Consider the following 114,382-nt stretch of genomic DNA (forward strand, 5'->3'; position numbering starts at 1 on the left):
TGGCGCGGGGCCTGGCCTATCAAGTGACGAACTCGCGCACGGAATACATCGGCAGCGCCGTTGACGGCATCAGCTCGCCGATCGCGTTTGGCTTGTCGCCCGCTTTCATCGCTTCGATCGCCATCGTCGTCATCGGCCACCTGGTGCTCACGCGCACGGTGCTGGGACGCCACTGGATCGGCATCGGCACGAATGAAGAAGCCGTGCGTTTGTCCGGCATTAATACGAAACCGTCGAAAGTGCTGGTGTTTGCCCTGATGGGTTTCCTCGCCGGCGTGGGCGCCCTGTTCCAGGTCTCGCGCCTGGAAGCGGCCGATCCGAACGGCGGCGTAGGCATGGAATTGCAAGTGATCGCCGCCGTCGTGATCGGCGGCACGAGCCTGATGGGCGGGCGCGGTTCCGTCATCAGCACCTTCATTGGCGTGTTGATTATTTCCGTGCTGGAAGCGGGCCTGGCGCAAGTGGGCGTGTCGGAACCCGTGAAACGCATCGTCACGGGCCTGGTGATCGTCGCGGCCGTGGTACTCGACACCTACCGCCGCCGCGGCGAACGCGCATAATCACAGGAGAAAGCGCGGCCCATGGCAACCATCAAACAAGTGGCGCAGGCGGCGGGGGTATCGTTTACCACCGTCTCGCACGTCCTCAACAATACCCGCCCCGTCAGCGACGAGGCGCGCCGCGCCGTGCTGGCGGCGGCGGAGCAATTGCATTACGTGCCCAGCGCGCTGGCGCGCTCCCTGCGCAGCCGCAGTACGGGCACCATCGGCCTGATCATTCCGAATAATACGAACCCGTATTTCTCGGAAGTGGCGCGCGGCATCGAGGACAGCTGCTACGCGGCCGGTTACAGCGTGATTTTGTGCAATTCCGATGACGACCCCGTCAAGCAGCGCGACTACCTGAACGTGCTGCTGACCAAGCGCTGCGACGGCCTGATTCTGTCCGCGCTGGCCGACAGCGATGGCGAACTGCTGCGCAAGATGAAAGTGCCGGCCGTGCTGCTCGACCGCGCGCCCAGCGACCTGTCCATCGATGCGGTGGCCGTCGACAACCGCGCCGGGGGCTCTTTGGCCGCGCGCCATTTGCTGGAGCTGGGACGCCGGCGCCTCGCCTGCATTGCCGGCCCCCGCGAAGTGAGCATTTCCAACGAGCGCATCGACGGTGTACGCGGCGCCATGGCGGACGCGGGCGTGGTCCTGGCCGACGCCCTGTGCCGCCATAGCGATTTCACGAGCGCCGGCGGCTATGCGGCCGCGCTGGACTTGCTGGCGCTGCCGAAAGGCCAACGCCCCGACGCCCTGTTCTGCTGCAATGACTTGATGGCCTTTGGTGCTCTGCGCGCCGCCGCCGAGCGGGGCATTGCCGTGCCAGCGGAACTGGCCGTCGTCGGCTTCGACGATATCGACCTGGCCAGCTTCGTGTACCCGGCCTTGAGCAGCGTGGCGCAAAACACGCGCGAGCTGGGCCACATCACGGCCGCCTGCCTGCTGGCACGCATCGCCGACCCGGCCTTGCCGCGCCAGCAGCGCAGCATCGCACCCGCACTGCATGTGCGCGGCTCCAGCGTGGCCGCTACTGTAACTTCTTCCGCACCTACTTCTTCACCTGCAACTGAACTGATGGGAATGACATCATGATCGTGGTTATCGGCAGCATCAATATGGACCTGGTCTTGCGCGTGCCGCGCATGCCCCTCCCCGGCGAAACCCTGACGGGCGGCGCGTTTCGAACCATTCCTGGCGGCAAGGGCGCCAACCAGGCCGTGGCCTGCGCGCGCCTGAGCGGCAAAGTGGCGGGAGCCCAGCAAGTGGCCATGATCGGCTGCGTGGGCGACGATGCGTTTGGCGCGACCCTGCGCGCGGCGCTGGTGGGCGATGGCATCATCGACAGCCATATCACGACCTTGCCGGGCGTCGCCTCGGGTATCGCCTCGATCCTGGTGGACGACAATGGCCAGAACAGCATCGTGATCGCCGGCGGCGCCAACGATTTGTTGAGCCCTGGGCACATTGATGCGGCGCAAGGCTTGATCGAGCAGGCCGATATCGTCGTGCTGCAGCTGGAAACGCCAATGGCCACCGTCGTGCACGCGATCAAACTGGCCCGTTCCCTGGGCAAGACCGTGGTGCTGAACCCGGCCCCGGCGGCCAGCTTGCCGGACGGCGTGCTGGAACTGGTCGACTACCTGATTCCGAATGAAATCGAAGCGGCCATGCTGGCCGGCGTCAGCCCGGAAGGCGCGGATGCCAAGGCGCTGGCGGCCGCGCTGCAAAAGCTGGGCAGCGACAACGTCATCATCACCTTGGGTTCCAAGGGCGTGCATGCGGCCCTGTATGGCGGCGATTACACGTTCCCGGCCGAAGTGGTGAAAGCCGTCGATACGACGGCCGCCGGCGACACGTTTATTGGCGGCTTTGTCGCGGGCCTGGCGTCCGGCATGGACGAGGCCGAAGCAATCCAGCAAGGCCAGCGCGCGGCCGCCTGGAGCGTCACCAAGCCTGGCGCGCAAACCTCGATCCCCCACTTGCACGAGCTGTTCTAACGACACCACGCCCATGAAAAAATCACCGCTGCTTAATATTGCACTGTCGCAAATGATTGCGTCGCTCGGTCATGGCGACATGCTCGTCATCGGCGACGCGGGTTTGCCGTCGCAGCCGGGCGTGCCTCTGATCGACCTAGCCCTGACGCGCGGCATCCCCGGCTTCATCGACACCGTGAACACCGTGCTGAGCGAAATGCAGGTCGAGTATCACCTGCTGGCCAGCGAGTTGCCCCAGCACAACCCGGCCATGGCGGCGCGGGTGGCGGCCCTGGCCTTGCCCGATGCGCGCCAGGTGACACACGACGAGTTCAAACAACTGTCCAGGAGCGCGCGCGCCATCGTGCGCACGGGCGAGTGCAGTCCGTACGCCAACGTCATTTTGGTGGCAGGCGTCGTGTTTTAGCACAAACAAACTTGAGATTGTTTGCTAAAAGCGTCAACGCTATTGTCCGCACTGAAATAATTATCTATCGGCAAAAGGGGCGGCTACAATAGCCTTACCCCTGCCAGCTCGGCAGCTTCCTGTGGTGTTCCGCCATGCCGATGAAAGCCCCCGACGCTTTCCGCTTTCTCTTGCCGTTCGCCGGCAGGCTGGCGAGCGCCTGGCGCGGTTTTTTCTTCCTGCTGCTGTGCCTAGCCACGCCCGCCCGGGCGCTGGAACCCGTTTCACTGCAGCTCAATTTCACGCATCAGTTCCAGTTTGCCGGCTATTACGCGGCCATCGAGCAAGGCTATTACCGCGAGGCGGGGCTGGAGGTCAAGCTGGTCGAAGGCAACGGCGGGCCGCTTGCCGAGGCGGCCGTGCTGACGGGCCAGGCCGAGTATGGCGTGGGCAACAGCGCCTTGTTGCTCAGCCGGCTTGCCGGCAAGCCCGTGGTGGTGCTGGCCGTGGTGTTCCAGCATTCGCCCAGCGTGCTGCTGATGCGCCAGCATGGCGGCGCGCCCGACGTGCACAGGCTGGCGGGCGGCCCCGTGATGATAGGCGCGCCCACCGACGTGGCGTCCGCGTCTGATGAAGTGTCGCTGTTCCTGAAGAAAATGGGCGTCGCGCCGGAACAGATGCTGCACCTGCCGCCCAGCTACCGGATCGAGGATTTGATCGATGGCAAGGTCGATGCCATTGCCGCGTATTCCACCAACGAACCGGATTACCTGGACCGGGCGGGCTTTCCCTACTACCAGTTTACGCCGCGCACGGCCGGCATCGATTTCTACGGCGACAACCTGTTTACCAGCGAGCACGAACTGCGCCGCCATCCCGAGCGTGTCAAAGCGTTCCGCGCGGCCAGCCTGCGTGGCTGGCAATACGCGATGGCGCACCGCGAGGAAATGGCGCGTGTGATCCATGCCAAATACAGCCAGCGCCACGACCACGCGCATTTGCTGTACGAGGCGCAGCAGATGGAATTGCTGCTGCAGCCCGTGCTGGTGGAGCTCGGCTACATGAATCCCCTGCGCTGGCAGCACATCGCCGACACGTATGCGGCCATGGGTGTGCTGCCGCCCAATGCCACGACCAGCCCTGCCTACAAGGGCTTCCTGTATCGCCCCGTGCCAGGCGCTGACCTGGGCTGGCTGTACCTGTCGCTGGGCGTGGCGGGCAGCCTGCTGGCCGTGTCGGCGGCCTTTCATTTCAGTAACCTGGCGCGTGAGCGCCGCCGCACGGAGGAAACCATCCGCCAGGGGGAATTGCGCTTTCGCACCATGTTCGAGGAAGCGCCCATGGGCATCGCCCTGATCGATACCCTGAGCGGACAGTTTCTCGACATCAATCCGCGCTACCTGGCCATCAGCGGGCGCAGCCTGGAACACATGAAGCAAACGAGCTGGATGGAGATCAGTCATCCCGACGACGTGGCTGGCGAGCAAGAGCAGGTGGCGCAGCTGCTGGCGCGGCGCATGCAGGGCTTCCGCCACGCCAAGCGCATCGTGCGTCCCGATGGCGACGTGGTGTGGGTCGATGCCTCGGTGACGGCCATCGCCACGGCACGCCATGGCGGCCCGCACCACCTGTGCATGCTGGAAGACGTGACGGACAAGCGGCAAACGGAAGCGCTGATCTGGCAGCAAGCCAATTTCGATACCCTGACGCAATTGCCGAACCGGCGCATGTTCCATGAGCGTTTGCGCCTGGCGCTGGCCCAGGGCCGGCGTGATACGAGCCGCGTGGCCATCCTGTTCATCGACCTCGACCATTTCAAGGAAGTCAACGACACCCTTGGCCACCACCAAGGCGATATTTTGCTGATCGAGGCGGCGCGGCGCATCCGCGTGGGCGTGCGCGAGACGGACACGGTGGCGCGCCTGGGTGGCGATGAATTCACGGTGATCCTGTCGGACCTCGATGATCTGCAGCAAGTCGACCGCATCGCGCGGCAAATACTCGACGGCTTGCTGGCGCCGTTTTTATTGGGACAGGAACAGGCCTTCGTCTCGGCCTCGATCGGCATCACCCTGTATCCGGATGACGCGGGCACTATCGAAGACTTGCTCAAGCATGCGGACCAGGCCATGTATGTCTCGAAAGGCGCGGGGCGCAACCGCTACAGTTACTTTACGCCCGCCATGCAGGTGGCGGCCGTCAACCGCATGCGCATGGGAGCGGACTTGCGCACGGCTTTGCGCGAACAGCAGATGCAATTGTATTACCAGCCCATCGTCGAGCTGGACAGCGGCAAGCTGGTCAAAGCGGAAGCCTTGCTGCGCTGGCGCCATCCGCAGCGGGGCCTCGTGTGCCCGCCCGATTTTCTCGCGCTGGCCGAAAGCACCGGTCTGATCGTGGAGATCGGCGACTGGGTGCTGCGCACGGCGGCCGCGCAATTGCTGCACTGGCGCGCGCAAGGCCAGGCCATCGGCTTGCCGGGACTGCAGCTGTGCCTGAACCAGTCGCCGCTGGAATTGCAGCGCGAAGTGGAGGCGCCCGGCACCTGGCTGCGCCAGCTGGCGACGCTCGGTGTGCCGGCCTCGGCCATCGTGCTCGACATGCACGAAGATGTACTTTTGCCTAGCGGCAATAGCATGGCGCCACGCCTGCAGCACTTGCGCGAGGCGGGCCTGCAGATCGCCCTCGACGACTTCGGCAGCGGCCATGCCTCGCTGACGCAATTGCAGCAATGCGGCATCGATTACCTGAAGCTCGATGGTGTGCTGGTGCGCAAGCTGGCGCCCGGCGCCAGCGAGCTGGTGCTGTGCGAAGCCATCGTCACCATGGCCCACAAGCTGGGCTTGCAGGTCATCGCCGAAGGCGTGGAGACCGAAGAGCAGCGCACGCGGCTGCTGGAGATCGGCTGTGATTTTGCGCAAGGCGATTTGTTTGCGCCGCCGCTGACCATCGAAGCGTTCGATGCGCTGCTGCACGCCCGGCGGCCCTTGCACCCTTGAAACAGGCATGCCCTGCCACCAGATGCGCACTGGCCCTGCGGGACAGGGCTCCCGGCCTGAACGGGCTTATACTCGACGGGCTGGCGCCTGCGCCCGGCATTGCTGTCATGGGTCCTGGACCTAGTGCGCAGGCAAACCTTCTTCCATTCACTCAACTCGAGGTGACCTCATGGGCATTTTCAGCAATATCTACAACAAAATCTTCCACCATTCGTCCGACGCTGCTCCGGCAGCCACGCCAGCCGCTGCCACGACAGCACCTGCAGCAGCACCGGCGGCACCTGCACCGGCGGCTGCCGTGCCCGTGGTGGACGTGGAAGTGGTGCTGGTCGACCTGGCCAGCAAGAACGCGGAAACACTCAATTGGCGCACGTCCATCGTCGACCTGATGAAACTGTTGCAACTCGACAGCAGCCTGGCTGCGCGCAAGGAACTGGCGCAAGAGCTGCACTTCACGGGCGATACCAATGACTCGGCCAGCATGAACATCTGGCTGCACCGCCAGGTGATGATCAAGCTGGCGGAAAACGGCGGCAAAGTACCGGAAGAGTTGAAAAACTAAACACCTGGCGGCGGCAGGGGTATCCACTGTCACCGCTATCCAATCCTGTGGGAACTGCCTATCATGGAGTTCCCATAGCGTCATGATAGCTAAAATCAATTGAAACTATTGTGACAATCAATTTTGCATATGGGTTAAAACCCCTTACACTAGAGTCTTACTGATTCACCACACGAGAGGAAATGACTATGTCGCTCATCAATACCCAAGTTAAACCATTCAAGGCAACCGCATTCCACAATGGCAAATTCGTCGACCTGACGGAAGCGTCGCTGAAAGGCAAGTGGTCGGTATTCGTGTTCTACCCAGCCGACTTCACCTTCGTTTGCCCAACCGAACTGGAAGACCTGGCCGATCACCACGCCGAGTTCCAGAAGCTGGGCGTCGATGTCTACGGCATCTCGACCGATTCGCATTTCGCGCACAAAGCATGGCACGACACCTCGGACGCGATCAAGAAAGTGCAATACGCACTGATCGGTGACCCAACCGGCACCCTGTCGCGCAATTTCGAAGTCATGATCGAAGAAGAAGGCATGGCACTGCGCGGTACCTTCGTCATCAATCCAGACGGCTTCATCAAAGTGCTGGAAGTGCATGACAACGGCATCGGCCGTGACGCAGCGGAACTGTTGCGCAAAGTTAAGGCAGCTCAATACGTTGCCGCTCACCCAGGTGAAGTTTGCCCAGCCAAATGGACGGAAGGCGCAGCAACCCTGACCCCATCGCTGGACCTGGTTGGCAAGATCTAAGTCTTGAAACCTTGCAATATCTAGCAGCAAACAAGTAGTTACCGCGATGCCGGACCGGGTGTCCGGCCCGGCATTCGCCTAAATATTTGTAGAAAAGGAAAAAAATCATGTTAGACGCAACCCTCAAAACCCAACTGAAATCCTACCTGGAAAAAGTAGTGTATCCGCTTGAGTTGGTCGCTTCTCTCGATGACAGCGCAAAAGCCCGCGAGATGAAGGAATTGCTCCAGGAGATAGTCCTGTTGAGCGACAAGATCACGCTGGTCGAGCGCATAGACGCTGGCGTACGGACCCCGTCGTTCAGCATCAACCGTGCAGGCTCCGACATCGGCGTGCGTTTCGCCGGTGTGCCGATGGGCCACGAATTCACTTCCCTGGTGCTGGCGCTGCTGCAAGTGGGCGGCCACACCATCAAGTTCGACGATGCCGTGATCGAGCAGATCCGCAACCTCGACGGAGATTACGAGTTTGAAACGTTTATTTCGCTCTCCTGCCATAACTGCCCGGAAGTGGTGCAGGCATTGAATGCCATGGCGGTGATCAACCCGCGCATCAAGGTCACCACCATCGATGGCGGCGTGTTCCCGAAAGAAGTGGAAGAACGCCAGATCATGGCCGTGCCGATGATGTTCCTGAATGGCGAGCATTTTGGCCAAGGACGCACGAACGTCGAGGAAATCCTCGCCAAGCTCGACACCAACGCCGGCGCACGTCAGGCTGAAGCGCTGAACAAGAAAGACGTCTTTGATGTACTGATCGTCGGCGGCGGCCCTGCCGGCGCGGCAGCGGCCATCTACGCGGCCCGCAAAGGCATCAAGACGGGTGTGCTGGCCGAGCGTTTTGGCGGCCAGGTGCTCGACACCCTGGCCATCGAGAATTTTATTTCCGTCAAAGAAACCGATGGTCCGAAGTTCGCCATGGCGCTGGAACAGCACGTCAAGGAATACGAAGTCGACATCATGAACACCCAGCGCGCTGCGAAATTGACGCCGGGCAAATTGGTGCAGATTGAAACGGCGAATGGCGCCATCTTGAAAGCCAAGACCGTCATCCTGGCCACCGGTGCCCGCTGGCGCGAAATCAATGTGCCGGGCGAGAAGGAATACCGCAACCACGGTGTCGCCTACTGCCCGCACTGCGATGGTCCCTTGTTCAAGGGCAAGCGCGTGGCCGTGATCGGCGGCGGCAACTCGGGTGTGGAAGCGGCGATCGACCTGGCAGGTCTCGTCAAGCACGTGACCCTGATCGAGTTCGGCGCGGAACTGCGTGCCGATGCCGTGCTGCAACGCAAGCTGCACAGCCTGCCTAACGTGACCGTGATCACGTCGGCGCAAACCACCGAGATCCACGGCGACGGCAAGATCGTCAATGGCCTGAGCTACACGGACCGGGTCAGTGGCGAGTCGAAAAAGGTCGAGCTGGAAGGTGTCTTCGTGCAAATCGGCCTGGTGCCGAACACGGAGTGGCTGAAAGGTACGGTAGCGTTGTCGCGCCACGGTGAAATCGAAGTCGACGCCCGCGGCCAGACCTCGATCCCGGGCGTGTTTGCGGCCGGCGACGTCACCACGGTGCCGTACAAGCAGATCATCATCGCCACCGGCGAAGGCGCCAAGGCAGCCCTGTCCGCCTTTGACCACCTGATACGCTCGGACGACGAGGAAGTGGTCGATGAAGCCGCAGCGAAAGAAGCGCTGACGGCGTAACGCTACACGCTGTACAGAAAAAACCGGAACGGCCGCGAGGCCCTTCCGGTTTTTTTATGGGCGCAGGAAATCAGCTGCCCGCGTACAGGGGATTGCCGGCGACATACACCTGGATGCCATCGACGGGCATGTCCTTCGGCGCGATGTCGCTCAGGGCGAAGACGGTCTTGTTGTTGAAGGTTTGCACGTGCCAAGTAAAACGCTGGCCGGCGCGCGCGATGGTGATGGTTTCGCCGCGCGTGACGTTGATGTGGCGCGTATCGGGTTGCAGGTCGATGCTGCGCTGGGCGGCGGCGTGCGGGGCGCTGCTGCCATAGTCGGCGGCCGTGCCCGTGGGGCCGGCGGCAATGGCGCTGCCGGCAAGGATGGCGCACAGGATGGCCAGGGCGCTGCGGTGGGTGTTCAACATACTGTTCTCCAAGAATAAGCCTGGCGCGGTGAATAACCGCGCCGTGTTGTCGTAGTGGCTGCACCGGGATCACCGGTTTTTGCAACACGGCATCGTAAGCTGTCCTTGGTCGATCTGCAAAGCTGTATTTCCTGTCTATATTTCCACCGTCGCCGCCAGCGGCACGTCCGGCGCCAGGTGGCTGGTCAGCACGATGCACTGGTGCGCCAGGCGGGACGGCTTGGCCAGGCGCTGGCGCAAGTACGCCATGGCGGAAGTATCGAGGCCATTGAAGGGCTCGTCGATCAGCAACAGGCGCACGGGCAAGGCCAGGGCCAGCGCCAGTTGCAGCTTTTTATGCTGGCCCAGCGACAGGGCGGTAATGCTTTGTTGCAAGGTGGACGTCATGGCAAACGCGCTCAACTCCTCGTTCAGCAGGGACTGGTCGCTGCCCGGATACAGGGCCAGGTGCAGGTCGAGAAATTCGTGCACTTGCAGCCAGGGCAGGGCGGGCGCGTCGCCGCCGCAATAGAAGGCTTGCGCGCGGTAGGCCAGCGGCATGCAGCCGCTGTCGACGTTATCGAGGCGGATGGCGCCGCGCGCGGGCAGCAGGGCGCCGCCCGCCAGCTTCAGCAGGGTTGTCTTGCCGGACCCGTTCGCGCCACGCAGCCAGGTGATGCCGGGACCGAATTGCTGGCTGTAGCCCTGGAAGACGCTGTGCGTGGGAAAGTGAAAATCGAGGTGCTCGATGTGCAGCACGGGAGAGGGGGGATTCAATTCCATAATTCGCTTCCGATGGCGCTCAAGGCAAGGATGGACAGGACGACGAGGACGACACGCCCGCGCGCCGTGAGGCGGGGCAGGCCGACGATGGCCAGCAGGGCCACGCTGGCTGTGAGGGCGTACATCTTGGTCACGCGCTGCTGCAAGGCGGCGGGATCGATGGCGTACAGCAAGACAGCGCCCGCCAGCAGCACGGCAAACGGCGGCAGCAGGCTGGCGGCGCAGGCCAGGCGCGTCAAGGCCGTGCTGGCCAGCGGCCAGGCGTCCAGCGTGGGGCGCAGTACGGCGATCTGCTCGCGCACGGCCTTGTCGCCCCGATCCGTCACAATGACCAGGCTGGCGCTGGCCAGTAAACCCAGCAGCGGCGCGGGCACGAGGGGTGCGCGCAGCAGCCACGCCAGCATGCTGGCGCCAGCCGTGGCCAGCAGCACGCTTTGCTGCAGGCCGATCACATTTTCCTTGCGCCAGAACGGCAGCCAGAACAACTGGCGCCACAGGAACACAGTGCGCCAGCGGGGCCGTTGCGGCACGTATGCGGTCATCGTGGGCGGGCGCGCCCCTTGTGCGGGGCGCGGGGCGCGCAGGCGTTGCGCCACGATGAGCGTCGTCTGCAGCCAGGCCAGCAGCCAGGCGGCGAGGGTGGCGGCAATGCCGGGCGCGGCAATCGGACGCAGCCAGGGCGGCGACTGCAGCAGCCAGATGGTGGCCGAGACGGCATAGGCGAGGCCCAGCGGCAGCATCAGCAGGCCTGCCACGGCGATATCGGCTTGCCAGCGCAAGCGCGGCGGCAAAGGCAACTGGCGCAGCCAGGCGGCGGTACTGGCCGGCAGCAGGCGCTTGCGCAACAGCCAGGCGGGCAGGCAGGTCAGCAGGGCTTGCGCGCTCAAGAGGCCCAGGGCGGCGGGCCAGGGCAGGCTCGCGGCGAGAAAGCCGGGCAGGGCGATGACGCTGAGTAAACCCAGCAAGACGGGACCGGCCAGGAACAAAAGAATTTCCATGGAACTCGTCAGGCTGGCGGCAAATTGCAGCAAAGCATGATGGGCCAGGCGCAGGCGCAGGGCGATATAGGGATGAGTACTACGGGGCAAGCGCATGCGGGCAAGGGCGGAGTCAGGGTAGCGCTGATTCTAACAGCCGGGGTCAGACCCCTGGATAAGTTAGCTTTGAGGTTGACGTTGGCGATGTTGAGGGTTTGACCCCACAATGGGAAAAGCCCTTCGGTTCCAGGAACCAAAGGGCTTTTCTTTTATTGGCGGAGCGGACGGGACTCGAACCCGCGACCCCCGACGTGACAGGCCGGTATTCTAACCAACTGAACTACCACTCCAAGCTCGTATGATCTGTGTTGCTGATCCATGAAGCACTGGATAATTTTCTGTATTGGTGGTGGGTGCTGAGAGGCTCGAACTCCCGACCTACGCCTTGTAAGGGCGCCGCTCTACCAACTGAGCTAAGCACCCGCATACCCAGAAAACTATCCCGACGTTTGTCACCACGTCTGGAAGAGGCACTATTATAGGGGGCGCTTTCCCCCTTGTGCAACTATTCTTGAGCCCTAACAGCAGTTTTTTTGCTGAAAAGCGCAAAAATGTTCAAGGAAGGGAGTCGTGACGTGTTTTCTGCTTCTGAAATGGGAAAAGCCCTTCGGTTCTGGGAACCAAAGGGCTTTTCTTTTATTGGCGGAGCGGACGGGACTCGAACCCGCGACCCCCGACGTGACAGGCCGGTATTCTAACCAACTGAACTACCACTCCAAGCTCGTATGATCTGTATTGCTGATCCATGAAGCACTGGACAGTTTTCTGATTTGGTGGGTGCTGAGAGGCTCGAACTCCCGACCTACGCCTTGTAAGGGCGCCGCTCTACCAACTGAGCTAAGCACCCGTTGCTTGTCTCAGAAAACCATCCCGACGTTTGTCACCACGTCTGGAAGAGGCGCTATTATAGGACGGCTAAAATCCTTCTGCAAGCGCTTTTTTCACATTATTCCGTGATATTCCACTGTGACAGCATCCACGCCATATTGAATGCGTTCTCGGCGATGGCGTTATAGCGGCCCGACGCGCCGCCGTGGCCGGCGCCCATATTCGTTTTCAGCAGCAGGGGATTGCTGTCCGTTTTATACGCGCGCAGCTTGGCCACGTATTTCGCCGGTTCCCAGTACATGACCTGGCTGTCGTTGAGGCCCGTCGTCACCAGCATGGCCGGGTAATTCTTGCGCGCAATGTTGTCGTAAGGCGAGTAGCTGAGCATGTAGTCATAGGCTGCCTTCTGGTTCGGGTCGCCCCATTCCAGGTATTCGCCCGTCGTCAGGGGCAGGCTGGCGTCCATCATGGTGTTCATCACGTCGACAAACGGTACGGCCGCGTGCACGGCGTGGAACAGGTCGGGGCGCATGTTGACGACGGCGCCCATCAGGAGGCCGCCGGCGCTGCCGCCCTGGATGATGAGGCGGTTCGGGCTGGTCCATTTTTCGCGCACCAGGTAGTCGGCGCTGTCGATGAAGTCATTGAAGGTGTTTTTCTTCTTCATCAGCATGCCGTCTTCATGCCAGGCTTCGCCCATGTCGGTGCCGCCGCGGATATGCGCCTGCGCATAGATGACGCCCCGCTCCAGCAGGCTGATGCGGCTGATGGAGAAAGTGGCTTCCGTGGAAATGCCATACGAGCCGTACGAGTACAGCAGCAGCGGCGCGGAACCGTCGAGCTTGACGCCCTTCTTGTAGACGACCCACAGCGGTACTTGCACGCCATCGCGCGCCTTCACCCACAAGCGCTGTGTGGTATAGCGGCTGCCATCAAAGCCGCCGACGATTTCCTGCTGTTTCAGCACTGTGCGCTTGCCGTCTTGCATGCTGACGTCGATGACGGTGGGCGGCGTGACGGGCGACTGGTACGACATGCGAAATTGTGTGGCGGAAAACTCCGGCGTGCCGACGGACGTGGCCAGGTAGACGGGGTCGTCGAATTGCACGGTCTTCCAGTTTTTATGCGCGAAATCGTAGATGCGCGCGCGGTTCAGGGCGCGCGCCTTTTCCATCACCACCAGGTAGTCCTGGAACACGTCGATGGACTGGATCACGGCATCCTTGTTGTGCGGCACCACGGGCTTCCAGTGTTTCGGCTGCGGCGCGGACAGCGGCGCGCTGACGACACGGAAGTTCTTCGCCTCCTTGTTGGTGACGATATACAACTGGCCGTCGCGGTGCTCGACGATGTAGCGGTGGCCTTTTTCGCGTTTCAGCACGCTCTGGAAACTGCCTTCGGGCTTGTTCGTTGGCAACAGCAGCACTTCGCTCGTGTCCGTGCTGCCCGAGGTGAGCACGAAGAACTGCTTGTCGTGCGTGCGGCCCACATTGATCGCGAACTGCTCCACTGGCTCGTGGTAGACCTGTTGCGACGCGCCGCCCAGGGCCAGGCGGAACAGCCGGTCCGCGCGCTTGGTGGTGGCGTCTTCCTGCGTCAGCATCAGGGTGGCGTTGTCAGCCGCCCACGCCAGCGAGGTCACGCGCGGCATGGTATCGCCCAGCAGCTTGCCCGTCTTCAAATCCTTGACATGCAGCTCGTACTGGCGGAAACCCGTCGTGTCGGTGGTGTAGGCCAGCAATTGTTCATTCGGGCTGATGGCAAACGCGCGCACGGCAAAGAATTTGTGGCCTTCGGCCAATTGATTCTGGTCCAGCAGGATTTCTTCGACCGCCTGCGCATCGTAGGCACCGCTGGCGCCGACAGGACGGCGGCAATGAAGCGGGTATTGCATGCCCGCTTCCGTGCGCGTGTAATAGTAAAAGTTACCTTGGCGCGCAGGCACGGACAGGTCCACTTCCTGCATGCGCCCCTTGACTTCCGCAGTCACCTTGTCGGCCAGCGGCTGGATCGGGGCCGTGACGGCGGCTGTGTAGGCGTTTTCCGCATTCAGGTAATCGATCACGGCAGGATCGGTTTTCTTTTGCAGCCAGCGGTAGTCGTCCGTTACGACCGTGCCGTGGCGCGTTTCCTGCCAGGCCGTCTTGGCGGCGACCGGTGCGGCGGATGTGGCGAGGGTGGCGGCAACGGTGGTGATGGTGTCGGCCAGCGCGGATGGCGCCAGCGAGGACAGCAGCAAGGCCGGCAGGATGGATGACCAGACGGACCGGCGGCGCGAAGCGTGATGGGCGATAGACAAGGCAACTCCTTTGAATAGTTGTGTCAGGATTGTAATCTTGCTATTGAGAAAAGCAACCGCCGTGCTCGTGCGTTTCAACTTGCATCCACGGGCATTTGCAGCGATACTGTATATAATTACAGTACTCAACAGCATCCCGCCGCGAGGTGTCCTTGACCACATCTGCCCCTACATTGTCTGAAGCCCGCCGCTGGATAGCCCACCTGGACATGGACGCCTTCTTCGCCTCCGTGGAACTGTTGAAATATCCGCAATTGCGTGGCGAAGCCGTCGTCATCGGCGGCGGGCGCTTGCAGCAGCCCGTGCTGCAGCAAGATGGCACGCGGCAGTTTGCGCGCATGCGCGACTACGTGGGGCGCGGCGTCGTCACCACCTCGACCTATGCGGCGCGCGCGTTTGGCGTGTTTTCCGCCATGGGCATCATGAAGGCGGCGAAACTGGCGCCCGACAGCATCCTGCTGCCCGCCGATTTTGAGGCCTACCGCGAGTATTCGGCCCGCTTCAAGCAAGCCGTGGCCCAGTTGTGCCCCATCATCCAGAACGTGGGCATCGATGAAATCTATGTCGACCTGACCGAATACGGCGAGCAGGCGCCGGCCATGGCGGCGCGCCTGAAGGCGGCCGTGTCCGAGGCGACGGGCCTGTCGTGTTCGATCGGCCTGGCACCGAACAAGCTACTGGCAAAAATCTGTTCCGATCTGGAAAAACCCGACGGCCTCACCATTTTGTCGCCCGAGGATATCGCCACGCGCGTGTGGCCCTTGCCGGCAAAAAAGATCAACGGCATCGGCCCGAAGGCGACAGCCAAGCTGGAAGCCTTGGGCATAGTCACCATCGGCGAGCTGGCGCAGGCCGACATGGCCATGCTGCGCACGCAGTTTGGCGACCTGTACACGGGCTGGCTGCGCCAGGCGGCGCTGGGCATCGACGAGCGGCCCGTGCAGACGAGCCGGGAAACCAAGTCCGTCAGCCGCGAAACGACGTTCGAGCGCGACTTGCAGGTGGTGCGCGACCGCGCCACCCTGTCGGAAAAGCTGGAAAGCCTGTGCACGCGCGTGGCGGGCGACCTGGATAAACAGTCGCTGGCGGGGCGCACGGTGGGTATCAAGCTGCGCTTCGAGGATTTCAGCACCGTCACACGCGACATTACCTTGCCCAGCGCCACGGCGGACGCCGCCGCCATCCTGCGCGCCAGCCGCGATTGCTTGCGGCGCGTGCCATTTGAAAAGAAAATCCGCCTGCTGGGCGTGCGCATCTCGACCTTGTCCGATCCGGCCATCGTGACGCGGCAGGCGCCAGCCCAGGCGGAGCTGTTTCCCGCCCTGTAGCGGCATTCCCTATTGATTACAAGCATCGCGCCAGTCCGCGCTTTTGACGGCATTCCCGTGTCGAAAGTGTAGAATGGCGTTCCCCTGGCACTACTGAAACAAACGGAAGACAAAAACTATGTGGTTCAAGAATCTTCAGATTTACCGCCTGCCCGCACCATGGGCCTATACGCCAGAACAACTGGAAGAGGCCTTGTCCTCGAACAAATTTACGCCGGCGACCAGCATGGATCTGATGCGCCAGGGCTGGGATACGCCACGCCCGAACGGTGGCCTGGTCCACGTGGTCAACAAGCAAATGCTGATCTTGCTGGGCACGGAAAAGAAGCTGTTGCCAGCGACCGTCATCAACCAGGTGGCCAAGGCCCGCGCTGCCGAGATGGAAGAAGCACAAGGCTTTGCCCCCGGCAAGAAAGCCATGAAAGAATTGAAGGAGCGCGTGGCCGACGAGCTGCTGCCGCGCGCCTTCAGCATCCGCAGCAATGTCTGGACGTGGATCGACCCCGTCAATGGCTGGCTGGTGGTCGATGCCGCCAGCCCGGCAAAAGCCGATGAAGTCATCAAGCTGCTGTTGAAAGCCGTCGACAAACTGCCGCTGGAAAGCCTGCGCGTGCAGCGCTCGCCGGTGGCGGTGATGACGGAATGGCTGCAAGCCGACGACGCGCCAGCCGGCTTCACGGTCGACATGGATACGGAATTGCGCGCCACGGGCGAAAGCAAGGCTACCGTGCGCTACGTGCGCCACACCTTGGAAGCGGACGACGTGCGCCGCCACATCGCGGCCGGCAAGCAGTGCACGCGCCTGGCCATGACGTGGAATGACAAGATCTCGTTCGTGCTGACGGAATCGCTGGCCATCAAGAGCGTCAAGCCGCTGGACGTGATCAAGGAAACGGAATCGAGCACGAAGAACGACGAAGAGCGTTTCGACGGCGACGTGATGCTGATGACGGGCGAGCTGAGCAAGCTGATGGCCGACGTGGTCGAAGCCCTGGGCGGCGAAGCGACGGCATAAGCGCAGTCATGCCGGTACGAAAAAGGAGCTGCAGCTCCTTTTTTTTCGCCTGTGCAATATGCGGACGAATAAAAAAAGCGCCTTGCACTGTGAAGTGCAAGGCGCTTTCCAGACAAGCTAATTAAAACGTCAAATTAGAACTTGTAGTTGCCGGTGATGTAGAACGAACGCATCATTGGATCGGCGTAGCGTGGGTCGAAACCAACCTGGTGGCCCGACGAAGAGCGCAGCGACAGCGGCGGTGCACGGTCGAACAGGTTTTTGATGCCTGCGCGGATCGTGGTTTGCTTGTCAAAGGCGAAACGCGCTTGCCAGTCGAACGTGGTGTACGACGGAACTTGCAGGCGGAAATCCTTCACTTCTTTTTTGGTGGCCACGTCGTACACGGTAGCTGCCGCATCGGTGTAGCCATTGCGGTAGTTGACGGTCACCGTGTTGCTCAGGCGGCCCGTATCCAGGGTCGTCGTCAGCTTCATCAGGTTGCGGAACGTGACTTCGTTGGTGTCGCCGAAGAAGTCCATGTTGCTGGTGTAGATATTGTCGCTACCAGCCTTGGTGTAGTTCGCGTGCAACATGTGCGTACCGCTCAGTTGGGCGGTCAGCTTGCCGAAGTCAAACTTGTGGTTGGCCGACAGATCCCAGTCGATACCACGGTATTCCTTCTTGCCGATGTTAACCGACAGTTTCTTGAACGCGTAGTAGGTATTGCCGGTCGACGGTTCGATATATTGCGTGAAGCTCGTTGCGAACTTGACCGGATCGGCAAATGCCTGCGCTTCGGTGATTTCCGATACGGCATTGCGCAGTTTCACGTCCCACAGGTCGGCGCCGAACGAGAAGGCCGCGCTAGGTTCGACACGGAAGCCCAGTGTGAACTGCTTCGATTTTTCCGATTGCAGATCTGGATTGCCTTGCGACACGGCGTTGTATTGCGTCGCTTCCGCGCGGCAGAGCGGCATACCTGGGTATGGGCAGTCAAATTTCTTGGCAGTAAAGCCGGCGTTGACCAATGGCTGTGCCAGGTCCAGCATGCTTGGCGCCTTGAAGCCCGTGCCGTAGGAACCGCGGATCAGCACGGTTTGTACCGGCTGCCAGCGTGCCGATACCTTGTAGGTATTGGCGCTGTCTTTCTTGCCGACAGTTTTGCTGTTCAGCTTGTCATCGATCGCCTTGACGGCATCGTAACGGCCACCAACGGTCATTTCGAACGACTTGGTCAGCGGTGCCAGCAACTCGACGAAGGCGCCATAGGTATCGCGGCTCAAGTCATAGGCTGGCGAGGTGTTGAAGTTGTAGATATCCTTCGACGTGCCGTTGCTGTCTGGCGACTGTTCATAGCGGTAGGTGCGGTAATCGCCACCGATACCCAGGCTGGCCTTGCCGCCTGGCAGGTCGAACAGCTCACGCGAACCGTGCGTGTCGACGCCGCGCATCGTGGTCGATGCAGTACGGATCGAACCGATGAACTGCGCGCCAGCGATTTGCGACTGCACGGATGGCTTTTGTGTTGTTGCAAACGGATTGAAATCCGGATTGGCCAGAATGTCCTTGAAGCCCTGATTTGTTGCGTAACCGCCCGTGTAGCGCTCGTCGATCGAGTTTTGCGACCAGGTCAGGCCGCTTTCGAAGTTCCAGGCGCCCAGTTCACCTTCCACGCCCAGCACCATGTGCTTGGTTTCGGTGATGGTGTTGCTGGCGCGCAGGCCGAAGTCCGTCGTACGGTAGTTGGCGGTGATCGACTTGACGTCTGCACGTTGCGCTGGCGTCAGGTAGGGCGACACATAGGTGTTGTACAGCGCGCTGTCCTTGGCGATCGAAATCGGAATCGGATTGGCGGCGATACGCGCGGTCAGGTCGAAGCGCGAGTAGGCGACTTCGGCGAACGCGTTCAGGTTGTCGTTCAGCTTGTACGTGCCTTTGGTAAACAGGCTGTCGCGTTTCGATTGCGGCACGATTTCCACGGTGGAACCGGTATCGAAACCGCAAGCGCGTGTATTGCTGGTGGTGAGGTCGAAACCTGTAGGGCATTCGTTGGTCATCGCCAGGTAAGGCGTGAATGCGGTCGAGACACTGTCTTTCGTTTTGTAGGCAACGGTAGCGCCAGCTGGTGCAGCCGAGGTGCTGGTGCGGTCCCAGATGTAGTTCTTGCCACCGCGGGCGAATTTCAGGTACGAGCTATCGGCGAACGTACGGTCGGTAGCGCGCAGTTTCGACTGCTCGTCGTGGCGGTACGAGACCAGCACGTTGAAGCGGTCTTCGTCCAGGTCGCCGAAACCATAGGTGACGCTGGTATTCCAGGTGTCGCCGCCCTTGTCTTCCGGAGCGCTGTAGGTGGCTTCCAAGGTGGCGCCTTGCTGGTTTTTCTTCAGGATGAAGTTGACCACACCGGCGATGGCGTCCGAGCCGTACAGGGCCGAAGCGCCGTCGGTCAGGACTTCGACGCGCTCAACGGCGCTCATCGGAATGGCGTTCAGGTTGACCGTGGTGCCGGAACCTTGTGGCGCGATGCGGCGGCCGTTCAACAGCACCAGGGTGTAGGTCTCGCCGATACCGTGCAGCGATGCGCTGGTATTGCCGCCCGAATTCGAACCAGCGGCGACTGCGCCAATGGTGAAGCCTTGCATGGCTGGCAGTGCCTGGATCAGGTCGGCTACCGAAGTGGCGCCCGATTTGGCGATCGCTTCTTGCGACAGACGCTGTACAGGCAAGGCGCCTTCCACAGCGATACGCTTGATACTCGAACCGGTAATTTCAACTTTTTGAATTGCTTCGTCCGCCATGGATTGGCCAGAGAACAAGACGCTACCTGCCAGTACGGTCAGGGCCAGACGTACGCTGCGCACGCCAATTTTTTCTTTAAATGCCATTGTAACAATTACTCCGTAGTAGTTTTAATAACGACAAGCAGTACACGAGCGCCGCACTAGCCATCGGATAGATGGCTAGCGGTGCTCGTGTACGGTAGGCGGAACCACGTCGGTGGGAGGTGGAAGACTACTTAGCGCAATATTGTTATAAATGCACTTTTGACTTGTCGAGGCGAACATTATGTCGTCTCAGCAAGAAAAAATGCACATCAACCGTGTCGGATTTGGCAATAAATTATGGATACAGAAGAATATTTAATTTAATTGTTAAATTGCAGTTTTATATTTAATAAGATCGGTGTTTTTAAAAATGATCAATGGCGTTTTTTTACAACATAAAATTATTGTATTGGCAATTCGATGTTTTACCTGCAATAATTCGACGAAATCTGTAGGTTTGCAGAATTTGTGAAAAGCAAAAAAACGTAAAAAAAGCCCGTTGAAAACGGGCTCGTCGAATTGTGACAAAGTCTCAGTCAGAGCGTTTGCCGGCCTGCCTGTTGCGCCCTGTCTGGCATAGGCTTACAAGGGCTGGAATACGCCGGCGGCGCGGTTCTTTTGCACATTGTCCCAGGCGAAGATCTGGCCATTCATGGCCACGTATACGCCCGCTGGCAAGGTTTGCGCCACGCCGCAGGCAAAGCCCAGGTTGAACAGGGCATCGGAGTTGTCGATTTCGTAGGGAATCATGGCGCCCGTCAAAATCACCGTTTGCTGCAGGTTAGCCGCGCCCAGCACCTGCGCCGTTTCGCGCATGGTGTCGGTGCCGTGGATGATGACGATGGCTTTTTCCTGTGCCGCGCGGCACGAGGCCAGCACGCGCTGGCGGTCCGCATCCTGCATGTCGAGCGAGTCGAGCAGGGGTAGTTGCTCCAGCGCTACGGGCGCCGTCATGCGCGCGCGGGCTATCGCTGCCGGCAAATGACTGTCGGAAAAGCCCAGGGTACCGTTCAATTCGTTGTAGTGTTTGTCGAAAGTGCCGCCAGTGGCGAGTATGCGCAAAGTCATGATGTGGTCACGATGTCAGTGGAGAATGACGCGCATGATAGCGTGGATTGGCAGCGTTGCGTGAATGCCGCCGCAGATGGGGAAGCGTGCTTGCCGCCCTGCTGCTGCGCCGCATCTGGAAAATTTGGCCATCTGTGAGTACACTTGTTTCTTTGTTTGCCTACCACCCCGACTCCGTATGAAAGCGCTCGCTCCCGGCACCGTCATTTTTCACCGCCACCGCGGTTACGGGGTGATCACGTCCGTCAATTTGCTGACGGGCTGGATCGCCGCCCGTTTCGGCAGCGAAGCGCGGACCCTGGACCTGAACCTGTCGACCGACGACGTGCAGTTTGCCGATGGCGAAGCGATCCTGTTTCGGCGCGCGCCACCGGACCGCATGCCGCATGCGCGCCTGATGGCCATGGTGCGCGAGCTGCACCAGGCCGGCTATCAAAAACTGTATCTGTATTCCTGGCCCAAGCCGTCCGGCCTGCACTGGCGCTGGCATTTGTTTACGGGGCCGCGCGACTGGATGCAACGGCCCTGGCGCGAAGGCTGGTACGGTTCGGGCGCCGATTACAACGTCAACCCCGTGATGGGCTGGGGCGATACGCCCGGCGCCACCACTGGCGAGCTGATCGATGCCCTGGCCCGTTTCGACCCGCAGGGGCTGGCGCAGGCGCTGGGGCGCGACGACGACCATAGCGAGTGGTTTGGCCGCGTCTGCGACGCTTTATTACCCAATTACATGTACAGCCTGGACATGCAGCGCACCGCAGGCGAGCCTTTGCCCGAGATGCCACCCGTGCCGGTGGTCGCCGTGCGCGCCGGCGTGGCGCCGTACGCTGGACCTGACATTGCCTGGCCGCCCGGCTGGGCCGGCCTGTGGCGCGGCCGGCATGTGCTGCCCACGCCCGCCATCCGCATTACGGGCGAGCCGGACCTCATCAAGGGTTTTCAGCGTTCCTGAGGGGATTGCCGCGCGTGTTGCAAGGTTTCCGGATTGAGCAGGCGCGCGCATTGACCCTGCGTAAAATCGACGATGTTTTGCAAGGCGTAGCGGAAATACAATTCGTAGCTGTCACGCTCGACGTAGCCAAGGTGTGGCGTGGCCAGCACGTTCGGCAGCAGCAATAGTGGCGAGCCTGGCGGCAGCGGCTCGTCCGTAAATACATCCAGCGCGGCGGCGCCCGGGCGCCCCTGCGGCAGCGCCGCTTCCAGCGCGCCATCGGCGACCAGTTCGGCGCGGCTGGTGTTGACGAACAGGGAGGTCGGCTTCATGCGCGCCAGGTCCCCGTTTGTGACCAGGCCGCGCGTCTTGTCGGACAGGCGCAGGTGCAAGGTCAATATGTCCGCTTGCTCAAAGAAGGCCTCGCGCGATGACGCCGCCGTATCGCCGGCCGCCACCGCCGCCGCGCGGCTCGCTTCGCTACCCCACACGAGGATGGTCATGCCGAAGGCGCGGCCGTAGCCGGCGATCAATTGACCGATCTTGCCGTAGCCCCAGATGGCCAGGGTGCGCCCTTTCAATACCGTGCCGAGGGTGTTGCGCTTTGGCTCCAGCGACGACGTCTGCCACAGCCCCTCTTGTAAATGTTGCGCATACGGCACGATCTTGCGCTGCGCCGCCATGATCAGCGCCCACGTCAGTTCGGCCGGCGCCGTGGGCGAGCCGATGCCTTCCGCGATGGCGATGCCCAGCTCGGTCGCAGCCGCCACATCGATGTGTCCGCTGACCTTGCCTGTTTGCGAAATCAGTTTCAGATTCGGCAGTCTCGACAGCAAGGCGCGGTTGAAACTGCTGCGTTCGCGGATCAGCACCAGGGCGTCGAACGGCGCCAGGCGGATCGCCAGCTGGCCCAGGCCCCGTGCCGTATTGCTGAACACTTTGACCTCGTGGCCATCGAGCAATTGGAAACAATCGAGGCCGCGCACGGCATCCTGGTAATCATCAAGTATGGCAATTTTCATGGTGGATGGCCGATTTTAGTGAAGATTTGGTAGGGAAATAACAGGATACGGGAAATGCTGAATAGCCTACTACATTAGTCAAGCTATTCTCCTACATTTTTGCGAGAATAGCTGTTATGCGGGTGTACAATCGCCGGCACTTTTGAAGCTTCCTGATTATAGTTATAGCGCAAACTGTTCCTGCAGCCTGGGTGCATGATCCAGGGAAAACGACACCAGAGCCCTGCCCGTGTGCACACACCGCCCGCAGTGAGCCGCAGCCACTTCTCAACGATGCTGCCTGTCTTGCCGGAACGACCAGAATTTCTTTTATTGGTATTGGAGGTAATATGAATCAGCCCGTCATGGGTGGCGTCGCCGCACTCAACGTCCCAGCTTATATTAAACAACAGAAACTGATCAACTGGGTGGCCGACATTGCCGCGCTGACCAAGCCAGAGCGTATTTACTGGTGCGATGGTTCGCAAGAAGAGTACGAGCGCCTGTGCGCCGAAATGGTTGCCAGCGGCACCATGAAAAAACTGAACGCGCAAAAGCGCCCGAATTCCTACTTGGCCTGCTCCGATCCGAGCGACGTGGCCCGCGTCGAAGACCGTACGTATATCTGCTCGGCAACGAAAGAAGCGGCCGGCCCGACGAACAACTGGACCGAGCCTGGCGAAATGCGCCACACCTTGAACGGCCTGTTCGATGGCTGCATGCGCGGCCGCACCATGTACGTCGTGCCCTTCTCGATGGGCCCGCTGGGCTCGCCGATCGCACACATCGGTGTGGAACTGTCCGATTCGCCGTACGTCGCCGTCAACATGAAGATCATGACCCGCATGGGCCGTGCCGTGTATGACGTGCTGGGCACCGATGGCCAGTTCGTGCCGTGCGTGCACAGCGTGGGCGCACCGCTGGCAGCAGGCCAGGCCGACGTGAAATGGCCGTGCAACAGCACCAAGTACATCGTGCATTTCCCGGAAACGCGTGAAATCTGGTCTTTCGGTTCCGGCTACGGCGGCAACGCCTTGCTGGGCAAGAAATGTTTCGCCCTGCGCATCGCCTCGAACATGGGTTATCAGGAAGCGCAAGCATCGGACAACAATCCGGGCTGGCTGGCCGAACACATGCTGATCCTCGGCGTGGAATCGCCGGAAGGCAAGAAGCATTACGTGGCTGCAGCATTCCCATCGGCTTGCGGCAAGACCAACTTCGCCATGCTGATCCCGCCGGCAAGTTTTAACGGCTGGAAAGTGACCACCATCGGCGACGATATCGCCTGGATCAAGCCGGGCGCGGATGGCCGTCTGTACGCCATCAACCCGGAAGCGGGCTACTTCGGCGTGGCGCCGGGCACCAACGAAAAAACCAATTACAACTGCATGGCCTCCATGCGCGACAACACGATTTTCACTAACGTGGCGCTGACGGACGATGGCGACGTGTGGTGGGAAGGTTTGACGAAAGAGGCGCCAAGCCACCTGATCGACTGGCAAGGCAAGGACTGGACGCCCGCGTCCGGCACCAAGGCGGCGCACCCGAACGCGCGCTTCACGGTTGCTGCTACGCAAAACCCCGTCATCGACGCTGCCTGGGACGATCCGGCCGGCGTGCCGATCTCGGCCTTCATCTTCGGCGGCCGCCGCTCCACCACCGTGCCGCTGGTCACCGAAGCGCGCAACTGGGTCGAAGGCGTCTACATGGCCGCCACCATGGGTTCGGAAACGACGGCTGCGGCCGTGGGCCAGATGGGCGTCGTGCGCCGCGATCCATTTGCCATGTTGCCGTTTATCGGCTATAACATGAGCGACTACTTCCAGCACTGGCTGGACATGGGCGTCAAGGTGGGTAAAGTCAACCCGGCCGCTCTGCCGAAGATCTATTGCGTCAACTGGTTCCGTACGGACGAAGCAGGCAAATTCGTCTGGCCTGGCTTTGGCGACAATATGCGCGTGCTGAAGTGGATGCTGGAGCGTATCGAAGGCAAGGCGGGCGGCGTGGAAAATCTGTTCGGCATGACGCCGGAGTATGGCGACTTGAACTGGGATGGCTTGCCATTCACGCAAGAACAGTTCGATACCATCACCTCGATCGACAAGGCCGCGTGGGTAGAGGAATTGAAATTGCATACGGAGTTGTTTGAAAAACTCGCGTATCATCTGCCGCAAGAATTGGCCGATAACAAGGCTGCGCTGGAAAAGCGGCTGAGTGCATAAGTAAGTTAACGTAAAGCGGCACATGACAAGCGTAGCGAGCGGCAGTGATTTGTGGCTAAGAAGCGCAACCGTACTTTAGTACGGTGAGCATCGCAGGCCGCAAAGCGCGCCGCGCAGTAGCTTCTCAGGTGTTGAGAGTTGTAGTGGGGGAGAAACACGCCGGCAAAGACTGGCGTGCTATAAATGACACGCCGGCAATGACTGGGGTGCTATCAAAAAGAGGAACGGCGCGGATTGCATGAGCAATCCGCGCCGTTTTTTATTGTGCTGCCGTCGTTATTGCTTCAGCAGCGGCCCCAGGTACTTGCCTGTCACGCTGGCCGGGTTCAGCGCCACGTCTTCCGGCGTGCCCGTGGCAATGATCTGCCCGCCGCCGGCGCCCCCTTCGGGGCCCAGGTCGACGATCCAGTCGGCCGTCTTGATGACGTCGAGGTTATGCTCGATGATGACGAGGGTGTTGCCCTGGTCGCGCAGGCGGTGGATGACTTTCAGCAGCAAGTCGATATCGTGGAAGTGCAAGCCCGTCGTCGGTTCGTCGAGGATGTACAGGGTGCGCCCCGTGTCGCGCTTGGACAGTTCCAGCGACAGTTTGACGCGCTGCGCCTCGCCGCCGGACAAGGTGGTGGCGCTCTGGCCCAGCTTGATGTAGCCGAGGCCCACGTCGAGCAGGGTTTGCAGCTTGCGCGCGATCAAGGGCACGGGCTTGAAGAATTCATGCGCTTCTTCCACCGTCATGCCCAGCACTTCCGTGATGTTCTTGCCCTTGTAGTGCACTTCCAGAGTTTCGCGGTTGTAGCGCTTGCCGTGGCACACGTCGCACGGTACGTAGACGTCGGGCAAGAAATGCATCTCGACCTTGATCACGCCATCACCCTGGCACGCTTCGCAGCGTCCGCCCTTCACGTTGAACGAGAAGCGCCCTGCGCTGTAACCGCGTTCCTTGGCCGTTGGCACGGTGGAGAACAAATCGCGGATCGGCGTAAACAAGCCTGTGTACGTGGCGGGGTTCGAGCGCGGCGTGCGGCCGATCGGCGCCTGGTCGACGGAAATGACCTTGTCGAAATGCTCCAGGCCGCTGATCGATTCGTGCGGCGCAGGTTCCGTCTGCGAACCGTACAAATGGCGTGACAGGGCCGGATACAGGGTATCGTTGACCAGCGACGATTTGCCCGAGCCGGATACGCCCGTCACGCACGTCATCAAGCCCACTGGCAAGCTCAGCGACACTTTCTTCAGGTTGTTGCCCGTCGCGCCAGTAATGAGCAGCTGCTTTTCCGGATTGCTGGCGTGGCGCTTGGCGGGCACGGCGATCTTCAGCTTGCCGTTCAGGTATTGCGCCGTCAGCGATTTCTTGTTCTTGAGAATATCTTGCAAAGTGCCTTCGGCGATGATCTCGCCGCCGTGCACGCCCGCGCCGATGCCCATGTCGACGATGTAGTCGGCCGTGCGGATGGCGTCTTCATCATGCTCGACCACCAGTACGCTGTTGCCGATGTCGCGCAAGTGTTTTAACGTTTCGATCAAACGGTCATTATCGCGCTGGTGCAAGCCGATCGACGGTTCATCGAGCACATACATGACGCCCGTCAAACCGGAGCCGATTTGCGACGCCAGGCGGATGCGTTGTGCTTCCCCGCCCGAGAGCGTGTCGGCGCTACGGTCCAGCGACAGGTAGTCGAGGCCCACGTTGTTGAGGAATTTCAGGCGCGAAATGATTTCCTTGACGACGCGGTCGGCGATCTCTTTCTTGGCGCCCGTCAGCTTCAGTTTTTCAAAGAATTCCAGCGTCTCGCGCAGCGGTTTTCCCGCCACTTCATAGATGGCGCGCTGCTGCTTGCCCGTGCCGACCTTGACGAAGCGCGCTTCGACGCGCAGGCGCGCGCCATCGCATGATGGACAGCATTTTTCATTGATGAACTTGGCCAGTTCTTCCTTGACGGCCATCGAATCCGTTTCGCGGTAGCGGCGCTGCAGATTGTTGACCACGCCTTCGAACGTGTGTTCCTTGATGACGGTGCGGCCCCGTTCGTTGACATAGGTAAACGGAATCACTTGCTTGCCGGAACCGTACAGCACGGCCTGCTGTGAATTCAAGTCCAGTTGCTCGAACGGCATGTCCAGGTCGAACTCGTAATACGCGGCCAGGTTCGACAGCATCTGGAAGTAAAACTGGTTGCGGCGGTCCCAGCCCTTGACGGCGCCCGACGCGAGCGACAGGTTCGGGAACGCGACGATGCGTTTCGGGTCAAAGAATTCAATATGTCCCAGGCCGTCGCATTCGGGGCAGGCGCCCATGGGGTTGTTGAACGAGAACAAACGCGGTTCCAGTTCCTGCAGGGAATAGCCACACACATTGCAGGCGAACTTGTTGGAGTACACGTGCTCCTGGGCGGTATCCATTTCATAGGCAATGGCGCGGCCGTCGGCCAGGCGCAGGGCGGTCTCGAAACTTTCCGCCAGGCGTTGCTTGATCTCCTGGTTTACCTTGACCCTGTCGATGACGACGTCGATCGTGTGTTTTTCCGTTTTCTTTAATTTCGGGAGGTCATCGACTTCATAGATTTTGGCCGCATGCGTGCCGCTCTGCACGCGGAAACGCACGAAGCCTTGCGCCTGCATCTGCTCGAACAGGTCCACGTGTTCGCCCTTGCGGTTGGCGACGACGGGCGCGAGTATCATCAGCTTGGTGTCTTCCGGCATGGCCAGCACGGCATCGACCATTTGCGACACGGACTGGGCGGCCAGCGCGTTTTCCGGGTGGTCAGGGCAGTAAGGCGTGCCCACGCGCGCATACAGCAGGCGCAAATAATCGTGGATTTCCGTCACGGTGCCCACCGTCGAGCGCGGGTTGTGCGACGTTGCCTTCTGTTCGATGGAGATGGCAGGGGATAGGCCCTCGATCAGGTCGACGTCGGGCTTTTCCATCAATTGCAGGAATTGGCGCGCATAGGCCGACAGCGACTCGACATAGCGGCGCTGGCCTTCCGCGTACAAGGTGTCGAAAGCCAGCGAAGACTTGCCGGAGCCGGACAAGCCGGTAATCACGATCAGCTTATTGCGCGGCAAATCGAGATTGATATTCTTGAGGTTATGCGTGCGAGCGCCGCGAATGCGGATCTGTTCCATGTGATTGCCTTGCTTTCAGTGAGTGGTGCGGCCGGCGCATTGTGCCTGGGTGCGGATGAGGAGCCACAACGGGTCAACCTGTTACTATAGCCGGGTTTTGCTCTGCATGCCTGAGGCAGCCACGGGCGGATTGCGCCGCCAGGCGAACGTGCCCCGACAAAGTTTGATACAGATGCGTACTGACGTTTAAACACTGTATATAATACCAGTATTCAAGTTTCTTGTTTTCCCCTGCCGTGAAAAAAACGTGCTGCCGCACGGGAGATGGCGTCCGCCAGAAAGCGGGTGCTTTGCGCCGCGTGGTCGCTTATAATCCTCGTTTAGTACACTAAACTAACGCGCGGGACACCGGCTCCCGCTGCAGTTCATCAGGAGTTATTCATGGCATCAGTCAACAAAGTCATCATCGTCGGCAATCTGGGCCGTGACCCGGAAATCCGCTACATGCCTAGCGGCGACGCGATCGCCAACATCGCCGTGGCCACTTCGTACAAATCGAAGGACCGCAACACGGGCGAACAAAAAGAATTGACAGAGTGGCACCGTATCTCGTTCTTCGGCCGCCTGGCGGAAATCGTCGGCCAATATCTGAAAAAAGGCTCGTCCGTCTACGTCGAAGGCCGTCTGCAAACCCGTAAATACACGGACAAGGACGGCGTCGAGAAGTACGCAACCGACATCATCGCGGAACAGATGCAAATGCTGGGCGGTCGCTCCGGCATGGGCGGCGACGCCGGTGGTGGCGATGACAGCTACGGCGGCGGTGGTGGCGGCTACGACGCTCCGGCCCCGCGTCAGGCACCGGCTCCGCGCCCAGCTCCGGCACCAACCCCACGCCCGGCACCGAAGCCAGCACCGAACTTCTCGGATATGGACGACGACATTCCGTTCTAATGGGCACTTTTCTTAATTCGTAAACAAAAGGCCTGCTTCATTCGTGAAGCAGGCTTTTTTTGTAGGCACGGGCTGTAGACGGCAATCCGGGGCGCATAGTTCCATTCCACAGCAAGAAACGGATGGCGACGCTGTCCGGATGCTGGTCTGATGGTGCTTTGACGACACCGGAGAACAGCATGGATTTTCGCATTACGGGGCTGGCGCCCGAGCCTTTTCTGCCCCTTTTTTCCTTATCCGATGCCGAGTTAACGGCGCTCGGCGTGCGACGCCAGGTGGTCGACCAACATCCCGGATTTCCTGACCGTATAACGCTGGTGGATGCCGAACTGGGCGAGACTGTACTGTTGTTGAACCATGTCTGCCAGCCCGCCATGACGCCCTACCGGGCTTCCCACGCCATTTTTGTCCGCGAGGGCGCTACGCCAGCGTACGATGCCATCAATCAAGTGCCGGAATCGATGCGGCGGCGTTTGTTGTCGCTGCGCGCCTATGCCGCCGACGGCATGATGCTCGATGCCGAGGTGGTGGGCGGCACCGCCGTGGAGGCCATCATTGCACAACTATTCGGCCATGCGGACGTCAGTTATATTCACGTCCATAATGCCAAGCAGGGCTGTTATGCGGCCCGCATCGACCGCGTCGGCAGCTCCCTTGCCTAATCGCGCAAGCCCATCTCCAGGCTATAGTTCGCCACCGCATTCCTGCGCGCCGCATTGCGCATCAAATACACCTGCACCGTGTACTCGCCGTCGGCAGGCAGTTTTGCCTGGTAAGTGTTGCCGCTGGTCGAGCCGATGAACAGGGCTTCATCCTGGCCTTGCTGGCGGATGTTGAAGTAATTCGATGGCTGATTGGTTTTCAGCTTGACGCTGAGGGTCTGTCCCGCCTTGCCTGACAGCGTGTATTCGGCCGTGGCGTAGCCCTTGATCCTGCCTTTGACATTGTGGGCGGATTTGCCTGCCGTCAGCTCCACTGTTTCCTTGTGGACCGGGTCCGCGCTCCAGGCGGGTGTGGTCAGAAAAAGCGCCGCCAACAGCAGGCTGGCGCGGATGGGCAGGTGACGCTGCAGCATATGGAATTCCCCTCGAACGTGGTGCCAGCGCACTCGCCGACGATACAGCCCATCTTACGCGACGCCTCGTGTTTTGCCTGTACCGCAGTGCCATCCCATGGTGCAGATTGCGCTTCTCTTCCTTCCTCAGTTTTGATAAAACAAAATTCGAATATTGTTATGATGTTTTCGCATAAGGAGAATAATTGCTTTGCAATTGCTTATTTCACCAATAAAGTTATTTTGGTGATTGTCTATGCGATGGTATGTTGTTTGCAATGTTTCTTTGAATAAATTTTATCGGGGAGACTTCATTACATGCAATTCACGCATGGGATGAATACGAATCTGATGGAAAACATGCTATTTACCGATATTGTGTTTCCGCAGACGTGGCGCATGGACATTTTCCATGCTGATGTAATTAATGGAGTAAGAATGCAAGTTTTATCGGATATGGAAATTCAGGACATCTCGGGCGGTCGTGCATTTTGTTCGGATAGCATGTCGTCGAGCAAATATACCGCCACGGCAGGGTTCTGGGGCGGTATTGGCGCTGGCGTGATGTATGCCTACAATTCCTATTGTTCGGCATAAGCGGACCGGTAATGGCGGGTTGAATATGCCTGCTTGATTGTTTTTATACTGCTGATCGTAACGTGGCCACCATATGCCGTGAGTATATGGTGGCCATTGATGCGCAGAAAATGTCATTTGGCTCAATTCAAGAAAAACCTTGCAATGCATATAGCTGTCGATTCCTCAGGGGCACAATGGTTGGTTTTGGAACGTATATTCGGAAAGAAAAAGGGTTGGCTGCTTGCATCGCTGGCGGATTTTCAAAAAAGAAAATATCTGTTTCTCTTGTGCGATTTATTTGCCTTGATTTCCATCCTGATCGGACTGGCATGGACTTTGTATCCTGGACGTATTTTTCTGCAATCTTTTCCAATAAGCATAGTGTTGTTGCTACTGGCTGGAAAAGGGCTGCGTTTTAAAACGGCCGTCGTGCTGCCCGTGGCCAGCCGGGAACGATTGGATATCTTTTTAAAACTCCACCTTGGGTTCTTGCTCCTTGCCATGGCGTTATGTCTGGTACAGGTGGGATGTGCGCTGCGGCAGATCTGTTTGCTGGCCTGAAAAACTACCCAATCCGCCGTAAAAACAGGCCGCGCTATCACGGATAGTGCGGCCTGTTTGCATTACATCAAGATTGCATTGAAGTCTTAATTCACACTGACTTCCTTGCGGTTGTCGCGCGAGACCCGGTCGATCATCTTGTTGTACGGATCGACGCCCACGTCGAACGGTTTTTCCTTCACCGTGATCGTCACTACCGGGTCGCTGCCGGACAACACGCGCTTGTCGGTGAACAAGACTTTTTCGTCTTTTTCCCTGGCGCCAGGCGCGCGCGCGAAAATGGCGATTTCCACCGGTTCGTCATAGGCGCGCAGGCTTTCCTTGCCCTTGCCGTCGGACTCCAGCTTGGCCAGGTGCAGCTGCATGGTGACATCCCACTGGCCATCCGGGCGCTTGACGGCCGTCGCTTGCGTCACGCGGTTGTCGTAGAAGACGATTTTCTCGAACAGGTCCGTGATCAGGGCTTGCTTGTCCTGCGGCGCTTCGGCGCGGATGTACGCCAGCAGTTCCGATGATGTAGTGAACGGCGCCTGCTGGTAACCCTTGTCCTGCAGATAGCGTTTCAAGGCACGGTTCAGGGCTACTTCGCCGATTTCGTCACGCAGGCGGTAGAACACCAGGCTGCCCTTGTTGTAGTGGATGTATTGCTGTCCCTCCACGCGCGCCAGTGGCAGTTCCTCGATGGCTTCGCCGCCGCGTCCGCTCAGGTAGCGGTCCAGTTCATAGCGCAGGAAGCGGCGCATCTTGTCGCGGCCGTATTCCTTTTCCATCACCATCAGGGCCGAGTATTGCGCCAAGGACTCCATCAGCATGCTGGCGCCCTGCACGTTGGCGCCGATCACCTGGTGGCCCCACCACTGGTGCGCCATTTCATGCGCGGTGACGTAGAATACGTAGTCGATGTCCTCCTTGTCGCGCAGGTCGGCGATGAAGCCGATGCCTTCCGAATACGGAATCGTGTTGGCAAACGACTGCGCGAAGCTCTGGTAACCAGGGAATTCCAGGATGCGTACCTGCTTGTGCTGGTAGGGCGTGAATTCGGTGGTGTAGTAGTCGAGTGACTTTTTCACGGAAGTGATCATGCGCTGCGTATTGTAGCCGTGCTTTTTATCGAAATAAATTTCGATCGGCAAGCCGCGCCACTCGCCTTTTTTGACTTCCCAGCGCGCCGACAGGTAGGCAAAGAACGGCAGCATCGGCTGGTCCATCTTGTAGCGGTAGTAGCGGCGGCCATCTTTTTCCCAGCTTGCCTGCAGATAGCCTGGCGCCAGGGCGATCTGCTCGCCGCTGGTGGAAACCGTCGTGTCGAAATGGATCCAGTCGGCATCGCCGCCCAGCACCGTGTTGCCATATGCGGAAGAGTCTTCCAGCTTGGCCATGCGCTGCGGTTCGCCCAGGCCCCGCTTGCGGCGCTCATTGCGGTCCGTCAACTCCATTTCCTTGGCATAGCCGAAGTGCGGGAAAAAGGCCTGGTTGTTGAAGAAGCTGCCGTTCAGGTTGACCTGGTCCGGTGTACCGCTGTTGCTAAAGCCCTGATGCGTGACGGCCACCGTGAAGTCCAGCGGCAGAGTGGCACCGGGCGCCAGGGGCTGGGCCAGCTTGAGGATGCTGAAGCCGAGATCCTTGTCGTCCAGTTCGACCTTGTGCGCCGGCAAGTTCAGCCAGGTTGTCTTGAGCTGCGGGTCGAGCTGGATGCGCAGGTGATCGAGTGGCTGCGCTGTCTTGTTTTGCAGCACGTAGTGGCCCTTGATCAACACTTTACGTTGCTCAGGATAAATATCCACATCGGCCTGGACATCCGTGATCTTCGGCTGCGGCAAGTCTTTGTATTGTTTGTACAATTTCTCGTAGCGGGCCTGCTTGTCCATACCAATGTTCGACGGTTCGTACTTGTTCAGCACGTTCGTGTTGTAGAAGATCCAGCCGCCTGTGCCAGCCCAGCACAGCAATACAGCAGCCAGCGCGGCGCCAGCGCTGCCGCCCAGGCGCTGGCGGGCCATGCCCACGCGCGTCCGCCAGCCGGTCGACAGGCCGCGTACCCAGAACGCCTGCGCCAGCATGACCAGCGCCACGGTAAACAGGCTCCAGTACAGCGCAAACCAGGCCCAGCCCGTCAAGAAGTGGCCGTAGCCATTCATGTCCGAGTACTTGATGGCCGGCGTGCCGCCGAAGGCGTACAGATTGTGTTCGAAGTGCAGCATGCCCAGCACGGCTTGCGCCACCATCAGCAGGATCACCAGCAGGTAGCCGATGAATTTGTGATTTGACAGCACTTGCAGGGTCAGGGCGCACAAGCCCATCAGAACGAAGAAGAGGGCGCCCAGCAAAGTGCCTTTCAGGTACAGCCCCAGTTCCACGGGCGCGCCGCCCTTGACGAGCTGGAAGCCGATGGCCGTGATGACGCCCGCCAGCAGATAGCCGGCGATGACGCCGATCAGGGCCGTGCATTTGGCCAGCAGGGGGACCCAATCGGGCACGGGCATGGCGTCGCTGACGTCGGCGATTCTGACTTGCCGTTCCTTGAAGATCAGCTCGCCTGCATAGAAGGTGACGATGATGATCAAGAGAAAGCTGAAGCTGTTGCTGATCTGCTGCAACAGCAAATGCGTCATCGGATATACGGCCGTGCCATACATGTTCTTGCCGACATTGGCGGCAGCGATCAGGTTGATCATGCCGAACAGCAGCATGACGAGGAAGGGCAGGCTTTTGAAGACGCCGACGGCGTCGAAGCGCAGGATTTGCCACCACTGGCGCCAGGCTGTCGTGGGGGTGAAGGTGGGCACGCTGCGCGGCAGGTGCAGCGGCGCCGTCATGGCGGGCGCGATAGTTTCGGCCTTGTGCTTGCCGAACAGGCGTTTTCCCGTGCCTGCGCGCTGCGGCTTGAACAGGATGACGGTGGCGGCGAACAGCACCACCGTGACACCCAACCACAGCAAGCGGTTGGCCAGCAGGAAGCCGGAGAACGGCGGCAGGCCCGCGTTCGCTTCGGCGGACGTGAAGTAGCGCGTCATGCGGCCCAGGGCGCGCATGCCGAACGGGTCGAGCAGGACGGCGATCCATTCGTTGTTGATGTCGCGCGTAAAGGCGCCGGCCGTGCCCCACAGCACGAAAAAGCCCAGCACGCCCACGTAGACGAGCATCATCGAGCGCGTGGTGGCCGCCAGCAGCATCAGCAGGGCGCCGATGAAGAGCAGGTTCGGGATGACCATTACGGCGAAGCTCCACGCATACGCATGCAGCGAGAACGCACCCACGCGCTGCGGATCGACCCAGGGCATGAGGGGGCCGAGCATGGTGCCGAAGGCGATGCAGATGAAGATGACCAGGCAGGCGACAAAGCCGGCGGCGAAGCGGCCGAACAGGTAATCCCAGCGTCGCATGGGTGTGGCGAACAGCATGTCGGCCATGCCCACTTCGCTGTCGCGCAGTACGGCGCCGGCGATGAAGACGGTGATGAGCAACATCGACAGCAGGCTGAACATCGTCAGCAGCTGTGCCACCACGGTCGGTGCATTGCGGTGGATGTTGCCGATGGCGCCACCGATCTGAATCGAATCGCTGCTGCTGGCGCCAAAGGCCAGCAAGGCCAGGATGACGGCAAATACCCACAGCAGCGGCTGTTTCAGCTGATAGCCGAGGTCAAACTTGAAAAATTCCTTCCACATGGCGCGCTCCTCAGGCCAGAACGGCGGCTGCGGCAGGCGCGGCTGCGCCATGGCGGGCAGCGTTGCGCACATGCAGGAAGTACACGTCTTCCAGGTCCGCAGCGATCTGCACGAAGCCGCTGTCGGGCTGGCTGTCGGCATACACATTGATTTGCGGCTTGCCGCCCACCAGGCGCGTCGACAGCACATTGTGCGATTGCTGGTACTGCGCCAGCTCGTCCATGCTGACGCTGCGGCGCCACACCTTGCCGAGCAGGGTGTCGATGGCGGCCTGCGGCTCGCCCTGCACCAGCACCTGGCCCTTGACGATCATGGCCATGCGCGGGCACAGGTCCGTCACGTCGTCGACGATGTGCGTCGACAGGATCACCACCACCTGCTCGCCGATCTTGGCCAGCAGGTTCAGGAAGCGGTTGCGCTCGTCCGGGTCCAGGCCGGCAGTGGGCTCATCGACGATCACCAGGCGCGGTGCGCCCAGCAGCGCCTGGGCGATGCCGAAGCGCTGGCGCATGCCGCCCGAATACGTGCCCAGGTTGCGCTTGCGCGCTTCCCACAGATTGGTTTGCTGCAACAAGGCTTCCACGGCTTCCTTGCGTGGTCCCTTTTCCGTCAATCCTTTGAGCACTGCAAAGTGATTGAGCAGGGTTTCCGCGCTGACCTTCGGGTAGACACCGAAATCCTGCGGCAAATAGCCGAGCTGGTGGCGCAAGCCGGCTTTGTCTTGCAGTACATCGACGCCATCGAAGTGGATGCTGCCGCTATCGGGATCTTGCAAGGTGGCAATGGTACGCATCAGCGAGGACTTGCCTGCACCATTCGGCCCCAGCAAGCCGAACATTCCGTTGGGAATTTCCAGACTGACATGGTTGATGGCCTTGACGCCATTCGCATATGTTTTGTTCAGCTGTTTGATCTTTAGCATGCAGCATTCTCCAGAGCTTGGGTATGAAAGCCGGCAGATGCCTGTCTACCGGTCTGTGGAAGGGGATCACCCTTGTTTTTATCAACCGCGATGGCGGATGTTACTTAAAAACAATAATATATAAGCAACTGGAAGGAAAAAAATGGTTTTGCGACCAAGGGGGGAAATGCCGGGATGAAATGCCGGAGGGCGGGGATGAGTGACGGTGATAAGATCGCGGACTGGATGGACGCCATCGTGCGGGAAAGCTCTTCATGCATGCAATAAACAAAGTCATCGCGTTGCGCGCCATTGCCCCGGGCGAAGAGGCGGCATTGGCGCAGCTGTTCCAGCTGTACTGTTATGACAATTCCGCCTGGAGCGGAGAAAGCGTGCTGGCCGAAGGCCGCTACGACGTGTGCGATGCGGGGCTGGCGTCGTATGTGCATGCAGCCGGCCACACGGCGAGCTGGATCGAGGTTGATGGCGAACTGGCCGGTTTTTTCCTCACGGAGCCCGGCATGGCGGGTGAGCTGGCCGTGCAGGAGTTCAGCGACTTTTTCATCCTGAAGAAATACCGGCGCCGGGGTGTGGCGCTGGAAGTGCTGCGCAGGGTGCTGCTGGACAGCGCGCAGACGTGGCTGGTGGCGACATTTCGCGACGATGCCGCTGCCTGCGCGTTCTGGCGCCACGCGTTTTCGCGATTGCCGTTTGCCAGGGTCGAGGCGTACGACGATCCGGACTTGCCGCAGTTCCAGCTGACGTTGCTGAAACCGGCGGCCTGAGTTCGTTTAGAAGCGCACTTTCACATACGCCGACGGCCCTGTCAGGCGCACGTTCAAGTCTGCATCGCGTTCGCTGTCGCGGTGCAGCTTGATTTTCGAGATGCCGTAATCGGCCACGAAGCCGATGTTCTTGAACGGAAACCATTCCACGCCGATATTGCCGCCGTAGATGTGGCCGTTAATGCGCCCGCCATTTTTCTTGATGCCCGACGCTTCCGCATACATGCGCAAGTCCGGCGTGAAGGCGTGGCGCCAGCCCACTTCCAGCAGCGGCGCAAACGCGTGCTCGCCGACGGAATCGCGTGCCGTGGCCGTTTCGCCATTGACGATGCCGGTGGCCGTGCCGTTCAGACTGGCGTGGTAGTAGGCGGCGCCCAGGCCGATGCCGAGGGTGTCGTTGCCGCTGCCCAGCCACCATTTATAGGCCAGCTTGGCCAGGTCCAGCTTCAGATCGGCATTCGCCGTGGCCGTGCCCGTAACGGGCTGGCCATTGATGATGGTTTCGCCCGTCAGGCTTGGTGTGTAGGATTTGTCGTAGCGGTAGTAGTCGAATGCCAGGCCATGACGGTCGCCGATCAGCAAGTCCGCCTTGACGCGCGGGATGGTCGTGTGGCTTTGCTTCGATTCGGGCGCATCGATGCGGCCAAACTGCGTATCGGCGCCGATATTGATGCGCGGATCGGCGGAAAACGCTCCCACCGAGATGCTGACACGGTCCAGGGTGGGCGATGGCTCGGCCCGCGCCGTGGCGGCCGCCGTGGCAATGCCCAGTACACCCAGCATCATGGCGCCGCGCAAGGCGAGATGCTGCAAACGGGGTGGGGACAGACGGGCGGGGACGGACGTAACAAACATGGGACTACTCCTCGGAAAGATGATGGGTGGGCCGCGACGCTGGGGCGGCCGACAGGTGCAATGCAATGAGGAAATGGTAGCAACTGTTACATTTAGATCACGTAGCCGCACGGCGCAAGTTCCCGTCGGATTTGTCCTACCGTGTTAACAGCTACTTGTACACGCCGGGCCAGTCGGCCAGGCTGGCCAGTACGCCGGCATTGCCTGCAACGGGGGATGCGGGCAGAATGGTGCACACGAGGAGGAGACATCTATGAGAATCGCCGCCATTTCCGATATCCACGGCAACCTGGACGCGCTTGACGCCGTACTGGCCGACATCGCCCGTCGTAAGGTGGACGTGACCGTCAACCTGGGCGATATCGTTTCTGGCCATCTGCAGCCACGCGCCACGGCGGCGCGCCTGATGGGACTCGATCTGCCCACCATCCGCGGCAACCACGAGCGCCAACTGCTGGGCGACCCGGCCCGCATGGGCGTTTCGGACGCGTATGCGCGCGCGCAAATGCTGCCGGAACAACTGGACTGGATCGCGGCGCTGCCCGCCACCATGCGCCTGCGGCATGACGTACTGCTCGTGCATGGCACGCCCGGCAGCGACCTCGTGTATTTTCTCGACAGCGTCGCGCCGCAAGGCAGCCGCGCCGCCACGCTGGAGGAAGTGGCCGAACGCACAGGGACGACGGACGCGGCCTTGATCCTGTGCGGCCACACGCACATGCCGCGCCAGGTGCGCCTGCCCGATGGGCGGCTGATCGTCAACCCGGGCAGCGTGGGCTTGCAAGCCTACGACGACGACCATGGCTATCCGCACGTGATGGAAAACGGCACGCCGCATGCGCGTTATGCCATCGCCGAACAGGGGACCGATGGCGCCTGGACGGCGCAGTTGCACGCGGTGGAATATGACTGGGAAAAGGCGGCCCGGCTGGCGCTGGCGAACGGCCGGCCCGACTGGGTCATGCCGCTGCGCACGGGCCGGGTAGGCTGATTAGCGGAACTCTTCGGCCACCAGGTTGTACTTCTGCATCTTGTGATACAGGGTCTGTTTCGGCAAACCGAGCACGGCGCTCACTTCGCTGACGTTGCCGGAATATGCGCGCAGTTCCTGTTCGATCAGGGCGCGTTCGAAGCCGTTGACTTGTTCTGCCAGCGACAGGGGGCTGGCCTGGCCGCCCGCCAGCAGGCTCGAGGCGCCGCCGGCGATGCCCAGCACGAAGCGGTCGGCGATATTACGCAGTTCGCGCACATTGCCGGGCCAGGAATGGGCCATCAGGTTGCGCATCTGCGCGCTGGAGACCACGGGCGCGGCACGGTTGTAGCGGGCGGCGGCGGCCAGCACGAAATGCTCGAACAGGATGGGAATGTCTTCGCGCCGTTCGCGCAGCGGCGGCAGATGCAGCACGATCAGATTCAAACGATAGTACAGGTCGCTGCGGAATTTCTGTTGCTGCGATAAATCTTCCAGGTCCAGTTTGGCCGCCGCGATGACGCGCACGTCGACGGGCGTGGGCACGTTCGAGCCCAGGCGCTCGATGTAGCGCTCCTGCAGCACGCGCAGCAATTTGACTTGCAGGGACAGCGGCAGGCTTTCGATTTCGTCGAGGAAAAAAGTGCCTTGATCCGCGTGCTCGATCTTGCCCACCTGCCGCTTGGCCGCGCCCGTAAACGCGCCCGGTTCGTGGCCGAAGACTTCGCTTTCAAAGATGCTTTCGGGAATCGCGCCGCAGTTGACGGCGACGAAGTTGTGCTTGCGGCGGTGGCTGAAGTCATGCAGGCAGCGGGCCACCATTTCCTTGCCCGTGCCCGTGTCGCCATAAATCAGCACATCCGCCGGTTCGTCGGCAACGTCGAGGATCAAACGCCGTATGTCGCGCATCGCCACGGAATTGCCCAGCAGGCGCGCTTCGATGCCGCCGCCGTCTTCCAGCTGGCGGCGCAGGCTGTGCACTTCCAGGGTCAGGCGCCGCGTTTCCAGCGCGCGCAGGATGACGTCGACCAGTTGCTCGGATGAATAGGGCTTTTCGATGAAATCATAGGCGCCCGTGCGCATGGCGTGCACGGCCATGGTGATGTCGCCGTGGCCCGTGACGAGGATCACGGGCAGGTTGGCATCGAGCGTCTTGACCGCTTGCAGCAATTCGAGGCCGCTCATGCCGGGCAGGCGCACGTCGCTCACGACGATGCCGGGAAAATCCGGCGTCAGCAGTTTATAGGCCAGCTCGGCCGAATGGAAGGCCAGCACGTCCAGGCCGGCCAGCTGCAGTGCCTGCTCGCTGCCTTCGCGTACGGTGGGATCGTCTTCGACCAGCAAGACCTTCAAGCCGTCAAACATGTTTTTCCTCCTGCGTTGCAATCTGTAGTTCGATGGTGAAGATGGCGCCGCCGCCGGGGGCGTTCTCGGCGCGCAGCACGCCGCCGAACTGGCGCGTGATCTGTTCGGAAATGGCCAGTCCCAGTCCCAGTCCCAGGCCTTGCGGTTTGGTTGTGAAGAACGGTTCGAACAGGTGTTCGCACACTTCCGTCGACAGGCCCGGCCCCGTATCTGCCACATGGATCAGCACGTGCTCGGGCGTGCATTCGACGGACACGCGCAGGCTGCGCACGTCGCTGCCATTCATGGCGTCGAGCGCATTGGCGTACAGGTTCACCAGTACTTGCTCCAGGCGGTTGCTTTCGCACATGGCGAAGATGTCTTCGGGCGGCAGTTGCAGGGTGAAACGCACATTTTCAACCTGCAGGCGGCGTTCGACGAGGAACAGAGCATTGCTGATCGCCGTGGGAATCGAGACGGAGGTCAGGCTGGTGGTCGACTTGCGCGCAAAAATCTTTAATTGGCCCGTAATGGTGCCCATTCTGGCCGCAATTTGCGAGATCTTTGCCAGGTTGCGCCGCGCATCGTCGAGCCGTCCCCGTTCCAGCAGGATGACGGCATTGTCGGACATCGTGCGCAGCGCCGTCAGCGGCTGGTTGAGTTCATGCGTGATGCTGGCCGACATTTGTCCCAGCACGGCCATCTTACCTGCTTGAAACAGTTCGTTTTGCGTGATGTGGAGTTTTTGCTCGGCTTTGCTGCGCACCTCGATTTCCTGGCTCAGGCTTTGCGTCATGGCATTGAGTTCCGAGGTGCGTTCCTCGACCATGGCTTCCAGGTTGTCGTAGGCATGTTGCAGATCTTCGCGGGCACGCAATTTTTGCGCCACGGCCGCGCGGCGCTGGCGCAGGTAAAAGAACAGCAGCATGAAAAAACCCAGCAGCACGCAAGAGAAGGCGGCCGCCGCGCGCGCGCTGGCCTTGGCCTGCGCCAGGTCGGACAGGTAAATAAACGTCCAGCCTTGCGGGGACTTGAGCTTGATTTGCGTCATCACGCTGGAGCTGATCTTCGGGGGCGTGTCGGCGTGTTCCTGCTCGCGCACGCTGATCACGCGGGCCCCATTGCCCAACTGGCGGTCGGAGACAAAGGGGATGGCTGCGAGCTGTTTCGAGTAATACTGGCGCGTGCGGTTGAGTTCTTCGACGATCGCGGGCGACAGCGGCGCCAGGGTCTTGTACTTCCAGTCCGCCATGGAACTGAGGAAGATCACGCCGTGCTCATCGGCCAGCATCACCTTGTCGGCGCCTTGCACCCAGCGTTTTTCCAGGTTTTCCAGGTTCACCTTGACCGTTGCCAGGCCCAGCATGTGGCCATTCTGGTAGATGCCGTGAGCAAAGAAGTAACCGGGTTCCAGCCGCGTCGTGCCGACGCCATAGAAGCGGCCCGGCGTGCCGCGCAGCGCGTCTTGGGCGTAGGGGCGGAATGAGATATTGTCGCCAATAAAGCTGTCGGGCTGCTGCCAGTTGCTGGCGGCCCGCGTGTTGCCGTCGAGGTTGCTGATGAAAATGGTCGACGACTTCGCCTGGGCATTCATTTGCTCGAGGTAGTGGTTGACCGTATCGATCAGCACCGGGTCTTCCGGGTGTTGCAGCAAACGGATCACGTCGCGGTTCAGCTCCAGGGTCTTGGGCAGGAAGTCGTATTTTTCCAGCGCATTTTCCAGGCTGCTGACATATACCTCGAGGCGCTGCGCGCCGCTGGCCTGCAGCTTGCCGATGGCGATGCGTTCGGTCCAGAAATACACGAGCCAGACGGTGGCCAGGCAGGCGGCCAGCACCACGCCCCAGGCCAGCGTTTCGCGGCCCGACCGTTGCGACAGGCGCTGGCGCCAGGAAAGGGAAGGTTTGTTACTGCTATTCATAAAATCAGCTGCCAACTTGCAAGAACCCACAGTATCGCATTTAAGTAATCGCGGAAATAAAAAAGCCGCCGGATGTGCATCCGGCGGCCTGCGCTAACGTGAGCCGCGATTAGAACGTATGACGCATACCTAAGTTGAAACCGCTGTTGCCGGTGCCGTTGTCGGTGGCATTGCCGACGACGAAGGTGGCGCCGTTCTTGTTGCTGATGTGGCCGTAACCGGTGTACAGGTCGCTGCGCTTGGACAGGGCGTAGAACGCGCCGATGGCCCACTGCTGGGCGTCACGGTTCAAATTGCTCTTGTCGTTGTGGCGGATGTACGACGCGACCAGCTTGGTGGCGCCGAACGGGGCGCTGAAGCCAACGAGGATGTCGTTGCTCTTGCTGTCGTCGAGGGCGCGGTTGTCGGCGTAGCCGAAGTTACCTTGCACGACGCCGAAGTCGTAGCGCGTGGCCAGCAGGGTGTTGCGGGTTTGCTGCGTCGCCAGCGCATTTTCCTTGCGGTGGTGCGTCAGGGTCACGTTCAACGGGCCATCGATGTAATGCACGGCGCCGCCCATGCTGCGGTTTTTCGCATTGTCGCCGGCCACTTCGCCAAAGCCATACGCCAGGTCGGCCGACAGCTTGCTCCAGGTCGGCGTGGTGTATTGCACCATGTTATCGACGCGGATATTTGTCACCATCAGGTTCGATGCCGTGCCGGCCAGGCCGATGACGAACGGATCGGCCACGTCGCGCAGGGCCAGGTAATACGGCGAGTACTGGCGGCCCAGGGTGACGGCGCCGGCGCTGCCGGTGAGGCCAACATATGCCTGGCGGCCGAACAGCAGGCCGCCCTGGCCCGAGGTGCCGGTGTCGATATTGAAACCGCTTTCCAGTACGAAGGTTGCGGCCAGGCCGCCGCCCAGGTCTTCCTTGCCTTTGAAGCCGATGCGCGAGCCGGAGGCGACGCCGGAAGCGACGCGGTTCAGGCGGTCGCCGGCAGCATCCTTGTCGAACACCAGGCCGGCGTCAGCCACGCCATAGACGGTGACGCTCGATTGGGCCATGGCGCCAGTGGAGGCTGCGCCGAGGGTCAGCAGGGTAAACAGGACTTTTTTCATGAAAATCTCTCTAATAAGTTGGAATGACTACTGATCGCACTACCTGACTGCTTGTTACTCAACATCAACAACAAATAAATGGCCCGCTTGTGGCGGGCCATGGCGCTATCAGGCTTTGCTAGCGTGATCCGCTTCGCCCCAATGGCTTTCCGTGTTCTGGCTGGCCGCATTGGCCGCGGCTGCTTCTTCCTCGGTGGCCAGGCCACCTTCCCATTTGGCGACGACGGCCGTGGCGACGGCATTGCCGACCGCGTTGGTAGCCGAACGGCCCATGTCGAGGAATTGGTCGACGCCCATCAGCAGCAGCAAGCCCGCTTCCGGAATATTGAACTGGTTCAGGGTAGCGGCAATTACCACCAGCGAGGCGCGCGGTACGCCGGCCATGCCTTTCGAGGTCAGCATCAGCAGCAGCAGCATGGTGATCTGGGTGCCGATCGACAGGTCGATACCATAGGCTTGCGCAATGAACAGCACGGCAAAGGTGCAGTACATCATCGAGCCGTCGAGATTGAACGAGTAGCCCATTGGCAACACAAAACTTGAAATCTTGCGGTCCACGCCGAACTGGTCGAGCGCCGTCAGCAGTTTTGGATAGGCCGCTTCGGAGCTGGCCGTCGAGAATGCCAGCAGGAACGGTTCGCGGATCAGGCCGACGAGCTTGAAAATGCGCGGGCCGATGACCACGAAGCCGGCGCCGATCAGCAGGGTCCACAGGCACAGCAGGCCCACGTAGAAGCCGCCCATGAACTTGGCAAACGTGACCAGCACGCCCAGGCCGTGGGTGGTGATGACGGAGGCCATCGCGGCGAACACGGCCAGTGGGGCCAGGTTCATGATGGTGCCGGTGATGCGCAGCATGACTTGTGCCAGCTGGTCGACGACGGCTGTCAGGGTCTTGCCCGATTCGCCCAGGCCGGCCAGTGCGCCGCCGAAGAAGATCGAGAACACCAGCACTTGCAGGATTTCATTGTTGGCCATGGCCTCGATCGGCGACTTCGGCACCAGGTGCGTGAAGAAATCTTTCAAGGTGAAGGCGGCCGTTTTCAAATTGGTTGAAGCGTGTATGTCCGGCAATGGCAAACCGAGGTTGGTTCCCAGCTGCATCAGGTTCGACAAGACCATGCCCAGCGCCAGCGAGACCAGCGAGGCAACGACGAACCAGCACATGGCTTTCAGGCCGATACGGCCCGCCGTCTTGCCGTCGCCCATGTGGGCAATGCCGACCGTCAGGGTGGAGAACACCAGCAGCGCAATGATCATTTTGATCAGGCGCAGGAAGACGTCGGTGACGATGGAAATATTGCCAGCGATCTGAGCGCTGAGCTTGGCATCAGGGAAGGCGGTGTTGCATCCATAGCCCACGGCAATGCCGAGGATCATGGCAATCAGGATGTACAGGGTTAATGGCCGTTTCTTTTTCATTTTGACTCCTCCGGTGAAACGCCGCTGTGAGCGGATTATTGATAGCGAGCAACTCAAGCTTGGAGTCAATATTTCTCAAAAACAAGCCCTTGCGTGCTAGCGATTATTTGCAGCAAAACCTGTACATAGCAAAGGATATGCCTGAAATGGGAATTTGCGACCTAACTTCTTAAGTTGTTGATTTAAAGTCGCTTTTTTGTTGTCAGGATGTCGCAACTTGGTGTGCTTGCGCGAAATATTGGACGCGGTGGCGCATCGCTGTATGACTTTTCATACGCTAGTCGCGGCGGGCTGGCGCTACCCCAAAAAAGACAAGATTGTCAGGACAATAAAAAAGCCCCTCCGAAGAGGGGCTGAATGTAGCGCAATGCGGGTTCTCAATGTTAGAACTTGATATTTGCCGTCAGGCTGAACGAACGTGGCTGGCCCGGGGTGTAGCGGAAGCCGGACTTGTTGATGGCCGCCACATAGGTCTTGTCGGCCAGGTTGTAGGCGTTCAACTGCAGGTCGAGGTTTTTGTTGACGGTATAAGTCGCCATCGCGTCGAAGACCCAGTAGGCATCCACGCGGGCTGGCGTGCCGACGGCGCCATCGGTGCCGCGCAGCATTTCACCCACGTAACGCGCGCCGCCGCCGATCTTCAGGCCAAACGGCAGGGTGTACGAGGTCCAGCTGGTGAACGCCTGTTTTGGCGTGTAGCTGAGGTTATTGATGCCGCTGGCTGTGACGACCTTGCCCGACTCGACCTTGGTATTCATGCGGGTATAGCCGGCGCTGACCAGCCAGTTCGGCATGATCTCGCCCACCACGCCCAGTTCCAGGCCTTCCACGCGCTTCTTGCCGGTCTGGTAATAAATGGTCGGGATCACAGGATCCTGTTCCACTTCATTCTTGACGGTGGTCTGGTAGACGGCGGCCGAGAACGACAGTTTTTGCTTCAGGAAATCCCACTTGGTGCCGATTTCCTTGGTGATGGTTTCCTGTGGGTCATAGTTCGGGTTTTGCGCGCTGCTGGCGGCGGCGCTCAGGGCGAAGTTGACGCCAGGTGGCGCTTTCGACGTGGCCAGCAAGGCGTACACGCTGCTGTCCGGCGTCGGCTTGTACATGGCCGAGATCTTGCCATTGGCCAAGGTGTCGCTCAGGGTCAAATGGGTGGGAATCGGCGTGCCCACTGGCAATGGCTGTACCGCGGGCGCAGTCACGGCCGTTTGCAAGGTGACGGCGTCATACGTGGTGTTGAAATGGTCGAAACGCACGCCACCGTTGAAGATCCACTTGTCGCCGAACTTGACGGTATCGAAGACATACAGGCTTTGCGTGTTGACTTCGCCTTCGGTGAAGGCGCCGCTACGCACGGGGTTATGGCCGGTGACGGTGTCACGCGGATTCGGCTTGTACAGGTTCGCTGCCGGCAAGGTGCCCAGGCTGGCTGGCACATAGCTGTAGTTGCTCTGTTTTTCGCTGGTGAACTCGGCGCCGGCCACCACGGAGTGCTTCAGCACGCCTGTGTCGAATTGCGCGCTGACCACGGTCTGGTTGGTCAGAATCGTGTTTTCCTGGTCCTTGACGGTGCGCAGCGAGCGCGCCAGGCTCCAAGTCGACGGATCGATCGGGGCCGGTGTCTTCAGGTTGACCATGCTGCCCATGAAGGCCGTCAGCAGGTAGTCCTGCTTGGTCTTGCCGTAGCGCGTGGTGTTCTGGAGCTGCACGTTGGGCGAGAAATCATGGTCGATGCGCAAGGTGCCCATGTCGGCCTTGACCTTGTCGTAGTCCGAGGTAGAACCGTAGAAATTCTTCGGATCGACCTTGGCGGCGCTATTCAGGAAGGTGCGGATGACCGGTTGCTCCTTCGTGGCGACGTCCGGCGTCGAATAGCCTGGCAAGCCGATGGTCGGCACGCCGCCGTCGGGCACGTTGTTTTGATCCACGTGCAGGTAGCTGGCCGTGATGCGCGTTGGCTTGCCGATGCCGAAGGTGACGGTGGGCGCGAAGGCCCAGCGCTTGTTCTTGACTTCATCGCGCGCCGGGTTGCCGCTGTCCTGCGTCATCAGGTTCAGGCGCATTGCCGTGCCCGAGTCGCTGTCGAGGATGCGGTTCCAGTCGGCCGTGGCGCGTTTCTGCTTGCCGCTGCCCGCCGTCAGCAAGGAATTGAATTTGTTTTCCATGGTCGCCGTCTTGCTGACCAGGTTGATCGAACCGGTGGGCGAACCGCGGCCGCTGTCCGTGCCCGCCGGACCCTTCAGCACATCGATCTGTTCGATGTTGAAGACGTCGCGCGAGATGGAGCCCACGTCGCGCACGCCATCGACATAGATGCTGCCGGACGAATCGAAACCGCGCATGTAGACGGCGTCGCCCGTATTCGTGTTGCCGTTTTCACCGAGGAAGAAAGTACCCACGCCAGGCGTGTTGCGCAGCGCGTCCGTCAAGGTCAGCGCGCCTTGCTGTTCGATCAATTCCTTCTTGATCACGACGATGGTTTGCGGCGTGTTGACCAGCTCTTCCGTGTATTTCGGCGACGAGGCTTTTTCGGCCTTGAAATCATTTTCCTTCGAGCCCACGACCTTGATTTCGTTCAGGGTTTGCTGCGATGCCGGGGCGCTTTGGCCGGCCGGGTCGGCCGCCTGGGCGGCGACGGGCAGCAGCATCACGGCCAGGGCGGCGCCGATGTGCTGGTTGAAACGGGTTGGGGCGTGTTTGCGGCTCTTGATTGCCATCTTGCTCTCTCGATAAGGTCAGGTAGTGGTTCCTGGCTGGCTCTGCGCTGCTGTGCTTGGGCACGCGGGCAAGTGGCTGGCGATGGACGGGTTGGCAGACATTGTAATTATTGGACATCAATTCGTAAATGAGAATCGTTATCAGTCTCGTTTACACAACGAAATGCGTGTGCCGCAAAAAAAACACTGTGATGCCGCATGAATGCTTGCTTTGCTGCCCGGCCGCTGCTATGCGCGCAAGCCTCCGGCAGCGGGAGTATGATGAGCAACCTTTACAAATTTCCGCCAAGCATGCTGCAGACTCCCGACGCCTTTGTTCCCCTGATCGACGCGCCTGAACCGGCCCCGGCCGCCGACCAGACGCTCACCTTTGTCTTCCACCGCGGGCGCCTGCTGTTGCGTACGCCGGAACTGCTCTTGCCCACTGCCACCGAGGTGGCCGCGCTCGATATCGACCTGAGCCGCGCGCAGCCCGTAGGCTTGTGGCAAGACCGCTATTGTCAGACCGTCTGGACCGACGAGGAGTTGCCAGTGGGCGCCGGCCTGGCCTGGCACGGCATGCGCTCGCTGTTCCAGGCTGTCGACGATGGCTTCCTGGGCCTGGCCAGCCGCGCCGTGCAACTGGCCGAGTGGGCGCGCACGCACCGCCATTGCGGCGTGTGCGCCTCGCCCATGCAGCGCACGCGCGGCGAACGTTGCTTCACATGCGCCGCCTGCGGCATGCTCGCGTATCCGCGCATTTCACCGGCCATGATGGTACTCATCCGCAAGGGCGACCAGGTGCTGCTGGCCATGCACAAGCACTCGCCATCGCAGCGCTTCAGTCCGTTGGCCGGTTTCCTGGAAGCGGGCGAATCGATCGAGGAAGCCGTGCACCGCGAAGTGATGGAAGAGGTGGGCTTGCGTGTGCACAATCTGCAGTACTTCATGAGCCAGTCCTGGCCCTTTCCCCATTCGCTGATGATCGCGTTTACGGCCGACTACCTCGATGGCGAGATCCGCCTCGACGAGAACGAGATCGCCGAGGCGCGCTGGTTCGGCCCCGGCGATGCATGGCCGGAAGCGAGTTCCAGCGTGTCGATTTCGGCGCTGCTGGTCGGCGCGCACCGTCCGCCAACCGTATAGGTAAAGCGGAGGCAGCTCGGGCAGCTTGCCGCATTTTCTATATACTGGCGGCAATTGAAAATTTTAGGGTGGTTTAGCATGTCTCAAGAAGAATTCTCCGAAAACGACTGGCGCCGGCTGATCAGCAGCTTGGGCGAAGATCCGCAGCGTCCTGGCTTGCTGGAAACGCCGGCGCGCGTGGCCAAGGCGTGGAAGCACTGGACGTCAGGCTATGGCCAGGATCCGGTGGACTTGCTGAAAGCCTTTGAAGATGGCGCGGAACAGTACAACGAGTTGATCGTCGTGCGCGGCATCCCCGTCTACAGCCATTGCGAACACCATCTGGCGCCGTTCTTCGGCAAGGCCACCATCGGCTACGTGCCAAACGGCAAGATCGTCGGCCTGTCGAAACTGACGCGCCTCGTCGATTGCTTCTCCAAGCGCCTGCAAGTGCAGGAACGCATGACGATGCAGATCGCCAATGCCCTGATGGAAGTGCTGGAACCGAAATCGGTGGGCGTGGTCGTGCGCTGCCGCCACCTGTGCATGGAAAGCCGCGGCATCCGTACGCCAGGCGAAGAAACCATCACCTCGGCCATGCTGGGCGAGATGCAGCCGAACCTGGCGCTGCGCACGGAGTTCCTGGCGCTGGCACGCGAAAGCTGATTTTTCAGCGACGATGCATGACGAAGGCGGCATATGCCGCCTTTTTTCATGGTCTTCCGGATTCCCGTTCCGCCAGGTAGCGCGCCGGTGGCTTGCCCACCGCCTTGCGGAACATGGTGACAAAACCACTGGTGTTTTCATAGCCCAGTTCCAGCGCCACCGCTTTCACGCTGTGGCCTCGTGCCAGCCCTTGCAAGGCCAGGATAACGTGCAATTGCCGGCGCCAGCGGCCTACGCTCATGCCCATTTCCTCCAATGACTGCCGGGTCATGCTGCGCTCGCTCATGCCGATGCGCCTGGCCCATTCGGCCAGCGAGCTTTTATCGGCCGGCTGCGCCAGCAGCAGGGCAGCCAGGCGGCGCAGCCGTACATCGCTCGGCATCGGCAGATGCAAGTCTTCCACGGGGGCTGCCGCCAGCTCATCGAGCAGGGTGGCCACCAGGCGTTCCTGCGCGCCATGCAGCGCGGTCAGTGTAGGAAAACCGGCTGCTTTGGCGATGAGTTCGCGCAGCAGCGGCGATACGGCCACGGTACAGCAGACGGCCGGCAAGGCCGGTGCCATGGCCGCCTCGACAAACAGGCAGTAGCACTCGGCCTCGCCCACGCCCTGCGCGGCGTGCATCAGGCCGCCCGGTATCCACACGGCGCACTGGGGCGGCACGATCCACACGCCACTTTCCACCTCACAATGAATCACGCCCCGCGTGGCGTATAGCAACTGCCCCTTGCGGTGCTGGTGCGGCGCTTGCTCCCATTCCTCGCGCACGCTGGCCAGGCCCAGGGCCAACAGGGGACGCAGCACGCCGTCGACGTCGAAATCGATGATGGAGGCGGTGGCGTCCAGGCCGAGCTGGTTGGTGAGCATGCTGGGCAGCAATGGATGGGGCATGGGCGGCGCTTTGGCTGGATTGAATAATATTGTGGCTATTTTATGCAATGACGTCGAGCACCGCTATCGGTATCGTGTCCCTATCCGCAGCCCCGCTTCAACGGCAACCGCCGCCGCCAGTGTTCTGATGAAGGCCAGGAGGAACGGCAACCCCCCGAAGGAGTCTCCCATGCAACTCGATATCACTGATTTTCCCCTCGTCTGGATGCGCCGCGACAGCGCCGCAAGCAGCCCCGACGATGCCTTGTTCGCCCAGTTCGAGGCACTGCTGGCGCGCCAGCAAGCGTTTGTCATTCTCAGCGAAGAAGGCCTGGACGAAGATGGGCATGAGCATCCGCAGGAAGAGCGCAAGCGCGCCGTGCTGTGGATGAAGCGGCACAAGACCGCCCTGCGTGCGTATATCCAGGGCATGGTGCTGGTCGAACCGAGTGCGGCCAAGCGCCTGGCTGGCAAGGCTTTTGCCGTCATGTTCGGCCAGTTCTGGGGCTATCCCCTGCATTTCGGCACCAGTCGCGACGACGCGCTCGACATCGCGCAGCATTTGATCAAGGCGTGGCTGCCGCCGCAACTGCCGTCAGGAAATGGCAGCCAGGCCGCGCATCAGTAGCGATAATCGTTGACGAAATGCTTGGTGAAGTTGTACTTGCTGCCGCCGTCGAGCAAGTCGACCAGGCGTTTCGGCGCCGAGGCCGACATGAAGGCGTCGGCCGCGCCGCCCGTGCTGCGGAACTTCATGCCGGGGCTGAGGATCTGGTTGGCGCCGATTTTCAGGTGCTGGAAGCTTTTCGTCTTTTCATTGTTGAGGATGAAGTGCAATTCCTGCTTGAAGGTCAGGAAGGGGATCTTCAGCCACCAGCCTTCGTCCGTGCCATAGCTGGCGACGCTGGAAAAATGCGTGTTCTTGTCCGTCAGGGTGGGTTTGCCCAGGCGGTCGTTGATGCGTTTCATGGCTTCATTCTTGGTCATGCTGTTCTTTCGTGATTCGATCTATCCGGCGTGCATTCTGACACAGGCGCGCCGCTACGTGCCGTGGAATGCCTTACAGCAGCAAAATCAGCGAACCGAGCACGATCAAGCCGCCGCCGGCCGCCGCCTTCAGGGTGAACGGCTCGCCCAGCACCAGCCAGCCGGCCAGCATCACCAGCGCCACGCTGAGCTTGTCGACGGGCGCCACCAGCGAGACGGGGCCCAGTTGCAATGCGCGGAAATAGCATAGCCACGACAGCCCCGTGGCGACGCCCGAAGCGATCAGGCAGGTCCAGCCCACCCAGTTGCCGCCGCTGGGGCGCTGCCACTCTGCGCGCAGCGAGATGATGGCTGCCGTCACCAGGAGGATGACGCCAGTGCGTATCAAGGTGGCCATATTGCTGTTCAGGTGGGCCACGCCCAACTTGCCCAGGATGGCCGTCAGTGCCGCAAACACGGCCGACAGGATGGCAAAGCCTTGCCAGGTAAACGTGGTTGACATGGAACTCCTTGTGCGGTGGCGAACTGCAATGACTGTAGCGTAAAAGAATGGCGGCCGCTGCCAGCATTTTTATTGCAATGCAACATCAATTCTCTTCAATTGTCGCAACGCATTAACAACACCGGGCAAAAATCATTGCTTCCCGGCATTGTAAATATCGGTCGTTCGAGCGTATGCTGGAGACGTCTGAACGGTGCCGCCAGAGCACTGTCGCCGCCGCATTCCTGGCCTGCAGAGCCGGAAGCAGGCCACGCCCCTTCGCCGCACAATAGAGAGTTGGAGACACCGCATGAAGAAATTGACGTTCCAGCAGAAGTTATGGATCCCCCTGATTTGCAGCCTGTTGTGTATCACCGTTATTTTTATCTATAACGCCCTGGAAGTCCGCAAGATCCGTATCGAAGAGCGCAGCGCCGACTTGAGCAATGCCGCCGACCTGGGACTGGGCGCCGTGAAAATGTTCGGCGACCTGGCCGCCAGCGGCGCCTTGACGAAAGAAGAAGCGCAGAAGCAGGCCACGGCCGTCATCAAGAGCATGCGTTTCGGCGAGACCGGTTATTTGTCCATCATCAATCTCGATGCCGTCGTCGTGATGAATCCCGCCGCACCGCAAACCAACGGCAAGAATATGTCGGATTTCAAGGATGCCAACGGCACCTATCTGTACCGTGACATCGTTACCGTCGGCAAGAGCGATGCGGGCAAGGGCTTCGTCCACTATTATTTCCCCCGTCCGGGCCAGAAAACCCCCGAACCGAAGATGAGCCGCGTGGTGGCCTATAAACCGTGGGCCTGGACCCTGGTGGTGGGCGTCTACATGGACGATATCGACGCGGCTTTCCGCCAGTCACTGCTCACCTCGCTGGGCGTGCTGGTGCTGGTGTGCGGCCTGCTGGCGGCCGTCGTCGTCGTGATCAACCGCAGCCTGCGCCATGCCCTGGGCGGCGATCCCGAGTATGCGGCTGACGTGGCCGCTCAGATCGCGAATAACGATTTGAGTGGCGCCGTGCGCACGCATGCCAATGACCGTCACAGCGTGCTGTACGCGATGAAAACCATGCAGGCCAACCTGGTCGACGCGATCAGTGAAATCCGCCATAGCGCCGAGACGATCGCCACGGCATCGAGCGAGATTGCCAGCGGCAATATGGACTTGTCGGCGCGCACGGAAATGCAAGCCAGTTCGCTGGAAGAGACGGCAGCCTCCATGGAGGAATTGACCTCGACCGTGACACAAAACGCAGGCAATGCCGTGCAGGCGAATGAACTGGCGCAGTCCGCTTCCGCCGTGGCCCGCCAGGGCGGCGCCGTGGTGGCGCAAGTGATCGGCACCATGGACACCATCAACGCCTCGTCGCGCAAGATCGTCGACATCATCGGCGTCATCGACGGCATCGCCTTCCAGACGAATATCCTGGCCTTGAATGCGGCCGTGGAAGCGGCGCGCGCCGGTGAGCAGGGACGCGGTTTTGCCGTGGTGGCGTCGGAAGTGCGCAATCTGGCCCAAAGGTCCGCTGGCGCAGCCAAGGAAATCAAGGAACTCATCGGTGCTTCCGTCGACAGCATCGCGGCCGGCAGTACCCTCGTCGCACAGGCGGGCACGACCATGGATCAAGTGGTGGCCAGCGTCTCGCGCGTGACCGACATCATGGCCGACATCACGGCCGCCTCGCATGAGCAAAGCACGGGCATCGGCCACGTCAACCAGGCGATTACGGAGATGGATAGCGTGACGCAACAAAATGCGGCACTGGTGGAAGAGGCGGCGGCAGCGGCGTCGAGCATGCAGGACCAGGCGGCCGTGCTGGCGCAACTGGTGGCGCGCTTCAAACTGTCGGCGCAGGAGCCGGGAACGTCGCCGCGCCTGGCGGCAAGTTCGGCTGGCGCGCCACGCGCCGTGGCGAAAAAGCCGCTGCGCAGCCTGGCGGCGCGTTAAGAAGTTATTGGGCTGGCGCCGCCGCTTGCGGCGCCGGTTCGAATTCCAGCTTGTCATCGACGACCACGAATTGCCCGACCGGCTGGCCCAGGTCGGCTTTCGGGTCGTTTTCCATTTCCGTCAGCTCATTGCAGGTATTCGTTTCCGCCTGCCACAACTGCTTGCCCATGCGGATATTCCACAGGCCATCACCAGCCGCAAACAGCTCGACGGTGATGTCGGCTGGCGCATCGGTCGACAGGGTGTGCAGGCGCTGGCATTGCGGCAAATTGCTCGCCATCAGTTGCACTTCCACGGTATCTTGCCAAAAATAACGTTGCTGGCGGCGTACGGTCAGGGAATGGTCTTGCCCATCGAACATGTAGATGGCGAAGTCCTGGACACAGCCTGACAGCAGGACGGATAGCGTGACGATCAGGAGTTTGCGCATGGTCGGCTTTCTTGGTTTGTGCTTGGGAATGGCGGCGTTCAATTCTTGCGGCGAGAGTGGGCGCTTGCGCTGCCTCGGGCGCCGTCTTGTTTTTCGCTTACGTGGCATTATATCCATGCATATCAGTTGCGGCGCGACAATAGTTATGCCAAGTGCGCCTGCCCCACTTATCTACCTGGAAAGACCACGATGATCGACCTGTATTACTGGACCACGCCCAACGGGCACAAAGTGACGATGTTCCTGGAAGAAGCGGGCATCCCCTACAACATCATTCCCGTGCATATCGGCAAGGGCGAGCAGTTCAAGCCCGAGTTTCTCGCCATCGCGCCGAACAACCGCATCCCCGCCATCGTCGACCAGGCGCCCGAAGATGGCGGCGCGCCCTTGTCCCTGTTCGAATCGGGTGCGATTTTGCAATACCTGGCCGAGAAAAGCGGGCAATTCCTGCCGGACGACGTGCGCGGCCGCGCCGAAGTCATGCAATGGCTGTTCTGGCAAATGGGAGGCCTTGGCCCCATGGCAGGGCAAAACCACCATTTCGTGCAATATGCGCCCGAACCGATCGACTACGCCATCACGCGCTACGTGAACGAAACGAACCGTTTGTACGGCGTGCTGAACAAGCGACTGGCCGACCGTGAATTCGTGGCCGGCGACAGCTACTCCATCGCCGACATGGCGATCTATCCATGGATCGTGCCGCACGAACGCCAGCGCCAGAAGCTGGAAGATTTTCCGCACCTGGCGCGCTGGTTCGCGGCCATTGCGGCCCGCCCCGCCACCGTGCGCGCGTATGCCCGCGCGGCCGAAATCAATGTGCAGCCCACCGTCAGCGGTGACGCGAAAAGCGTGCTGTTCGGGCAGACGGCGAAGACGGTAGCGTGATCAACGGTCAGTTTCCTCGGTAAGTGGAAAAGCCGAAAGGACTGAGCAGCAAGGGAATGTGATAGTGCTGGTCAGTCTTTTCCACGTGAAATTGCACGGGGATTTCTGGGAAGAAGGTTTCCTGTTTCAGGCGCGCATAGTGCTCGCCTGTTTTAAACACGATGCGGTAGTCGCCCGCCTGCATGGGCGTCTCGGCCGGATACATGGCCGCGATGCGCCCCTGCGCATTCGTCACGGCGCTGGCCAACTGTTGCCAGCCTTCACCTTTCTTTTGCTCCAAGGTTACCGTCACGCCCGCCGTCGGCTGGCCGCTCTGCAAGTTGAGGATGTGCACGCTCAAGGGATTGGCGGCGGCCAGGGCCATGCTGGACAGGCTGGCGAAGGCCAGGGCGGCCGCGGTTTTTTTCAGGTAGCTCATCGTGTTTCTTTCAAGTTGTGGGGAGATCGAGTTCAGGGATGGCGGACAGGGCTGCCTGGGCGCAGGCGCGGTCTTGCAGCGCGCCACCGCTGCCAGCGACGCCGATGGCGCCGACCACTTGCCCCTGGGCCATCAACGGCAGGCCACCACCCAGCAGCAACAGCTCGGGCACGGTGGTCAAATTGCGCATGTCCGGATTGCCGCGCGCGGCGACGGCCAGCGTGTAGGTGTCGCTTTTAGTGGACAGGGCGGTGTATGCCTTGCGCCGGCTGGCATCCGTGTTGTGGGGGCCCACGCCATCGGCGCGCTGCACGGCGACGACATTGCCGCCACGGTCCAGTACGGTGACGACGATGTGCCGCCCTTGCGCCTGGCAAGCGGCCATGGCCGCGTTGGCCAGCTTGTTGGCCGCTGCCAGTGAGAGTTCATCGACCTTGCGCAATTGGGCGTGGACTGGGCTGGCCAGCAGGCACAGCAGGGTACTGCCGAGTAACAGGGTTTTCATCTGGCATCCATGGAATAAAGAGGCGCCAGTATGGCCAGTGTTGCCCTACGCGAAGATGATCGCCGCATGACATTTTTATCATCCGCGGCGGCCTGCGTGCGGCGTAAAATGCTTCAACTTCCCACAAGAAAGCTGCCATGCGCATCCTGGTAATCGAAGACGAACCGAAGACGGGCGACTATTTGCTGCGAGGCCTGGCCGAGTCCGGCTTTACGGTGAGCCTGGCGCGCAACGGCCGCGACGGCTTGCACATGGCCAGCACGGAAGCGCCCGATCTCATCGTGCTCGACGTCATGCTGCCCATCATGGATGGCTGGCAAGTGCTGCGCGCGCTGCGCCTGCAAGAGGGCGGCGCGGACGTGCCCGTGATTTTCCTCACGGCGCGTGACGAGGTGCAGGACCGCGTGAAAGGGCTGGAGCTGGGCGCCGACGATTACCTGGTGAAACCGTTTGCCTTTGCCGAACTGGTGGCGCGCATCCGCACCCTGTTGCGGCGCGGGCCGCCGCGCGAAGACGACGTGATCCGCATCGGCGACATGGAAATCGACGTGATGAAACGCAAGGTCAGCCGGCAAGGCCAGCGCATCACGCTGACGGCGAAGGAATTCGGCTTGCTGCATTTATTGGCGCGGCGCCAGGGAGAAGTCTTGTCGCGCTCCATCATCGCCTCGCAAGTGTGGGACATCAATTTCGAGAGCGACACCAACGTCATCGACGCGGCCATCCGCCGCCTGCGCAGCAAGCTCGACGATCCGTTTGAACCCAAGCTGATCCACACCTTGCGGGGCATGGGCTATGTCTGCGAATTGCGCGCGCCCACGGTTCCTGACAACGGCGCCACGCAATGAAGCTGGCGCAACTCCGCCGCTCGCTGACGCTGCGCGTCACGCTCGTGTTCGTGCTGATCGTGGCGCTCGTGTCGGCCGGGCTGGGCATGCATTTGTACCGTTCCTTCGTCGCGGAAATCGAGCGCCGCGATGACATTTTGTTGCTGGGAAAACTGCGGCAGATCCAGCAGCTGCTGGGCAATGCGGGCACCCTCGACATCATCCGCGAGCGGCCCCAGTATTTCCGCGACACCATGAGCGGGCAAGAAAACTCCTTGGTCCGCATCGTGCGCGCCGATGGCACGCGTTTGATCGACGTCAATCCGAACGGCGAGACGGTGGCGCATCCTGTGCCCGTGGCCGTCGATGCGCCCGTCACGGACAGCGCCATCGTCAGCTGGACCAGCCGCGACGGCTATCCGGCCAGAGTCGTGGCGGCCAGCGCGCGCATCGGCGACCCGGCGCAGATGGCCGACATTTCCGTCGCCAGGGTCTACGGCGACCGCACGGCCATGTTTGCCGCCTACCGCTGGCAGATCGTCGTGTCCGTCGCCGTCAGCGCGCTGGTGGCGGCGCTATTGTCGAGCGTGATGCTGCTGCGGGGATTGCGGCCGCTGCGCAATATCGCCGCCCATGCGGCCCTGGTGCGGCCGGGCAAGCTGGAGCAGCAACTCGATGTGCGCGGCGCGCCGACGGAGCTCTTGCCTTTGATCCAGGCGCTGAACGCCATGCTGGCGCGGCTGCAGGAAGGCTATGCGCGGCTGTCGCAATTTTCCGCCGACCTGGCGCATGAATTCCGCACGCCCGTCACCAATTTGCTGGGGCAAAGCCAGGTCATGCTGGCCCGTCCGCGCAGTGCGCACGAGTATGAACAGCTGGTGTCGTCGAATGTGGAAGAGCTGGAACGGTTGTCGCGCATGATCGACAGCATGTTGTTTTTGGCGCGGGCGCAGCAGGATGAGATGGTCCTGATTAAGCAAGCCTTGCCCGTACAGGACGAGTTCTTGCGCTTGGCCGATTTCTTTGAAGGCCTGGCCGAAGAGCGGGGGCTGGCGCTGGCTTGCCACGGCAGCGGCGCAGTGACGGCCGAGCCGCAACTGCTGCGCCGCGCGCTGGGCAATCTGCTGTCGAACGCGATACGCCATGCCGCTCCCGGCAGCACGATTTTATTGCGCTCGCATGCGACAAACGTGGGCGTGGATTTGAGCGTGAGCAACCTCGGTTCCGCCATCCCCGCACGCCACTTGCCCCACCTGTTCGAGCGCTTCTATCGCGCCGACCCGGCCCGCAGCGATTCGGCCGCCTCCACAGGCCTGGGCCTGGCCATCGTCACGGCCATCATGCAGTTGCATGGCGGCAGCGCGACGGTCGCGTCCGACGCGGCCGCCACGACGTTTATCCTGACCTTCCCCGTTTAGCCCATTTCGACAAGGAACTCATGCATGCCCGTATGCGGCAATTGCGCGCAGGCAGGCGCAAAGTGCGGCAATTGGCCCCACAGCAGCGGATTGCCGACGATATACACATGATGCTGCGCGCGCGTGAGTGCCACGTTGAGCAGGTTCGGCGTACTGGCCGCCCATTGCGCGGCGCCTGCCGTGCTGTCGTCGGCGCCCAGGACCAGCATCACCACGCTTTGCTCCTTGCCCTGGAAGGTGTGCACGGTGCCCACCATCTGGCTGCTCCACTGGCGCAATTCACGTGCCGTCGGCGCCTTGCCGTAGCCAAGGCGGCGGTCCCAGTCCATATCGACGATGCGCGCGCGCAATTCCTTGCGCACGGCCTTGAACGGCGTAATCACATACATATCGGGCAGCTTGCCGTCGCGGCGATACAGTTTCAGCAGCACTTCCAGCACGAAATCGAGCTGCACGGGCACCACCTGCTTGTAGCTGACGGGGCCGGTGGCGTCGATCCAGCGGCTGGGGCCCCGCGTGAGGCCCCGTGCGCCGACCGGCGGCGTGCGGTCAGTTAAGCCGTAGACCATCTTGTCTTCGTAGGCGATGCTGTTGGCCAGCGAGAACATCGGTTCCACGCAGCGGCGGTGCACGCGCAAGGGGCTGCCTATCCACAGCGGCTGTGCGCTATTGGCGCCGACCAGCGCGCCATAGCGGTTGGCCTTGTCGGCCAGGGTCTGCACGGAAACGGAGGTTGGCGCGTAACTGCCGTCCTGCGTATGCGGCGACAGGGCAGACAAGGTTTGCACGAGGCGGCCCGGTACCGTGAATACGGGTTCGATCTGCAGCGGGTCGCCCACGACGATGGCGCGCTTGGCGCGCCACAGGCTGCCCAGCGCCGCTTGCGGCACGGCCTGGCCCGCTTCATCGATGAATAGCCAGCCCAGCGATTCGGGGCCCATGCCCTGGAACTGGCGCGCGAACGAGGCAAACGTGGTCGACACGACAGGCACCACCATGAACAGGCTGTGCCACACCATGGCGATATGCGACTGGTCATAGGCGCGCTTGTTTTTCAGCAATTTCGACACGGCCAGCAAGTTGCCGCCAAAGCCGGGTCCGCCCTTCTTCGCCACTTCCGCCAGCCACGCTTCGTGCAGGGCCAGGGCCTTGGCGAACAGGCGCGAGCGCAAGCGCGCCAGGGCCGGCTCATGCCACAGGCCGGCTATCTGCAGCGCGTCCCCGTCCAGCTCGTCCAGGGTCGCTGGCGCGATAATGGTGGGGAAACGCATGCGTGCGCGGCGCAGCAGTTCCGTGCTGTCATCCCATTCGCGCTGGCGCGACTGCGCCGTGCGCAGGGCGATGTGCAGGCTGTTGCGGGCGCGCTCGCAGCGCGGCTCCAGCTCGCCTTTCAGCAGCAGCTTGATGGCCGATACGTCGCGCGCGGCCTGGCGCTGCGCCTCGGCGTTGGCGACGACGGCGTCCTTGTAGGCGCGCGCCGGTGCCGTACGGAACAAGCGGGCGAAAAAGCCGGGCTGCGTCAGCGCCACCAGGCGTTCTTCTTCCAGCAATTCCTTTTTGCTGGCGAGCAGGGTGTCCTGCTGCGCCAGCGCGCCGGACAGGGCGCCGTTGGCCGCATCCATCTCTTGCTCGGCAGCAATCAGCGCCTGCTGGCTGGCCTGGATGAAATTTTCTTCCGTACAGGTACCCACGGCTTGCCACAGGGCCGCGTACTGGGCGTGCTCGGCCAGGGCTTTTTCCACCACGTGTTCCGTCTCGCGAAACTCGCGCGCCGCCTGGGCGAAGCTGACGCCCTGGTAGCTGGCCAGCCATTGGCGGATATTTTGCGCGTTCGGCGTCTTGCGCGCAGTGGTTTTATCCCAGTCATCGTCATAAAAATTGCTGACGAAGCGGCGGCGGTTGGCGTTGTTGCCCAGCGCACAGGACATCAAGCCCCATGGCGCTTCCGTCTCGCCCAGGGCGCGGTTGGCGCCATTGCCGTCGGCCACGACCCGGCGCGCCACGCTTTCGAAATAGCGCGTGCGCGCCCATTCCTTGCCCAGTTGCTTGGGCTTAGGTAAATCACCGGAAATGTTTTCCACGGCCGCATTGTTCGACGAGGCGACGACCATTTCAAAGCCCGTCAGTTCCGGGCGCAAGCGGGCAATCGTGATGGGGTCGCGCACGCCTTCGAAGGCGACCGCCACCTTGCCGATGAAGGCGTCGCCGGCGCGGTCCAGGCAGGACAGCACGCTCGCGCGGCGCACGATGTTGTCGGCGAACAATTCGCGCAGCAAGGTCGTCTTGCCCGTGCCGGGTGGGCCGTTGACGGAAAAGATGCCCCGCTCGCTCAAGCCCGTGCGCGCGCCATGGATGGCGAATTGCTGCATCAGGCTCATGGCGTAGCTGGCGTCTTCCAGCCAGTGTCCCCGGTTCATATTGGCGGGATTGAGCATGGCGGCCAGCGCCTGGCGTCCGGCGGGGCTGTACAGGTCGATGCGTTCATCCTGCGCCAGCGGCGTCAAATAGGCGGCGACCGTCGCCGGCAGCTTGCCGCCACGCAAGGCGCGGATGATCTGTTCCAGGTCATCGAGGTAAAAACTGTTGAGGATATCGATGCTTGGCTCCACCGCGTCGCCAAAGTCCAGGCTGCGGTTCTGGCTGGCTTCCGCCAGGTCGGCGTCCGCCACGGCGGCGCGTTTCTTGCGCGTGCGCAATTCCAGCACGGCCAGCGGCTGGCCGGCCGACGGGTGGAAACCAGCCCAGTCGCGCAGCAGGTCGGCCAGGGCCGCAATTTCCATGCCGGACAGGGGCGCTGAGACATTGCCCACCTCGTCCGTCACTTGCTGCGGGGCGCGGGCGGCGGCGAAGTTGCGCAGGCTGTCTTGCAGCGCCAGCTGGCTGTCGCTGAAGGCATCCAGGCTCAGGCCTGACCAGTCCGGTGTGCGGGCGCGGCCCAGCGCCCACGGCAAGGTCGACACGGACACGGGATCGAACTGCGGCTCGCCCAGCGCATTGAGGTTCAGGCGGGCAAAGCACGAGCGTCCCAGCAGTTCTGTTTTTTCTGTTTCGGCAATGTTTTCCGGGCCGTTGGCCGGCGGACTAGCCTTGTTGATTTCGGCCTTGTCGAACACGCCGAGGAACAGCGAGAAACCGTCGATTTCGCGGTCGGACGGCACTTGCCATTGCGTGGCGAACTGCAGCGGCAATTGCGCCAGCTGTTCGCGGTGCAGGAGACGCACGGTGGACTGGTCTTCAACGTCCGTGATTTGATTCAGGTCAAACGGGATAAAGAATTCGATCTTGTGCCAATACTCCAGGATAGCCAGGAGGCGCTGCTGTTCTGCCTGATTCATGATGACCAATATTTTGTAAAGCGAGCGAGGATTGTAAAGCGTATGCGCGCTGCACGTTTTGCACTTTCGCCTATTGCGCGGGCTTTGCCGCAAAAAAAAGTTGGCCTGTCGCTGGAATGAAGCCGGACGGCAACTTCCTACGTATCTTTATCGTTGACAGCTTGTCATTTTCGCTGTTACTGTACTGTCTGTAATAGTACAGTGGAGTCATGCCATGAATCGTCGCAGTCCCTTGATGCTACAGATCGCTACAGGCGATCCGCGTCCCATCCATCGCCAGATCGTTGACGGCGTACGGCGCCTGATCGCTGGCGGCGAGTTGACGCTGGGCGCGAACTTGCCCAGTGTCCGTGGCCTGGCCTTGCAGCTGGGCATTAATCCGAACACGGTCGCCAAGGCTTACAGCGAACTGACGGCGGAGGGCTGGCTCGATGCGCGCGCCGGCCTGGGCTTGTTCGTGGCTGCACCGCGCCAGCGCCTGTCCGAAGAAGAACGTGCGCGGCGCCTGGACGAGGCGTTAACCCGCTTCGTCGGCGACGTCATCGCGCTCGACTATCCCGCTGGCGTGGTGCTGGAGCGGGTAGCCGGCGAGCTGGCATTGTGCGTTCCCAAGAAGACCGCCTGAGAGCGCCCGATGACGACCGAACCCATCTTGCAGACCGATAAGTTATCGCTGCGTTTCAAGGACAAGCATGCGCTCGACCAGTTAAGCTTGAGCGTGGCGCGCGGCGGCATCCATGCCATCGTCGGCGCGAATGGCGCTGGCAAGTCTTCGCTGTTCCGCGTGCTGCTGGGCTTCGAGGCGGCTACCGGAGGCAGCGCCCGTATCCTCGGTTGTGACTGCGCCCGGCTGACGCCGGACTTGCGTGGACGCATCGGCTATGTCAACGAGGAGCACACTTTGCCCCTGTGGCTGACGATCGATGAACTGACGGCCATGCAACGTCGCCTGTATCCGGGCTGGAATGAGGCACGCTATTGCAGCGTGTTGCGCAACTTCAATGTACTGCCTGGCCAACGCATCGCGCAGCTGTCGCGTGGCGAACGTGCCGGCGTGAACCTGGCGCTGGCGCTGGGGCAAAGTCCCGAGCTGCTGATCCTCGACGAACCCACGCTGGGCCTCGATGTGGTAGCCAAGCGACTGTTCCTGGGGGCCATGATGGAAAGCAGCTATAGCGATGGCATGACCATTATTTATTGCTCGCACCAGATGGAGGAAATCGAGCGCGTGGCCGACCAGTTGATCATTCTCGAGCGCGGGCGTTTGTTGCAGGCTTGCGCGCCAGGCGTCCTGTGCGAGCGGGTACTGCTGTGGGTGGCCGAATTTCCCTTCCTGCCACCCGATACCAGCGTGCTGCCCGGCATCTTGCATACCGAACATATCGACGGCCTGAGCCACTTCATGGTGCTGGACCAGGGAGCGCAATTTGCCGCGCGCCTGCGCCTGCTGGGTGCGCGCAGCGTGTACAACATGCCCGTCAGCCTGGACCGTGCCATCAATGCCTTGCTGGCGCGCGGCCATATTTCCTCTGCTAACCCCGCGCTGCACGCGGCCTGAGAAAGCTTTCTTCATGCGCGACCTGTACCTGAACGAATGCCGCCGCTACCTGCGGGCCACCCTGATCTTTGCTGCCGTCCATGTACTGCTGCAACTGTTCCTGGCCCGCCTCGGCAGCATCTTCCAGCAAGGCTGGCCCATGCAACTGGTGATCCTGGCCGTGTGCATGCTGGCAGGTCTGGGCCTTGCACTGCATCAGATCGGCAGCTATCGCCAGCCCAGCCGCTGGTTGTGGCTGCTGCACCGGCCGCTGGCTCCCGGCGCCATCCTGGGAGGCTTGATGCTGGCCTCGGCCACGCTGATCGCCCTGGCCATCGGCCTGCCGCTGCTGCTGACCGTGCTGGGCACTGATTTTCTGTCGCCGGGCACGGTCGACCTGCGCCACTACCTGGCCGTGCCTTACCTGGCGATGATGACGCTGATCGCCTGGTTGTGCGGTGCCGCCATCATGCTCAGCCGCCTGCGCTGTGCCTTCCTGCTTGTCCTGCTGCCCTATCTGATGCTGATGCACGCGGCCAGCGCGATCAGCCTGCTGCTGGCGACGCTGCCTTGCGCCGCGTTGTTGATGTGGAACGCGCATGCCAGTTTCACGCCCAGCCGCATGCCGCTCGCCGGCGGCCGCGCCGCCACGCTGGCGCAGGCGGTGCCCCTGGTGGTGGGCATGTATTGTCTGGTGCTGTGGGGTACGTTGGCGGTCTTTCACATCGCCCGGATTGGCCTGGGCCAGCATCCGCAGACGATGGCCATGCCGCCGGCTGGCGGCTACGCGGACGTGAACCGCGCCGATGGCCGCCGCCTGATGCTGGCCGGACTGGCTGGCGCCCAGGATGAGCGCGCGCCGCTGTGGCGGCGCCAGTTGCCCTTGCTCGAAGTGGGGACCTTGCAAGCGACGATCACGCGCTATGCCGTGCGACAGCAATTGTCGAACCAGAATGCACCGCCGCAGGCCGAGTTGACCGATCTGCAGCAGCGGCTGACCTTCAACCACGGCAGCATGCGTTTCGACGTGCACGACATGCGCACGGGGGCGCTCGTCAATCAGCTGGGGCTGCATGGCCTGGGCGACTTGCAGGCGTTTCCCGGCGTACCCGTACTTGCCGGAAATGTGCTCACCGGAAACATGGTGCTGGCATTCGAACCGGCTGGCCATGCGCTACGGCTACAGGCGCGCTTGCCAGCTGGCGAGCAAGCGGTGGCGGCACCGAAGAAAATCGGCGAACGTGTGTATGTGCTCAGCAACGGCCACCTGCTCGCCTATGCGCCTGCGGCGGCGCAGCGCGGTGCTGCCGATACGGAAGTGTTCCGCCTGCCATTGCCTGTTCCGCTGAGCAACCTGGAGCGGGTTGATCTTGCGCCATTGCTCGACGGTACGCTGGTTTCCATCACGGGTGGGCGCGCCATGCAGTCAGGCGTGCCAGGCAGTACGCAAGCGTTGCTGTTCATCGACGCCAGCGGCCGCGCGCAGCCGGTCGCCACGCGCGCCATCGACCACGATTTTCCCCTGCTGTTCGAACACGCCGACTGGTGGCTCTCGCCCGTGCTGCATGCGCTCGTCAATCTGCCGCAGAGGATGTACGCCGATGGCGCCGTGCCGGATTGGATTGACGACAATGCCCGGCATGCCTCGCGTCCGGCTGCCGTCTGGAGCGCCGCACTGCTGGCCGCCTTGCTCAGCGTTGTGGGCGCGTGGTACTGGCGGCGGCAGGCCGGCGATGTGCAGCGCGCCTGGCTGCTGGCCTGCGCGCTGCTGGGGCCGCCCTGCCTGCTGACGCTGCTGATCCTGCATCCGCGCTCGCCAGTACCGCAGGCGCGCCCGCTTGCCGCTGCGTTGGTCACATGATGGGCCTGGGCCGCCGGCACCGTGTCTGGTGCGCTGTCCTGTTCCTGGCGGCTGGCTTGACGCTGGCGCAGGCCCTGGCGGTGCCCATGACGTTGGCGCCATTGTTGGCACGCAATGCCGCGCTGCCGCCTGCGCCGCGCATTCCCAGCGCTGCCTTCGAGCGTCGCCCGCATCTGCATGCGGTACGCCTGTCGCCGGACGGGGCGTCGGTAGCGTATCTGGATGGCGAGGGGGCAAACGCCAGCCTGCATGTGCTCGATACCCGCACGCAAGTGAGCAGGCGCCTGCTGGCCTTGCCTGGGCCCGTGGCCTTATTCTGGTCCGGCGACAGCAGCACGCTGATCCTGGCCATGCCGGACGGCGTGTCGGTGGTATCCGTTGCCGATGGCAGCAGCTACAAGCTGGCCGCTTTCGACGGCAGGGCCGAGCATCGCTTGTTTCCCGCAGACGCCGCTCACGCGCGCCATGTGCTGATGGCAAGCTACACTGCGGCCAGCGGTGCTTATCGCCTGGAGCGCATTGACCTGCAAGGCCAGCGCGAGCTGTTGTACCAGGGCGAACAGCTTTCCGGCTTCCTGCTGGATGCCACGGGCCAGCTGGGCTTTGCCATGACCATCGCCAGCGATGGCATGCGCAGCATCGCGCGTCGCCAGGCCGCAGGCTGGCAAGAGGTGCTGCGTTGCCAGCGCGTCGACGAGTGCACGCTGGTGGCGGCCACGCCTGATGCGTCCCGGCTGAGCATGCTCATGGCGCAGCATGGCGACCGCAGCGTGCTGGTGGAGATTGATCTGGCACAAGGCAAGCGTCGCGTCGTGCATGCCGACCGCGCCGGCCTGGCCGATATCCGCCGGGTGATCAGCGATGCGGACCAAGGTGCGCCGCTGTTTGCCCTGTTCGAATCGCCCTTGCTGCACCATGCCGGGCTGACACCGTTGGCGCGCCGCGCCGTGGTGGATATCGACCGGCAATTCGGCCAGGGTGGCGTCTTCATCGAAGCGGCGCGAGGCGGGGCGACACTGTTGCTGACCGAGAGCGGATCACGCCTGCACCACGACCGTTACTGGCTGTACGACAGTATCCGTCGCAGCACGCGTGAAATCCTGCAGGCGCAGCGCGCGGCTGGCCAGCCTGTGCCGGCAGGCCAGCTGGCGCAGACCAGCCCCATCCATTACCTGGCGTCGGATGGTGTGCTTGTCCATGGATACTTGACCTTGCCGCCCGGAAAGGTGGCCGCGTCGATGCCGCTGCTGACCTTGGTCCATGGCGGGCCGTGGGAACGGGTCAACCCCGCTTACGCGCCGCTGGTGCAATTGCTGGCGAACCGCGGTGTCGCCGTGTTCCAGCCGAATTTCCGCGCTTCCGTCGGTTATGGCCTGCATTACATGACGGCGGCCGGTGGCGACCTGGGCAACGGCCGTGTGCAGGCCGACATCGTTGATGGCGTGCACTGGCTGCTGCGGCAAGGGGTGGGCAACCGGCAACGCCTGGCCATTGCCGGCCATTCCTTTGGCGGCTATGCGACCTTGCTGGCGCTGACCCACACGCCCAGGCTGTTTCAGTTCGGCATGGCCATCGCGCCGTCGCCCGACTTCGCGCGCACCCTGCGCTTCATCGCCAGCGCGCCGGGCGGCGACCCGGCATTGCCGCTGCGTTTACAGGATCTGGGCGTGGACTTGCAGGATGGCGCCGCCATGCGGACGCTGGAGGCTGCCGCCCCCGTACGCCACACGGAGCAGGTCGGCAAGCCGCTGCTGATCATGGCTGGCGCCAGGGATAGCACGGTGCAGATTGCATCGGTGACCGATTATGTGGCCCGTTTGCAGCTGTCCGGCAAGCCTGTCAGCCTGCTGCTCGATCCCGAAGAAGGGCACAATCCGCACCTGCCCCTGTATCGCCAGGCTGCGGTATATCTGCTGGAGCAATTGCTGCAGCAGCATCTTGGCGGCCCGGCGCCGGCTGCACCGGGAGGGCAACTGAACACTTACTTGCGGCAAACGCTGAAGGCGAACCGGGCTTTGCCAGCCCTGTTCGCCGTTCCGCAGGCGGGACACACTCCTTAAAACGTCTTAAAACTCTTCCCATTCGCTTTCGGCGCCAGCATTGCTGCGGCGCGCCGGCGCGGCCGCGACGGCTTTGCGTGCAGGTGCGGGCTTGGCCGCGGGGCGTGCGATGGCTGCCGCTGCTGGTGCTGCGCGCACAGGAGTCAGCTTGGGTGCGCTGGCAATATTGTTGCCCGTCTTGAAGAAGCCCACCACGTGCGCCAGTTCGCCCGCCTGCTCTTGCATGCTTTGCGAGGCGGCCGCCGCTTCTTCCACCAGGGCCGCGTTTTGCTGCGTCACTTCATCCATCTGGGCAATGGCCATGTTGATCTGCTCGATGCCGATGGTCTGTTCGTGCGTGGCGGAGGTAATCTCGCCCATGATATCGGTCACGCGCACGATGCTGTCGACGATGTCGCCCATGGTCTGTCCCGCTTCATTGACGAGGCGCGAACCCGTGTCCACGTTGGCGACGGACGCGGCGATCAATTCCTTGATTTCCTTGGCCGCCGAGGCCGAGCGGTGCGCCAGGTTGCGCACTTCCGTTGCCACCACGGCGAAGCCGCGGCCCTGTTCGCCGGCGCGCGCTGCTTCCACGGCCGCATTCAGGGCCAGGATATTCGTCTGGAAGGCGATGCCGTCGATGACGCCGATGATGTCGACGATTTTCTTCGACGACGCGTTGATGGTGCCCATGGTGTCGACCACTTGCGAGACGATGCTGCCGCCGCGTACGGCCACTTCCGACGCGCTTTTCGCCAGCTGGTTCGCCTGGCGCGCATTGTCCGCGTTCTGTTTCACGGTCGAGGTCAGCTCTTCCATGGCCGACGCCGTTTCTTCCAGCGAACTGGCTTGCTCTTCCGTGCGGGATGACAGGTCGAGGTTGCCGGCGGCAATTTCGCTCGATGCCGTGGAGATCGCATCCGTGCCGCTGCGCACTTGCGCCACCACGCCCAGCAGGCTGGTGTTCATGGCTTTCAGGGCGCCCAGCAGGCGGCCCGTTTCATCGCTGGAATTGACGACGATGTGCGACGACAAGTCGCCCGAGGCCACGGTTTCCGCCACGGCCACGGCTGCATTGATGGGATGGGTGATCGAGCGCGTGATGATCCAGGCAACAAAAGCGCCCAGCAGCACGGCCACGCTGCCCAGGGCAATCATGGAGGCGCGCGCACTCGTGCTGAGCGTTTCGGCGTCTGTTGCCGCCTGCGCCGCCTGCTGCGCTTCATAGGCGACCAGGCTGTCGAGCGCGCCCAGCACGATCTTCAGGCTGGGTGCCGCCTGCTGCGTCAAAAAGGCGATCGCCTCTTCCGTTTGTCCCGCATTGCGCAGCTCGATGACCTTGTTGTTCAGCGGCGCGCCCGATTTCAGGGCGGCGTCCAGTTCGGCCATCAGCGCCGTTTCCTTGTCCGTCGAGATTTTCTTTTGCAAGGTTTCCTTGGCGGCGCCGTATTTCTTGCGCGCTTCGCCAATCTTTGCCAGTTCCGCCTGCACCAGCGCTTCCGTCGGCGCCACCACAATGCTGGTGATCGCCAGGGTAATGTTGCGCACGTTGTCGCTCATGGTATTGGCGGCTGCCATTTTGACGTTCTTGTCGGCCACGATGTCATGCGTGCGTGCGCTCAGTTGCCCCATGGAGTACAGGCCGACGAGCAAAACAGCCACCAGCAGGCCGAGGACGACAGCAAATCCGATCCCGAGCCGGGTGCCGATTTTGAATTGTGTGAGTGACATGATTGCTTTCGTGGTGCGGAAGTGAGGGAAAACGTCGACAGGCCAGGGGTACGGGTTTATACGTAGCATCAGCCAGCCTGTAATTGTTCCTCAAAATTCCGCACTGCAATACAAAAACTTGTATCAAGTCGGCAAAAAGTTAAAAAATTGGTAGCAAATCAAATAAGTTGTCGTGTGGAAACAACGAGCGCGGTGCTGGATGCGGGTTCAGCTTTCTGCAAACACGTGCGTGGACAGAAAGTCGATGAAGGCGCGCAGTTTCGGCGTCAGGTGGCGGTTGCTGGGCCACAGGATGCGAAAGGCGCCGTTGTGCTGGCGGTGCGCGTCAAGTACCGGCCGCAAGCGGCCCACCGCGAGCGACGTGCGTACGGCAAAGTCGGGCAGGGCGGCGATGCCCAGGCCGCTTTCGGCAAAGTGCAGCAAGGTCTCGACATTGTTGCAGTTCAGTAGCGCCGGCAAGCCGGTCGCCTGCAGGGCTGGCCATTCGGCCAAAGGCCAGGCCTCGACCTTGCCGCTGCTGGGAAATTTGTATAGCAAACAAGTGTGCAGTACCAGGTCGGCGGGAAGTACCGGCGTGCCGTGCTGCGCCAGGTAGGCGGGCGCGGCCACCAGCTGCAGCTGGAACTGGCCCAGCTGGCGGCTCATCAGACGGCTGTCGGCACTTTCGCCCGCGCGCACCACGGCGTCATAGCCTTCCTCGATCACGTCGACCCGGCGGTCGCTGAAATCCAGGTCGAGTTCCACCAGTGGATACGCGCGCGCAAAAGCGGCCAGCACGGGATTGAGCAGGCTGCCCACCTGCGGCAGGCTGACGCGCAGCCTGCCTTGCGGCGTGCTCTTGCTGTTCGATAACTCCAGCTCGGCCGCTTCGATCTCGCCCAGGATACGCCGGCAGCGTTCGAGAAATACCGTGCCTTCGCTGGTCAGTGCGATGCTGCGCGTGCTGCGGTGAAACAGGCGCACGCCGAGGCGCTCTTCCAGCCGCGCGATGCTCTTCCCCACGGCCGAGGCGGAAATGCCGAGCACCCGGCCCGCCGCCACGAAGCTGCGCATTTCGGCTGCCTGCACGAAGGCCGTGAATCCCGCCAGGTTATCCATTGTTTTCCTTTGATTGCGGATGCAAACGTCCGCACAAAAAGAAACTATAGCCCATTTTTCTTTTATCGCGCCTGCCTTACCTTGAAAGCCTGATTATTTGAAAGGCTTTACCATGACTAGCAACTTCTCTCCTGCGGCTCTGTCCGCCCGCATCGATCCCCTGCTGGACACCGTGTTGCAGCAGCAGCGCCTGGTGGGAGCCGTGGTGCTGGTGCGTCAGCGCGGCCAGGATGTGTACCGCCGCGCAGCCGGCTACCTGGACCGCGAAGCGGGCAGGCCCATGCGTGAGGACGCCGTCTTCCGCCTGGCATCCGTCAGCAAACCCATCGTCTCGACGGCGGCGCTGGCGCTGGTGGGGCAAGGCCGGCTGGGGCTGGACGACCTGGTGACGCGCTGGCTGCCGGATTTTGCGCCGCGCCAGCCGGACGGTACGGTGGCGGCGATGACCGTGCGGCATTTGCTCACGCACACGGCCGGACTCGACTATGGCTTCTTCCAGCCGCCGGGCGGCGCGTATGCGCAGGCGGGGGTGTCCGACGGCATGGATGCCTCCCGCATGAGCCTGGCAGACAATCTGCGCCGCCTGGCCACCGTGCCGCTAGCGTATGCGCCGGGCCAGCGCTGGGCGTATTCGATCGCCACCGATGTGCTGGGCGCCGTCATCGAACAGGCGGCTGGCATGCCGCTGGCGCAGGCAATATCGACCCTGGTGACGGCGCCGCTGGCCATGCGCGACACGGGCTTTTTGGCCACCGATCCGGCGCGCCTGGCCGTCGCCTATGCGGACCGCGCAGCGGGAGAGTCCCGGCCGCGCCGCTTGCTGGACGAAGGCGAAGACCATCTGCCGTTTCTCGATGGCATGGCAGGTTTTACCTTGTCGCCGGCGCGCGCTCGCGATGCACAAGCGTATCCGTCCGGCGGCGCCGGCATGGTCGGTTCCGCCCCTGACTTCATGCGTCTGCTGGAAACCCTGCGCCTGGGCGGCGCGCCCCTGTTGCCAGCGGCGCTGGCGCGCCAGATGGTCGAAAGCCAGACGGGCGGCTTCGACTTGCCGTTCTGGCCAGGCCGTGGCTTTGGGCTGGGGTTTACCGTATTGACGGATCCGCTTGCCGCCGCCACACCGGAGTCCGTGGGCAGCTGGCGCATGGGCGGCACGTATGGTCACTCGTGGTTTGTTGACCCTGCGCAAGAACTGTCGGTGGTGGCATTCACGAATACGGCATTGGAGGGCATGGCGGGGCCGTTCGTGACGGAACTGTGCCAGGCAGTGTATGGCAGCAATGACGCTGGCGCCAAGGAAATGCCATGACGCGTCCGCACCCGATCGTCTTCCTCGCGCTGGGCCTGTTCGGCGTGTATTGCATCGAGTTTGGCGTGGTGGGCATCTTGCCTATGATCATGCAGCGCTACGGCGTGACGGCCGCGCAGGCGGGATCGCTGGTGAGCCTGTTCGCGCTGGTGATCGCCGTGGGTGGCCCCTTCCTCGTGCTGCTGGCCACGCGCTGGCGCCGCAAGCGTGTGCTGATCGTCTCCCTGCTGGTGTTCGCGCTGGCCAGCGTGGTGTCGGCGTATGCGCCCCGCTTCGAGCTGTTGCTGGCGCTGCGTCTCGTGCCGGCCTTGTTCCACCCCGTGTATTTCTCGCTGGCCATGGTGGCTGCCGTCGCCCTGTATCCGCCGCAGCAGGCGGCGCGGGCCGGCGCGCATGCGTTCACGGGCACCAGCATGGGCATGGTGCTGGGCATCCCGTTGACGACGTGGATCGCCGCCCAGTATGGCTACGAGGCATCGTTCCTTGCCTGCGCGCTGGTGAATATCCTGGCCGCCCTGGGTTTGTACCTGTTCTTGCCGGACATGCCGCGCGAGGCGCCGATGGCGTATGGCCGCCAGCTGGCCGTGCTGCGCAAGCCCGCCCTGTGGCTTACCATTGCCGCCGCCGTGCTGGTGTTTGCCGCCATGTTTGCCGTATATGCGTATGCGGCCGCGTACCTGCAGCAGGAAACGGGCTTGTCGGCGCGCCAGACAGGGCTGGCGCTGGTAGTGTTTGGCGTGGGCGGCGTGGCCGGCAATCTGTTCGCGGGGCGCCAGCTGGGCACGCATGTACTGCGCACGGTCTTGCTGCAGCCCGTGCTGCTGGGGCTGGCTTACTGCTTGCTGTACCAGTATGCGGGCAGCGGTATCGGCTGGGCGGCGCTGGCGGTACTGCTGCTGTTCTGGGGCGCCGCGCACACGAGCGGGCTGATCGTCACGCAAGTGTGGCTCAGCAGCGAAGCGCGCGAGGCGCCCGCGTTTGCCATCGGCGTGTATATCGCTGCCATCAACCTGGGCGTGACCTTGGGCGCGCTGGCCGGTGGCATGGCCATCGCCCGCTATGGCATGCAGGGCGCGCTGGCGTGCGGTGCGCTGCTGGGTGCCTTGGCGCTGGGGGTGATCGCGCTGAAGGCGTGGCGCTACCGCCCGTTCTCAGTCGGCAATATGGTTGGGGATGCGAAACAGTAAGTCCGTGTCGCCGATGTCCGCGCCCGCTTGCGACAGCAGGGTGCTGGCCTGGCCCCGGTGATGGGTCTGGTGGTTAAAGAAATGCATGAGCAGGCTGAAAAACTCGCGCCGGTTCGGTCCCTTGCTGTTGCGGTAATCGAGCAAATGGTCGAGGTCGGCTTCCGTGATGGAGGCGGCCCAGTCGACGATGAGCTGGTCCAGCCACTGCCGGTGCGCGTGCATGGCGGCAAAATCCTCGGCCGCGAACAGCGGATGCGTGAGCGAAGCGGGTGGCGTGATGGCGCGGATGGGGTCGAGCAAGGGAAATCCGGCCGGGTGTTTGGCGAAGCGCTGCAACCACAGGGTGTCGCCCACCATCACGTGGTTCAAGGTGGCCAGCAGGGAACCAAAATACGCACCCCGCTCGCGTTGCAGTTCGCCCGGCGGCAGGCTGGCCGCCGCCGCGTAGACCTTGGCGTTCATCCACTGGTTGTAATCGGCCATCAGGCTAAGGTGGGCGCAACGACTCATGGTGATTCCTCCAGTGGATGAATAATAATCTTACAACGCCTAACAAAACCCTAGCGAGCGGCAGTGGTTGTGGCAGAGAAGCGCAGCTGTGCGAATGCACGGGGCCGCCGAGGCAGTGAGCATCGCAGGCCGCAAATCGCGACGCGCAGTAGGTTTTGATAGGTGTTCTTAGACGGATTTCAGGAATGCGCGTATACCAGCGAGCAACATTTCAATGGCCATCGCCGTCAAAATCAAGCCCATCAGCCGTTCAAACGCCGTCATGACTCTTGGACCCAGCGCCCGCTGCAAGCGTTCGGCGCACAGGAAGACGGCCAGCCAGACGACGGCCACGGCTGTCAGCCCCGCCACGTGGGCGATCACTTCGTTCATTTCATGCGAGGAAAACAGCAGCACGGTCGCCAGTGCCGACGGGCCGGCCAGCGCGGGAATAGCCAGCGGCACGATGAACGGTTCGCCGCCCATCTCGTGGTCGCTATTGCCCGCGTTGGGCTGCGGAAACACCATGCGCATGGCGATCAGGAACAGGATCACGCCGCCGCCGATGCGCAGCGCTATTTCCGACAACTGCAAGGCGTTCAGAAAATGGCGGCCGAAGAACATAAACAGCAGCAAGATGCCGAAGGCGATCATGCATTCGCGCACCACGACTTTCCAGCGCCGCTCGACCGGCACCCGTTTCAGGGCATTGACGAACAGGGAAACGTTGCCGAACGGATCGGTGACAAGCAAGAGCAGGATAAATGTCTGGAAGAAATTCTGTGTCATGGTGATGTGATTGAGGTCAACACCGCTGCCAGGATGGGCGCGGTGCGATAAGGCTTGCGATGATAACAAGAGCGGCGACTATCGCCCATGATTATTGATGCATAGCAGCATTTTTTTTACGCCGCGATGACTTTTGCCTGGTAAAACGCGGTTGGCGTGGTGCCGAAATGCTTCTTGAACATGGCCGTGAAGGCGCTCTGGCTGGTGTAGCCGTTATCCATGGCCACGTCGATGACCTTGCTGCCGTGCGCCAATTGTTCCAGCGCCCGCAGCAGGCGCGCCTGCTGGCGCCACTGGCCAAAGCGCATGCCTGTCTGTTTCTGAAACAAACGGTGCAGGCTGCGCTCGGTGATCGCCAGTTCCTGTGCCCAGTGCGCCACCGTCTGCTGTTCGCCCGGCTGTGCCATCAGCCGCGCGCAGATGCCGCGCAGGCGTGCATCGACGGGTAAGGGTAGATACAGGGGCAGTACGGGCAGGCTGTCGAGCTCGTGCAACAGCAATTGCAGCAGATGCCAGTCGCGGCTGCCGTCCGTGAAATCGGGCGCGATGTCGACGGCCGCCACGATCAGTTGCCGCAGCAGGGGACTGATGTCGAGCACGCAGCTGTGGCGCGGCAGCAGCGGTGAGCTGGCGCAGTCGATGAAGACGGTGCGCATTTTCACGGCGCCGCTCATGCGCACCTGGTGCGCGATGCCGGGCTGCAGCCACACGCCGCGCGTGGGCGGCACCACCCAGCGCCCACCCTGCGCCTCGATGGTCATCACGCCCTCGATGGCGTACAGCAATTGTGCATGCGTGTGGCGGTGCACGGAAATCACGTGGCCATGCGCATAGTCGACGGCCAGCGCCATGGCGCGCGACGTGACGGGCAGCAATTCTTGAAAGGCGGGGGAGGTGCAATCCATAAAAAAAGGTCAGTTTTGCGATAGGTGCAGACATCTTAGCGCGAGAAAGCGTGGCGCGTCTGCGGCATGATGAATACCCGCAATGTTTTATGGAGCCTCGCATGCCTGTGCGCGCCTATCTGTATCCGTTTCTGGCCATGCTGCTGTGGGCCGGCAACGTCGTCGTGTCCAAGCTGGCGGCGTCCAGCATCGCTCCTACAGCCATCACCTTTTACCGCCTGGTGCTGGTCTTGCTGGTGATGACGCCGTTTATTGCCCGTCCCCTGTGGCGCAACCGCGCCGCCATCCGTCGCCAGTGGTGGCAACTGGCCTTGTGCGGCGTGATGTCGATGGCCCTGTTCCAGAGCCTGTCCTACCGCGCGGCCGAATCGACAACGGCGACCAATATGGCCATCGTCACGGCGCTGGCGCCCCTGATGACGGCCCTGCTCAGCGTGCTGCTGCTGGGCGAGCGCCTGACGGTCGGCATGGCGGCCGGCGGCGTGCTGTCGTTTGGCGGCCTGCTGTACCTGGTGGGGCGCGGCGATGTGCTGGCCCTGCTGCATCAAGGCGTGCATGCGGGCGATGCGCTGATGTTGCTCGCCTGCCTGGTGTTTGCCCTGTACGGCGTGCTGCTGCGCCGCTGGCGTTTATCCATTCCCGCCTGGCAAGCCATTTATTGCCAGGCGCTGGCGGCCCTGGCGTGCATGCTGCCGCTGTTCCTGTTGCTGCCGCCCGGCAGCGCCCGACTGGACGCCACCACCTTGCCCCTGATCGGCTATGCGGGCATCTGCTCGTCCATCGTTTTGTCTTATCTGTGGATCGAAGGGGTAAAACTGCTGGGTCCGAACCGCTGCAGCATCTACGTCAACCTGCTGCCCCTGCTGACGGCCTTGCTGGCCATCGTCTGGCTGCACGAAAGCATGCATGTGTACCACCTGGTCGGTGGCGGCATTTCGCTGCTGGGCGTGCTGCTGGCGCAGACGGTGCAGCGGCCCCTGTGGCGCCAGCGTCCTGGCGTGTCCGGTCTTGCCTGAACGGCCATGCATAATGGCGGTTTTCAGGCAGTGGAGATGGCATGCGGCAAACAGTTTTGATGAGCACGATGGCGGCGCTGCTGGCGCTGGGCGCCCTGGCGCCAGCGCAGGCTGCAGCGCGGTTCTATGAAGGCGCCCCCATGGCCACCGCCAGCGCCGTCGAGCGCCGCGACGGCGGCGTGGTGCTGGCCTTCCTGCGGGAAAATGGCGAAGTCAACGGCTACTATTGCCAGTGCAATGAAGGCAGCGAAAAACGCATGAACCTGGACAGGTATGGCAAGGCCAGCATCGAAGCCGTGTTCCAGCTTGACCTCGACAGCGAAGGCGAAACAACGTTCGTGCTCAGCCGCAGTGGCGCGCGCAGTGATAACCCCTACGGCCTGCATGCCTACCGCTACGAACGCAGCGGTGGCAGAATGTTCAAGGTGGTCACCCTGCAGCCGACCCTGGACGCCATCGTGCACGGCGCCAAGACCATGGATGAAGCTCAGGCGCGCGCGGCGCTGGCCAGTTTGCAACTGATCGATTACAGCATCGCTTACGCGCCCACGGGTGTGGCCGAGTTCGACGCCATCGAGCATGGCCATGGCACCTTGGTCGGCTATTTCAATATCGACGGTGACTTACTGCCGGGCAAACCGGCGGAAGCGCCCGCGTTTGCCTATAAAAAAACCTTCCAGGAAAAGGATGGTCATTTCCTTACCGTCACGTATCTGCTGGGCAAGGGCTGGCAAGGGGGCCATGCGCCCAGTTATCACATCAAGTGGATCACCTGGGAAACGCAGCCGCAACGCTTTGCCGCCAGTCAGGATGGGGTATTCATCGAATACGACGTGAATTGCTGCGTGGGCAGCGTATTCGCCCGTGGCCAGTATGCGCAGGGCAAGCGTACCGGTGTATGGCACTACGAAGAGCCGAACACCATCCGTTCGTCTGGCGCCTTTGTCGATGACAAGGCCGAGGGGCCGTGGACCTATGAAAGCGGCGATGAAACCACGACGGGCATGATGCAGCGAGGCCAGCGCACGGGCCGTTGGGAAGTGAGCCCGGGCTTGCCTGAATGGCGCGAAGCGGACATGCACAGTTTCACCGGTTACGACCATTTTGTGAAGGATCGCTTGAATGGGCCCAGCGAGCGTCGTGTCGATGGCGTGGTGCAATGGCAGGGACAGTATGTGAATGGCAAGAAGCAGGGCCAGTGGGTCGAACCTGGCGGTGGCGGTAACTACGTCGATGACGTCAAGCAGGGGCCGTGGAAGAAGGCGACGCCGGACGGCGGCTGGCAAGTACTGACCATGCTCGACGGCAAGCCCGATGGCAAGCTGGAGCAATACGCGGCCGATGGCCAGCTGCAGCTGGTCGAACATTACCGCCTGGGCGTTCTCGATGGCACGATGGAAAGTTTTTATCCGGATGGCAAGCGGCGTTACCAGGGCACGTTTGCCGACGGCAAGCGCGATGGCGCGGAAACTCTGTTTTATCCCGATGGCGAACTGCCGCAATTTCACCGCAACTGGCACAAGGGTGTGCTGCATGGCGTCAACATCGAAAATTTCCACAACGGGAATCCGAAGCAGATCGGCGCCTACAACATGGGCAAGAAAACGGGCCGGTTTCAGTATTTCCGCGACGATGGCCAGCTCATCGAAGAAACCATGTATTAACTAGTTGACTAGCATAAATGGCATTCCCACGCGACCTCGCACGGCAGCGGAATGCCAGTTCTGCGCAAAAAACATCATCCGCTTGTTACAAATCGTGAAAATCCATGCTGGATGTTGCTACTAGTAATCTTTCCCTGTATCTTGCAGTCAGGAAATAAAAGTACAGGAAACCTCAACCTCGTTGCCCTGTATTTCACTCCTGACGATATGCGCGGGCCGCCTTCCCCCCTGCTGCCGCACACGCCGTATCGATCTGTCCTGAACAATTCACGTGACCCGCCCAACTGGCGTTTGCCGCTATCTCGTCCGGCATGCGCAGGCATGGTTGCGCCCCTACCAAGGAAAATTGCATGCTGTCGAACATAACAATAAAAATGCGCCTGATCGCCACCATGAGTGTGCTGGGCTTGCTGATCGCCGTGCTGGGCGCTATGAGTATCATCAGCCTGAAATCGGCCAACAACAGTCTCAACGAGGTCTACAGCAATCAGCTGGCATCGACGCAAGCCATCGGCGAATCGCAAATTGCCCTTGGCCGTGCCCGTTTCACGATGGACCGCGTGATGGTGCACCCGGATGCGCCGGATGCCAAGGAGACGCTGGCACGTGCCGAGCAATTCCTGGAAGCGTCGAACAAGGCCTGGAAGGTGTACCTGGCCTTGCCGCAAAGCGCGGACGAAAAGCGATTGTCCGACGACATGGACAAGAAGCGCAGCGATTACATGAGCAATGGCGTGCTGGCAATGAGCAAGGCTTTGCGTGAAGGCAACATCGCTCAAGCGGACGGCTTGATGATGAAGGGGCTGACACCGCTGTACCGCTCCCTGGACCAGGCAGCCGAAACATTGACGCAATACCAGGCTACCTCGGCCGCCGCGATGTATGCGGACAGCCAGGCCAGTTTCCACACGCAAGTGACCATGGCCATCATCGGCATGGTAGTGGGCGCTTTGCTGACCATTATTTCCAGCATCTTGCTGCTGCGCGCCATCTTTGGCCCGCTGGACCAGGCCTTGCGCCATTTCGACGCCATTTCGGACGGTAACTTGGCCAACGACATCGTCATTACGCGTCACGATGAGATGGGAGCCTTGCTGAGCGGCTTGCAGAAAATGCAGGAACGCCTGTCGACCACCGTGCGCGGCGTGCGCGACGGCAGTGGCGCCATTGCCACGGCCAGCAATGAAATCGCCTCCGGCAACCTGGATCTGTCCAGCCGTACGGAGCAGCAAGCTTCGAGCCTGGAAGAAACGGCATCCTCGCTGGAAGAGCTGACCTCGACCGTCAAGCAGAATTCCGACAATGCGCGCCAGGCGAACCAGCTGGCCGTGTCCGCATCGGACGTGGCTGTCAAGGGTGGCACGCTGGTGGCACAGGTGGTCGATACCATGGGTACCATCAGCGAATCGTCGAAAAAAATCGCTGACATCATCGGCGTGATCGATGGCATCGCCTTCCAGACGAATATTTTGGCTCTGAATGCGGCCGTGGAAGCGGCGCGCGCCGGCGAACAGGGCCGTGGCTTTGCCGTCGTCGCCACGGAAGTGCGCAATCTGGCGCACCGCTCGGCCAGCGCCGCCAAGGACATCAAGATGCTGATCGAAGCGTCGGTGCAGAACGTGGGTGCCGGCAGCGCGCTGGTCAGCCAGACGGGCACGACGATGGACGAGATCGTGGCCAGCATCCGCCGCGTGACGGACATCATGGGCGAAATCAGCGCCGCCGGCCGCGAGCAGGAACTGGGCATCGGCCAGATTAATCAAGCCGTGGCGGAAATGGATACCGTGACGCAACAGAATGCGGCCCTGGTGGAAGAAGCGGCAGCCGCCTCGGAGTCGATGCAGGAGCAGGCGGCGGCGCTGGCCGAAATGGTCAGCATCTTTAAACTCGACGCCGCCCACAGCGGTCCGGCCGCCGCCAAGCCTGCCTTGCGCAAGCCTGTCGTGGCCGCCACCAGCACGGCCTTGAAACGCCCGGCGCTGCGCCTGGCGCCGTCCCGCGCCGCGGCAGCACCTGTCGCGGCCGCCAAGCCGCGTTCCGCCAAGCCCGCCGCTGATAACAGCGGCGAATGGGAAGAGTTTTAAATTACTGCGCTGGCAGGGTGGCCTTGCTGCCCTGTTCCTGTAATCGCGCCGCCTCGGCCAAGGCCTGGGCGCGCGCTTCCTCTGCCGCCTGTTCCGCTTTCTCCAGCGCATCATGGCGCGCCTGCAAGGCTGCCCGCGCGCGCACGAAAACGATCTTGATGGCCGCCATCACGGGTACGGACAGGAAGATGCCCACCACGCCACCCAGCTGGTCGCCGGCCAGCAAGCCGACAATCACCATCAGCGGGCTCACTTCCACGCCTTCGCTCATCAAGTACGGGTTGAGCACGTAATCCTGGAACAAGCGGTAGGCGGCGATAAAGCCGATCAGCCAGAACACGTGCTCGAAGCCGCTGAAACCGGCCACGACAATGGCGATGACGGCGGCCGCCAGCGGGCCGGCAAACGGGATGAATTCCAGCAAGGCAGCCGCGCCGGCCAGCAGCAGACTGTACGGCACGCCCATCAGGGAAAAGGCGATGCTGTAGGACACAAAAGTGGCGATCGATAACAGCAGCAGGGCGCGCACATAGCGCGACAGCAAGATGTCGAGGTCATCGATGATGGCGCCCCAGAGTTTCTTGTTCGGGCGGTTCAGCAAGGACAGCAAGCCGTCGCGCATGTCCGGGCCTTCCTTGATCAGCAAAAAGCTCAGTACAGGCACCAGCACCAGATAGATCAGGTTGCTGGCCGCATGCATGACGGTCAGGCCCAGTTCCTTCGCCAGCGGCATGGCTTGTCCCGTACCGCTGCTCAGCTGCGTCTGCATGAACGACAGCAGGCGCGCGCGCAAGGGTTCCATGAATTCCGGCAAAGGAATGCGCTCGGCAAAGTTGTTGCCTTTGAGCAGGGTTGGCAACTGATCACTGAGCTTGATCGCCTCTTCCTCGATGCGCGCACCGAAGATCGACCCCAGCACCGCTACCAGCAAGATCACCACCAGGAAGACGATGCCGATACTGGCCGTGCGCGGCAGGCGCTTCGGCCCATACCGTTCCAGTAGTCCGATCAGCGGATACACGAGGTAGCTGAAGAAAATGGCAAAAACCACCACGATCAGGGTCGACGAGACCTTGTAGGTGAGAAATAGCAGGAAGGCGATGAGGAAAGCCGTCCACACCATCTTGGCAACGCGCAAGTTAAAACCGAACATATGAATTCCTTAGTGGCAAGATGCGACGCAAGCGTGACTGGCTTGAAGGGCAGGGTGGGCAAGGCAGGGATCGGGCCGCGCCGCACGGCCAGAAATCATACCGCAAAATGCCAAAATGCCATGCTCTTGTGTGTAATGGCAATGTTTTCCCCTGTTCGAAGTTCCCTCCGGCCTATTTGCCCCGCCAGCTGGCCACGGTGATGAAGACACTGTCTTTCTTGCCCTGTTCGCGCAAGGTCACCGTGTAGCGGCCACTCGTATCGCTGCCCGTGAACACCACCTTGTCGTCATGCCCCTTCACTTGCGCGCCCTTGGCTAGTTTGGCGTAGGTGTTGAGCACCCAATGGAAATCGGCATAGCTGCGCAGGGTGATGCTGGCATCGGGCATGGGCTCGTCGCCCGCCTCCGCCGTTTCCGTGGGCGTGCGCATCGGCAAACCGGCCAGGCCCGCCGGTGCGATGAGTTTGCCGCCGCTGGAACTGCTATTCAATTCCGCATTCGGCAGCAGCAGATGCAGCAAGCTGGGGGGAAAGCCGGGCGGCACGTCGCGCTGCTCCCAGCCGGGTTGGCCGGGGCGCGTGGTGATGTACTCCACCACAGCAATGCTTTGCCGCTGTTCCGGCGCAGCCTGCGCCAGCATGGTCGGCAGCTGCCGCGCCCACACGAGCAGCGGCGCGGCCGTCTCGTCCTCTGTGCCCGGTGGCAAAAACAAGGTCAGCACGGCGTGCGTGGACGGCAGGCAGGCGGGCGCGGCATCGCCAATGGCGGCCTGGCAATGGCCGTTGACAAGGGCCAGGGCCAGCAGCTTGCGTTGCGGGTCGAACAGCATGGCGGCACGCTGCGCACCGTGTTCGCCGGGGTTGATGGAGGCCAGCACCGAACGCCCGTCGGGCAGCATGGTGCGCTGGATGTCATGCAGCGAACGCATGCTGTCGAGTACCTGGAGCGCGACCAAGGTATCGCCCTGGGTATAATCGCCACGCGCATAGCCGAGCAGCCTGAAGACGTCGGCGCGGATTTGTGGATGCTCGTTCAGGCTTAGCGGCGGCGACGGCACTGATACGGGCACGGTGGCGGCCACGAAGGCGGCATCCTCGGCAGAAATGGCTTGTGCCATGGTGGAAAGCGGCAAGCACAGGGCGACGCACAGCGACAGCATGCGCAGAGTGATTTTTCCTGGGGTGTTCAATGGCAATCCTTGTCGAGACGCCATGCCGGACCGGTTGCCGGCATGCGCGCGCCGCGATCTTAGCATTTCAGGAATGAAACGCTTTCTGCTAAGCTTGGCTATTGAATCACTGTCCCCCGTCATCATGGCCAAGATCACCATTTCCTGCAGTATTCCCGTCGACGATGAGGTAGTCACCGAGTTCCTGTACAAGTACGTGGGCTACTCGCGTGTCGGCTTGGCCAGGAAATTGCGCATGGGAGAGAAGGGCTGTTTCTATACCGGCTCCTTGTATATGGACGACCACGCCAAGGTGAGCCGTTTGATGCGCCGCATGCTGGCGTTCTTTGAAAGCAAGGACATCCCCTTGACCATCCTCAAGATCGGAGCCCGGGACAGTTGGGATGAGGTGGACCCTGAGCAGCGCGATCCCTGGAAGATTTCGCCGCAAGCCTTGCTGGCGCTGCTCGACGCTAGCCGCAATGGCAATACTTAGGCGGCGTTGAGCACATAGCGGTTCTTGCCGCTTTTCTTGGCCTGGTACAGGGATTCATCGGCACGCCGGTAGCTGTGCGACAAGTCCGCTTCCTTGATCATTTCCGCCATGCCGATGCTGACGGACACCTTGCGTTCCGGCACGAAAGCCGCCTCGACGCTGTCGACCAGCTGCGCGGCAAAGGCGCAGGCCGCGTTCTTTTCGCCCAGGTAAATGACGGCGAACTCCTCGCCACCCAGGCGGCCGCACAGGTGCTCGCCCGACAGCCCCGCGATCACTTCGGCGATCTTTTTCAGCACCTCGTCGCCCACGTCATGGCCGTACACGTCGTTGATCTGTTTGAAGTCATCGATGTCGATCATTAAAAAATACGCGGGTGCGTGTGCCGTACGCTGCAAGGCGCGCGCGCTTTGCGTGAACATGCGACGGTTGTTGAGCCCGGTCAAGCCATCCTTGTAGGCCATCGTCGCCAATTCGCGCTGGGCACGATAGTTGTGGATGCGCAAGACGAGAAAATAGATATTCAGCGCCAGGCCGATGATCACGCTGATGGTGACGGCCAGAACGGGCCAATGCTGGTCGGCCTGGCCCGCATGCACGGGAAACTGTCCCAGCCCCAGAATGGCCCACACGCACAGCGATACGCCCAGGTAATACGCGATGCCGCTGAAGATGGGCGCCGTCGTCAGGGTGATCATCACGCCCAGCGGCAATACCCAGAAAGCGGGATCTTCCGTACCCAGCATCAGCACGCGAAAGCTGAAAGCGATGAACAGCACGCTGATGGTGCCGCTGACGATGATCGCTTGTAGCGACTTTGCATACTTGGTCAACACCAGCCCGACCACCATGCCCGTCACGCCCAGCGCCGCTTGCGCATGATCGAGCGAAGCGCGCGGCAAGGTCAGACTGAACGTGACCAGCCAGCAAGCCAGGCCAAACGTCAGGATGGCTATCGAAATGAAATGCAGTTCCTTGAAAAAACGCTGCTGCTGCTCCCGTTCTCCTGAAAAGAACAGGTAATAGAAGGCAGGAGACAGGCTGCGCGAAGTGAACATTGCATTTGTCCAGGCAGACAACACGCCTTGCGGCAGGGGCGCCTCCCGGCAACGGCAGGCGGCATGGCGCGCGCACAAAATTAGTTGCGCTCAGGAACTAGTGTACTGCTTTTTGTGAGGAATGGGATGGTGAAGGAACGTGATGTACTGATCATAATACCTTGTTGTACTCACAATCTGAAATATAATGCATCATTTAACATTGTTGCAATAAATATATTGAATTGGTTTTTAACGCAACTGATTATTGCCCAATATTTTGGCATTTTGGAGAGAGAAGTACTCAATAGTATCCTGTATTATTTAAGGTAAGTGCAAAATAATTTTATGAGGATATTTAGCAGTCGTAATATAAAATTCTTAGTATGCGATACGGTGGTATGGTTAACTGGGTAATATATTTACTTCAATTTTTATATTAATCGACGCGCCAGCCAAATTAATATCTGGCGCGTATTGGAATGAAAAATAGCTCCACCCCTATCTTTTTTCGAAAAATTAAATGAAATTTTAGTCGCAACAACTCTGCACGAAAAGTTTCAATTCAATAGGAACCCGGTTTAATTGTCTGATTTCTTTGGCAATTTGATAGGTTATGTCATCTTTTAATTTTGCTGCCTGAGAAATCCTGTCAAGCATTGCTTTTCCATTTACGCCTCGCAATAATCCATAAAGTCGCTGTCTAGGTGTTAATGTTTCCGCCCCGCCAAAAGCATCTATTAATGGAATGTTGGAAAAGTAATCATCAGAAATATGAGGGAAATTTTTTAACTTTTCATCATTAATTCTATTTTCAATGATCGATCTAGAGTCTAATTTCGTATAGCCGTCCTTTGGCGCTTTTATACGATGCAAATGCATAGCCTGATTCAACGCGGAAAATGGCACCAAGGCATCAGCATGCAAAAGTAATTCATTCTCCACTTCCGCTAATGCGCGAGGAGCACGTCCACCTTGCGCCGGAGCAAGATAAGATTCCAATGCTTCTGGTTCTATAAGATAGCTTTCAAGTTCCCAACGACATGTGATCTTTATGTCCGGATATGGCCAATTTTTCTCAAACAAAACGTCGTCTACCTGCCTTAACAAATCCCATCGCTCATCAGTCATTAGCTTATCACGGTCCACAAGCCCAAAAGCCGGTATCCCTTTCGTTCTATCTGATGCAACCGTATTAACTACGGCACTACACCCTTGAACATCCGGAGTTATGTTAAACGATACCTTCCCAAGAAATTCCACAAACCAATAATTTTCAAATATCCGCTTATCGCTTTCTCCCTCGACATAAATTATTGGTTTATTTTTTTGTTGAGAAATTATTGAGGTAGTAGATGTTATTTCTTTCTGCTTAAAGCTGGCCATATTCGATTAGTGCTTTCTCTTGAACTGCAGCTGATAAAGATTCCTCTTCCTGAGATTCGAAAAAATATCCACCTTTTCTAATATTTACCTCGCTTAACTCTAAGGCTAAGGCCGTCATCATTTCCTGTGAGTGTGTGGCTACAATGATCGTCAAACCCGGGAAAAAATCTTTAGCCATTTTTTTAAATTGTTCAAATAGTCGAAATTTCCAATTTTCATGAAGATGGGCTTCGGGTTCGTCAATTAATAGTATTGTATTAGTAGTCATGTGTGCTCCTAAACGGAGAAATATTTGTACAAGACTTTTTTCGCCACTACTTAACATATCCAATCGATGCGAGTTACCATCTCGAATGATTTCACCTTCTGGTGGTTCTTTACTAACGCCACGCAAGTAAGTTGTTGTTTCGGAAAAAACCCGTTCGTTTACTAATGCAAGCGCTCGCGAAAATCTTCCGTCATCTAACCAGCGTAACCAAACCAATAAATTATCTAAAGAATCACGCCAATCCCCTCGATCTGTTCTTATTGAGTGTACTGGGCTATAGTTCCAATCAAGCGGCGCCACGATAGCACGTTGCTGATCTGCTCCAACCTGCACTACATTTCTATAAGCCGAAAAATAAACTAATGTCGGCCAAACAAGGGTATTTTCCTCAAAGCCTCCCAATCGTTCACCACTGGCAGCTGCAAGGATAGAGTTAAAATCTAGCACCCAAGCATCATGCACTCCAACTGTCGACCAACTACCGACATCGTTGTGACAAAAACCGAATCTGTGCCAATCACGGGCACCAATGAGGGCTAAAGCATCCTCATCCCAAAATTTGAGGGAAGTTTCGGCACCGATCATTCCTGCGATCAGCGACAACACGGTAACTCGCTCTATACCTTCTTCGCTATATCGAACGCGAATATCCCATTGAACTCTACCGACTCCCCTATCAAGATGTTCAAAACCAAACGGCGCCTTTGGCCCCCTTCCATTAGCGACAGCAAAATCTTGTGCTTTCTCATGGCCTAACATCGACATGAGCTGAGCCATCAACTCTAAAGCTGTTGTCTTTCCACGTCCATTTTTGGATAAAAATAAAAATAAATTACACGACTCATTATTTGAATCGGTAAAATCTACTGATTCCATTTTAGAGTTAAATGGTCCAATTCGATCTATAGACAACGAAAGTGGTGTGAACTCATGTATTAATAGGTCCTTCATTATTTTATCTTTCTTTGAGCTAGCTGAACTGAATTTGCGATATCATCGGAATTCAAAAGTACACCATGTACTCGAATAGTATTCTTTCCAAGTAATTTTATTAACATGTCGCCACGTCCTAATAATTTTTCGGCACCAGATTCATCAATAATAATTTTTGATTCGCTTCCTTTTTGGACTGTCAGTGCAATTCTACTTGGTACATTTGAACGCAACAATCCTGAAAAAGTATTCGCATCAGGACGTTGCGTCGCTAGAACAAGGTGGATACCGGCTGCACGAGCTTTCTGAGCCAAACGGATTAGTGGATCTTCTACTCCTCCTGACTGCATTAGGAGGTCTGCAAGTTCTTCAACAATCACTACAATCCTTGGGATACTTAAACGATATGCTCTAGGATCATCAATATCACGTGCACCAACATTGGCAAGAGCAGTTTCTCGCTGTTGCATTTCATCTAAAAGTCGATTTAACACCCCAATAGTATCAACGACATCAGTCAAAACACCATCTGTAACATGTGGCAGATTGACGTATGGCGCCATTTCAACTCGCTTTGGATCTATCAGTATTAGCTTAAGCCCATTTGATGTAAACTTTGAAATTAATGAAATAATAATTGCATGCAGGCATATGCTTTTCCCGCTGCCAGTTGTTCCCCCAACAAGAAGGTGTGGTGCAGCTGCCAAATCGAATCCGAAAGCTTCGCCGGTGACATCTTGTCCTAGATATATTGGTAGTTTAAATATCTCAGGCGCATTGCTAACCCATTCTATTAATTTTGAAGCGGGGACTGAACGCCATAGCAATGATGCTCGTGGGATATCTAGCGCTACGATCATTGGTTCTTTTGTTGGTGATGCAAAAACACCCATCTCGCCTAGGCCGAGGACAAAACTGAGTTTATCAAGGCCTCGTAGCAAAGGGTTGTAATCATTTGCATCCCGTAGTTTAACTAAATATCGGGTTAATCTTGGTCCATCAACTGCATCAGTAACATCGGCTGATATTCCGATCTCACTTAGAGCTCGAATAAGTTTATCACGGAGATTCAAATCAGTATCGTTGGTATTGCTAGCACCTAGATCACCAAAAAGTTCATGCAACAAATAATCATGAAAATCATGCGTTTCCATCCAGCCACTACGAATCTCTCTTAGCCCTCTACGAACATGTCGCTGTAGTAATTTAACGAATAATTCATGGTCAGAAAATAAATCCAGGTCATGAAATTGGGAAAGTAGCGCACAAAAGGGAGGAGTCATATCCTCATCACCAGGTTTGCCATCTCCTGTCAGCTGTTCAAGCGAATATTCTCCACCACCTACTGCCGATTCTCTTCGATCCAAACCTTCATCAGGATGGGTTTCTATACGAAGTGATCGTGCTAATGCAATGCGTAAAACCGCCCACTTGGGTAAACCAGGTTGCTTGATACCATTTTTTATAACATTTGTGATCGTCAGTTCGTCCTGATTATCAGTATAAACCTTTGCCATTATATTTCGCCCCTTGCAATGTACATTTTCGTAAAGGACTCCACTGAAGTATGCACACCATCAGAATTGTTTAATTTAAACTCACTTCCAATAAATGGTTTTAGTATGTTATATTTTTCAAAATCCAATTCTGAGTCTGTTGGCAAAATAATTACCTGTTTTGCGGCTTTTGGATAGTAGTTTATAAGTAAGTTTTCTTGATGCTGTCGATCAATACGAGCAAGTGGTGTATCCACCACAACAGGAATATCTCGTCCAGAAATCTCAGACAGCGCCCACAGGAGGGCTTGTGCACTTAGCTGTTTCATTCCGGCTGAAATATTTGCTATACCTATTTCCTCGTTATCTGCGTCCCTATAACTCAGAGCAAAGTCGTCACTTAGTGAAATATGCGTAATTAAGTGATGTGAGGTCATAAGCTGTTTAAAACATCGGTTCAAGACATCTTCGATCTCTTGTCTACGCTGTGCTTTTAGGCGCAACCTATACTCTTCAAAAACGGATCTCGCTTGAGTCGCTCGATCTATATGTTGACTATTTATACCAGCCTTAACACGTCGAGTCTCTTGTTGATCGATTTCGGATTTCAATCTCATAAGTTCTGTATCAATAGAACTAATCTTCGCGCTGTGCATTCCCCGTTTTGTGTATAAACCGTTCCTAGTGTTCATCAACGTCTCAAGTTCCGCTTGTCGATCACGGTAAGCTTGCTGTAATTCGGGAGAAATACCAGCGATTGCTTCAATATCAGCCTTTGCTTGCATCCATTCTCTTTTAGCTTGACTGACTTCGCGAAGGTCATCGGCAATACGTTGCCGTTCAGCACGCGCTTGAGAGTAATAGACCATGCGAGCTTGAAGTTTTGATATTTCCGTACTTGTAAGCGAAAAATATCCTCCACCTGGCGTTTCAGTATATTGCTTCAATATTGCTGAAAGTTTAATTTTATAATGATTTTTCTGGGTATCATTTAAGGGGGGGCTAGGATGCCTCGGTTGATCGAACAAAAGATTAGGCAGTATCTCAAAGACGCTTTGAATTTCTTCAGCCAAACGTTGCGAAGGATCACCAACAGCGCCATCAAGTTTAATAGCAACCTTTTGAACCAAATCAGGGGCTGCCCAAAATGGAGCAGTAGCTGGCAAATTTGTGGCTATGCGTTGACAGAGTTTTTCGTAGGCTGAAAGCGCAAGTTTTAATTTTTCTTTGAGATGAGGGGTTTCTCTTTGACTAGCCAATACTTGAGTATTTGCTATTTGGCGTTCATGTCTACGAATATCTCGATCCAAATTTTCCAAATCCGCTTCCACTTCATCAGCATCTACCTTCGCACGCGCCTTTTCAGCATTTTTTACTGCCAATTGTGCGGTAAGAGTCTCAAGCTGTGCTTGCTCCTTATCTGCTGTTCCATCCTTTTTCCATCCTGCAATTGCATTCTTTAAATAATCATCAAGTACATCTACCGCTGCTAGGCCAAATAGTTTTTCAATATTTTTCATTAGCCCTTCTTGCTGGGCTTCTGCCATATTTTGGACTTTTTCACCATCATAGAAGAAAAATGAAACAATATCACGTGGAAGGCGACGTTGAAGAAACTCTTCCGCCTCTTCAATATCATCAATTATTCCGTTAAATCCAAGGCCATCTTCTTCAAAATTCGTTGTAATACGAAGGTTTTGAACAAATTCATCTCCAACTCTTCGCCAAAAGCGGTGAGCTGACACCTTGCCATTCTCTTCCAGCCAGTCAATTTTTACGCCATAAATCGACTGAGAAATGCCCCTTGCCTGTTGATTAAAAACCCCTCTCCAAATGCGATCTACCCCTAACAAATAGGTTTTAGGGGTCAGTTTTCGTCCAACTTGTGCATCATGTATCATCTGGTCAGAGGTGCCCAGAAATAATGCTTTAACACTATTGATGAAGCTGGTTTTTCCAAATCCATTTCGTCCAGCAATTAATACAATTGGCTTGTCCTCAGTCGTTTGGGGAATATCAAATGTTTGCTCACCGTTATAGGAGAATAAGTTTTGAATAGTTATTCGTTCAAAGATCATTGGCTGCATCCGCCTTTTCTGCTTGTTTTACATCTTTCTTGATCAAATCGGCGAGTGCATCTTCTAATTGCTTCTTTGCTCCCCAGCGACCTAAATCGGCATAGCTCTTTTTTACTTTATCTAAAAGCTCATGGGCCAGTTCAGGTGGAAAATCATGGTCGACTGCACATGTGTCCAGAAGAGTGTCGACTGGTGACTTTGGGGATTGAGTTTTTTCCATTGCAATATTTCTCCCAAAAGTCAGTGCAATTGAATGTACACTATCATTATAGTCAAACTCTTTACGCCACTCTTGCTGTATGAAGGCAAGGTCTTCATCGGTAATTAAATTAAAACCTACCGTTTTTTCAGTTTCAAAAAGTCTTGTTAAAATCTCTTTTCTTGTAAGCGGATTAAAAGGCCCAGGCCCTGCAGAATTTCCATTTCGTCGCAGAGGGCTACGACGAGTAGGTTCTTCTCGGATAACTTTTAGCCAGTCTCGGAAATTTTTAAGTGGCTGTAAACTTGTATCCCCAGAGTCAATGAATCCTTGCATTGATTTATCTTCTTTCACCACTGTGCAGGTCCAACAACCAAATCGACTCCCACCACAAGAGGGCGTATTCAAATCGAGTACCACTGGGCACTCGCCACCGCTTGCCTTGCGATATAATGCAAGCATGAAATCATGATCACCACCCCATGGTGGTGTTGTTCCGTATAAAAATTCCCAAACTTCGTCTGTTGACCAGTTTACGATTGGTTTAAAAGTCAATGCGTTTGGAATTTCATGATGGCGATTCAAGCCATCATTTGTAATATCTCTAATCGAAATTGATAAAGCTCTTTGAGCACTTTCATCGATTCTTGAACCAAGTAAAAGAATCACGCTGCCAAATTGCAACGTGATTTCGTCGATGGCGCGGCGAGATGGTTTAATTTTCATGTTTGTTGTACACCACCTAAACCAGCGTGTTGGCGGAGGATATCCTAACCCAATCAACTTCCCCCAAAAGCTTTCACTCGGCTCTGGTGAAACTAATTGCACAGTTAGAGGAATTTCATCTTTTTTTGCCGCCTCTCCAATTCGATGCATAGCATTCTCGACATAGTCTGCCACGTTTGGGGATTCAACCTTAGTATCGGATGAAATAACAAAAACGTGTTTTTTTGCCTGTCCAACGGCAGCTAAATCGAGTAGCATAGAATAAACCAGTTGCAAGACAGCTGTCGAATCCTTCCCGCCAGAATATGCCACAACCCATGGTCTACTGTCTTTTTCGTACAGAGCTTTAAGAGCCTCCATACTTTTCTCAATCATGTTCTTTTCAACCGACGATTCCATATTTCAAATAATCCCTACGTGATTTCCGTACACTTTTTTTTAGTGTCGGATTTACAGCATTAATTCTTAATAGCATCTTCATTGTTTGCATATTAGCAACTTTATCGAAGTGATTAGCAACATTTTACCGCATTCTTCTATTGATAAATTAAGACAAAACACATTTTTTGATTGTAATTTGACAATGTTTTGTGGGTCGGGTTTACTATGTCTGATTGCTTTTCTAGCGTTTTTGTCATTTTTCGCAATAGAGACGGTTTAGTAATCCAACGAAAATTTAGTCGACGTAACAGCAAGGATCCCATGTAAATCATGTTCTTTGACACGTCAATGCGCTGTTTATAGTCACGTGCCAGTTTCCGTGAACGCTTCAGCCAGGCGGAGGTACGTTCGACGACCCAGTGTCGGGGCTGAATCGAAAAGTCTTGCTGGCCTTCCAGGCGGCGTACGACTTCCACCGTGAACTCCAGGAATGCCGCCTTGTCCAGCAATTTGCGACGGTCATAAGTTGCATCACTTGACCCATGGCCAGCGCCGTACCAAGCCATCAAGCACCAGTGGTGCTCCAGTGGAGTCCGGCGATATCGGCAGGCTTCAGGCTGATTGCCAGAAAACGCCTATCTGTTTCGACGGCAATATAGCGTTTGTGACCGCTGAGTTTTTTGTTGGCGTCATAGCCTCTCGCACGAATTCCTGGCGCTTTCACGCACTGGCCGTCGACAACACCGACGCTGGACAGTCGTCCGGTCTTCGCTTGCTTGGGCAGCAGCGGTGGGATCTGGCGCCATTCTTCATTCTTCACATTGGTGGGATAGCCGCGCTCAAGGGTCGTCCTTACTTGCCTATGTCGGCTTCGATTCTCTTGCGTCGACATCATTCATCGCTCCAAGACATCAAAGATACGTTGATACGAAAGTTGCTATGAAGTTTTTAAATTATCAGTTAGGACTTTTTTGATTGGGCTGGTTAGGGGCAGAGCTTGATGACCTGGCTACAGTCTCAATAAAAAATTACCAATTGATTAGTTTTCTGTTGTTAGCTGTCAATAACTACGAGAACAATCCCTGGTGAAAATACTTTCCCAGAGATAAATCAGTCAATGCAATGGCCTGAGCTCAACGTGAATACTGCACATTAGCATATCGCATAACAAAGAGTTCTGTCGCCACCGCTGATGTGACGAAATACAAAAAATAATCAGAGTTCTTGACTTGCGCCGAACGGTTCGCGGCACTGACAGAGCATCGATTGTTTCCAGAAACGTTGAAGATATGATATAGAAAAAGAGGCATGTTTCTCTATCACAGAACTAGCTGATGGAAATATATTTGCGTTTCAATGACAATGCTAACTGAAGATTTGAATTGTTCGGATGAAAAATTCTTGGCGGACGATGTTGCCCCAAAAATCGATCATTTAGCCAGCCATATCGATGCCAAATGTATTTTTAATGAATATTAAACATCTTTTTAGAGCAGAATCTACCTTGCTGTTCAATATACCCGAAAAAAGGCGACACGCAGTGTCGCCTGATATTCGGAAATCCTCTTTAAACGTCAATATTCCCCGCGCGCAGCGCGTTGTTTTCGATGAAGGCGCGGCGTGGTTCCACGTCGTCGCCCATCAGGGTGGTGAAGATCTGATCCGCGGCAATCGCGTCTTCGATCTGCACCTTCAGCAGGCGGCGCACGGTCGGGTCCATCGTCGTTTCCCACAGCTGGTCAGGGTTCATTTCGCCCAGACCTTTGTAGCGCTGTTTCGAGACGGTGCGCTCGGCTTCGTCGCGCAGCCATTGCATGGCCTGGTGGAAGTCGACCACGGCGATTTCCTTGATGCGCTCGCCTTCGCCGCGGCGCACGAAGGCGCCTTCGCCGATCAAGCCTTCGAAGGTGGCGGCGCCGCTGCTCAGTACGGCGTAGTCGGGGCCTTGCACGAAGTCGGCGTCGATGGCGCTGACTTTCACGTTGCCGTGGTGCATGCGCTCGATGCGCAGCATGTGTTTTTCCGACAAATCGTCGGAACGCACATGCACGCGCACTGCGCTGTCGTTGATGGCCGTCTGCAGGGCCAGGGCGGAAGTTTCCGCCAGGTCCAGCGTCGACAGGTCCAGTTGCACGCCCGTCATGATGGCCGTCAGGGCGGCGCGGTCGATGACGCGCGTCAGACGGGTCATGATGGTGTTCGACAGGTTGAACTTGCGCACCAGTTCCGTCAGGGTCTCGCCGGAAATACCTTCCGCGCCTGTGCGCGGCACCAGCACGGCCGTGTTCAGCGCCACGGTCATCATATAGCTCGCTTCTTCGGCGTCATCTTTCAGATAGCGCTCGTCGCGGCCCGCTTTCACCTTGTACAGCGGCGGTTGCGCGATGTAGATGTGGCCGCGCTCGACCAGTTGCGGCATCTGACGGTAGAACAGGGTCAGCAGCAGGGTACGGATGTGGGCGCCGTCGACGTCCGCATCGGTCATGATGATGATGCGGTGGTAGCGCAGTTTTTCGACGTTGAATTCGTCCGGTCCGATCGAGGTGCCGAGGGTGGCGATCAGGGTGGTGATCTGCTCCGACGACAGCATTTTCTCGAAGCGGGCTTTTTCCACGTTCAAGACTTTACCGCGCAGCGGCAGAATCGCCTGGAACTTGCGGTCGCGTCCCTGTTTTGCCGAGCCACCTGCCGAGTCACCCTCGACGATGTACAGTTCGCACAGGGCGGGGTCTTTTTCCTGGCAGTCGGCCAGTTTGGCCGACAGGCCCAGGCCATCCATGATGCCTTTGCGGCGCGTCAAATCGCGGGCCTTGCGTGCCGCTTCGCGGGCGCGCGCCGCTTCGACGATCTTGCCGCAAATGATCTTGGCGTCGTTCGGTTTTTCTTGCAGGTAGTCGGCCAGGGTCTTGGCGACGATCTCTTCGACGGGGCCGCGTACTTCGCTCGACACCAGCTTGTCTTTCGTCTGCGACGAGAATTTCGGTTCCGGCACTTTTACCGACAGGACGCAGGTCAGGCCTTCGCGCATGTCGTCGCCGCTGATTTCCACTTTCGCCTTCTTGGCGAACTCGTGTTCATCGATGTATTTGTTGATCACGCGCGTCATCGCCGCGCGCAAGCCCGTCAGGTGGGTACCGCCATCGCGTTGCGGGATGTTATTCGTGAAGCACAGCACCTGTTCATTGTAGGCATCGTTCCACTGCATCGACACGTCGACCGAGATGTTCGTGCCCTGGTCCGACATGCGCTCGCCCGTGGCCTGGAAAATGGTCGGGTGCAAGACCGACTTGGCCTTGTTGATGTATTCGACGAAGCCGCGCGTGCCGCCTTCGAAGGCGAAGATTTCTTCCTTGCCCGTGCGCTGGTCGGACAACTTGATGTTGACGCCATTGTTCAGGAAGGACAGTTCGCGGATGCGCTTGGCCAGGATTTCGTAGTGGAATTCCACGTGCGTGAAAATCTCTTCATCGGCCCAGAAATGCACGTCCGTGCCACGCTTGTCGGTGTCGCCGATGACCTTGATCGGGGAGGTGGCGATGTCGCCGACCATGACGATCTGGCGGTCTTGCGGCACGCCGCGCACGAATTCCATGTGATGCACTTTGCCATCGCGGCGGATGGTCAGTTTCAGCAGTTTCGACAGGCCATTGACGCAAGACACGCCCACGCCGTGCAAGCCGCCCGAGACTTTGTACGAGTTCTGGTCGAACTTGCCGCCCGCGTGCAGTTCGGTCATGACGATTTCCGCCGCCGAACGCTTCGGATCGTGCTTGTCGTCCATTTTCAGGCCGGTCGGCACGCCGCGGCCATTGTCGGTGATCGAGATCGAATTGTCGCTGTGGATGGTGACGTGGATTTCCGTGCAGTGGCCGGCCAGCGATTCATCGATCGAGTTGTCCAGCACTTCGAATACCAGATGGTGCAAGCCGGTGCCGTCCGAGGTGTCGCCAATGTACATGCCCGGGCGTTTGCGTACGGCTTCCAGGCCTTCCAGGATCTGGATGGAGGAGGCGCCGTATTCTTCCGTTTTGGCCTGGATCGGGGTGTCTTGTGGATTCTCGGACATGGACTGCTTTCTCAAATAACGATTGCTGATTGCGGGGCCTGACCCTGTTGGATCAGACCCCAGTTTTGCATTGGCTTACGCTTAAATCCGCATCGGCATGACGACATACTTGAAGTCGGCATTGTCCGGGATGGAGATCAGGGCGGACGAGTTCGAGTCGCCCAGCGCGATGTTGACGTATTCGCATTTCAGGTTGTTCAGCACGTCCAGCAGATACGTCACGTTGAAGCCGATGTCGACGGAGTCGCCGCCGTAGTCGATTTCCAGCTCTTCGACGGCTTCTTCCTGGTCCGCATTGGTCGAGCTGATCTTCATGCTGCCCGGGGTGATGATGCAGCGCACGCCCTTGAACTTGTCGCTGGTCATGATGGCGGCACGTTGCAGCGAGCGCAGCAGTTCATCGCGGCCGATGGTGAAGTCGTTCTTGTAGCCTTTGGGAATCACGCGCGTGTAGTCGGGGAACTTGCCTTCCACCAGCTTCGAGATCAGCTCGATGTCGGCAAAGGTCAGTTTCACCTGGTTGGCGGCGATGTCCAGCTGCACCGGTTCATCGTTCTCTTCCAGCAGGCGCTGCAGTTCGATGATGGTCTTGCGCGGAATAATCACTTCCTGGCGCGCAAACGTCTGCTCGGTGGCCACCTGGCAAAACGCCAGGCGGTGGCCGTCGGTGGCCACGGCGATGACATTATTGCCATCCAGAACCAGCAGCAAGCCGTTCAGGTAGTAACGGATGTCTTGCTGGGCCATCGAGAAATGCACCATGTTGAACAGGTGCTTCAGCGTTTTCTGGGGCAGGGTGACGGACGCGTTGTAGCTTTCCGCCTGTTGCACGGTTGGAAACTCTTCCGCCGCCAGGGTTTGCAGGGCGAAGCGCGACTTGCCCGTTTGCACGGTCAGGCGCTTGTTCAGCAGGGTCATCGTGACGTCGCCCGATTCGGGCAGGGCGCGCAAAATGTCCAGCAGCTTGCGCGCGGCCACGGTGGTGCCGGTGACGTCCGCGCCGGAACCGATTTCCGCGTGCGTGGTGATCTGCACTTCGGTGTCGGTCGACAGGAAGGAGACATTTTCACCGTCTTTGCGGATGAGGATATTGGCCAGAATCGGCATAGTGTGCCGACGCTCGACAATACCGCTCACGATCTGCAGTGGCCGGAGAAGGGTATCTCGGGTGGTTTTGACCAATTGCATATTTATCCTCAATGTATAGGTTGAACAGTACGACGTTTAACGTATTAATTTAACAATTGTTGCCATGGGGAGCCCCGACAGACCGGCTGCGGTGCCCTCCCAGATAATAAGGGTAAAGCACGTTTTGAGCCAGTCTTGCCAAATGGTGCTTAGCCCTTCAACGTTTGCTCCAGCACATGCAATTCGTGGTTGCATTCCGGGTTCTTGGTGCGGTCCAGCGCGATCTTGCGCACGGCATGCAGCACCGTGGTGTGGTCGCGGCCGCCGAACAGCTCGCCGATTTCTGGCAGGCTCTTCTGTGTCAACTCCTTGGCCAGGTACATGGCGATCTGGCGCGGCCGGGCGATGTTCGCGGGCCGGCGCTTCGAATACATGTCGGCAACCTTGATATTGAAGAAGTCGGCCACCGTTTTCTGGATGTTTTCCACGGAAATCTGGCGGTTCTGCACCGACAGCAAGTCCTTCAGGGCTTCCTTGACGATATCGATCGTGATGTCTTTGCCATGAAAACGCGAATACGCCAGAATTTTGCGCAGCGCGCCTTCCAGCTCGCGCACGTTCGAGCGCAAGTGCTTGGCGACAAAGAAGGCCACGTCGTCGGAGAAGGTCACGCCTTCCTGCTTGGCTTTTTTCAGCAAAATCGCCACGCGCATTTCCAGTTCCGGCGGTTCGATGGCCACCGTCAGGCCCGAGTCGAAGCGCGAGATCAGGCGGTCGTCCATGCCCGTGATTTCCTTCGGATACGTATCCGAAGTGATGATGATCTGTTTCTTTGCGGCAATTAACGCCTCGAACGCATAGAAAAACTCTTCCTGCGTGCGGCTCTTGCCGCCAAAGAACTGGATATCATCGATCAGCAGCATGTCGAGCGAGTGATAGTAGTGCTTGAAATCGTCGAAACCCTTGCGCTGGTAAGCGGTCACTACGTCGCGAACGTACTGTTCCGCGTGGATGTAGCGAATCTTCGCGCCCGGATTGTCGGCCATCACCTGGTTGCCGATGGCGTGGATCAAGTGGGTTTTACCGAGGCCGACGCCGCCGTAGAAGAACAGCGGGTTATATGACACGCCCGGATTGTTCGCCACCTGGATGGCGGCGGCGCGCGCCAGCTGGTTGGCCTTACCGGTCACGAAGCTGTCGAAGGTCAGGTCGGTGTTGATGCGGCTCTGTTCGCGGCGCGGCGCGGCACCGATGCTCAGTTCCGGCACACTGGGCTGCGGCTCCGCAGCGCGCGCGCTGGGCGCGCCGCCATTCGGATCGCTGGCCGGGGTGCTGGCGGTGACGGGTTTCTTCGGCAGGGCCAGACGCGGGTCGAGCACGAACTGCACATCCGTCGGCGCTTCGAAGTACTGAATGGCCAGCGCAGTGATGCGGCTGGCGAACTGGGTCTTGACCCAATCGAGCTTGAAGCGATTGGGCGCAGCAATGCGCAGCTTGCCCTCCTCGTAATCGAGAGGGATAAGCGGTTTGATCCACGCACTGAATTGTTGCGGTGTCAGCTCCAGTTCCAACTGCGCGGAACAGGCCTGCCAGAAATTATCCATGTATGTCTATGTGAAAAGGTGTGGGAGGGCGTATCGATTCTGCCCTGCGTTCACCGTGTTGCAAGGCCGGCGTCGCGCGAGGGCTCGCCACACGTAACGCGCTATTCTACTCCCGACTGCCAAAGTTATCCACAGGCACGACGCTTATTTTTCTGTGGCAGGGTGGGGCGCCATGTGTATAAGAGGCGACTTATCCCCCGGTTATCCCGTCACACGCAGTGCTGGCGCGGCCTGTGGCGGGGCCTTGCCGGCAGATGGGGGCCGGCGCGGAAATTTCCAGGCGATCACGGCAATCCTTGACAAGAGGGGGGCATATGCTGAATAATTCAGGGTTCCCCGCCCGTATTCCGTGTTTATTCATTTGGAACGACAATATGGACTAAGCGTGGATTAAGCGGGCGATGAGATTGGCCAGCTTGTGCCTTGGCATAAGTGCGCGATTGTCATTGGCACCAAAAACTGACGGGACGTCAGACCCGATTTTGCATTTTTTTTGTTTTTAGCGAGACCAACATGAAACGTACTTACCAACCTTCCGTCGTTCGCCGCAAGCGTACGCACGGCTTCCGCGCTCGTATGGCTACCCGTGGTGGCCGTGATGTGCTCAACGCACGTCGCGCAAAGGGCCGCAAACGTCTGGCCGTCTAGGCTTGTCGTTGACAGCTGATCGCGTGGCTAGCTGTACTCCAGTCGGCAATCAACGCGAAGGTTCACACGACTTCGCGCGCGTTCGGCGTATCGTTAAAACGGATGAATTTTCATCCGTTTTTCGTTTGCGCCCTTCGCAAAAAACAGCGCATTTTGTGCTGTACACCCGACACAATCAATTGCCGCATGCGCGGCTGGGCGTCGTTGTGGCCAAGCGTTTCGCGCCGCGCGCGGCGACCCGCAACACGATCAAGCGCGTCACGCGCGAGCTGTTTCGCAACAGCGCGATGCCGCCGGTCGACTGCGTGGTGCGTTTGTCGCGCGCCGTCAACAGCAAGGATGGCCCGGCCACCACGACCCGGCTCAAAGCCGAGCTGCGTGAGGAATTGAGCCGCCTGTTCGCGGCGCAAATCGCCGCCCAGGCCCGTTCTGTTGCTGCGCCACCACCTTCCGCGCCATGAAAACCCTGCTGCTGTTCCTGCTGCGCGCTTATCAGTTGCTGATCAGCCCCATGCTGGGACAGAATTGCCGTTTCTATCCGAGCTGTTCGCATTACGCGATGGAAGCGCTGCGCGTGCACGGTACTGCCAAGGGCAGCCTGCTGGCTGCCAAGCGCCTGTGCCGTTGCCACCCCTGGAATGAAGGGGGCGTCGACCCGGTGCCGCCGGCCGACGCTAAACAATCTTCAACGACCGCTTGCGGTTGCAACCACTCCTGACAAATACCCTAATGGATATCAATAAACGTACCATCCTGTGGATCGTGTTTTCCGTCTCGCTGGTAATTCTCTGGAACGAATGGATGATCTCGAACGGCAAGCCGTCGATGTTCTCCGCGAACACGGAACAAACCGCCAAGGCGCCTGCGACCCCTGCCAAGACGGCTGCCTTGCCAGCTGCGGCAGGCGTGCCTGCCCTGCCGGGTGAGGCTGTCGATCCCGCCGCGTTCAAGCGCGAAGTGATTACCATCACCACCGACGTCATCAAGGTCGATATCGACACCCTGGGCGGCCAGGTCAAGCGTCTGGAATTGCTGAAGTTCAAGGGCGCGGGTAATCCGGGCTGGTTTGGCGGCTGCTTCGGCCTGTTCAAGGCATGCCAGCCTGACGACGGCAAGCAAAACGAAGTGCTGTTCGACGAAGGCGCGAACCACACCTACCTGGCGCAATCGGGCCTGGTCGGCGGTCCGTTCCCTACCCATGCGAGCGGTTTCACCGTACAGCCTGGCGTACGTACTCTGGCCGATGGCAAGCAGATTCAACTGGTGATGGAAGCGGTCGAGGGCGGCGTCAAGCTGACCAAGACGTTTACCTTCAAGCGCGGCGATTACGTCATCGACGTGCGCCATGACGTGTCCAACGTGGGCGCGGCACCTGTCACGCCGCAGCTGTATCTGCAACTGACGCATGACGGCAACAAGCCGGTCGGCGATTCGTTCTTCAACAGCAGCTTTACGGGCCCAACCCTGTACACGCCGCAAGACAAGTACCAAAAACTGACGTTCGAGAAAATCGAAAAAGCGGCAGTGGAAGACGAGAAGAAGGGCAACGACAACGCCATGAAGGGCCTGCACCCGGCCACGGCGACTGGCGGCTGGTTTGCGATTTCGCAACACTTCTTCGTGTCCGCATTCGTTCCGCCTGAGAACGCCAAGCGTGACATCTTCACGAAGAAGGTCGGCCCCAACCTGTACGCCATCGGCAACGTGCTGCCCCTGCCTACCCTGGCGCCAGGCGCCTCGGCCAGCATGGACAGCAAGCTGTACTCGGGTCCGCAAATCGCGCACCTGCTGGAAAACGTCTCGCCTGGCCTGGAACTGGTCAAGGATTATGGCTGGCTGACCATCATCGCCAAGCCGATGTTCTGGGTCATGGAACAGATCCACAGCGTGCTGGGCAACTGGGGCTGGACCATCATCGCCTTCACGATCCTGATCAAGCTGCTGTTCTTCCCGCTGTCGGCCGCCGGCTACCGCAGCATGGCGAAGATGAAACTGGTCACGCCGAAGATGCAAGCCATCCGCGAACGCTTCAAAGGCGATCCGCAAAAGATGAACCAGGCCACGATGGAGCTGTACAAGACGGAAAAGATCAATCCGCTGGGCGGCTGCCTGCCGATCCTGATCCAGATGCCCGTCTTTATCGCCCTGTACTGGGTCTTGAACGCGTCCGTGGAAATCCGCGGCGCGCCATGGATCGGTTGGATCACCGATCTGGCCCAGCATGACCCATGGTGCATCCTGCCCGTGTTGTACGCGATCTCGATGTTCATCACGACCAAGCTGAACCCGGCCCCGGCCGATCCGATGCAAGCGAAGATGATGCTGTTCATGCCACTGGCATTCTCGGTGATGTTCTTCTTCTTCCCGTCGGGCTTGGTACTCTACTGGGTCGTCAACAACGTCCTGTCGATCGGCCAGCAATGGGTGATCACCAAGAAATACGCGCCTGCCGTCAAGTAAGTCCGGCCAGCGACCAGAAAGCCCGCCTTGCGCGGGCTTTTTTTTGACATCGTACCCAATGGGTACGATGTCAAAAAAAAGTGGGTTTTGCCAGCTTTCCACTGACCTCCCCCTTCACGTGCACCCGGTTTGGCGCTGAAAATATCGCGGCTCCTGCAGCCTTTCCCGAATACACTACAATTACCCCATGAAACTTGACTCTTCCCCTATCGCCGCCATCGCCACCGCTCCCGGGCGCGGCGGCATCGGCGTGGTACGCGCCTCCGGCAAAAACCTTGCACCCCTGATGACGGCCCTGTTCGGCGCGCAGCAACTGAAACCGCGCCACGCCACCTATCTGCCATTCACGGAAAGCGACGGCGCCATCATCGACCAGGGCATCGCCATCCACTTCAAGGGCCCGCATTCGTACACGGGCGAAGACGTGCTGGAATTGCAAGGCCATGGCGGCCCCGTGGTGCTGCAGTTGCTGTTGGCGCGCGTGCTGGAAGCGGGCCGTGACAGCGGCTTGCGCCTGGCCGAACCGGGCGAATTCACGCGCCGTGCGTTTTTGAATGACAAGCTTGACCTGGCGCAAGCCGAAGCCGTGGCCGACCTGATCGACGCGTCTACGGAAGCGGCCGCCAAGTCCGCCTCGCAATCGCTATCGGGCGCGTTTTCCAACACGATCCACGCGCTGGTGGAGCAGGTGACGGGGTTACGCATGCTGGTCGAGGCAACCCTGGACTTCCCGGAAGAAGAAATCGACTTCCTGGAAAAATCGAATGCACGCGGTCAATTGAAGGCCGTCATCGAAGCGTTAAATAAAGTGTTTGCGCAGGCGGCGCAGGGCGCGCTGCTGCGCGAAGGTCTCAATGTCGTGCTGGCCGGCCAGCCGAACGTGGGCAAGTCGTCGCTGCTGAATGCGCTGGCGGGCGCCGACGTGGCGATTGTCACACCGATCGCCGGCACCACGCGCGACAAGGTCAGCGAAACCATCCAGATCGAGGGCATTCCGCTCAACATCATCGACACGGCGGGCATCCGCAGCGCGGGCGACACCATCGACGCCGTCGAGCGCATCGGCATCGAACGCACGTGGGGCGAAATCGGCAAGGCCGACGTGATCCTGCACCTGTTGGATGCCGACCATGGCCCGACCCTGGCCGACGAAACCATCGTCGCCGCCTTCCCGGACGGCGTGCCCGTGGTGCGCGTGTGGAACAAGATTGACCTGTCGGGCCACAAGCCCAGTGTCGACAGCTTGCCCGACGCCACCCACGTTTATCTCTCGGCGCACGAGCACATCGGCATTGACCTCTTGCGCGCCGAGCTCTTGCGCATCGCCGGCTGGCAGCAGACGGGTGAATCGCTGTACCTGGCGCGCGAACGCCATCTGATCGCCTTGAAATCGGCCGGCAAGCATTTGGACATCGCCGCCGAACACGCGGCGCAGGACGACCAGTCGCTCGATCTGTTCGCCGAAGAACTGCGCCTGGCGCAGGTGCAGCTGTCGAGCATCACGGGCGAGTTTTCGCCTGACGATCTGCTGGGCGTGATTTTCAGCCGTTTCTGCATCGGCAAATAAGGAGGTTCGATGAAGCTGCTGCTGGTTCTGCTGTTCAGTTGTCTGCCCCTGCTGGCTGGTGCGCAGGAAAAGTTGCCGAAGGATGTGGCGCAGTTCGTCGAGAACGCCCAGATGTGCGAGCACTTTGCCGGCGAGTGGGATGACAACGACAAGGCGCGCCAGCGCGAGATCACGCAAGCCGTGGCCAGTTCTTGCGGCCAGGCGCAGCGGCAGTGGAAACGGCTGTCCGCCAAGTATGCGCGACAGCCGAAGCTGCAAAAAGTCATTGCAGACAATGCCAATGACGCGGTGCGCAGTTTCCGGAAATAGCGGCTGCCCTCGCTTGCTGCAGTTCAGCTCTTCTTGCGCTTGGCCTGCTCTTCCCTGAATTTCTGGAAGGCTTCGATATGCTCGGCGCGGCGCAGCACGCGTGAGTGCGGGTCGAGCGTGTAAGTGTCGCCAGCCGGCAGGGGCAGTTCACCAAAGCCCAGCGACATGGGAACGGTATGGATTTCCTTGCCGATACGCACTTCCACCGGCATCGGGAAGGCGAGGTCAGCAGGCGTCTTCCATAGCAGGCGCAAGGTGTCGCCGTCACGCACGGCGGACAGCTCTGGCAGCGCGGCCTGGTACAGATAGGTCTGGAAGAACCAGTCGTAATTGCGGCCCGTGACTTTGTAGACGATGTCCATGAATTCCTTGGTGCTGCCATAGCGCGGCTGGAACTGGCCCGGCTGCGGCTGTTCCGTGCCGTACACGAGCAGGCGCACGGCGCGGAAGAAGGCGTCGCCGCCGATCAGGCCGCGCAAGGTGTGCAGCACCAGCGCCCCTTTCACATAAATGTCGCCGCCCGGCCCGCCCTTTTTCAGATCGTAGACCTCTTCCTCGCTTTTCGGCTTGCCCGAGACCATGGGCGCCTTGTTGACGATGCCGGCGCGCATTTGCTGCAACGAAGCAAAATACTCTTGCTCGCCCCGCAGATATTGCATGTACAGCGCTTGCATATAGGTGCCGAAGCCTTCGTGCAGCCACATGTCGTCCCAGTTGCTGTTGGTCAGCTGGTTGCCGAACCATTCATGGGCAAATTCATGCTGCAGCAATTCATCGTAGCCATAGCTGGTTTTGGCGAATTTGTTGCCATAGGCATTGATGGTCTGGTGTTCCATGCCCTTGTGCGGGGTTTCGGCGATGCCGACTTTCTCATCGCCAAACGGGTAGGGACCGATGACGCTTTCAAAAAAATCGAGCATGGGCGGCAATTCCGCGAACAGGGCGCCCGCCTTGGCTTCGCTTTCCGGCAGGTACCAGAATTGCAGGGGGATGCGGTTGCCGTAGCGGCTAGTATATTCGCCCTGCAGGCTGCGGTAGGGCGCCACATTCAGGGCGATGCCATAGGTGCTCGGATGTTTGGCGCGCCAGTGCCAGGTGCGCCAGCCATCGGCCTCATCCATGCCAAGCGCGATGCCGTTGCCGGCCGCCACCAGCGGCGCCGGCACCTGGATGTGCTGGTCGATCAGCTGGGCCTTGCCCATCGGGTGGTCGATGCAGGGCCAGAACAGGTCGCAGCCTTCGCCTTGCACGGCGCTGGCGATCCACGGCGCGCCATCGGTCGTGCTCGACCACACCATGCCGCCATCCCACGGTGCTTTCACGGCGACGTGCGGCACGCCATGGTAGACGACGCGGATGGTGGTGCGCGCGCCTGCCGCGAGGGTGGCCGGCAAGGTCATGCTCAGGCGCCCGTCCGGATTGGCATAGTCCTGTGGCCGCAGCGTCTTGCCGTCGATTTCGATGGCATCGACCGGCAGGTTGCGGTCCAGGTCCAGTGCGAAGCGCGAGATCGGCTGCGTCGCCAGGAAGGTCAGGCGCGCATCGCCGGCGATGCTGCGGCTGGCCGGGTCGATGCGCAAGGTCAGGTCGGCGTGTTCGAACACCACCGCCAATTGTTCCGGCGTGCGTTCGGCGCCTGAATTTAGAGTATAGGCGGTGGGCGCGCGCGTGGCGCAGGCGCTGAGCAGCAAGCAGGAGAGCAGCAGAGGGAGGTGTTTCATGGCGAAAGCGCAAGTGAACGGAACACTGATTGTAGTGTGAAGCGACAACGTTGTCGTTTGGAAATTTCAAGGCGCCGACGGGGCAAGCGTGGTCGCCGTTGAGAAATGTCATGGGCTTCAAACTGCGCTGACGTAATCTTGCTGAGCGGCCTAGAAGTGCCGCTAGGAAAGGAAGCGCCATGGACAGCAAACAGCCGGACGTCGTGGAACGCGAGGAAGAGGTGATGGTGGCGCTGCCTGCCATGCCGAAATTGATCGCCACCTTGCCGCCAAAAGGCGCGTGCTGGTACTGCGACAAGCCGCTCGATGCCGTGCGCCGCTTTTGCGGCAAGAGTTGCGGCATGGCTTATGCGGAAGAGGCGCAATACCACCCTTGAGCGTGGAGGCTAGCGGCGGCGCAGCAGCGCCGCCAGCGCACCGTCGTAGTCGAACTCATGCGCAGCCGCCGCCACTTCCTGGTAGACGTGCACGCCCAGGCTGGCCGCGAGCAGGCTGGCCGAGTTTTCCAGGATGTCGATGGCCGCGCCATCGCCTTCGCGCAGGTGGCTGGCCAGGCGCGCCAGCAGCAGCTGGATGGCGGGTGCGGCCGGGTCAGGCGCCACGTCCTGCGCCGCCGTATGGGTTGCCTCCGGCGTGCCCAGCATGCTGCTGACCGCACCGAGCAATTGATCCTGCGCCAGTTCCAGCTGCAGCATCTGCTGGTCCAGGTCGGGCGCCTGCGCGCGCAGCGCCGACTCCAAGGTTGTCGACAGGCCATGCACGTGGCGCGCACCGATCATGCCCGCGGCGCCTTTCAGGGTATGCGCCTTCAGGCGCGCGGAAGCGTAATTGCCCATGTCGAATTCGGCGCGGATCTGGCACGGCGTGGTGCCGTGGTCATGCAGGAAGCGGCGCAGGATTTTCAGGTACAGCATACGGTCGCCCATGATGCGGCCCAGTCCGTTCTCGACATCGAGAATGCGGACCATGTCGGATGCCGCAAGGGCGGCATCATCATCGCAAGTGGCGTGTGGTTTCAGCATGCTGTGCAGAGCGCCCCAAAACTTGTCAATTGCCGTAAAGCAGGAACTCTATTTTACATCTAGTCGTCCTCGACACTGCGCCCGCTTGGCACCAGCCTGCCGCCTAGCGTGTCGTGAAGGACCAGCTGCGCGTGACGTCCGCGCCATTGACTATGCCGATGAAACTCACGTCATAGCTGGTGTTCGCACTCAAGGGCGCCAGTGGAATGATGGATGCGGCCGAGACCGGCGTATGCGCATCGTTGCCGCTGGTGAGCAGGCGCACCGCCAGGTCGGTGCCGGCACCGCGCTGGCGCACGCTGAACGTCGTCACGCTGACGGACGTGCCGTAGTTGGCATGCACGCTGATCGGGTAGCCGACCACGTCCTGGTTCGGCACGGGATCGGGCGATTCGTTATCGCTGGAAAAACTGACGGCCACCTTCTGCTGCCCGCCAAAGGGGTAGGTGACGATCTGTCCCGCCGCCAGCCCGGGGCCATAGCTGCGGTTGCCGGCCAGGTCGGTGGTGAAATACGCATAACCGGCGCCGCTGACGGCCGCGCCCGCGCCACCTTCCTTGAACAGCGGCTCGAAAATGACGAAGCGGTGATAGATGGCCGTGACCAGCTCTTCGGCCAGGTAAAAGCCCGACGTGTTGCTTGCGCCGGCGATGACTTCGCCCTGCAGCGTCGTGACGACGTAGCCGGCCTTGGCCAGGCGGTCGCCCAGTTTGACGCCCGTAAAGCCGGGCTTGCCCTGCACTTGCTCGTGCGCCACCGTATTGTTGAGATTCAGATAGTTGGAATGGCCCAGGGCCGCGCTGTCGATCTGGCCGTTGCGTACCAGTGGCGACAGACCGATCTGGCTGCGCCGGTAGTTGAACCAGTTGATGCCATCGGTGGCGATATTGTTGCTGAGGACGGGAGCGCCCGGTTCCTGTGTCAGCTGTCCTGCCGGGGTCGAGGTGCTCAGCGACGTCTTGTCGCCGCTATCGCCGCCGCCACAGGCGCTCAGCAGGGCTGCGCTCAGCAGGGCGGGTATCCAGTATTTCCAACGCAGTGACGAGACAATCAAGTTGACTCCTGTATAGGTAGGCGGACAGTGGTGGGGGCCAGCGTGCAGCCCTGTAAAACGATTCTAAGGTATTTTCATACGCTGTAGAGCATCCATGAAAACATATGTCGCGCGCTCGTGCGCGGACGGCGCCGCAGCTGCGCAGGGTAGAATGAGCATAGTGCAGCGTTTGCCGCTGCTTTGCCTCATTCCCGCTACTTTGATTGCCCACAAATTTGAACACATTGCCCAAGTCGCGCCTGCAGCGCGCCAAATACGCCCTGCCCAGCATGGTGACTTTGCTATCGATAGCCTGCGGTTTTGCCAGCATCGTCATTTCCGTCGATAACGCGACTGTCGGCGATGCGGATGCCTACCGCCTGGCGGCGGCGCTGCTGGTGCTCGCCGGCGTGTTTGATGCGCTCGACGGTTATGTGGCCCGGCTGACGGGGACCAGTTCGCAGTTCGGCGTGCAACTCGATTCCATCGCCGACGTGATGAATTTCGGTTGCGCTCCGGCCGTCCTGTTGTACTGCTACGGCTTTGTGCAGATGGGCGTGCATGATCCGCTGCTGCTGCGCTTTGGCGGTATGGCCAGCTTCTTCTTTGTCGCGTGCGGCGCCATGCGCCTGGCGCGCTTCAATGTCAATGTCGGGCGTACCGACCCCCTGTATTTCGTCGGTATGCCGATCACGGCAGGCGCCGCCTGTGTCGCGGCCGTGGTGGTGGCCTGGCCGGCGCCCATCGATTCCATGCTGCACAGCTATCTGCTGATGCTGCTGCTGGTGGGCGTGGGCAGTCTGATGGTGTCGACCTTGCGTTTCCCCAGCTCCAAGCAAAAGAAAAGCCTGGCCGCGCTGCTGGTGCTCATCGTGGCCATCGCCTTGCTGGTGTGGCTGAAGACCAGCTTCTTCGCGCTGTTCTTCGCCGTCTATATCGCCGCCACCCTGGCGCTGAACCTGGCGTGGCACCTGGGCTGGCGGCGCATCGCGCTGCCCCAGGTATTCAATGACCCGGACGAGATTGACTAAACTCTAGGCGACCTCGTGCCCGCGCGCGGCGCGCAGGATGGCGAACCAGTCGCTACGGCTGAGTGTAAACTGCGTGCCTTCCACGGCCACGCCGACCGCCTCGATGCGTCCCGTGCCCGTCAGCGGCAGGGGACGGCAAGGCAATTGCATGATCCAGGCAAACACCACGCTGGCAAACGGACGCTGCAGCTGGTCGGCGATCTGCTTGATGACATTGCGCAAATTCTCCACATTCGCATCGCCACCCTGGAATAGCCGGCCGCCCGCCAGCGGCGACCAGATCATCGGCGCCACCCCCACGTCTTGCAAGCCGTCGAAGGTTTCGTCGAACAGGGGCGCCACGTGCAGCGGCGAAAATTCCACCTGGTTCGTCACCAGCGGGAAGCGCCGGTGCAGGCACTCGAACTGGTGGCGGCTGAAGTTCGACACGCCGAAGTGCAAGACCTTGCCATCTTGCTTCAATTGGGTAAATGCGCCGGCGATCTCGTCGAAATCCATCAGCGGGTCGGGACGATGGATCAGCAGCAAGTCCAGGCGGTCGGTGTGCAGCTGGCGCAAGGTCTGTTCCACGGAACTGGTGATGTGCGCCGCGCTCGTGTCGTAATGCTGGATGGCATGGCCGGGACGGTGCGGCGACAGCAGTTTGATGCCGCATTTGCTGACCAGCTCCATCTTGTCGCGCAAGCCCGGCTGCAAGGCCAGCGCTTCGCCGAACAGGCCTTCGGCGCTGTAATCGCCATAGATATCGGCATGGTCGAAACTCGATACGCCCAGCGCCAGGCATTGCTCGATGAAGGCCAGGCGTTGCTGCGCCGACATATTCCACTCGCCTATGCGCCACATGCCGGCGACGATGAGCGACAGTTCGGGACCGTTGCTGCTTAAACGGCTGCGCGGCGCTTGCAGGCTGGCGGGAAATACATGGCTCATGGGCTGGCTTTCTGATGGTAGCGGGGGATAATCGTGATGATTATATCCAGCTACAGCATGCTGCGTATGAAGCGGCAGCAGCGCTCCTGCAGGGCATCGTCGAGCTGGCCGCCCAGTTGCATCTGGTACACCAGCGCCGATTGCAGCATGAAGGCGAACAGGCGCAGGTCGAGGTCGGCGCGCACGCCGATGTTAACCAGGCGCTGCACCACCAGGGTGATCCACGGCGCAACGATCTGTTCGCGAAAGCGCAGCTGCGCGGACGCATCATTGTGGATCAGCACCAAGAGATCGCAGGTGAAGCGGCCATCGGCGTTCAGGTTGTCGAAGATGCGCGCGCAGATCGCCTCGATTTCCTGGCCGTCCGGCATGTCGAGCGCGCGCTGCAGCTTTTCCGCCGTGCGCTTGACGAGCGCGTCGAGCAGCATGTCTTCGCGGCGCGGCCAGCGCCGGTAGATCGTCTGGCGCCCCACTCCGGCAGAGTCGGCCACCATCTGTATCGTCACCGCTTCCAGTCCATGCTGGCGCACCAGCATGACGATCGCTTCCAGCACCGCATCTTCCACACCCGCCTTGCGCGGGCGTCCACGCGGCACAGCCTCTTTTTTGATCACGTTAAACCTGTCTCTGAATGTTTCTTTTAATTATGGTACGATGCGCACCGTAAATGCAAAGCAACTGCTTGTCAATCATCTTGGTCAATTAACCGACAGGCGGATGCGCCGCGCCGCGATACATCAGTCATCTCTACGTGAAATCTGCAATCTCAGCGGCGCTTGCCCGCATTTTCTTTCTGACTCCCACATCCATCACTGTGGCGGCCTGTGCCGCCTGAGGAAAACCTATGAAAATCATCGGGATTTCGCCCCATCGGCGTAACTTCCTGCGCAAGGCCGTCGGCGCAGCGCCTGCCGTGGCCTTGCTGGCCGGTGCCGGCGGCGGCCTGGCCATGGCCGTCTCCAAAGACCAGCCTGCCTATACACCGCGCTTCTTCGACGCCACCGAGTGGGCCACCCTGAGCGCACTGGTCGACCGGCTGATCCCCGCCGACGGCGAAGGGCCGGGTGCGCTGGAGTCCGGCGCGCATGAATTCATCGACGCGCAGATGAACACACCGTACGCGTACGGCGCGCTGTGGTACATGCAGGGGCCGTTCGTGCCGTCGATCGAACAGTTCGGCTACCAGTTCCACATGGCGCCACGCGAGCTGTACAAGAGCGCCCTGGCCGGCGTGAATACGGCCATCAACAAGCAGTCCGGCAAGCCTTTCGTGCAGCTGAACGCGGCCGAACGCGACGCCGTCATTACGCAATTGCAAAAGGGCACCCTGGATATCGGCGCAGTGCCGTCGAAAATCTTCTTCAACCAGCTGCTGCAAAACACGCGCGAAGGCTACTTTTGCGACCCCGTGCACGGTGGTAACAAAGACATGCTGGCCTGGAAGATGGTGGGTTTCCCTGGCGCGCGCGCCGACTACATGGATTGGGTCGAGCAGTACGGGAAAAAATATCCTCTTCCGCCGGTATCCATAGCGTAAAACTTTTAGTACCCGATCAAAGAAAAAGAAAAACCATCATGAGTGATATCAAACCAGATGTAAAAATGAAGCCTGTCGATGCCGTGATTGTCGGCTTCGGCTGGACCGGCGCCATCATGGCCAAGGAATTGACGGAAGCGGGCCTGAACGTGGTCGCGCTGGAACGCGGCGAGTACCGCGACACTTATCCCGACGGCGCCTATCCGAAAACCCTCGACGAGCTGACCTATATCCAGCGCAGCAAGCTGTTCCAGGATATGTCGAAGAGCACATTTACTTTCCGCCACAGCATCACGGGCGTGGCCGTGCCGTATCGCCAGATCGGCGCCTTCAAACCCGGCACGGGCGTGGGCGGCGCGGGCTTGCACTGGTCGGGCATGCACTGGCGCGTCTTGCCGGAAGAGCTGCAAATCCGCAGCCACTACGAACGCCGTTACGGCAAGAAATTCATTCCCGAAGGCATGACGATCCAGGACTTTGGCGTGACTTACGCCGAGCTGGAGCCGCACTTCGATTTCGTGGAAAAAGTCTTCGGCACCTCGGGCCAGGCGTATAAAGTGAACGGCATCGTCGTCGGCGACGGCAATGTGTTCGAGGGAGACCGCTCCGACAATTACGCGCTGGCGCCGCAAAAAGTGCCGTACACGGCCGAACTGTTCCGCCGCGCGGCCAAGGCCGTCGGCTACCATCCGTTCGTCAACGCCTCGTCGAACGCATCCGGGCCGTACACGAACCCGTATGGCTGCCAGATGGGCCCGTGCAACTTCTGCGGCTTCTGCTCCGGCTACGCCTGCTACAACTATTCCAAGGCGTCGCCCAACGTCAACATCATGCCGGCCCTGCGCATGGTCTCTAATTTTGAATTGCGCGCCAATTGCAACGTCGTGCGCATCAATCTCGACGGTAGCAAGAAACGTGCGACGGGCGTGACCTACATCAATGCGGACGGCAAGGCCGTCGAGCAACCGGCCGACCTGGTCGTCGCCAGCGCCTTTGCCTACAACAATGCGCATCTGTTCCTGCTGTCGGGCATCGGCAAGCCATACGATCCTGTCAGCAATGAAGGCGTGGTGGGACGCAATATCGCCTACCAGATGATGTCCACCATCCAGACCTTCTTCAAGGAAGACACGAACACGAACCCGTTCATCGGCGCCGGCGGTACCGGTGTCGCGCTCGATGACTGGAATGGCGACAATTTCGACCATGGCCCACTGGGCTTTGTCGGCGGCTCGCCCGCCTGGTGCAACCCGGCCGGCTCCAAGCCCATCTCGGGTATCGCCACGCCGGACGGCACGCCCGCCTGGGGTGCAGCCTGGAAAAAGGCCGTCAAGAAGAGCTATTTGAACACGGTCTCGTTCGACTGCCACGGCGCCAACATGACTTACCGCGACTGCTATGTCGACCTCGACCCGACCTACACGGACAAGTATGGCCAGCAATTGCTGCGCTTTACCTTCGACTGGAAGGAAAACGACATCAAGATGAGCCGTTTCGTCACTGACAAGATGATGAAGGTGGCCGAGGCCATGAATCCGGAAGCGATCAAGGTCTCCGTCAAGAACGTGGGCGACCACCTCGACTTGCGCAACTACCAGACCACCCACTGGGCGGGCGGCACGGCCATGGGCGCGGACCGCAAGACCAGCGTCGTCAACCGCTACCTGCAGAGCTGGGACGTGCATAACGTGTTTGCCGTCGGTTCCAGCGTGTTCCCGGTCGGCATTGGCTACAACCCGACGGGCCTCGCTTGCGCGCTGACCTACTGGTCGGCCAAGGCCATCCGCGAGCAATACCTGAAAGATCCCCGTCCCCTGGTCGTTTGATAAAGAACAAGAAGATGAACAACACATTCACCAATACACTGGGCGCGCTGCTGCTGGCGCTCGCCTCCGGCGCCGCCTGGTCTGCCGGCGCAGCCACCACCACCGTCCCGAACGCCCAGCTGATACGCCAGGGCGAATACCTGGCCCGCGCCGGCGACTGCATCGCCTGCCATACGGCCGGTGCCAAAGGGCAGCCGTTCGCCGGCGGCCTGGGCATGGAAACGCCGATCGGCAAGGTATATTCCACCAACATCACGCCCGACAAGAAGGCCGGCATTGGCGACTGGAGCTTTGCCGATTTCGACAAGCTGATGCGCACCGGCGTGACGAAACACGGCTACACCGTCTATCCGGCCATGCCCTACCCGTCGTACTCGCGCCTGAGCGAGGCGGACATGCAAGCCCTGTACGCCTACTTCATGCATGGCGTGAAAGCGGACCCGACGCCGAACAAGGCGGCCGACATTCCATGGCCCCTGTCGATGCGTTTCCCCTTGACCATCTGGCGCTGGGCGTTTGCCCCCACGCCGCAGCCCTACAAGGCGCCAGTTACCGGCGACGCGCAATTGCTGCGCGGCGCCTACCTGGTGCAGGGCTTGGGCCACTGCGGCGCCTGCCATACGGCGCGCGGCGTGGGCATGCAGGAAAAATCGCTGACGGACGTCGGTAATACCACCTTCCTGGCCGGTGGCGGCGTGATCGACGGCTGGTCCGTGCCCTCGTTGCGCAATGAACATGGCGGCGGCTTGGCGCGCTGGAGCGCGGTGGAGATCGCCGAATTCCTGAAGACGGGCCGCAACAGCCATACGGCCTCGTTCGGTGCCATGAACGACGTGGTGGCCCATTCCATGCAGCACATGACGGATGGCGACCTGGCGGCGATGGCGAAATACCTGAAATCCCTGCCGCCATCGAATCCGGCCACGCCGGCGTTCGTAGCCGATGACAAGCTGGGCAAGCAATTGTTCAGCGGTATCGTCAATTCCAAGGGCGCGCAGTTGTACCTGGACCGCTGCGCCGGTTGCCACCGTTCCGACGGCAAGGGCTACGACAAGGCCTTCCCTGCGCTGGCGGGCAATGCCGTGCTGCAGACGAACGATCCGACTTCCGCCATCAACATCGTGCTGTCGGGCGGCGCCGTGCCGGCCACGCGTACGGCGCCGTCGGCGCTGACGATGGCGCCATATGCCGACATTTTTAATGATGAGCAAACTGCCCAGGTGGTGACTTTTATCCAGACCAGCTGGGGTAACCGCGGTACACCGGTGACGGCGGCGCAGGTGGCCAAGGTGCGCAAAGTGGCCGTGCCGGTGGCAGCGTCGCAGACGGAAGCGACGTTTGCGGCAGGCCGCCACGGCACCTTTCCGCCCGTGGCGCGCCAGCCGCACCTGAAGGATGCGCCGGCGAAGTAAAGTCTACGGACGAAAAAAATGCCCGCAGCGATGCGGGCATTTTTTATGCGGAACGCTAACTGCTTATTTCATCCACAGGCGCATCGAATCCCAGGCGCGGCCGAAGATCGTGGCCTGGTTGATGGTTTCCAGCGCCACGACCGGCAGTTCCAGCAGGACTTTGTCGTCAACCATCATTTTCAGCTTGCCGACAGGGGCGTTTTCAGCCAGTGGCGCAACCAGCGGGTCCTTGCGTTCCAGCACCGGTTTCATCTTGGCAGCCATGCCTTTTGGCACGGTGACGAGCACGTCGCGGGCGAAACCGATTTTCACGGTGCCCTTCGAGCCCTTCCACACTTCCGGCGTTGCCACGGCCTGGCCTTTCGAGTACAGCTTGACCGTATCGAAGTTCTGGAAGCCCCAGTTCAGCAGCTTCTGGCTTTCCTGCGTACGAGCCTGGTCGGACGTGGTGCCCAGCACAACGGAGATCAGGCGGCGCTCGCCGGTGCCGCCCGGACGGCGGGCCGACGCGATCATGCAATAGCCGGCCGCTTCCGTGTGGCCCGTCTTCATGCCGTCGACGGTTGGGTCCAGCCACAGCAGGCGGTTGCGGTTAGGCTGGGTGATCTTGTTGTAGGTAAAGCTTTTCACGGAATCGATTTTGTAGAATTCCGGGTAATCGGCGATCACGCGTTTGGCCAGCACGGACAAGTCTTGCGCCGTGGAATAGTTATCCGGGCTAGGCAAGCCATGCGGATTGGCAAAACGCGTGTTTTTCAGACCCATGCGTTGCGCTTCGCGGTTCATCAGCACGACGAAAGTGCCTTCATCGCCGGCAACAGCTTCAGCCAGCGCCACGGCGGCGTCGTTACCCGATTGAATCATCAGGCCGTGCAGCAAGTCGTCGATCGACACAGGGGTGGCCGGGTCGATAAACATCTTCGAGCTGCTCGAATCGACTTTCCAGGCGCGCACGGAGACATTCACTTTTTGGTCCAGCGCCAGTTTCTTTTCGCGGATGGCGGCAAATGTCAGGTAAGCCGTCATGATCTTGGTCAACGATGCCGGCTCGATGCGCGCGTCCGGATCTTGCGAAGCAATGATCTGGCCACTGGTGGCGTCAAGCAACAGCCAGGACTTGGCGGCGATGGTCGGTGCGGGAACGCTTTGGGCGTAGGCGGCGGAAAAGAAAAATACACTGGAGGCCAGTGCCGCTAAAAGTTTTTTCATGGAGGCTGGTCTGCGAAAAAGATGAAGGCTGAGGGCCATGTTGTTGCTGCTTACATGGCCGCGTGGAAAAAACGGATCAATTATAGCCGTGGAGACGCTAGTAAGCCCACACTTCAATGATCATCTGCTGCAATGGCGGGTTTGTCACCATGCCACAGGGCAATCACGAGGTTCTTGATGTGATTGAGCTTGCGGTGGAAAAAGTGGTCGGCGCCGGGGATCACGATCACGGGAATGTCTTGTGGACGAGCCCAGTCGAAGACGGCGGACAGGGGAATCGTGTCGTCCAGTTCGCCGTGGATCAAAATGGTATCGGCGGGAATATCGGCCATGGCCCACTTGCCGGCCGCGCTGCCAATCAGCGCCAGACGCTCGACGGGCGTGCCGGCGGCGGCCAGGCGCTCCTGCAGTTTCGATTGCACGAAGGTGCCGAACGAGAAACCGGACAAGGCCACGGGCAAGCCCGGGTACAGGCCGCGCATGTGTTCATACAGCAATTGCATGTCATCCGTTTCGCCTGCGCCATGGTCATGCACGCCTTCCGAGGCGCCCACGCCGCGGAAGTTGATGCGCGCCACCACGTAACCGAGGGCGACAAAGGCGCGCGCCAGGGTTTGCGTGACCTTGTTATCCATCGTACCGCCGTATAGCGGATGCGGATGGGCAACGAGGGCGATGCCGCGCGGGGTGTCTGCCGGGAAATCGAGCAAGCCTTCCATGCTGCCTGCATGGCCGGCGAGGGTAAATTTTTCCGAGTTTCTGTTCATGATGCTCATACTGGTGGGTATCTCTTAAATTGGCATTAAATCTTGAGGCGTTCGACGACCTTGCCGCCCACCAAGTGCGTATCGATGATTTCATCGATATCGCTGGTGTCGACATAGGTGTACCAGGTCGCTTCCGGGTAGATGACCAGCAGCGGGCCTTCTTCGCAGCGGTCCATGCAGCCGGCCTGGTTGATGCGGATCTTGCCCGCGCCATTCATGTCGAGCTCCTTGATGCGGCGCTTGCAATGCTTTTGCGCCGCTTCCGCGCCATGGTCGCCGCAGCTGTTGCGGCCGTCTTCACGTTTATTCATGCAGAAAAAAACGTGGCGTTCAAAATACGGTGCGTCGCTCATACTGTTCTCCTGCTGATTCATCAATGCGTCATGATAACGCTTATGGGTGGTCTTCGCGACGCTGGCGCTGCACGTCCTCCTGCCGGTTCAGGCGGTGCGAGGGCAGGCACAGGAACCACAGGGCCATGAAGGGCCACAGCAAGGCGAGGAATTGCGCCGCGCCATTGAAGTTGAGGAACTTGCCTTGTACCCAACCTTGCAAGGTCGACATGAAGTACGGGTTGATCGGCGTCGTATTCACCATCACTAGACTCAGCAGCAAGGTGGCGGCTGCGATGCGGCGCTGCGCC

The 114,382-nt window shown here is 59.8% G+C and carries 96 protein-coding genes and 4 tRNA genes (2 of these 100 cut by a window edge); 46 read left to right on the plus strand and 54 right to left on the minus strand.

Going from position 1 to position 114,382, the window contains the following annotated elements; translation table 11 throughout:
• From ACQ4WY_RS24865 to ahpF, 8 genes are all read left to right on the plus strand, one after another.
• A protein-coding gene (locus ACQ4WY_RS24865; RefSeq protein ID WP_436506363.1) for an ABC transporter permease crosses the window boundary here: on the plus strand, positions 1–560 show its 3' portion. Its footprint begins 412 nt before the window's first position; only the last 560 of its 972 coding nucleotides appear in the window; the start codon falls outside the window, past its left edge; its stop codon occupies positions 558–560.
• 21 nt (positions 561–581) lie between these two features.
• Positions 582–1,640, plus strand: a complete 1,059-nt coding sequence (locus tag ACQ4WY_RS24870; protein WP_436506364.1) for a LacI family DNA-binding transcriptional regulator — start codon at positions 582–584, stop codon at positions 1,638–1,640.
• Positions 1,637–2,545, plus strand: a complete 909-nt coding sequence (gene rbsK, locus ACQ4WY_RS24875; RefSeq protein WP_436506365.1) for a ribokinase — start codon at positions 1,637–1,639, stop codon at positions 2,543–2,545. The genes ACQ4WY_RS24870 and rbsK overlap by 4 nt, the downstream gene beginning before the upstream one ends.
• 13 nt (positions 2,546–2,558) lie before the next feature.
• A complete protein-coding gene (gene rbsD / locus ACQ4WY_RS24880) occupies positions 2,559–2,951 on the plus strand; it encodes a D-ribose pyranase (protein ID WP_436506366.1) in 393 nt (130 codons plus the stop codon).
• Positions 2,952–3,085: 134 nt separating this feature from the next.
• Entirely contained in the window at positions 3,086–5,929 is a 2,844-nt protein-coding gene (locus tag ACQ4WY_RS24885) for an EAL domain-containing protein (RefSeq protein ID WP_436506367.1), read from the plus strand.
• Between the two features lie 169 nt (positions 5,930–6,098).
• Complete coding sequence (locus ACQ4WY_RS24890) at positions 6,099–6,491, plus strand: DUF3597 domain-containing protein (protein WP_353659561.1); 393 nt, start codon at positions 6,099–6,101, stop codon at positions 6,489–6,491.
• A 188-nt stretch (positions 6,492–6,679) separates the two neighbouring features.
• The gene (gene ahpC, locus ACQ4WY_RS24895) at positions 6,680–7,243 is read left to right on the plus strand and encodes an alkyl hydroperoxide reductase subunit C (protein WP_102120961.1); all 564 of its coding nucleotides are present in this window, start codon (positions 6,680–6,682) and stop codon (positions 7,241–7,243) included.
• Positions 7,244–7,350: 107 nt separating this feature from the next.
• Entirely contained in the window at positions 7,351–8,946 is a 1,596-nt protein-coding gene (gene ahpF, locus ACQ4WY_RS24900) for an alkyl hydroperoxide reductase subunit F (RefSeq protein WP_436506368.1), read from the plus strand.
• Positions 8,947–9,016: 70 nt separating this feature from the next.
• On the opposite strand, the gene ACQ4WY_RS24905 is transcribed toward ahpF, so the two are convergent.
• The 8 genes from ACQ4WY_RS24905 to ACQ4WY_RS24940 all read right to left on the minus strand — a co-directional run bounded on the left by ACQ4WY_RS24905 (position 9,017) and on the right by ACQ4WY_RS24940 (position 14,281).
• The gene (locus ACQ4WY_RS24905; RefSeq protein ID WP_436506369.1) at positions 9,017–9,355 is read right to left on the minus strand and encodes a CzcE family metal-binding protein; all 339 of its coding nucleotides are present in this window, start codon (positions 9,353–9,355) and stop codon (positions 9,017–9,019) included.
• A gap of 135 nt (positions 9,356–9,490) precedes the next feature.
• Positions 9,491–10,117: an ABC transporter ATP-binding protein gene (locus tag ACQ4WY_RS24910; RefSeq protein WP_436506370.1), complete on the minus strand. Its 627-nt coding sequence runs from the start codon at positions 10,115–10,117 to the stop codon at positions 9,491–9,493.
• The gene (locus tag ACQ4WY_RS24915) at positions 10,108–11,205 is read right to left on the minus strand and encodes a hypothetical protein (RefSeq protein ID WP_436506371.1); all 1,098 of its coding nucleotides are present in this window, start codon (positions 11,203–11,205) and stop codon (positions 10,108–10,110) included. The genes ACQ4WY_RS24910 and ACQ4WY_RS24915 overlap by 10 nt, the downstream gene beginning before the upstream one ends.
• Positions 11,206–11,367: 162 nt before the next feature.
• Positions 11,368–11,444, minus strand: a tRNA-Asp gene (locus tag ACQ4WY_RS24920).
• 57 nt (positions 11,445–11,501) lie between these two features.
• Positions 11,502–11,577: transfer RNA gene (locus tag ACQ4WY_RS24925), tRNA-Val, on the minus strand.
• A 217-nt stretch (positions 11,578–11,794) separates the two neighbouring features.
• Positions 11,795–11,871, minus strand: a tRNA-Asp gene (locus ACQ4WY_RS24930).
• Between the two features lie 54 nt (positions 11,872–11,925).
• Positions 11,926–12,001: transfer RNA gene (locus tag ACQ4WY_RS24935), tRNA-Val, on the minus strand.
• 99 nt (positions 12,002–12,100) lie between these two features.
• Positions 12,101–14,281, minus strand: coding sequence for a S9 family peptidase (locus ACQ4WY_RS24940; RefSeq protein ID WP_436506372.1), 2,181 nt, complete (start codon positions 14,279–14,281; stop codon positions 12,101–12,103).
• 173 nt (positions 14,282–14,454) lie between these two features.
• Between ACQ4WY_RS24940 and dinB the strand changes: the two genes are divergently transcribed.
• Together dinB and ACQ4WY_RS24950 are read left to right on the plus strand one after the other, a co-directional pair.
• On the plus strand, positions 14,455–15,609 hold the full coding sequence (dinB, locus tag ACQ4WY_RS24945) for a DNA polymerase IV (protein WP_436506452.1): 1,155 nt from the start codon (positions 14,455–14,457) through the stop codon (positions 15,607–15,609).
• A gap of 118 nt (positions 15,610–15,727) precedes the next feature.
• Entirely contained in the window at positions 15,728–16,624 is an 897-nt protein-coding gene (locus ACQ4WY_RS24950; protein WP_034754435.1) for a recombination-associated protein RdgC, read from the plus strand.
• A 134-nt stretch (positions 16,625–16,758) separates the two neighbouring features.
• On the opposite strand, the gene ACQ4WY_RS24955 is transcribed toward ACQ4WY_RS24950, so the two are convergent.
• Positions 16,759–19,491 carry a TonB-dependent receptor gene (locus ACQ4WY_RS24955; protein WP_436506373.1) on the minus strand — a complete coding sequence of 911 codons (2,733 nt, stop codon included), beginning with the start codon at positions 19,489–19,491 and terminating at the stop codon, positions 16,759–16,761.
• Between the two features lie 522 nt (positions 19,492–20,013).
• Positions 20,014–20,499 carry an asparaginase domain-containing protein gene (locus ACQ4WY_RS24960; RefSeq protein WP_034781194.1) on the minus strand — a complete coding sequence of 162 codons (486 nt, stop codon included), beginning with the start codon at positions 20,497–20,499 and terminating at the stop codon, positions 20,014–20,016.
• A gap of 178 nt (positions 20,500–20,677) precedes the next feature.
• Between ACQ4WY_RS24960 and ACQ4WY_RS24965 the strand changes: the two genes are divergently transcribed.
• A complete protein-coding gene (locus ACQ4WY_RS24965) occupies positions 20,678–21,451 on the plus strand; it encodes an L-asparaginase (RefSeq protein WP_436506374.1) in 774 nt (257 codons plus the stop codon).
• Here ACQ4WY_RS24965 and ACQ4WY_RS24970 read toward each other — a convergent pair.
• Positions 21,439–22,452, minus strand: coding sequence for a D-2-hydroxyacid dehydrogenase family protein (locus ACQ4WY_RS24970; RefSeq protein WP_436506375.1), 1,014 nt, complete (start codon positions 22,450–22,452; stop codon positions 21,439–21,441). The genes ACQ4WY_RS24965 and ACQ4WY_RS24970 overlap by 13 nt on opposite strands.
• Before the next feature lie 329 nt (positions 22,453–22,781).
• Here ACQ4WY_RS24970 and ACQ4WY_RS24975 point away from each other — a divergent pair, with 329 nt between their 5' ends.
• Positions 22,782–24,653 carry a phosphoenolpyruvate carboxykinase (GTP) gene (locus ACQ4WY_RS24975; RefSeq protein ID WP_436506376.1) on the plus strand — a complete coding sequence of 624 codons (1,872 nt, stop codon included), beginning with the start codon at positions 22,782–22,784 and terminating at the stop codon, positions 24,651–24,653.
• Positions 24,654–24,929: 276 nt separating this feature from the next.
• Here the strand turns inward: ACQ4WY_RS24975 and uvrA are convergent, their stop codons facing one another.
• Positions 24,930–27,779 carry an excinuclease ABC subunit UvrA gene (gene uvrA / locus ACQ4WY_RS24980; protein WP_436506377.1) on the minus strand — a complete coding sequence of 950 codons (2,850 nt, stop codon included), beginning with the start codon at positions 27,777–27,779 and terminating at the stop codon, positions 24,930–24,932.
• Between the two features lie 381 nt (positions 27,780–28,160).
• Here uvrA and ssb point away from each other — a divergent pair, with 381 nt between their 5' ends.
• Together ssb and ACQ4WY_RS24990 are read left to right on the plus strand one after the other, a co-directional pair.
• On the plus strand, positions 28,161–28,673 hold the full coding sequence (gene ssb / locus ACQ4WY_RS24985) for a single-stranded DNA-binding protein (RefSeq protein ID WP_436506378.1): 513 nt from the start codon (positions 28,161–28,163) through the stop codon (positions 28,671–28,673).
• A 179-nt stretch (positions 28,674–28,852) separates the two neighbouring features.
• On the plus strand, positions 28,853–29,335 hold the full coding sequence (locus ACQ4WY_RS24990) for a DUF1203 domain-containing protein (RefSeq protein ID WP_436506379.1): 483 nt from the start codon (positions 28,853–28,855) through the stop codon (positions 29,333–29,335).
• On the opposite strand, the gene ACQ4WY_RS24995 is transcribed toward ACQ4WY_RS24990, so the two are convergent.
• Complete coding sequence (locus ACQ4WY_RS24995) at positions 29,332–29,748, minus strand: hypothetical protein (protein ID WP_436506380.1); 417 nt, start codon at positions 29,746–29,748, stop codon at positions 29,332–29,334. The genes ACQ4WY_RS24990 and ACQ4WY_RS24995 overlap by 4 nt on opposite strands.
• 297 nt (positions 29,749–30,045) lie before the next feature.
• Here ACQ4WY_RS24995 and ACQ4WY_RS25000 point away from each other — a divergent pair, with 297 nt between their 5' ends.
• The gene (locus ACQ4WY_RS25000; RefSeq protein WP_436506381.1) at positions 30,046–30,324 is read left to right on the plus strand and encodes a hypothetical protein; all 279 of its coding nucleotides are present in this window, start codon (positions 30,046–30,048) and stop codon (positions 30,322–30,324) included.
• A 117-nt stretch (positions 30,325–30,441) separates the two neighbouring features.
• Positions 30,442–30,867: a hypothetical protein gene (locus ACQ4WY_RS25005; RefSeq protein WP_436506382.1), complete on the plus strand. Its 426-nt coding sequence runs from the start codon at positions 30,442–30,444 to the stop codon at positions 30,865–30,867.
• A gap of 86 nt (positions 30,868–30,953) precedes the next feature.
• On the opposite strand, the gene ACQ4WY_RS25010 is transcribed toward ACQ4WY_RS25005, so the two are convergent.
• Together ACQ4WY_RS25010 and ACQ4WY_RS25015 are read right to left on the minus strand one after the other, a co-directional pair.
• Complete coding sequence (locus tag ACQ4WY_RS25010; protein WP_436506453.1) at positions 30,954–34,535, minus strand: ABC transporter permease/M1 family aminopeptidase; 3,582 nt, start codon at positions 34,533–34,535, stop codon at positions 30,954–30,956.
• Between the two features lie 10 nt (positions 34,536–34,545).
• Positions 34,546–35,457 carry an ABC transporter ATP-binding protein gene (locus tag ACQ4WY_RS25015; RefSeq protein ID WP_436506383.1) on the minus strand — a complete coding sequence of 304 codons (912 nt, stop codon included), beginning with the start codon at positions 35,455–35,457 and terminating at the stop codon, positions 34,546–34,548.
• Positions 35,458–35,711: 254 nt separating this feature from the next.
• Between ACQ4WY_RS25015 and ACQ4WY_RS25020 the strand changes: the two genes are divergently transcribed.
• Positions 35,712–36,221, plus strand: a complete 510-nt coding sequence (locus tag ACQ4WY_RS25020) for a GNAT family N-acetyltransferase (RefSeq protein WP_436506384.1) — start codon at positions 35,712–35,714, stop codon at positions 36,219–36,221.
• 6 nt (positions 36,222–36,227) lie between these two features.
• Here the strand turns inward: ACQ4WY_RS25020 and ACQ4WY_RS25025 are convergent, their stop codons facing one another.
• Entirely contained in the window at positions 36,228–37,076 is an 849-nt protein-coding gene (locus ACQ4WY_RS25025; RefSeq protein ID WP_436506385.1) for a porin family protein, read from the minus strand.
• Between the two features lie 253 nt (positions 37,077–37,329).
• Here ACQ4WY_RS25025 and ACQ4WY_RS25030 point away from each other — a divergent pair, with 253 nt between their 5' ends.
• Positions 37,330–38,067, plus strand: coding sequence for a metallophosphoesterase family protein (locus ACQ4WY_RS25030; RefSeq protein ID WP_436506386.1), 738 nt, complete (start codon positions 37,330–37,332; stop codon positions 38,065–38,067).
• On the opposite strand, the gene ACQ4WY_RS25035 is transcribed toward ACQ4WY_RS25030, so the two are convergent.
• The 5 genes from ACQ4WY_RS25035 to ACQ4WY_RS25055 form a co-directional block, all read right to left on the minus strand.
• Positions 38,068–39,411, minus strand: a complete 1,344-nt coding sequence (locus ACQ4WY_RS25035) for a sigma-54-dependent transcriptional regulator (protein ID WP_152255938.1) — start codon at positions 39,409–39,411, stop codon at positions 38,068–38,070.
• Positions 39,404–40,441, minus strand: coding sequence for a sensor histidine kinase (locus ACQ4WY_RS25040; protein WP_436506454.1), 1,038 nt, complete (start codon positions 40,439–40,441; stop codon positions 39,404–39,406). Before ACQ4WY_RS25040 ends, ACQ4WY_RS25035 begins: the two co-directional genes overlap by 8 nt.
• Positions 40,442–41,420: 979 nt before the next feature.
• Positions 41,421–42,413, minus strand: a complete 993-nt coding sequence (locus ACQ4WY_RS25045; RefSeq protein WP_436506388.1) for a porin — start codon at positions 42,411–42,413, stop codon at positions 41,421–41,423.
• Positions 42,414–42,521: 108 nt separating this feature from the next.
• Entirely contained in the window at positions 42,522–43,835 is a 1,314-nt protein-coding gene (locus ACQ4WY_RS25050; RefSeq protein ID WP_353659585.1) for a dicarboxylate/amino acid:cation symporter, read from the minus strand.
• 383 nt (positions 43,836–44,218) lie between these two features.
• The gene (locus ACQ4WY_RS25055) at positions 44,219–46,552 is read right to left on the minus strand and encodes a catecholate siderophore receptor Fiu (protein ID WP_436506390.1); all 2,334 of its coding nucleotides are present in this window, start codon (positions 46,550–46,552) and stop codon (positions 44,219–44,221) included.
• A 291-nt stretch (positions 46,553–46,843) separates the two neighbouring features.
• Here ACQ4WY_RS25055 and nudC point away from each other — a divergent pair, with 291 nt between their 5' ends.
• On the plus strand, positions 46,844–47,677 hold the full coding sequence (gene nudC, locus ACQ4WY_RS25060; RefSeq protein WP_436506455.1) for an NAD(+) diphosphatase: 834 nt from the start codon (positions 46,844–46,846) through the stop codon (positions 47,675–47,677).
• 78 nt (positions 47,678–47,755) lie between these two features.
• The gene (folE, locus tag ACQ4WY_RS25065; RefSeq protein ID WP_290602537.1) at positions 47,756–48,322 is read left to right on the plus strand and encodes a GTP cyclohydrolase I FolE; all 567 of its coding nucleotides are present in this window, start codon (positions 47,756–47,758) and stop codon (positions 48,320–48,322) included.
• A gap of 46 nt (positions 48,323–48,368) precedes the next feature.
• On the opposite strand, the gene ACQ4WY_RS25070 is transcribed toward folE, so the two are convergent.
• The gene (locus tag ACQ4WY_RS25070) at positions 48,369–49,187 is read right to left on the minus strand and encodes an AraC family transcriptional regulator (RefSeq protein WP_436506456.1); all 819 of its coding nucleotides are present in this window, start codon (positions 49,185–49,187) and stop codon (positions 48,369–48,371) included.
• Positions 49,188–49,380: 193 nt separating this feature from the next.
• Here ACQ4WY_RS25070 and ACQ4WY_RS25075 point away from each other — a divergent pair, with 193 nt between their 5' ends.
• Positions 49,381–49,818, plus strand: coding sequence for a hypothetical protein (locus tag ACQ4WY_RS25075; RefSeq protein ID WP_436506391.1), 438 nt, complete (start codon positions 49,381–49,383; stop codon positions 49,816–49,818).
• Here the strand turns inward: ACQ4WY_RS25075 and ACQ4WY_RS25080 are convergent.
• Positions 49,812–50,177: a hypothetical protein gene (locus ACQ4WY_RS25080; RefSeq protein ID WP_219312119.1), complete on the minus strand. Its 366-nt coding sequence runs from the start codon at positions 50,175–50,177 to the stop codon at positions 49,812–49,814. The genes ACQ4WY_RS25075 and ACQ4WY_RS25080 overlap by 7 nt on opposite strands.
• 73 nt (positions 50,178–50,250) lie before the next feature.
• Entirely contained in the window at positions 50,251–50,679 is a 429-nt protein-coding gene (locus ACQ4WY_RS25085) for an EamA family transporter (RefSeq protein ID WP_086139382.1), read from the minus strand.
• A 289-nt stretch (positions 50,680–50,968) separates the two neighbouring features.
• Here ACQ4WY_RS25085 and ACQ4WY_RS25090 point away from each other — a divergent pair, with 289 nt between their 5' ends.
• Positions 50,969–52,615 carry a methyl-accepting chemotaxis protein gene (locus ACQ4WY_RS25090; RefSeq protein WP_436506392.1) on the plus strand — a complete coding sequence of 549 codons (1,647 nt, stop codon included), beginning with the start codon at positions 50,969–50,971 and terminating at the stop codon, positions 52,613–52,615.
• Between the two features lie 4 nt (positions 52,616–52,619).
• On the opposite strand, the gene ACQ4WY_RS25095 is transcribed toward ACQ4WY_RS25090, so the two are convergent.
• Positions 52,620–53,045, minus strand: a complete 426-nt coding sequence (locus tag ACQ4WY_RS25095; protein WP_353659592.1) for a hypothetical protein — start codon at positions 53,043–53,045, stop codon at positions 52,620–52,622.
• Between the two features lie 189 nt (positions 53,046–53,234).
• Here ACQ4WY_RS25095 and ACQ4WY_RS25100 point away from each other — a divergent pair, with 189 nt between their 5' ends.
• Complete coding sequence (locus ACQ4WY_RS25100; RefSeq protein ID WP_436506393.1) at positions 53,235–53,933, plus strand: glutathione binding-like protein; 699 nt, start codon at positions 53,235–53,237, stop codon at positions 53,931–53,933.
• 7 nt (positions 53,934–53,940) lie between these two features.
• Here ACQ4WY_RS25100 and uraH read toward each other — a convergent pair whose 3' ends face one another.
• Together uraH and ACQ4WY_RS25110 are read right to left on the minus strand one after the other, a co-directional pair.
• Positions 53,941–54,351, minus strand: coding sequence for a hydroxyisourate hydrolase (uraH, locus tag ACQ4WY_RS25105; protein ID WP_436506394.1), 411 nt, complete (start codon positions 54,349–54,351; stop codon positions 53,941–53,943).
• Positions 54,352–54,361: 10 nt separating this feature from the next.
• Positions 54,362–54,856, minus strand: a complete 495-nt coding sequence (locus ACQ4WY_RS25110) for a GlcG/HbpS family heme-binding protein (protein WP_436506395.1) — start codon at positions 54,854–54,856, stop codon at positions 54,362–54,364.
• A gap of 137 nt (positions 54,857–54,993) precedes the next feature.
• On the opposite strand from ACQ4WY_RS25110, the gene ACQ4WY_RS25115 reads away from it, so the two are divergent.
• Both ACQ4WY_RS25115 and ACQ4WY_RS25120 read left to right on the plus strand, forming a co-directional pair.
• Positions 54,994–55,704 (plus strand): heavy metal response regulator transcription factor, encoded by a 711-nt coding sequence (locus tag ACQ4WY_RS25115; protein WP_436506396.1) that lies wholly within the window; start codon positions 54,994–54,996, stop codon positions 55,702–55,704.
• Positions 55,701–57,101, plus strand: a complete 1,401-nt coding sequence (locus tag ACQ4WY_RS25120; protein ID WP_436506397.1) for a heavy metal sensor histidine kinase — start codon at positions 55,701–55,703, stop codon at positions 57,099–57,101. The genes ACQ4WY_RS25115 and ACQ4WY_RS25120 overlap by 4 nt, the downstream gene beginning before the upstream one ends.
• On the opposite strand, the gene ACQ4WY_RS25125 is transcribed toward ACQ4WY_RS25120, so the two are convergent.
• On the minus strand, positions 57,098–60,436 hold the full coding sequence (locus ACQ4WY_RS25125; protein ID WP_436506398.1) for a DEAD/DEAH box helicase: 3,339 nt from the start codon (positions 60,434–60,436) through the stop codon (positions 57,098–57,100). The two genes, ACQ4WY_RS25120 and ACQ4WY_RS25125, sit on opposite strands and share 4 nt — an antisense overlap.
• Positions 60,437–60,650: 214 nt before the next feature.
• Between ACQ4WY_RS25125 and ACQ4WY_RS25130 the strand changes: the two genes are divergently transcribed.
• From ACQ4WY_RS25130 to ACQ4WY_RS25145, 4 genes are read left to right on the plus strand one after another with little or no spacing between them, the layout of a single operon-like run.
• A complete protein-coding gene (locus ACQ4WY_RS25130) occupies positions 60,651–61,061 on the plus strand; it encodes a GntR family transcriptional regulator (RefSeq protein WP_436506400.1) in 411 nt (136 codons plus the stop codon).
• A 9-nt stretch (positions 61,062–61,070) separates the two neighbouring features.
• Positions 61,071–61,994 (plus strand): ABC transporter ATP-binding protein, encoded by a 924-nt coding sequence (locus tag ACQ4WY_RS25135; RefSeq protein ID WP_436506401.1) that lies wholly within the window; start codon positions 61,071–61,073, stop codon positions 61,992–61,994.
• A 13-nt stretch (positions 61,995–62,007) separates the two neighbouring features.
• The gene (locus ACQ4WY_RS25140; protein WP_436506402.1) at positions 62,008–63,834 is read left to right on the plus strand and encodes a hypothetical protein; all 1,827 of its coding nucleotides are present in this window, start codon (positions 62,008–62,010) and stop codon (positions 63,832–63,834) included.
• A complete protein-coding gene (locus tag ACQ4WY_RS25145; RefSeq protein ID WP_436506403.1) occupies positions 63,831–65,894 on the plus strand; it encodes a S9 family peptidase in 2,064 nt (687 codons plus the stop codon). The genes ACQ4WY_RS25140 and ACQ4WY_RS25145 overlap by 4 nt, the downstream gene beginning before the upstream one ends.
• A gap of 6 nt (positions 65,895–65,900) precedes the next feature.
• Here the strand turns inward: ACQ4WY_RS25145 and ACQ4WY_RS25150 are convergent, their stop codons facing one another.
• Both ACQ4WY_RS25150 and ACQ4WY_RS25155 read right to left on the minus strand, forming a co-directional pair.
• Positions 65,901–67,607 (minus strand): methyl-accepting chemotaxis protein, encoded by a 1,707-nt coding sequence (locus tag ACQ4WY_RS25150; protein WP_436506404.1) that lies wholly within the window; start codon positions 67,605–67,607, stop codon positions 65,901–65,903.
• Positions 67,608–67,814: 207 nt separating this feature from the next.
• Positions 67,815–68,705 carry a LysR family transcriptional regulator gene (locus ACQ4WY_RS25155; protein ID WP_436506405.1) on the minus strand — a complete coding sequence of 297 codons (891 nt, stop codon included), beginning with the start codon at positions 68,703–68,705 and terminating at the stop codon, positions 67,815–67,817.
• Positions 68,706–68,817: 112 nt separating this feature from the next.
• On the opposite strand from ACQ4WY_RS25155, the gene ACQ4WY_RS25160 reads away from it, so the two are divergent.
• Both ACQ4WY_RS25160 and ACQ4WY_RS25165 read left to right on the plus strand, forming a co-directional pair.
• Positions 68,818–70,014: a serine hydrolase domain-containing protein gene (locus tag ACQ4WY_RS25160; RefSeq protein WP_436506406.1), complete on the plus strand. Its 1,197-nt coding sequence runs from the start codon at positions 68,818–68,820 to the stop codon at positions 70,012–70,014.
• Positions 70,011–71,201 (plus strand): MFS transporter, encoded by a 1,191-nt coding sequence (locus tag ACQ4WY_RS25165; protein WP_436506407.1) that lies wholly within the window; start codon positions 70,011–70,013, stop codon positions 71,199–71,201. Before ACQ4WY_RS25160 ends, ACQ4WY_RS25165 begins: the two co-directional genes overlap by 4 nt.
• Here the strand turns inward: ACQ4WY_RS25165 and ACQ4WY_RS25170 are convergent.
• The 3 genes from ACQ4WY_RS25170 to ACQ4WY_RS25180 all read right to left on the minus strand — a co-directional run bounded on the left by ACQ4WY_RS25170 (position 71,166) and on the right by ACQ4WY_RS25180 (position 73,384).
• Positions 71,166–71,711, minus strand: a complete 546-nt coding sequence (locus tag ACQ4WY_RS25170; RefSeq protein ID WP_436506408.1) for a DinB family protein — start codon at positions 71,709–71,711, stop codon at positions 71,166–71,168. The two genes, ACQ4WY_RS25165 and ACQ4WY_RS25170, sit on opposite strands and share 36 nt — an antisense overlap.
• Positions 71,712–71,879: 168 nt before the next feature.
• Complete coding sequence (locus ACQ4WY_RS25175) at positions 71,880–72,479, minus strand: MarC family protein (protein ID WP_353659605.1); 600 nt, start codon at positions 72,477–72,479, stop codon at positions 71,880–71,882.
• 116 nt (positions 72,480–72,595) lie between these two features.
• On the minus strand, positions 72,596–73,384 hold the full coding sequence (locus ACQ4WY_RS25180; RefSeq protein WP_353659606.1) for an AraC family transcriptional regulator: 789 nt from the start codon (positions 73,382–73,384) through the stop codon (positions 72,596–72,598).
• A gap of 101 nt (positions 73,385–73,485) precedes the next feature.
• On the opposite strand from ACQ4WY_RS25180, the gene ACQ4WY_RS25185 reads away from it, so the two are divergent.
• The 3 genes from ACQ4WY_RS25185 (at position 73,486) to ACQ4WY_RS25195 (ending at position 78,148) form a co-directional block, all read left to right on the plus strand.
• Positions 73,486–74,400 (plus strand): DMT family transporter, encoded by a 915-nt coding sequence (locus tag ACQ4WY_RS25185; RefSeq protein WP_436506409.1) that lies wholly within the window; start codon positions 73,486–73,488, stop codon positions 74,398–74,400.
• Positions 74,401–74,441: 41 nt separating this feature from the next.
• A complete protein-coding gene (locus ACQ4WY_RS25190; RefSeq protein ID WP_436506410.1) occupies positions 74,442–76,064 on the plus strand; it encodes a toxin-antitoxin system YwqK family antitoxin in 1,623 nt (540 codons plus the stop codon).
• A gap of 350 nt (positions 76,065–76,414) precedes the next feature.
• Positions 76,415–78,148 carry a methyl-accepting chemotaxis protein gene (locus ACQ4WY_RS25195; protein ID WP_436506411.1) on the plus strand — a complete coding sequence of 578 codons (1,734 nt, stop codon included), beginning with the start codon at positions 76,415–76,417 and terminating at the stop codon, positions 78,146–78,148.
• Position 78,149: 1 nt separating this feature from the next.
• Here ACQ4WY_RS25195 and ACQ4WY_RS25200 read toward each other — a convergent pair whose 3' ends face one another.
• Both ACQ4WY_RS25200 and ACQ4WY_RS25205 read right to left on the minus strand, forming a co-directional pair.
• Complete coding sequence (locus tag ACQ4WY_RS25200) at positions 78,150–79,301, minus strand: AI-2E family transporter (RefSeq protein WP_436506412.1); 1,152 nt, start codon at positions 79,299–79,301, stop codon at positions 78,150–78,152.
• Positions 79,302–79,473: 172 nt separating this feature from the next.
• The gene (locus ACQ4WY_RS25205; RefSeq protein WP_436506413.1) at positions 79,474–80,490 is read right to left on the minus strand and encodes a hypothetical protein; all 1,017 of its coding nucleotides are present in this window, start codon (positions 80,488–80,490) and stop codon (positions 79,474–79,476) included.
• A gap of 94 nt (positions 80,491–80,584) precedes the next feature.
• On the opposite strand from ACQ4WY_RS25205, the gene ACQ4WY_RS25210 reads away from it, so the two are divergent.
• On the plus strand, positions 80,585–80,965 hold the full coding sequence (locus ACQ4WY_RS25210) for a hypothetical protein (RefSeq protein ID WP_436506414.1): 381 nt from the start codon (positions 80,585–80,587) through the stop codon (positions 80,963–80,965).
• On the opposite strand, the gene ACQ4WY_RS25215 is transcribed toward ACQ4WY_RS25210, so the two are convergent.
• The 10 genes from ACQ4WY_RS25215 to dnaA all read right to left on the minus strand — a co-directional run bounded on the left by ACQ4WY_RS25215 (position 80,962) and on the right by dnaA (position 96,267).
• Positions 80,962–82,023, minus strand: a complete 1,062-nt coding sequence (locus ACQ4WY_RS25215) for a GGDEF domain-containing protein (RefSeq protein WP_436506415.1) — start codon at positions 82,021–82,023, stop codon at positions 80,962–80,964. The two genes, ACQ4WY_RS25210 and ACQ4WY_RS25215, sit on opposite strands and share 4 nt — an antisense overlap.
• A gap of 510 nt (positions 82,024–82,533) precedes the next feature.
• Entirely contained in the window at positions 82,534–83,388 is an 855-nt protein-coding gene (locus ACQ4WY_RS25220) for a hypothetical protein (RefSeq protein WP_436506417.1), read from the minus strand.
• Positions 83,375–84,607: an AAA family ATPase gene (locus ACQ4WY_RS25225; protein WP_436506418.1), complete on the minus strand. Its 1,233-nt coding sequence runs from the start codon at positions 84,605–84,607 to the stop codon at positions 83,375–83,377. The genes ACQ4WY_RS25220 and ACQ4WY_RS25225 overlap by 14 nt, the downstream gene beginning before the upstream one ends.
• Positions 84,607–86,106 carry an FtsK/SpoIIIE domain-containing protein gene (locus tag ACQ4WY_RS25230; protein WP_436506419.1) on the minus strand — a complete coding sequence of 500 codons (1,500 nt, stop codon included), beginning with the start codon at positions 86,104–86,106 and terminating at the stop codon, positions 84,607–84,609. The genes ACQ4WY_RS25225 and ACQ4WY_RS25230 overlap by 1 nt, the downstream gene beginning before the upstream one ends.
• Positions 86,106–88,172 (minus strand): DNA sulfur modification protein DndD, encoded by a 2,067-nt coding sequence (gene dndD / locus ACQ4WY_RS25235; RefSeq protein WP_436506420.1) that lies wholly within the window; start codon positions 88,170–88,172, stop codon positions 86,106–86,108. Before dndD ends, ACQ4WY_RS25230 begins: the two co-directional genes overlap by 1 nt.
• Positions 88,153–89,463 carry a DNA phosphorothioation system sulfurtransferase DndC gene (gene dndC / locus ACQ4WY_RS25240; RefSeq protein WP_436506422.1) on the minus strand — a complete coding sequence of 437 codons (1,311 nt, stop codon included), beginning with the start codon at positions 89,461–89,463 and terminating at the stop codon, positions 88,153–88,155. The genes dndD and dndC overlap by 20 nt, the downstream gene beginning before the upstream one ends.
• Positions 89,464–90,034: 571 nt before the next feature.
• Positions 90,035–90,364: a hypothetical protein gene (locus ACQ4WY_RS25245; RefSeq protein ID WP_436506423.1), complete on the minus strand. Its 330-nt coding sequence runs from the start codon at positions 90,362–90,364 to the stop codon at positions 90,035–90,037.
• Positions 90,365–91,036: 672 nt separating this feature from the next.
• Positions 91,037–93,535 carry a DNA topoisomerase (ATP-hydrolyzing) subunit B gene (gyrB, locus tag ACQ4WY_RS25250; RefSeq protein WP_353659621.1) on the minus strand — a complete coding sequence of 833 codons (2,499 nt, stop codon included), beginning with the start codon at positions 93,533–93,535 and terminating at the stop codon, positions 91,037–91,039.
• An 81-nt stretch (positions 93,536–93,616) separates the two neighbouring features.
• Positions 93,617–94,723 carry a DNA polymerase III subunit beta gene (dnaN, locus tag ACQ4WY_RS25255; RefSeq protein ID WP_034754341.1) on the minus strand — a complete coding sequence of 369 codons (1,107 nt, stop codon included), beginning with the start codon at positions 94,721–94,723 and terminating at the stop codon, positions 93,617–93,619.
• Positions 94,724–94,872: 149 nt separating this feature from the next.
• Positions 94,873–96,267, minus strand: coding sequence for a chromosomal replication initiator protein DnaA (dnaA, locus tag ACQ4WY_RS25260; RefSeq protein ID WP_071326150.1), 1,395 nt, complete (start codon positions 96,265–96,267; stop codon positions 94,873–94,875).
• A 513-nt stretch (positions 96,268–96,780) separates the two neighbouring features.
• Here dnaA and rpmH point away from each other — a divergent pair.
• From rpmH to ACQ4WY_RS25290, 6 genes are all read left to right on the plus strand, one after another.
• Positions 96,781–96,915, plus strand: a complete 135-nt coding sequence (rpmH, locus tag ACQ4WY_RS25265) for a 50S ribosomal protein L34 (RefSeq protein WP_010401996.1) — start codon at positions 96,781–96,783, stop codon at positions 96,913–96,915.
• 23 nt (positions 96,916–96,938) lie between these two features.
• A complete protein-coding gene (gene rnpA / locus ACQ4WY_RS25270; RefSeq protein WP_071653349.1) occupies positions 96,939–97,376 on the plus strand; it encodes a ribonuclease P protein component in 438 nt (145 codons plus the stop codon).
• Positions 97,373–97,633 (plus strand): membrane protein insertion efficiency factor YidD, encoded by a 261-nt coding sequence (yidD, locus tag ACQ4WY_RS25275; RefSeq protein ID WP_099380761.1) that lies wholly within the window; start codon positions 97,373–97,375, stop codon positions 97,631–97,633. Before rnpA ends, yidD begins: the two co-directional genes overlap by 4 nt.
• 11 nt (positions 97,634–97,644) lie before the next feature.
• Positions 97,645–99,375, plus strand: coding sequence for a membrane protein insertase YidC (gene yidC, locus ACQ4WY_RS25280; RefSeq protein WP_436506424.1), 1,731 nt, complete (start codon positions 97,645–97,647; stop codon positions 99,373–99,375).
• A 187-nt stretch (positions 99,376–99,562) separates the two neighbouring features.
• On the plus strand, positions 99,563–100,942 hold the full coding sequence (gene mnmE, locus ACQ4WY_RS25285; protein WP_436506425.1) for a tRNA uridine-5-carboxymethylaminomethyl(34) synthesis GTPase MnmE: 1,380 nt from the start codon (positions 99,563–99,565) through the stop codon (positions 100,940–100,942).
• Positions 100,943–100,951: 9 nt separating this feature from the next.
• Entirely contained in the window at positions 100,952–101,251 is a 300-nt protein-coding gene (locus ACQ4WY_RS25290; RefSeq protein WP_436506426.1) for a hypothetical protein, read from the plus strand.
• A 23-nt stretch (positions 101,252–101,274) separates the two neighbouring features.
• Here ACQ4WY_RS25290 and ACQ4WY_RS25295 read toward each other — a convergent pair whose 3' ends face one another.
• Positions 101,275–102,972: a M1 family metallopeptidase gene (locus ACQ4WY_RS25295; protein ID WP_436506427.1), complete on the minus strand. Its 1,698-nt coding sequence runs from the start codon at positions 102,970–102,972 to the stop codon at positions 101,275–101,277.
• Positions 102,973–103,151: 179 nt separating this feature from the next.
• Here ACQ4WY_RS25295 and ACQ4WY_RS25300 point away from each other — a divergent pair, with 179 nt between their 5' ends.
• Positions 103,152–103,349 (plus strand): hypothetical protein, encoded by a 198-nt coding sequence (locus tag ACQ4WY_RS25300; protein WP_436506428.1) that lies wholly within the window; start codon positions 103,152–103,154, stop codon positions 103,347–103,349.
• A gap of 9 nt (positions 103,350–103,358) precedes the next feature.
• Here the strand turns inward: ACQ4WY_RS25300 and ACQ4WY_RS25305 are convergent, their stop codons facing one another.
• Both ACQ4WY_RS25305 and ACQ4WY_RS25310 read right to left on the minus strand, forming a co-directional pair.
• A complete protein-coding gene (locus tag ACQ4WY_RS25305; protein WP_353659625.1) occupies positions 103,359–103,994 on the minus strand; it encodes an Hpt domain-containing protein in 636 nt (211 codons plus the stop codon).
• Positions 103,995–104,097: 103 nt separating this feature from the next.
• Positions 104,098–105,048 (minus strand): CAP domain-containing protein, encoded by a 951-nt coding sequence (locus tag ACQ4WY_RS25310; protein ID WP_436506429.1) that lies wholly within the window; start codon positions 105,046–105,048, stop codon positions 104,098–104,100.
• A gap of 269 nt (positions 105,049–105,317) precedes the next feature.
• On the opposite strand from ACQ4WY_RS25310, the gene pssA reads away from it, so the two are divergent.
• Positions 105,318–106,058, plus strand: a complete 741-nt coding sequence (gene pssA, locus ACQ4WY_RS25315) for a CDP-diacylglycerol--serine O-phosphatidyltransferase (RefSeq protein WP_436506457.1) — start codon at positions 105,318–105,320, stop codon at positions 106,056–106,058.
• Between the two features lie 3 nt (positions 106,059–106,061).
• Here pssA and ACQ4WY_RS25320 read toward each other — a convergent pair whose 3' ends face one another.
• On the minus strand, positions 106,062–106,988 hold the full coding sequence (locus ACQ4WY_RS25320) for an aldo/keto reductase (RefSeq protein WP_436506430.1): 927 nt from the start codon (positions 106,986–106,988) through the stop codon (positions 106,062–106,064).
• A 50-nt stretch (positions 106,989–107,038) separates the two neighbouring features.
• A complete protein-coding gene (locus tag ACQ4WY_RS25325) occupies positions 107,039–107,584 on the minus strand; it encodes a TetR/AcrR family transcriptional regulator (protein WP_436506431.1) in 546 nt (181 codons plus the stop codon).
• 248 nt (positions 107,585–107,832) lie between these two features.
• On the opposite strand from ACQ4WY_RS25325, the gene ACQ4WY_RS25330 reads away from it, so the two are divergent.
• Genes ACQ4WY_RS25330 through ACQ4WY_RS25340 form a run of 3 tightly spaced genes read left to right on the plus strand, consistent with a single transcriptional unit; the run spans position 107,833 to position 111,763 of the window.
• Positions 107,833–108,525 (plus strand): gluconate 2-dehydrogenase subunit 3 family protein, encoded by a 693-nt coding sequence (locus ACQ4WY_RS25330; protein ID WP_436506432.1) that lies wholly within the window; start codon positions 107,833–107,835, stop codon positions 108,523–108,525.
• Between the two features lie 38 nt (positions 108,526–108,563).
• Complete coding sequence (locus tag ACQ4WY_RS25335; RefSeq protein ID WP_436506433.1) at positions 108,564–110,351, plus strand: GMC family oxidoreductase; 1,788 nt, start codon at positions 108,564–108,566, stop codon at positions 110,349–110,351.
• A 14-nt stretch (positions 110,352–110,365) separates the two neighbouring features.
• Positions 110,366–111,763 (plus strand): cytochrome c, encoded by a 1,398-nt coding sequence (locus tag ACQ4WY_RS25340; RefSeq protein ID WP_436506434.1) that lies wholly within the window; start codon positions 110,366–110,368, stop codon positions 111,761–111,763.
• 63 nt (positions 111,764–111,826) lie between these two features.
• Here the strand turns inward: ACQ4WY_RS25340 and ACQ4WY_RS25345 are convergent, their stop codons facing one another.
• The 4 genes from ACQ4WY_RS25345 to ACQ4WY_RS25360 all read right to left on the minus strand — a co-directional run.
• Positions 111,827–112,972 carry a D-alanyl-D-alanine carboxypeptidase family protein gene (locus tag ACQ4WY_RS25345; protein WP_353659632.1) on the minus strand — a complete coding sequence of 382 codons (1,146 nt, stop codon included), beginning with the start codon at positions 112,970–112,972 and terminating at the stop codon, positions 111,827–111,829.
• Positions 112,973–113,085: 113 nt separating this feature from the next.
• Positions 113,086–113,739 carry an alpha/beta hydrolase gene (locus ACQ4WY_RS25350; RefSeq protein WP_035828394.1) on the minus strand — a complete coding sequence of 218 codons (654 nt, stop codon included), beginning with the start codon at positions 113,737–113,739 and terminating at the stop codon, positions 113,086–113,088.
• A gap of 35 nt (positions 113,740–113,774) precedes the next feature.
• Complete coding sequence (locus ACQ4WY_RS25355) at positions 113,775–114,092, minus strand: (2Fe-2S) ferredoxin domain-containing protein (protein ID WP_070310269.1); 318 nt, start codon at positions 114,090–114,092, stop codon at positions 113,775–113,777.
• A 40-nt stretch (positions 114,093–114,132) separates the two neighbouring features.
• Positions 114,133–114,382, minus strand: partial view of a VanZ family protein gene (locus ACQ4WY_RS25360; protein ID WP_436506435.1) — the 3' portion only. 938 nt of this gene lie beyond the right edge of the window; only the last 250 of its 1,188 coding nucleotides appear in the window; its start codon lies off the right edge, out of view — the gene reads right to left on this strand; it ends in the stop codon at positions 114,133–114,135.

The organism is Janthinobacterium salmonicoloratum (assembly GCF_051380845.1).
Lineage (GTDB): Bacteria > Pseudomonadota > Gammaproteobacteria > Burkholderiales > Burkholderiaceae_D > Janthinobacterium > Janthinobacterium lividum_F.

What these genes read in the sequence shown, in the direction of transcription:
- ACQ4WY_RS24870 (WP_436506364.1), top strand. Translation starts at nt 582, where the DNA reads ATGGCAACCATCAAACAAGTGGCGCAGGCGGCGGGGGTATCGTTTACC.
- rbsK (WP_436506365.1), top strand. Translation starts at nt 1,637, where the DNA reads ATGATCGTGGTTATCGGCAGCATCAATATGGACCTGGTCTTGCGCGTG.
- rbsD (WP_436506366.1), top strand. Translation starts at nt 2,559, where the DNA reads ATGAAAAAATCACCGCTGCTTAATATTGCACTGTCGCAAATGATTGCG.
- ACQ4WY_RS24885 (WP_436506367.1), top strand. Translation starts at nt 3,086, where the DNA reads ATGCCGATGAAAGCCCCCGACGCTTTCCGCTTTCTCTTGCCGTTCGCC.
- ACQ4WY_RS24890 (WP_353659561.1), top strand. Translation starts at nt 6,099, where the DNA reads ATGGGCATTTTCAGCAATATCTACAACAAAATCTTCCACCATTCGTCC.
- ahpC (WP_102120961.1), top strand. Translation starts at nt 6,680, where the DNA reads ATGTCGCTCATCAATACCCAAGTTAAACCATTCAAGGCAACCGCATTC.
- ahpF (WP_436506368.1), top strand. Translation starts at nt 7,351, where the DNA reads ATGTTAGACGCAACCCTCAAAACCCAACTGAAATCCTACCTGGAAAAA.
- ACQ4WY_RS24905 (WP_436506369.1), bottom strand. Translation starts at nt 9,355, where the DNA reads ATGTTGAACACCCACCGCAGCGCCCTGGCCATCCTGTGCGCCATCCTT.
- ACQ4WY_RS24910 (WP_436506370.1), bottom strand. Translation starts at nt 10,117, where the DNA reads ATGGAATTGAATCCCCCCTCTCCCGTGCTGCACATCGAGCACCTCGAT.
- ACQ4WY_RS24950 (WP_034754435.1), top strand. Translation starts at nt 15,728, where the DNA reads ATGTGGTTCAAGAATCTTCAGATTTACCGCCTGCCCGCACCATGGGCC.
- ACQ4WY_RS24955 (WP_436506373.1), bottom strand. Translation starts at nt 19,491, where the DNA reads ATGGCATTTAAAGAAAAAATTGGCGTGCGCAGCGTACGTCTGGCCCTG.
- ACQ4WY_RS24960 (WP_034781194.1), bottom strand. Translation starts at nt 20,499, where the DNA reads ATGACTTTGCGCATACTCGCCACTGGCGGCACTTTCGACAAACACTAC.
- ACQ4WY_RS24965 (WP_436506374.1), top strand. Translation starts at nt 20,678, where the DNA reads ATGAAAGCGCTCGCTCCCGGCACCGTCATTTTTCACCGCCACCGCGGT.
- ACQ4WY_RS24970 (WP_436506375.1), bottom strand. Translation starts at nt 22,452, where the DNA reads ATGAAAATTGCCATACTTGATGATTACCAGGATGCCGTGCGCGGCCTC.
- ACQ4WY_RS24975 (WP_436506376.1), top strand. Translation starts at nt 22,782, where the DNA reads ATGAATCAGCCCGTCATGGGTGGCGTCGCCGCACTCAACGTCCCAGCT.
- uvrA (WP_436506377.1), bottom strand. Translation starts at nt 27,779, where the DNA reads ATGGAACAGATCCGCATTCGCGGCGCTCGCACGCATAACCTCAAGAAT.
- ssb (WP_436506378.1), top strand. Translation starts at nt 28,161, where the DNA reads ATGGCATCAGTCAACAAAGTCATCATCGTCGGCAATCTGGGCCGTGAC.
- ACQ4WY_RS24990 (WP_436506379.1), top strand. Translation starts at nt 28,853, where the DNA reads ATGGATTTTCGCATTACGGGGCTGGCGCCCGAGCCTTTTCTGCCCCTT.
- ACQ4WY_RS24995 (WP_436506380.1), bottom strand. Translation starts at nt 29,748, where the DNA reads ATGCTGCAGCGTCACCTGCCCATCCGCGCCAGCCTGCTGTTGGCGGCG.
- ACQ4WY_RS25000 (WP_436506381.1), top strand. Translation starts at nt 30,046, where the DNA reads ATGCAATTCACGCATGGGATGAATACGAATCTGATGGAAAACATGCTA.
- ACQ4WY_RS25010 (WP_436506453.1), bottom strand. Translation starts at nt 34,535, where the DNA reads ATGTGGAAGGAATTTTTCAAGTTTGACCTCGGCTATCAGCTGAAACAG.
- ACQ4WY_RS25015 (WP_436506383.1), bottom strand. Translation starts at nt 35,457, where the DNA reads ATGCTAAAGATCAAACAGCTGAACAAAACATATGCGAATGGCGTCAAG.
- ACQ4WY_RS25020 (WP_436506384.1), top strand. Translation starts at nt 35,712, where the DNA reads ATGCATGCAATAAACAAAGTCATCGCGTTGCGCGCCATTGCCCCGGGC.
- ACQ4WY_RS25025 (WP_436506385.1), bottom strand. Translation starts at nt 37,076, where the DNA reads ATGTTTGTTACGTCCGTCCCCGCCCGTCTGTCCCCACCCCGTTTGCAG.
- ACQ4WY_RS25030 (WP_436506386.1), top strand. Translation starts at nt 37,330, where the DNA reads ATGAGAATCGCCGCCATTTCCGATATCCACGGCAACCTGGACGCGCTT.
- ACQ4WY_RS25035 (WP_152255938.1), bottom strand. Translation starts at nt 39,411, where the DNA reads ATGTTTGACGGCTTGAAGGTCTTGCTGGTCGAAGACGATCCCACCGTA.
- ACQ4WY_RS25040 (WP_436506454.1), bottom strand. Translation starts at nt 40,441, where the DNA reads ATGACGCAAATCAAGCTCAAGTCCCCGCAAGGCTGGACGTTTATTTAC.
- ACQ4WY_RS25045 (WP_436506388.1), bottom strand. Translation starts at nt 42,413, where the DNA reads ATGAAAAAAGTCCTGTTTACCCTGCTGACCCTCGGCGCAGCCTCCACT.
- ACQ4WY_RS25050 (WP_353659585.1), bottom strand. Translation starts at nt 43,835, where the DNA reads ATGAAAAAGAAACGGCCATTAACCCTGTACATCCTGATTGCCATGATC.
- ACQ4WY_RS25055 (WP_436506390.1), bottom strand. Translation starts at nt 46,552, where the DNA reads ATGGCAATCAAGAGCCGCAAACACGCCCCAACCCGTTTCAACCAGCAC.
- nudC (WP_436506455.1), top strand. Translation starts at nt 46,844, where the DNA reads ATGCTGCAGACTCCCGACGCCTTTGTTCCCCTGATCGACGCGCCTGAA.
- folE (WP_290602537.1), top strand. Translation starts at nt 47,756, where the DNA reads ATGTCTCAAGAAGAATTCTCCGAAAACGACTGGCGCCGGCTGATCAGC.
- ACQ4WY_RS25070 (WP_436506456.1), bottom strand. Translation starts at nt 49,187, where the DNA reads ATGCTCACCAACCAGCTCGGCCTGGACGCCACCGCCTCCATCATCGAT.
- ACQ4WY_RS25075 (WP_436506391.1), top strand. Translation starts at nt 49,381, where the DNA reads ATGCAACTCGATATCACTGATTTTCCCCTCGTCTGGATGCGCCGCGAC.
- ACQ4WY_RS25080 (WP_219312119.1), bottom strand. Translation starts at nt 50,177, where the DNA reads ATGACCAAGAATGAAGCCATGAAACGCATCAACGACCGCCTGGGCAAA.
- ACQ4WY_RS25085 (WP_086139382.1), bottom strand. Translation starts at nt 50,679, where the DNA reads ATGTCAACCACGTTTACCTGGCAAGGCTTTGCCATCCTGTCGGCCGTG.
- ACQ4WY_RS25090 (WP_436506392.1), top strand. Translation starts at nt 50,969, where the DNA reads ATGAAGAAATTGACGTTCCAGCAGAAGTTATGGATCCCCCTGATTTGC.
- ACQ4WY_RS25095 (WP_353659592.1), bottom strand. Translation starts at nt 53,045, where the DNA reads ATGCGCAAACTCCTGATCGTCACGCTATCCGTCCTGCTGTCAGGCTGT.
- ACQ4WY_RS25100 (WP_436506393.1), top strand. Translation starts at nt 53,235, where the DNA reads ATGATCGACCTGTATTACTGGACCACGCCCAACGGGCACAAAGTGACG.
- uraH (WP_436506394.1), bottom strand. Translation starts at nt 54,351, where the DNA reads ATGAGCTACCTGAAAAAAACCGCGGCCGCCCTGGCCTTCGCCAGCCTG.
- ACQ4WY_RS25110 (WP_436506395.1), bottom strand. Translation starts at nt 54,856, where the DNA reads ATGAAAACCCTGTTACTCGGCAGTACCCTGCTGTGCCTGCTGGCCAGC.
- ACQ4WY_RS25115 (WP_436506396.1), top strand. Translation starts at nt 54,994, where the DNA reads ATGCGCATCCTGGTAATCGAAGACGAACCGAAGACGGGCGACTATTTG.
- ACQ4WY_RS25120 (WP_436506397.1), top strand. Translation starts at nt 55,701, where the DNA reads ATGAAGCTGGCGCAACTCCGCCGCTCGCTGACGCTGCGCGTCACGCTC.
- ACQ4WY_RS25125 (WP_436506398.1), bottom strand. Translation starts at nt 60,436, where the DNA reads ATGAATCAGGCAGAACAGCAGCGCCTCCTGGCTATCCTGGAGTATTGG.
- ACQ4WY_RS25130 (WP_436506400.1), top strand. Translation starts at nt 60,651, where the DNA reads ATGAATCGTCGCAGTCCCTTGATGCTACAGATCGCTACAGGCGATCCG.
- ACQ4WY_RS25135 (WP_436506401.1), top strand. Translation starts at nt 61,071, where the DNA reads ATGACGACCGAACCCATCTTGCAGACCGATAAGTTATCGCTGCGTTTC.
- ACQ4WY_RS25140 (WP_436506402.1), top strand. Translation starts at nt 62,008, where the DNA reads ATGCGCGACCTGTACCTGAACGAATGCCGCCGCTACCTGCGGGCCACC.
- ACQ4WY_RS25145 (WP_436506403.1), top strand. Translation starts at nt 63,831, where the DNA reads ATGATGGGCCTGGGCCGCCGGCACCGTGTCTGGTGCGCTGTCCTGTTC.
- ACQ4WY_RS25150 (WP_436506404.1), bottom strand. Translation starts at nt 67,607, where the DNA reads ATGTCACTCACACAATTCAAAATCGGCACCCGGCTCGGGATCGGATTT.
- ACQ4WY_RS25155 (WP_436506405.1), bottom strand. Translation starts at nt 68,705, where the DNA reads ATGGATAACCTGGCGGGATTCACGGCCTTCGTGCAGGCAGCCGAAATG.
- ACQ4WY_RS25160 (WP_436506406.1), top strand. Translation starts at nt 68,818, where the DNA reads ATGACTAGCAACTTCTCTCCTGCGGCTCTGTCCGCCCGCATCGATCCC.
- ACQ4WY_RS25165 (WP_436506407.1), top strand. Translation starts at nt 70,011, where the DNA reads ATGACGCGTCCGCACCCGATCGTCTTCCTCGCGCTGGGCCTGTTCGGC.
- ACQ4WY_RS25170 (WP_436506408.1), bottom strand. Translation starts at nt 71,711, where the DNA reads ATGAGTCGTTGCGCCCACCTTAGCCTGATGGCCGATTACAACCAGTGG.
- ACQ4WY_RS25175 (WP_353659605.1), bottom strand. Translation starts at nt 72,479, where the DNA reads ATGACACAGAATTTCTTCCAGACATTTATCCTGCTCTTGCTTGTCACC.
- ACQ4WY_RS25180 (WP_353659606.1), bottom strand. Translation starts at nt 73,384, where the DNA reads ATGGATTGCACCTCCCCCGCCTTTCAAGAATTGCTGCCCGTCACGTCG.
- ACQ4WY_RS25185 (WP_436506409.1), top strand. Translation starts at nt 73,486, where the DNA reads ATGCCTGTGCGCGCCTATCTGTATCCGTTTCTGGCCATGCTGCTGTGG.
- ACQ4WY_RS25190 (WP_436506410.1), top strand. Translation starts at nt 74,442, where the DNA reads ATGCGGCAAACAGTTTTGATGAGCACGATGGCGGCGCTGCTGGCGCTG.
- ACQ4WY_RS25195 (WP_436506411.1), top strand. Translation starts at nt 76,415, where the DNA reads ATGCTGTCGAACATAACAATAAAAATGCGCCTGATCGCCACCATGAGT.
- ACQ4WY_RS25200 (WP_436506412.1), bottom strand. Translation starts at nt 79,301, where the DNA reads ATGTTCGGTTTTAACTTGCGCGTTGCCAAGATGGTGTGGACGGCTTTC.
- ACQ4WY_RS25215 (WP_436506415.1), bottom strand. Translation starts at nt 82,023, where the DNA reads ATGTTCACTTCGCGCAGCCTGTCTCCTGCCTTCTATTACCTGTTCTTT.
- ACQ4WY_RS25220 (WP_436506417.1), bottom strand. Translation starts at nt 83,388, where the DNA reads ATGGCCAGCTTTAAGCAGAAAGAAATAACATCTACTACCTCAATAATT.
- ACQ4WY_RS25225 (WP_436506418.1), bottom strand. Translation starts at nt 84,607, where the DNA reads ATGAAGGACCTATTAATACATGAGTTCACACCACTTTCGTTGTCTATA.
- ACQ4WY_RS25230 (WP_436506419.1), bottom strand. Translation starts at nt 86,106, where the DNA reads ATGGCAAAGGTTTATACTGATAATCAGGACGAACTGACGATCACAAAT.
- dndD (WP_436506420.1), bottom strand. Translation starts at nt 88,172, where the DNA reads ATGCAGCCAATGATCTTTGAACGAATAACTATTCAAAACTTATTCTCC.
- dndC (WP_436506422.1), bottom strand. Translation starts at nt 89,463, where the DNA reads ATGATTGAGAAAAGTATGGAGGCTCTTAAAGCTCTGTACGAAAAAGAC.
- ACQ4WY_RS25245 (WP_436506423.1), bottom strand. Translation starts at nt 90,364, where the DNA reads ATGATGTCGACGCAAGAGAATCGAAGCCGACATAGGCAAGTAAGGACG.
- gyrB (WP_353659621.1), bottom strand. Translation starts at nt 93,535, where the DNA reads ATGTCCGAGAATCCACAAGACACCCCGATCCAGGCCAAAACGGAAGAA.
- dnaN (WP_034754341.1), bottom strand. Translation starts at nt 94,723, where the DNA reads ATGCAATTGGTCAAAACCACCCGAGATACCCTTCTCCGGCCACTGCAG.
- dnaA (WP_071326150.1), bottom strand. Translation starts at nt 96,267, where the DNA reads ATGGATAATTTCTGGCAGGCCTGTTCCGCGCAGTTGGAACTGGAGCTG.
- rpmH (WP_010401996.1), top strand. Translation starts at nt 96,781, where the DNA reads ATGAAACGTACTTACCAACCTTCCGTCGTTCGCCGCAAGCGTACGCAC.
- yidD (WP_099380761.1), top strand. Translation starts at nt 97,373, where the DNA reads ATGAAAACCCTGCTGCTGTTCCTGCTGCGCGCTTATCAGTTGCTGATC.
- yidC (WP_436506424.1), top strand. Translation starts at nt 97,645, where the DNA reads ATGGATATCAATAAACGTACCATCCTGTGGATCGTGTTTTCCGTCTCG.
- mnmE (WP_436506425.1), top strand. Translation starts at nt 99,563, where the DNA reads ATGAAACTTGACTCTTCCCCTATCGCCGCCATCGCCACCGCTCCCGGG.
- ACQ4WY_RS25290 (WP_436506426.1), top strand. Translation starts at nt 100,952, where the DNA reads ATGAAGCTGCTGCTGGTTCTGCTGTTCAGTTGTCTGCCCCTGCTGGCT.
- ACQ4WY_RS25295 (WP_436506427.1), bottom strand. Translation starts at nt 102,972, where the DNA reads ATGAAACACCTCCCTCTGCTGCTCTCCTGCTTGCTGCTCAGCGCCTGC.
- ACQ4WY_RS25300 (WP_436506428.1), top strand. Translation starts at nt 103,152, where the DNA reads ATGGACAGCAAACAGCCGGACGTCGTGGAACGCGAGGAAGAGGTGATG.
- ACQ4WY_RS25305 (WP_353659625.1), bottom strand. Translation starts at nt 103,994, where the DNA reads ATGCTGAAACCACACGCCACTTGCGATGATGATGCCGCCCTTGCGGCA.
- pssA (WP_436506457.1), top strand. Translation starts at nt 105,318, where the DNA reads ATGGTGACTTTGCTATCGATAGCCTGCGGTTTTGCCAGCATCGTCATT.
- ACQ4WY_RS25320 (WP_436506430.1), bottom strand. Translation starts at nt 106,988, where the DNA reads ATGAGCCATGTATTTCCCGCCAGCCTGCAAGCGCCGCGCAGCCGTTTA.
- ACQ4WY_RS25330 (WP_436506432.1), top strand. Translation starts at nt 107,833, where the DNA reads ATGAAAATCATCGGGATTTCGCCCCATCGGCGTAACTTCCTGCGCAAG.
- ACQ4WY_RS25335 (WP_436506433.1), top strand. Translation starts at nt 108,564, where the DNA reads ATGAGTGATATCAAACCAGATGTAAAAATGAAGCCTGTCGATGCCGTG.
- ACQ4WY_RS25340 (WP_436506434.1), top strand. Translation starts at nt 110,366, where the DNA reads ATGAACAACACATTCACCAATACACTGGGCGCGCTGCTGCTGGCGCTC.
- ACQ4WY_RS25345 (WP_353659632.1), bottom strand. Translation starts at nt 112,972, where the DNA reads ATGAAAAAACTTTTAGCGGCACTGGCCTCCAGTGTATTTTTCTTTTCC.
- ACQ4WY_RS25350 (WP_035828394.1), bottom strand. Translation starts at nt 113,739, where the DNA reads ATGAACAGAAACTCGGAAAAATTTACCCTCGCCGGCCATGCAGGCAGC.
- ACQ4WY_RS25355 (WP_070310269.1), bottom strand. Translation starts at nt 114,092, where the DNA reads ATGAGCGACGCACCGTATTTTGAACGCCACGTTTTTTTCTGCATGAAT.